Source organism: Eikenella sp. NML070372 (genome assembly GCF_001648415.1).
Classification (GTDB): domain Bacteria; phylum Pseudomonadota; class Gammaproteobacteria; order Burkholderiales; family Neisseriaceae; genus Eikenella; species Eikenella exigua.
In genome coordinates, this window is the sequence record NZ_LXSN01000004.1 from 733,945 (window position 1) to 848,150 (window position 114,206).

The window sequence follows — 114,206 nt, forward strand, 5'->3', positions numbered from 1 at the left end:
TTATTGATGAGGCCGATGCCGCGCCCTTCTTGGCGCAGATACACAATCACGCCGCGCCCTTCGCGCTGCACGGCCTGAATGGCGGCTTGCAGCTGGGGGCCGCAGTCGCATTTTTGCGAAAACAGCGCGTCGCCAGTGAGGCATTCGGAGTGGATGCGGGAGAGTACAGGCTCGCCGTTGGCGATGTCGCCCATGCTCAGGGCGATGTGTTCTTGGCCGCTGGGCTCTTCGAAGCCGTGCATGGTGAAGATGCCGTATTCGGTGGGCAGGCGGCAGGAGGCGATGAATTTTAGCGGGGTCATGGTGCTTATTTGGTGTGTGTGTGGAGTGCTTGTTTTTAACTTTCAGGTAGCCTTTATTCGGCAGCTTCTTCCGGCTGCAACAAATCGGCGAGCGGTTCGGCCAAGGCGAGAGCCAGGCCGCCCCAGATGCTTTGGGCGGCTTCGTCGAAGGCGGCGGTGTGGCCATGCTCGAGATACACCACGCCGAGCACGCGGCCGTTTTCGGCGCATACCGGTACGGCCAGCTGGCTGCCGGGGCGGTGGCGGCTACCGGCGAGGTCGCCGTTTTGCAGCCATTGGGCAACGTCGTCTATTTGGTTCAGCCAACCGGTTTGCGCGCTGCGCGTGGCCAGGTGGGCGGTGTGCGCGGCTTCTAAGTCTTGCTCTACGGCGAGCAGCTTTTCCAACGGCTCGCCTTGCGCCACCAGGTGCAGCAGGCTGCCTGGCGTGTGCAGCAGATACACGGCGGCGCTGCGGCAGGGGCTGGCGGTGTAGGCGGAATCAAGCGCCATAAAGATTTGGCGCAGCCGGGCGTGGTGCGCTTCGTTGCGCGGCAGATGCTGCTCCAATGTGCCGTCCGCACCGCGATACCACAGGATTTCCGGTTCGATTTCCGCCCTGCCCGCCGCCATCACGCTGCCGGCGGTAAGCATAGCTATCTGCACCGCCTCTGCCGGCAGTTTCAGGCCTTGGGTGCGCAGGTAATCTTGAATCAATGCGGTGCTCATGGCGGCTTTCCTGAAAAATGGGCAATGATACTGCTAGAGCGGGCAAATGACAATTTCCATTGCTATAGCAATCGGCTATCGCCGCCCTGCCCCTTGTGCCGTGCCGACATTTTCAGGTAGCCTTCCTCCCTTTGATAACCAGCCACCCAACCCAATCATGAAACTCAAACCCTTCCTCACGCAAGCCGCCTCCGTACTGCGCCGCCTCGACCAACTCCTGCCGCCCGAGCCGTGCGAACCCGATTGGCAGGCCATCGCCTTCCGCTGGCAGAAACACGGCAACGGCGGCCTGCTCACCGCCCTACCCCGACCGCACACTTTCCCCCTCGCCCGCCTATGCGCCATCAGCCCGCAAACCCAACGCCTCGTGCGCAACACCGAGCAATTCCTCGCCGGCCGCCCGGCCAACAATGCCCTGCTCACCGGCGCGCGCGGCACAGGCAAATCCTCGCTCATTAAAGCCCTGCTGCACGAATACGCCGAGCGCGGCCTGCGCCTGATTGAAGTGGACAAACACGACCTTGCCGGCCTGCCCGCCCTGCTCGACCTGCTCGCCCCACGCAGCGAAAAATTCATCGTTTTCTGCGACGATCTCTCCTTTGAAGACGGCGAAGACGGCTACAAAACCCTCAAAACCGCGCTGGATGGCGGCCTCTCCCGCCGCGCCGACAACGTGCTGGTGTACGCCACCTCCAACCGCCGCCACCTCATGCCCGAACACATGGCCGACAACCTCGCACGCACCGGCGAGCGCGGCGAAGTGCACCCGCAAGAAGCTGTGGAAGAAAAAGTATCCCTCTCCGACCGCTTCGGCCTTTGGTTCAGCTTCTATCCCTTCAGCCAAGAAGACTACCTCGCCGCTGTCGAAAGCTGGCTGACCGATGCCGGCCTGCCGCTGGACGACACCGCCCGCCGCGCCGCCCTCCAATGGGCACAGATGCGCGGCAGCCGCTCCGGCCGCACCGCCTACCAGTTCGCCTGCGACTGGGCCGGCCGCCTGCCGCACGAACGGGAAGTGGATTAGCAGTTTGGAATAGATACAAATCAAAGGCTACCTGAAACCCTGGTTTGGGTTTTCAGGTAGCCTTTTTTCATACTGCGGCTAAGCCGTTGGCACTATCACACAAAATCCAATATCGGCCAGCCCCGCTGTGCGGCAGTGAGGGTAAGCACAGGGTCGGGATTAACGGCTACGGGCTGGTTTACCTGTTCCAATAGCGGCAGGTCGTTGCGAGAATCGCTGTAGAAATAAACTTTTTCGTAGTCGGCCTGGCTTTGGCCGCGTTCGGCGAGCCATTGGTGCAGGCGGGTTACTTTGCCCTCTTGGAAGCTGGGCGTGCCTATCGGGCGGCCGGTGTAGTTGCCTTTGGCATCGGTTTCGAGGCTGATACCGATGATGTTTTCAATGCCGAATTCATGGGCGATGGGGGTGATGATGAATTCGTTGGTGGCAGAAATCAACAGCAGGGTATCGCCGGCATCACGGTGGCTATCGACCAGCATTCTGGCCATTTGGGTGATGTTTGGGCGGATGCGCCGCATGAACTCGTGGTGCATTTCGTCCAGCTCGGCACGGCTGTATTCGGCCAGCGGACGCAGGACAAAGGCAAGATAGGCGTCGAGATCAAGGCAGCCTTTGCGGTAGTCTTGGTCGAACGCTTGGTGGTGCTGCATATCGGCATCGCTGAAGATGCCTTTTTCGTGCAGGAAATTGCTCCATTTGCTACTTGAGTCGCAGTTGATGAGGGTATGATCGAGGTCGAAGATGGCAAGGTTCATTGGTTTAAATATCCTGTTGCAACAGTTGTTTGAGCAGGGGCAGCGTGATGGGGCGGTGGCTGGCTAGGGCGTGGCGGTCGAGCGCGTCGAGCATGGCCATCAGGCTGCCGATGTCGCGCCGCCAGTGGTGCAGCAGGTAGCGGAAAATATCGGGCGAAATACGGATTTGGCGGCTGCGGGAGGCTTCAACCAAGGCGGCGATTTTTTCTTCATCGCTGAGCGGTTTGATTTCATACACCAGGCAGTAGCCCATGCGGGTGCGCAGGTCTTCGCGCACGGCTAATCGCGGCGGCGGCACGCTGGCGCCAATCAGGAGCGCGCCCTGCCGGCTTTGGCGGATATGGTTGCAGAAATTAAACAATTCGGCCTGGCCGTCGGCATCTAGGCTATCAATTTGGTCGAGGGCGAGATGGCAGCCTGCCGGCGGCATCTCGTGCAGCGGTTCGGCAGCGGCATTTCGGTAGTGTGCGCTTAATCCGGCCGCTTCGGCCTGTGCCGCCCAGGCTTGGAGCAAATGGCTTTTGCCGGCGCCGGCCGGCCCCCAAACATACACAAAAGGCTCGCGCTGCTCGCGCAACACTTGTAACAGCTCGCGGTTGCCTTGGCCTAAAAAGGTGTCGAAACTCGGCGGTGCAGCGGGAAAATCGAGGATGAGTTGATTCATAATGTGATGAGGCTACCTGAAACAGGGTAGCTGCTTTCAGGTAGCCTTTCGCAGGCTTAAGCCGACTTGCGGATACGGCGCAACACTTCTTCTTTGCCGATCAAGGCCAGCACGGCATCCACACTGGGTGTTTTGGCCGTGCCGCACACCGCCAGGCGCAGCGGCATACCGAGTTTGCCCATTTTGATGCCTTCGGCTTCGCAGAACGGAGGGAACAAAGCGTGGATGTTTTCTGCCGTCCAATCCTGTTCGGTCAGCTCGGCCAGTTTTTCGGCAAAACGCTGCATTCGGGCGGGAGCTTCGCCATCCCAATGTTTGGCCACATCGGCTTCCAACGGCACGGCTTTGCGGTAGAAATAGGCGCATTCGGCGGCCAGTGCGTTCAAATCGTGGGCACGATCTTTTACCAGTGCCAACACGTCTTCCAGCTTGGGGCTACCTGAAACTGCAACCCCTTGTTTCTCCAAGCGCAGCAGCACCAGTTTGGCCAGTTCGGCGTTGCTTGTGGCTTTGATGTGTTCGGCGTTGATCCAATACAGTTTTTTTGCATCCATGCGGCTGGCGGAGGAAGAAACGTGTTCCAGCTCAAACCATTGCACGAACTGCTCCATATTGAAAAACTCGTCGTCGCCGTGCGCCCAGCCCAAGCGGGCGAGGTAGTTGAGCAGGGCTTCGGGCAGAATACCCAGGTCTTCGTATTCGGTAATCGCCACGGTGTCGCCGCTGCGTTTGGAAATTTTCTTGCCCTGCTCGTTCAGGATCATGGGCAGGTGGGCGTATTCGGGCGGGGTGGTGCCGAGGGCTTTGAAAATATTGATTTGTTTCGGCGTGTTGTTTACATGGTCGTCGCCACGGATAACGTGGGTGATGCCCATGTCCATATCGTCGGCTACCACGCAGAAGTTGTAGGTGGGCGTGCCGTCGGCGCGGGCGATGATGAGGTCGTCGAGCGCAGCATTGGGGATGCTGATTTCGCCTTTTACCAAATCATTCCAGCGGGTTACGCCGTCGGTCGGCATTTTGAAGCGAACAACGGGCTCTACCCCTGCGGGAATCTCTGGCAACGTTTTACCGGCTTCCGGTCGCCAGCGGCGGTCGTAAGTGGCCGTGCCTTCGCGCTCGGCTTTTTCGCGCATCTGCTCCAATTCTTCTTTGCTGCAATAGCAATGGTAGGCATGGCCTGAATCGAGCAGTTGTTGGATTAACTCTTTATAGCGCGGGAAGTTTTGGGTTTGGTAAACAATATTGTCGGCATTGTCGGCGTGCAGGCCTACCCATTGCATGCCGTTGAGGATGATTTGCACGGATTCGGCGGTGGAGCGTTCCAAATCGGTATCTTCGATGCGCAGCAGGAATTCGCCGCCGTGGTGTCTGGCAAATGCCCATGAATACAGCGCGGTGCGCACGCCGCCGATATGCAGGTAGCCGGTGGGGCTGGGGGCGAAACGGGTTTTGATGGTCATGATATTGGCTTTCGGAATGAGATAGAGGATTGGCAAGCTTTTGATACCAAGCGAACCAACGCCGTGGCAAAACTTTAAGTGAATCCGCTATTGGGAAAGGGCGTATTGTAGCGGATTGGGCTGGCTTCGGGGAATGTGGCGGCAGATTAAAGGCTACCTGAAATGCCATGTAGTACAATTTTCAGGTAGCCTGTTTGCTATTCTGGCAGGCGCGTTACAGCGTGGTGTTCAATGCAGTATCGATGTCGCGCCAAATGTCTTCAATACCCTCAATGCCCACAGAGAAGCGCAGCAGGCTTTCGCGGATGCCGAGTTTTTCTTTCACCGCCGGGCTCATGCCGCTGTGCGACTGGCTGAAGGAATGGTTCACCAAGCTTTCCACGCCGCCGAGGCTGGCGGCCATGTGCAGCAGTTTGAGGTTGCGGATAACGGAATCGGCAGCGGCTTGGCTGTCTTTCTTCAGATATACCGACACCACGCCGCCGAAGCCGCGCATTTGTCGTTTGGCTAATTCGTGGTGTTCGTGGCTAGGCAGGCCCGGGTAGAACACTTTGGCCACAGCGGGGTGCTGTTCCAAGCGGCGGGCAAGTTCGGCAGCGTTGGCCAGATGCTGCTTCATGCGCACGGAGAGAGTTTTGATGCCACGCAACACAAGTGCGCAGTCCATCGGCCCGGCAATGCCGCCGGTGTTTATCAAGGTGCTTTGCAGGCGTTTGGCCAGGGCTTCTTCCTTAGCCACCACAATACCCATCAACACATCGGAATGGCCACAGAGGTATTTGGTGGCGGAATGGAAAACGATGTCACAGCCCATATCGAGCGGGTTTTGCAGATAGGGGGTGGCGAAGGTATTATCGATACCCACCACGGCGCCGGCGGCTTTGGCTTTTTGTGCCAATAAAGAGATATCCACCAGTCGCAGAAGCGGGTTGCTGGGGCTTTCGAGCCAAACGAGTTTTACTTTGTATTCGGTCAGGAGTTTGTCTAAATTTTCAGGTAGCGTGAGGTCGGCGAAAATCACGTTTATGCCCCATTGGGCATACACTTCAGTGAGCAGGTCGTAGGCACCGCCGTAGATATCGGCCACGGCTACGATAGTGTCGCCGGGGCGCAATACGGTACGGAACACGGCATCAATGCCGGCCATACCGCTACCGAAGGCGAAGCCGGCACAACCATGTTCTAACTCAGCCACGGTGTCTTCCAAAATTTTGCGCGTGGGATTACCCATACGCGAATAGCGGTATGGAATATCTTCGCCAATGGTGTGTACAGCGAACATGCTATTTTGGTAGATAGGTGGCATCACGGCACGGTTGTGCTCGTCCGGATTGTAGCTACTGTGGATAACTTCGGTATCAAAATGCATAGGATTCTCCTTTCAGATTGCCTTTACGGCCGCTGGTGGACAGTACAGCTATAGCAAAATTCCCATAACTGCTACACAGCAAAACAGATTGACAACGTAGGCAGCGAAGGACTTTAGCTACAGATACAAAAACAGCCGAGCAGTGTGGCTGGCTGTTTTTTCTTGGATTTGCAAAGCGCGTACTCTACAAAAATGTTCTGGCGGAAAGGAAGGGATTCGAACCCTCGATACGCTATTCACGTATACACGCTTTCCAGGCGTGCGACTTCAACCACTCATCCACCTTTCCAAGGTAATTCACGTAATTATACTAAAATGCCCACAGCAACGCAAACCATTTTTTCCCCCTATCCCTGCCGACAATTTCCCGGCAGCAGCGAAAACCCTTCGCTCCGCAGTTGGCCGGCCTTTTCGCGCAGCGGGGTAAGCGGATACACTGTTTTCACTGCCACCAAACCATAAGCCGCAGCGGCTGCCGGCCACCAGCGGTTACCCGCCAACTCCATAAACCACCACCGCTGCAATGCCCGACTGCTTTTCCACGGCGGCACATACGCCATAAACCGCCCTGTATCCGGCCTGAAGCCGGCCTCAGCCAGCATCCGCCGCACTTTCGGCAGCGGCAGCGCATGGGCGCGCAGGCCGAGTTGTTTTTCAGGTAGCCCGAAGCGCCACAGCGAATACGGATTAAACCCGCTGAGCACCAAACTGCCGTTGGGCACCAATATGCGGAAGCACTCCCGCAGCAATTCTTCCGGCTGCGCACACAATTCCAAACCATGCGGCAACAGCAAGGTCTGCACGCTACCCGACAACAGCGGCAGTTGCGGTAGTGCACACACCACGTCTGCCTGCGCCCTACCCCGCCCCAGCCGCAACACCTGATGCGGCCAGCAATCCCAGTTGCAGAGCGAGGTGGTCACGGTAACACCATATAAATTATCCGTATGCACGGCAAAAAACGCCTGCTCCGCCATTTTCAGGTAGCTCCCTGTAGCAGTGTTATCCAGCCATTCGGCCAACCTGTTTTCTTCTATCATGCCGCCTCCTCATTCTTCTGGCCATCATACCTATCAAACAAAATTTTGCAAAACACAGCGCAAAGAAACCTGCCGAAAATGAGAGTTCGGGTGCACTCTCGTGTTATTATTTTATCTTTACGCATGCCGTGCCGGCAAAACGTTCAGCTGCGGCTTGACACGGCTTCCTCCTAGCCCTTAATATCCGAAAAATTTTAGCTAATCATAATGTTAAACCAAACGGACTCATTCCTCTGCCATGAGTAAATTCAAATTTCTTTCCCTGGCCATTTTAAGCCTGGGAATTCCAGCTTCTGCCCTCGCCCAAAACTATACACCGGAGCAGATTGCCACCTCCATCACCAACCTCAACGCTGCCATTCTGCGTAACCCCAGCCAAACCCGTCACAATAATCTGTGGAGCCGTATGCGGCAGGACTTCCGCATAAGCGAAGTCAATCCCGAAATCGTGCGCCGCCACGAAACCTACTTCAGCACCCGCAGTGCCTATTTCAACCGCACCGTGGAGCGTAGCCGCCCCTATCTTTACCACATTCTCTCCGAAGTGGAAAAGCGCAACATGCCCTCCGAAATCGCCCTGTTGCCGTTTATTGAGAGCGCATTCGTTACCAAAGCCCGTTCTCACGTGGGTGCCTCCGGCCTGTGGCAGTTTATGCCCGCCACCGGCCGCCACTACGGTTTGGCGCAAAACAATATTTACGACGGCCGCCACGACATCTACGCCTCCACCAACGCAGCACTAAACTATCTGCAATATCTGCATAATATGTTTGGCGACTGGTCGCTCGCGCTGGCTGCCTACAACTGGGGCGAAGGCAACGTGAGCCGCGCCGTGGCCCGCGCCCGCAGCCAAGGGCTTGAGCCGGTGTATGAAAACCTCAATATGCCCAATGAAACGCGCAATTACGTGCCCAAGCTTCTGGCCGTGCGCAACCTCGTGAGTAACCCGCAAGTATTCGGCCTACACCTTTCCAACATCGAAAACAAGCCCTATTTCGAAGCCATCAGCATCGATAGCCCGATAGATATCAACGCCATCACCCGTCTGGCCAATATCAGCCAAGCCGAATTCGAAGCGCTCAACCCCAGCTTCAAAGTGCCCGTGTTCCTGCCTGAAAACGGTCAGCGCAAACTGCTCTTGCCCGTAGGCGCAGTCAATGCTTTTGAGCGCAACCTGCGCAGTGCCCCCAAAGAATCCCTGCTCTCCTACGACATCCTGCACTCTGACGGTGCCACCACCCTCAGCGACATCGCCGACCGCAACGGCGTGAGCGTGGCCGACCTGCGCCGCACCAACGGCCTCAGCAGCAACACCATCCGTGCCGGTTTACCTATTCTCGTGGCCAAAAACAGCCTGAACAACAGCCAGCTTGGCCGCGGCGTGCAGATGCTCGCCGACAACAAACCCGCCGGCGGCGACCCACTGGGCAACCTCATCCGTCGCAACAGCCAGAACGTAGCTGAACGCAACAGCATCGTAGCCGCTGCCAAACCGGCTGCCCAGCCTGTAACACCGCCCATCCCTGTTCAGGTAGCCTCACTCCAACCGGCCAACCCGCCCGAACCCGTCCATGCCCCCGTGCAGCAGGCGCAAAACCCAACTGCCCCTGCTACTTTTACCGCATTGGATTCCAACGGCACCCGTCCCGCCGAGCCCGCACCCCGCGTGAACAGCTCGCCCGATATTCAGGTAGCCCCAGCTCAAACGGTTGTCCAAACAGCTGCCCAATCCGTAGACCAACCCGCCACGCCCAACAACATCCACAGCCCAAACGACAGGCTACCTGAAACCGTTGAACTTGCCGACAACAGCAATCCCCAGCCCGACCCGTTGATGTCCTTGGCCGGCAACAGCAGCGCAGATAATACCAAGCCTGCCAATGAACCCGGCAGTAGCAGCGCCGCAGCCGCCGTGCGTGCTTCCTTAGCGCAAACCGAAGCCCAGGAAACCCGCCGCCAAGCCCAAGCTGAGGCTCGCCGCGCCAACAATGCCGGCTTCGGTCAGCTGGCCGCCAACACCGGCAGCACCCAACGCCGTGCTGCCCGCCAAGAGCAACAGGCCAACCGCCGTGGCGCGCAAACCGTCACCCACAAAGTGCAGGCCGGCGAATCACTGTATTCCATTGCCCGCCGCTACAACGTGAACGTGGCCGACCTCAGCCGCGTCAACAACCTGCACGGCAACAATATCCGTCCCGGCCAAGTATTGCATGTGAGCGCCAGCAGCAATCATCAGGCCGCCAACCGCCATGCCGACAACAAATCTAGCAGCCGCAACGACCGTAACAGCCGCACCGGCAACGATCGCAATGGCAGAAACGGCCGCCAGCAAACCGTGTCCCACACCGTGCGCAGCGGCGATACCCTGCAATCCATCGCCCGCCGCTACAACACCTCCGTGGCCGACATCAAACGTAGCAACAACCTGAGCAACAGCGTGTTGCACCCCGGCCAAAAACTACGCGTGAGCAGCGGCACTTAACTTCTACGAAGAGCGCAACATTTTTCAGGTAGCCTCGATTAAGGCTACCTGAAAATATTTATATAGATTTCTAATAGTTACCAACATCATCTATCAAACATGAATCTGCAAAAACGCCGCGAAATCTTTCAACGCCTGCACGACGCCAACCCCAATCCCACCACCGAGCTGGTGTTTCACAGCCCATTCGAGCTGCTCATCGCCGTGCTGCTCTCCGCCCAAGCCACCGACAAAGGCGTCAATAAAGCTACCGCCAAACTCTTCCCCGTGGCCAACACCCCGCAGGCCATCCTCGATTTGGGCCTGGAAAAGCTGATGGAATACACCCGCACCATCGGCCTCTACCAAACCAAATCCAAACACATTATGCAAACCTGCCGCCTGCTCCTGGAAAAACACGGCGGCGAAGTGCCGGATACCCGCGAAGCGCTCGAAGCGCTGCCCGGCGTCGGCCGCAAAACCGCCAACGTCGTGCTCAACACTGCCTTCGGCCAGCCGACCATGGCCGTGGATACCCATATTTTCCGCGTAGCCAACCGCATGAATCTCGCCCCCGGCAAAAACGTGCGCGAAGTTGAAGACAAACTCATGCGCTTCGTGCCCAAAGAATTCCTGCTCAACGCCCACCATTGGCTCATCCTGCACGGCCGCTACACCTGCAAAGCGCAAAAGCCCCTGTGCCACGAATGCATCGTGTATGACTTGTGCGAATACAAAGGCAAAACGGTTTAAACCCATAAAACGCAGCCCTGTATGTTCATGGCCATAAGAGGCTACCTGAACATACAGGGCTTGGTTTTGCAGTGGATATTTTTCAGGTAGACTCCCCTCGGTTGGAAGGCTACCTGAAACACAGTGGGCACGCTGTTGCCGCCTAGCAATCAACTTTCCGAACGAAAGAAACGGCGGATATCCTGCTCCAGCGTATCCAGCATTTCATAGCGTTTGCGGTACATAGAGCGTTTTTTACTTTGCACTTCTTCCAGCGGCGTGCGCTCGATTTGAGTGGGCAGCCGCCAATAGCCGTTGGCATCGAGGCTGCCTTGGTTTTCCTGCCAGAAGGCATCGTAGTTGAACAGCAGGCGGCTGGAGTCGTTCCAGCGGAATTTGGCCTGGCTTTTGTGCGGAATGCCGTAGAGCTCGCAGCCGAGTTCGGCAGCCATCAGCTTGAATACGTTCACCATCATAAACATCGGCCGTACGCCGTGCAGCTGCTTGGTGGTGTGGCGGATGAGATCGGGGGCATCGCTGCTGTGCGGGCCTTGGATGGAGGTAATCAGCAGGCCGTTGGGCGTGATAAAGCTGAACACGGCATCGTAAATGCGGCTGTGCTCGGTGCTTTGCAGGCTCACCAAAAAGAAGCCTTCCAACGGGTCTTTGTGGTTGATATTCAAACTGATGGAGAGCTCCGGCGCAGGATGGTTGAGGACGATTGTGCGCTGCGTTACCAACTCTTGCCACTTGGCAGCGGAAGGCTTGCTTTGCGCCAAAGTGAAGTTGTTGATTACGGCCTGCAACCGTGCGTTCTTGTCGAAGCGGTTGTCGGCATAAGTATCCAGCACGGCGCGGGCGGCATAGGGATTGTGTTGGAAAATCGGTGCCCACATCGGATGTTGGTTGATGAAGGCGGTAAATGCTTCGCATTGCCGCCGCGCCAGCAGGCGTTGGATGTGGTCGCGCAGATACACCACCGCATATTTGCAGATGCCCCGTTCGCGCAAATTGGGATACTGTTCGTCGAAAGTAGGAAAGTGAAATAAATCAGACATAAGCGCCCATATTGTGCCAAACGGCGCCGAACCGTTTGCGTGAAAAACAAAGCGATGCCGGGCAAAATCCGGCCATCGAAAAGCGGCCAATCCTACCCGATTTGCCAACAGCCTTGCAAGGCTTGCCGCCGGGAATGAAGGCTACTTGAGAATCTATCTCCGCTTTTCAGGTAGCCTCCGCCTTGCCTCAACCGCAGCCGCCCAATTATGATGCTGCCCATTCAGCCATCATTTCCGTCTATTATGCACGCCACCCCGATCACCACGCCCCCGCTTGCTCCCAAAACCCGACAAGCGCTGCTTGAATTGGGTATAGCCGATACCGCCGATCTACAACGCATTACGCCCGCCACCGCTTTCCTGCTGCTCAAAGCCAGCGGCCTCACCGTTACCGAATCCACGCTGTGGCAATTGGTATTGCTGGCCGAAGGGCGGGAAGGCTACCTGAACGAAACCGAACAAGCCGTGTGGCGCACCAAACTGCGTGCCCACCGCCCGGTTGCCCGGTTTCCGCCGCGAGAAGAAAGCGAACGCTGGATGCGGCAGGCGTTGCAACTGGCCGGGCAGGCCTTGGCTGCAGGCGAAGTGCCGGTAGGCGCGGTGGTGGTGCGCCAGGGCGAAATCATCGGGCGTGGCGCCAATGCCTGCGCGGCCGAACACAGCGTGTGCCACCATGCCGAAATCGCCGCGCTCAGCGAAGCCGGCCGCCGATTGGGCAACTACCGGCTGGACGGCTGCGATCTATACGTGACCCTCGAGCCGTGCAGCATGTGCGCCGGCGCCATCATGCAATCGCGTATCCGCCGCCTGATTTACGCTGCTGCCGAGCCGAAAACCGGTGCTGCTGGCAGCGTGCTCGACCTGTTTGCCAACAAACAGCTCAACCCACACACCGCCGTGCAAGGCGGCGTGTTAGCAGAGGAAAGTACGAGGCTGCTGCAACGTTTTTTTCAGGAGCGGCGGCAAAGATATAGTGGATTAAAATAGGAATGGCACAAGGCGACGAGCCGCAGACAACACAGGTAGTACAGCTAGGCGAGCTAACGCTTATTTTAATTCACTATAAATGCTAATTTGATATAAGCCCCAGCCTGCCGGCTACCTGAAAAGCAGTAGGCGGATAGCTTTCAGGTAGCCTTTAGTTGTACTTCGGCAGCTAGAGGCCTGACTTGAAATAAAACAGCCGGATAACTGTTCCCCCGATGTTGGAGAATTGCAGTTATACGGCTGTTGTTTCACCGTAATCGTTTCATACAGGAATGGAACAAAGCGGCGGGTCGAGGCCGCATTATTCCATTTGGAGCGACTATGTTTTCAGGTAGCCTACAGCCACCCAGCCACTCCATGCCACAACTACCATGCCACCCACAGGCTGACGCTCAACCCGGCCGCCAGCCTGAAACGCAGATGTTGCCGCAGACTCTTGAGCTGGTTGGCAAACAGCCTCATCACCAGCGGGTTCGGCCACGCCCAAGCCTAAGGCCAGCATCATCAGTGCGCCGTCCTCCGCATTGCCGCTGCCCAGCACATACAGCGAAGCGCTGTATACCATGCCGCACGGCAGCCAACCCACAGCAGGCCAACGCCGAAGCAGGCAAGGGGTATTTTGGATGGGCAAGAGGCGGTTTAGAGCGGATTGAGCCGCCACACCGGCCGCCCGAGCTTTTCCACCTGCGCGACATAGGCGTTGAGCCTGGCTAGGTACAGGCCGATAAAGGTGTAGCTGCCGATACGGCCGAGGTTCATCAGCACAATCAGCTTCACGCGCCCCACCTGCGGCGGCAGCTGCAAAGCAAAGGCGGTGCTCAAACCGCCGCACATGCCGGCGCAATGGCCGCTGCCGAGAAAGCCGGTGGCGGCAAGAGAGGGGAGTGTGAGAGTGGAGACCATGGCGTTGTTTTCCGGGATAGCTCAAGCGCTGATTCCTGCGAACAGTCCGCTGCCTGCCGGAGGAAAATCGTTGCTTTGACTATTGCTGCCAAGCGGCAATTCAGGCTACCTAAAAACGGTTTGCCCATTTTTTCAGGTAGCCTTGGCGAGAGATACGATGGTTAGTTTATAGGCTACCTGAAAATAATTTCACGACTTTCAGGTAGCCTATTGGAGAATGTATCAGGCAATCAAGCTGATTGCTTGGTACCGAAAATCTTGTCGCCGGCATCGCCCAAGCCGGGGATGATGTAGCCGTTTTCGTTGAGGTGGCTGTCGAGCGCGGCGGTGTAGATTTTCACGTCTGGGTGCTTGTCGTTCACCAGCTTCACGCCTTCCGGTGCGGCCACCAGCACCAGGGCGGTGATGTTGCGGCAGCCTTTTTTCTTCAGCAAATCAATAGTCGCTACCATCGAGCCGCCGGTGGCGAGCATCGGGTCGAGAATCATGGCCGGACGTTTGTCCATTTTGCTCACCAATTTCTCGAAATAGGAAACCGGTTGCAGGGTTTCTTCGTCGCGCTGCAGGCCGACCACGCTGATCTTGGCAGTGGGCAACAAATCGAGCACACCGTCGAGCATACCCAAACCGGCACGCAAAATCGGCACCACGGTTATGGTTTTGCCTTTAATCTGCTCGCCTTCGATACGGCCGCACCAGCCTTCGATAGAAAGCGATTCGGTTTCCAGATGGCGGCTGGCTTCGTAGGCCATCAGGCGGGCCAGCTCTTTTACCAAAGTGCGGAATTGGTAGGTGTTGCAGTTGGCTTTGCGCATCAGAGTGATTTTGTGTTTGATCAGCGGATGATCGATAACGGTTAAGTTCATGCTATGGTTTCCTTCATTTGATTTGGCGGGGCGTATTTTAGCTTAACAGGCGGGCGGGAAAAAGCGGGGAGTATAATTTCTTCCTACAGCATTGGCTCGCTTGGTATTACATGCTGCTGACAGGGTGCATCCCCGCTTGAGCACAGCAAAAGGCTACCTGAAAACTTTCAGGTAGCCTTTTATCATTTCATCAGGCAAACCGGCTTACACTTCGATGATAACTTTCATCGCTTTGGTGTCGGCAGCGTGTTTGAACACGTCGTAGGCCTTTTCCATTTCGCTGAATTTGAAGCGGTGGGTGGCCAGTTTTTCCATCGGCAGTTTGCTGGATTCACAAGCTTTCAGCAGCATGCCGGTGGTATTGGCATTTACCAGGCCGGTGGTAACGGTGATGTTCTTGATCCACAATTTAGCCAAATCAAATTCCACGGATTTACCGTGTACGCCCACGTTGGCCACATGGCCGCCTTCTTTCACCACTTTCTGGCAGATATCCCAAGTGGCGGAATAACCTACTGCTTCCATAGCGCAATCCACACCGCGGCCGCCGGTGATTTCCAAAATCTTGGCCACAGCGTCTTCCTTGTTCGGATTGATGGTGTGGGTAGCACCCATTTCTTTGGCCATAGCCAGGCGATTTTCGTCCATATCCACCACGATGATGGTGGCCGGAGAGTAGAACTGGGCAGTTAGCAGGCAACCCATGCCCACGGGGCCGGCGCCGACAATGGCAATGGCGTCACCAGGTTTCACCTGGCCGTATTGCACGCCGATTTCATGGCCGGTGGGCAGTGCGTCGGAAAGGAATACGGCCACATCGGTATTGAGGGTTTCAGATAAATGGTAGAGCGAATTGTCGGCAAACGGAGTACGCACGTATTCTGCCTGGGTGCCGTCGATCATGTAGCCCATAATCCAGCCGCCCTCTTTGCGGCAGTGGGCGTAGAGCTGTTTCTGACAGTTGTCGCAAATACCGCAGCGGCTCACGCAGGATACGATAACTTTATCGCCCTTTTTGAAGTCTTTAACGGCAGGGCCCACTTCTTCCACCACACCGATGGCTTCGTGGCCGAGGATACGGCCTTCCCATTTGCCGGTTTTTTCGCGGGAAACAGCTTCGATTTCCGGGTTTTTACCTTTCATGATACCCAAATCCGTACCGCAAATGGTGGTTTTGGTAACACGAATGATGGCATCGGTAGGATCAATGATAGTGGGAACCGGGCGATCTTCGAAGCGGACATCGTTTTCGCCGTAATAGGTCATGGCCTTCATGGTCTTGCTCATTAGACTCTCCTAATGTGTTTACCGATAAATAATCAGTTGTTGGGAAAGAATCCAGGGAATTCCGGATAGTCCATTATAATCTTTAATTCTTCCCTAATGGTCAAATTTTCCATTTAAAAAATTAGAGTTATATTATAACAATAGCAGTTTATGGAAATATTGTATAAATAATAAGATAAGTTTCTATTTTAGAAGCGTTTACCGACAGCACAGATTAATCGAACTCTCGCTATGGCGGTAGCCTATATTACCGTATATCTTTTATTGTTATGGCTCACTGTTTGTATGGCTGCAGCCATAGCTCCGTAGGCAGTGAATTGCTTTAGCTATAACATTAAAAGACTACCTGAAAACCCAATACTTGCCTCTCACAAAATACAAAACAGCCTCTATTCCAACTGAACGGAGGCTGTTTCTATACAAACAAAATTACACTTTAGCAGCCGCAGCCACTTCAGCAGCGTAATCCACTTCTTTTTTCTCGATACCGTCGCCTACTTTGAAGCGGACGAAGTTTACGATCTCAGTACCCTGTTGTTTCAGGAACTGCTCAACAGTCTGATCAGGGTTCATCACGAAGGGTTGACCCAGCAGCGTTACTTCGGCCAAGAATTTCTTCACGCGGCCTTCCACCATTTTGGCGGCGATTTCGGCGGGCTTGCCGGAAGCAATAGCCTGCTCGGTATAGATGTGGCGCTCTTTAGCCACCACTTCGGGATCAACCTGCTCGGCAGAGATGCATTGCGGCTTAGAAGCCACGATGTGCATGCCAACGTGGCGGGCAGTAGTCTCATCGCCTTTGTATTCCACCAGTACGCCTTCAGTGGCGGCAGCACCGTGGATGTAGGTGGTGAGGCTGTTGGCAGCTTCGATGATTTCAAAGCGGCGTACAAAAATGTTTTCGCCCAATTTGGCAATCACAGCTTTGCGCCCACCTTCCACCAACTCGGCCAGAGCTTCAACCGTGGCCGGTTTTTTCTCAGCAGCAGTTTTGGCTACGGATTGAGCAAAGGCGATGAAGCCGGTGTCTTTGGCCACGAAGTCGGTTTCGCAGTTCACTTCCACCAAAGCGCCAACTTTGCCTTCAATAGCATAAGCCAACACGCCTTCGGCAGCGGTACGGCCGGCCAGTTTGCTGGCCTTGGCGCCGGATTTAATACGCAGGATTTCTTCAGCTTTGGCCATGTCACCATCGGCTTCCACCAGGGCTTTTTTGCATTCCATCATGCCCAAGCCAGTGGCAGCACGCAGATCAGCAACCATTTTTGCGGTAATTGCAGACATTATTTACTCCTGTTTTATTGAGAAACGCGGCCGGATGCCGCGCTTGGATAAATTGAAGGCTACCTGAAAGGCCGGATTTGGCGTCCGCTTGTTGAAACGGTGTCTTCAGGTAGCCTCATGCGGTATCAGCTTAGGCAGATTCGGCTTCGTCAGCAGCAGCCTGTTGTGCAGCGGCTACGGTTTCAGCCAAGGCCTGGTTTTTGCCTTCCAATACGGCATCGGCGATACCGCGGCAGTACAGGCGGATGGCTTTGGCGGAGTCGTCGTTACCGGGGATAACGTGTTTCACGCCTTCCGGATCGTTATTGGTATCCACCACGCCGATTACCGGAATACCCAGTTTGCCTGCTTCGGTCAGCGTACCTTTCTGGTAGCCGGTGTCAATCACGAAAATGGCGTCGGGCAGGCCTTTCATGTTTTTGATGCCGCCGAGTGAGCGTTCCAGCTTTTCCACTTCGCGTTGAATGGTGAGCAGTTCTTTTTTGTTGTAACCGCTGGCTTCGGCATTTTCCAGAATGGCAGCTTTTTCTTCCAAGCGTTTGATAGACTGCTTAACGGTTTTGTAGTTGGTCAGCATGCCGCCCAACCAGCGGTGGTCCACATAGGGCATACCGGCACGGGTGGCTTCTTCGCGCACGATGTCGCGGGCTTGGCGCTTGGTGCCGACAAACAGGATGGTGCCTTTGTTGGCAGCCAAACGGCGAACGGCGTCTTGCGCTTCCTGGAACAGGGGCAGGGTTTTTTCCAAGTTTATGATATGGATTTTGTTGCGGGCGCCGAAAATGTATTGTTCCATTTTCGGGTTCCAGTAACGGGTCTGATGACCGAAGTGAACACCTGCTTCCAACATCTGGCGCATAGTAATTTGAGACATTTATTTTCCTTACAAAGGGTTATAGCAAACATCAATGCACACAGAATCTCAAAACTTCAAAACTGAGACACCCTTTGGTGCAAGATGCGAGCGTTACGTTAAGATAAAAAAAGAAACAGCTTTCAAAACGAAAGCTGTGGGATTATAGGAGAAAAGTGTTATTTTGGCAAGGTTCCCCTACCCTGTTTTTCTTCCTGCTTGAGGCGTTTGTTGCGCAAACGGATATAAGCCACCCAAAACGCAAACAGTGTGGGTAAAATCTCCACACCACCAAATAAATCAGCATCCGCGCCAACGATGGCTGCGCAAGGGCAAACATCAGGGTAACAAAGATATAGCCGATAAAAACAATGTGCCACATGGCGTCTTCCCAATAGGGCTACCTGAAACCGAATGGATATTTTCAGGTAGCCTCAAGCCTACTGCTACGGCAGTTGATATTCCTGCCCGTCGGCAGTGAGAAGTTTGGGCTGGCAGTTATCGTTGATCACCGTTTCATCGATCACTACGGTTTTTACTTGGTCTTTAATATCCGGCAGTCGGAACATGGTTTCCAACAGTGCGCGCTCCACAATCGAACGCAGGCCGCGCGCACCGGTTTTACGCTGCATGGCAAGTTTGGCGATACTGCGTAAGGCAGACGGCTGCACCTTCAGCTCCACCCCTTCCATTTCAAATAGCGTTTGATATTGTTTCACCAAGGCATTTTTCGGCTCGGTCAGGATGTTGATCAGAGCTTCTTCATCCAATTCGGCCAGTGTGGCAATCACCGGTAAACGGCCGATCAGCTCGGGAATCAGGCCGAATTTAATCAAATCTTCCGGTTCAACAATTTCAAACAGCTCAGTAACATCGGCATCTTCGTCTTTGCTGTGCACCAAAGCGCCGAAGCCGATACCGCCCTTTTCCGTACGCTGGCGAATAACCTTTTCCAAGCCGGCAAACGCGCCGCCGCAGATGAACAGGATATTGGTGGTATCCACCTGAATAAAATCCTGATTCGGGTGCTTGCGTCCACCCTGCGGCGGCACGGACGCCACCGTGCCTTCAATCAGTTTCAACAAAGCCTGTTGCACACCCTCGCCGGATACATCGCGGGTAATCGAAGGGTTGTCGCTCTTACGGGAAATCTTGTCGATTTCATCAATATAAACAATCCCTTTTTGCGCCTTTTCCACATTAAAATCGCAATTACCCAAGAGCTTGGTAATAATCTGCTCCACGTCTTCGCCCACATAGCCGGCTTCGGTAAGCGTGGTGGCATCGGCCATAACAAACGGCACATCCAAACGCCGTGCCAAACTTTGCGCCAGCAGGGTTTTGCCCGAGCCGGTGGGGCCGATGAGCAAAATGTTGGATTTGGCCAACTCCACATTATCGCCCTCTTTCGGATGGCGCAAGCGTTTGTAGTGGTTGTACACCGCTACCGCCAGCACCTTTTTAGCCTGTTCTTGGCCGATAACGTGCTGGTTCAAATTGCTGACGATTTCAGCCGGCGTGGGCAATCTGTCTTCACCCGAATGCGTTTCGCCTGCCGCTGCTCCCTCGCTGTGGATCATGTGGCTACAGGTATCGATACACTCGTTGCAAATCAAGGCATTATCGCCTTCAATCAGGTTTTTTATTTCGTTTTCCGATTTGCCGCAGAAAGAACAGTATCGGGTTTCGTTGCTCATTTGGTGTGATTCCGCAATGTAATGTGTTGCGCCGTAATGAAGATAGCGAAATATGAAAGTATATAGGGGAATCCTGCGCACATCAACGCAGACACTGCCACCATCAGTGCTATATCCCAATTATTATCTTCATAGCAAAACCTGCTCTTTACAAAAATTCTTTTACACTATCTAGGGTTTACAAACTTGTATTTTTTATCCACAATAAGCAAGTTTTTATTTTTACCGTTAAAACAGATATTTGCCTGCTGCAACAGTAAACCGCCTGATGGCATTGGAACACAACAGACTGATAGGTAACAAAATTGTTTGCAATTAAAAAGACTTGGCTGATTTTGGCCACCGGATTGAGCCTGGCCTTGGCCAGCCTGCCCGCCGCCGCGCAAGACGACATCGATGTGCTTGGCCAGTTCCTTGAACAAAACCTGCCTGTGCAAGACGACCCGCTTGGCACTTTCCTCAGCAGCCGTCCGGCTGAACGGGTGGAAGCCCAGGCTGCCGTGGCCGGGCCGATGCTCACTTCGCAATCCGCACTGATTATGAATGGCCGCAGCGGCGAGATCCTGTATCAAAAAGGTATCGACCAAGTTCGTCCCATCGCCTCCATTTCCAAACTGATGGCTGCCATGGTGGTGCTGGATGCCCGCCAAAACATGAATGAAACCCTGGAAATCACCGAAGCCGAAATCGACCGCCTCAAAGGCACCGGCAGCCGTCTTTCCGTGGGTACCACCCTCACCCGTCGCGAAATGCTGCATTTAGGCCTGATGAGCAGCGAAAACCGTGCCATCCACGCCCTTGCCCGCAACTATCCTGGCGGCCTGCCTGCTTTCATGAGCGCCATGAACCGCAAAGCGCAGAGCCTCGGCATGCAGCAGACCCGCTTCTACGATCCCACTGGCCTCGATTTCCGCAATGTATCTACCGCGCGTGATTTGAGCCTGATGGTGCGTGCCGCCCACGAATACCCGCTTATCCGCCAATTTTCCACTTCCAATTCCGGCTCTGCCCAAACCAGCAACGGCCGCGTACAGCAATACCGCAACTCCAACGCCTTGGTGCGCGAAGGCTCATGGAATATCTCCTTGCAGAAAACCGGCTACATCCGCGAAAGCGGCCGCTCCATGGTGCTGTATGCCAACGTGCAGCGCCAGCCGCTGATTATCGTGCTGCTCAATTCCCCCTCGCCCACCACTCGCGTAAACGATGCACGCGCGATTCAAAACTGGGTGAACAGCCGCGAAATTTAAGCCTAATCAGCTTTTTGCATACGCAATATAAAGACTACCTGAAAGCATCCGTTTCAATGAAGTTAAAATGGTTTTTTGATGTTTTTCAGCCTGCTATGTTTTTTCAGGTAGCCCGATAAAGGCTCGGTAGGCGGCAGAAAATTCATCGGCATGGCTTAAAAACGGAATATGCGCCGCCTTTTCAATCAGCAGCAGGCGGCTGTTGGGCAGACTGCGGTGCAGGTATTCGCCCATACGCGGCGGGGTGATGCCGTCTTTGCCGCCGAACACGAGCAACACGGGGCACTGTACCTGCGGCAGCAAGGCGCGGGCATCGGTGCGCAGCACGGTATCCAGCGCGGCTTGCAGGCCGGGCGGTACGCCGTGGCGGATGATTTCCGGCAACACTTCGTCGGCCAGATGGGCGCGTTCGGGGATATGCAAAAATTGCAGCTGCAAAAACTGGCGCATATATTTGGCAAAATCTTGGACAAACAGCGGTATCATCTTGTCCAGAGCAGGTTTGGCCAAACCCTCGGGATAATCCAGCGTGGCGGTGAGGCGAGCGAAACTGGCGGTAAGGCACAGGCTGCGCACTTTTTCGGGATGACGAGCAGCCATATGCAGCGCCACCAGCCCGCCGAGCGACCAGCCGAGCAGGTGTGCAGGTTCGCTCAACTGTGCCGCCAGCGAGTCGGCTACGGCGGCCACGTCGAACGTGCCGTCAAACCCAGCCGTGCCGTGGCCGGGCAAATCGGGCGCGGCAACGCGGCATTCGGGTAAGCTTGCAGCTAGCAGGTCGAAAATATGGTGGTTGGCCGCCCAACCGTGCAACAGCATAACATCTACGGAATCAGACATATGGCGCTTTCAACTTGGTTAGTTGGGCAGTGGCAGCGTTTTAGCTCCGCAGAAACTCGCTTCGCTCGTTTTAAGGCAGCCTCCAGCCAGGGTAAACGCTGCGTATTATGCCATGAATTATCCGGCAGCCAGGCATTGTGCGGCGGCTGCACGGCGGATTTGCACTGCCTGCGGCTGGATGCGCGCCGCCGCTGCCCGTTGTGCGCCGGTGTTTCCGCTTCCGGCCTGCCGTGCGGCCGCTGCCAACGCAAACCGCCGCCGCAAACCTTGCTGCACGCTGCCTTCGCCTACCGGCCGCCGCTGAGCAACCTGCTGTATGCCTATAAATTCCTCGGCCGCAACGATTTATATGCCGCCTTAGCCGAGCTGATGCTGGCCAAGCCGCCCGCGTGGCCGGCTGAACCTGATTTGGTAATGGCCATGCCTTTGAGCGTGCGGCGGCTGCACAAACGTGGTTTCAACCAGAGTTTGTTGCTAGCCGAATCGGTAGCTAAACACTTGAATCTTCCGCTATTACCGCCGTTTGTGGCAACCCGCTCTCACCGCCCCGCGCAAAGCACTCTGCCCCGAAATGAGCGCACCAAAAACGTGCATGGCATTTTTCAGGTAGCCTCGGCAGCGGATGTAAAGAACCGTCATGTGCTGTTAATCGACGATGTTGTTACCAGCGGTGCAACAATCGGCGAACTTGCCCGAACTTTGCAGCGGGCGGGGGCTGCAGCGGTTTATGGCTGGGTGCTCGCCCGCGCCGAATGAAAAGATAATTGACGTAGTTACCCTGCTGCGGCATCATGCCGCGCATCGTCCCAACGGCTGGTTTGTTGCAAATCAGCCTTATTTGTTTGAATTTCGCTGCATATCGCTTCATGTTCAGCATTGTTTTATACCAACCCGAAATCCCGCCCAACACCGGCAACATCATCCGTCTGTGCGCTAACAGCGGCGCTGATTTGCATTTGGTGAAGCCATTGGGTTTCCCGTTGGATTCAGCCAAAATGAAGCGTGCCGGGCTCGATTATCACGAATTTGCCCGTATCAGCCTGCACGAAACCTTTGAAGACTGCCTTGCCGCCTTGGAGGGTCAACGCATTTTCGCACTCACCACCAAAGGCTGCACCCGACCCGACCAAGCCGAATTCCAGCCAGGCGATGTTTTCCTGTTCGGCCCCGAAACCCGCGGTTTGCCGGCAGCAATCCTCGAAAGGCTACTTGAAAACCAAAAATTGCGCCTGCCCATGCTGCCCGGCAGCCGTAGCATGAACCTTTCCAATACAGTGGCTGTGATGCTGTATGAAGCATGGCGGCAAAACGGCTACCAAGGCGGTATCTAACCGCCAACAACCCCATCCACTCAAGAAACGGAGTCTGTTTTGGCTAAATTGAAAAACGCCTTCTTTATCGGCATCACTGCCGCTATCGGTCTGTGTACCGCCCTGATTAACACCGCCGCTGCCGAGCCCAAAGCCGCAACGGCCAAGCCCGCCGCCCGGCAGCAATACCACAGCCGCGGCAGCATTCATTTAAACGCCGTCGCCAAACCCGAACGGCTACACCAATCCGCCAACCGCAGCTACCAAGTACGTGGTGTGCGCTACACCCCGATGACCAATGTGCGCCAATTCACTCAAACAGGCCGCGCATCTTGGTATGGCCGCCAATTCCACGGCCGACTCACCGCTTCCGGCGAGCGTTACGACATGAACCTCATGACCGCCGCCCACAAAACCCTGCCCATCCCCAGCTATGCCCGCGTAACCAACCTTTCCAACGGCAAAAGCGTAGTGGTGCGCATTAACGACCGCGGCCCCTTCCACAGCAGCCGCGTAATCGACGTATCCCAATCTGCCGCCCGCCAGCTCGGCTTCATCAATGCCGGCACCGCCAACGTGCGCATCGAACAAATCCTGCCCGGCCAGGCACGCGCCGAGGCCGGAAACCAACAGCCCGCCGCCAAACCAGCCGGCAATATTTATGTGGACTTGCGCCGCTTCGACCAGCGCAAAGCCGCCTACGACTACGTAGTGCAAACCACCACCCGCCTGCGCCACGCCAACAACACCAGCCAACAGGTATTCATGGTGCCGCAGCGCAACGGCGGCTTCCTCGTCCGTATGGGCCCGTTCACCCACCAAGACAAGGCCGAACAAACCAAGGCTGCGGTTACTACCGAACTGTAATCGCCAACTATCGGCAAACAGGCTACCTGAAAACGCAGCGCAGCGGAGTTTCTGCGAAGCTAACTTTTCAGGTAGCCTATTTCTTATCTACCCCCATTCAAAATAACCTAATCAAGAACAATTCTTGCCTTGCCAAACCATTCGGCTTATGGTTAAATGTTACGGTATAACATTTGAAAGGCTGTTTATGAAACCCAATATCCACCCCGAAAACTACCGCACCGTCCTGTTCTTTGACAGTAGTGCCAACGAAGGCTGGCTCATCCGCTCCTGCGCCCCCACCAACAACACCATGCAATGGAAAGACGGCAAAGAATACCCCGTATTTATGCTCGATACCTCTGCTGCCTCCCACCCCGTTTACACCGGGCAGCAACGCGAGCACAGCAAACAAGGTCGCGCCAGTGCATTCAACCAACGCTACGGCAGCATGATGTCTGCCCTAAAAAAGGATAACTGAAATGCAAGTCCTCTCCTCTCTCAAAACCGCCAAAACCCGCCACCGCGACTGCCAAGTGGTGCGCCGTCGGGGTAAAGTGTACGTGATTTGCAAAAGCAATCCCCGCTTCAAGGCTCGGCAGCGTTAAGCTGGATTTCAACTAAACAATAGGCTACCTGAAAGCCATTTCCGCGAAGCCAGCACCTCTTTCGACAACGCCCATTTTCCGATTCCGATTCAACACGCATAGACCGTTGCCGAATCTAAGGTTTCTTGCAAACCAGGCGTTGGCTTCGCGGAAATGGCTTTCAGGTAGCCTTTCTGTTCCCACTGTGAAACCCAATCATGCCGTGGCATCAAACCAGCCAATACCCTGTCAATAAATTCAACCCCTTCCCGCAAAGCCCTCGTTTATTCCACCGCAAACGCGTATAATGCGCCACTTTTACTAAGTCATTCCTACGGGATAGGCATGAGCGAGCAAACACCGTCAGAAAGCAGCGGCATCGGCAAAGCCATCAAGCGCTACCTGATTACCGGCCTCCTAGTCTGGCTACCCATCACCATCACCCTGTGGGTGGTAACCTACATCGTTTCCACCACCGACCACCTCTTCAACCTGCTGCCCACCCAATGGCAGCCGGAGAGCTACCTCGGCTTCAACATCCCCGGCCTCGGCTTCATCCTGGCCATCGTTGTGCTGTTCGTAACCGGCGTGCTCGGCGCCAATGTGCTCGGGCGCAAAGTGATCGAAGGCTGGGATTCACTCCTGGGGCGGATCCCTGTGGTGAAATCCATCTATTCCAGCGTGAAAAAAGTGTCCGAGAGCCTGCTCTCCGACAACAGCCGCTCGTTCAAAACCCCCGTGCTCGTGCCGTTTCCGCAGCCCGATATTTGGACGATTGCCTTCGTATCCGGCAGCCTTTCCGAAGCATTGCAGCAAGGGCTACCTGAAAACGAAGAATACCTCTCCGTATACGTGCCCACCACGCCCAACCCCACCGGCGGCTACTATATCTTCGTGCGCAAACAAGACATCCGCCCCTTGGCCATGAGCGTGGACGAAGCGTTGAAATATGTGATTTCGCTGGGCATGGTGGCACCGGATGAACATAAAAACGGCAAATTAGCTGCTCCAATCAAGCTGCTCGAGCCTACCGAATGATTTTTCAGGTAGCCCCTCCAATTCCAAAGGCTACCTGAAAACCCCGCAAACCTTTACAATTACCCTTTATCGTTTAACAAAACACTTTTCAGGAAACACCGAAATGCGTACCAACTACTGCGGCCTAATCAGCGAGCAATACTTAGACCAAACCGTAACCGTCAAAGGCTGGGTGCACCGCCGGCGCGACCACGGCGGCGTGATTTTTATCGACCTGCGCGACCGTGAAGGCATCGTCCAAGTCGTCATCGACCCCGATACGCCCGAAGCGTTCAAACTGGCCGATTCCGCCCGCAACGAATATGTTTTGAGCATCACCGGCCGCGTGCGCAACCGCCCCGAAGGCACCACCAACGACAAAATGGTGTCCGGCAAAATCGAGATTTTGGCCAAAGAAATCGAAATCCTGAACCCCGCCGCCACGCCGCCGTTCATGATTGACGACGAAAACATCAGCGAAACCGTGCGCCTGCAAAACCGCGTCATCGACCTGCGTCGCCCCGTGATGCAGCGCAACCTGCGCCTGCGTTATCAGGTAGCCATGGGCGTGCGCCGCTATTTGGATGCGCAGGGCTTCATCGACATCGAAACGCCGATGCTGACCCGCTCCACCCCCGAAGGCGCGCGCGACTACCTCGTACCCAGCCGTGTGCATCCGGGTGAATTTTTCGCGCTGCCACAATCACCGCAGTTGTTCAAACAATTGCTGATGGTGGCCGGTTTCGACCGCTACTACCAAATCACCAAATGCTTCCGCGACGAAGATTTGCGTGCCGACCGCCAGCCCGAATTCACCCAAATCGACTTGGAAACCTCGTTCCTGAACGAGGATGAAATCATGGACATCACCGAAGGCATGGCCAAACAAGTGTTCAAAGACACACTGGGCGTGGAACTGGGCGACTTCCCGCGTATGCCCTATTCCGAAGCCATGCTCTACTACGGCTCCGACAAGCCCGATATGCGCATCAACCTGCAATTCACCGAGCTGATCGATTTGATGAAAACGGAAGAGTTCAAAGTGTTCCGTGCCGCCGCCGACATGAAGGGCGGCCGCGTGGTGGCCCTGCGCGTGCCGAATGGTGCGAAACTCAGCCGCAAGGAAATCGACGAATACACTCAATTTGTCGGCATCTACGGTGCGAAAGGCTTGGCATACATCAAAGTGAACGATGTAACCAATTTGAGCAATGGAGAAAACAGCGGTTTGCAGTCGCCCATCGTTAAATTCCTGTCTGAAAGCAGCCTGCAGGAAATCATCAAGCGCACCGACGCGCAAAACGGCGATATCATCTTCTTCGGCGCAGACAAAGCCAAAGTGGTGAACGAAGCCATCGGTGCATTGCGAATTAAAATTGGCAAAGAGCACGGCGCGGAAAACGGTTACTTCGTGGATGAGTGGAAACCGCTGTGGGTGGTGGATTTCCCCATGTTCGAATACGACGAGGAAAACGACCGCTGGGCCGCTATGCACCACCCATTCACTTCGCCCAAACCCGGTCACGAAGACCTGATGGAATCCGACCCTGAAAACTGCTTGGCCCGCGCCTACGACATGGTGCTCAACGGCTGGGAAATCGGCGGCGGCTCCATCCGTATCCACCGCGCCGACATTCAGGAAAAAGTGTTTGCCGCGCTGAAAATCACGCCTGAAGAGCAGCAAAACAAATTCGGCTTTCTGCTGGATAACCTGAAATTTGGCGCGCCACCACATGGCGGTTTGGCATTCGGCCTCGACCGTTTGGTGGCCTTGATGGCTCAAGCCGAATCCATCCGCGATGTGATTGCCTTCCCAAAAACGCAACGCGCACAAGACCTGCTGGTGGACGCACCCAACCATGTGGACGAACTCCAACTGCGCGAGCTGCACCTGCGCTTGCGCCAGAAGCAGACCGAGCAGAAAGAAGCGTAAACTGCCAAACGCACAGCCTGAAAACACCGCAGTTTTCAGGCTGTGTTTTATCCTGAACCATAGTGCTTGCCGCTGCACTTTCGGGATAGCTACAGCAATGATGGCTATATATAGTGAATTAACAAAAATCAGGACAAGGCGGCGAGCCGCAGACAGTACAGATAGTACGGCAAGGCGAGACAACGCTGTACAGGTTTTTGTTAATTCACTATACCAAGCAAACCAGCACCACAGGAAAAATTAATACTTTGGCTATGGTGCTCGCTTAGAGTACAATAACCACAGCAAACTACTGTTATATAAAATATTAACCCCCAAACTATGAAATGCCCCTTCTGCCACCATAACAACACCCAAGTCATCGACTCCCGGCTGATGGAAGAACAAAACAGCATCCGCCGCCGCCGCCGCTGCGCCGCCTGTGACCGCCGCTTCAGCACCTACGAAACCGTAGAGCTGCGGATGCCGCAGATTATCAAGAACAATGGCGAGCGCGTTATGTTCGATCCGCTCAAACTGCAAACCAGCCTGCAACGCGCCCTGCACAAACGCCCTATTTCCGCCGAAGCCATCGAACACACCGTGCACGAAATCGAAGAGTGCCTGTATAAAACCGGCAGCAAAGAAGTACCCTCCCGCCTGATCGGCGAATTGGTGATGGAGCGGCTTGCCAAGCTCGACCAAGTGGCCTATGTGCGCTTCGCCTCCGTGTATAAAAGCTTTAAAGACGTGGCCGAATTTACCCGCACCGTAGCCGGGCTGGAACGCACCGACCCTTCCTAAGCCGAGCAAAATCCTGCAAACCCGCTGCGCCATGCAGCCCGTTTTGCTATACTGCGCTCCGTTTACGTTTACTGACTCCAAGGAAAACCCATGAACCGCTCCCGCACATCCCTCCTCCTGCTTGCCTTTTCAGGTAGCCTCTTGTTAGCCGGCTGCAACCAGCAGGCCGAAACCTCCGTGGTTACCCCCAGCGCCAGCGAAGTAGCCGCTGCCTCCGCAACCGCCGCAGCATCTGCCGCCGCACAAAACCCCAGCCAAACTCTGGCTACCGAAGACGGCGTCATCAGCCTCACCGTAAACGGCCGTTTTGAAGACAAATTGGCCGAAGCCGCCCAATATGTCGATGGCGCCGACAGCAACAAACCCAGCCTGCTGCAATACGACGCCAACCAAGACATCACCATCACCGTCAGCAACTTCGGCGCGCCCAAGCAGCCAGCCGAAGCCTACTTCGCCAAACTGAGCGAAAGCCTGAAAGCCGACCAAAGCCTGAAAGACACCGCCGTGGATACGCCTGCCGACCAGCGCATGGGCTACCGCTTCAGCCACGGCCAAGACGATAACGTGCTCAACGAAAGCTGCGTGGCCGTGTATGCCAAAAACCTCTACACCGTCTGCGCCGCCAGCAGCACCGCCTCCCTTCCCGAGCTGGATGCTTTGCTGAAAAACCTCACGGTAAAACAATAAGCCATACCAAATTCGTCAAGCTGCTCAAGTTTGGCGAATTTTGCTTACCCGGCACGGCAAGTTTTCAGGTAGCCCTTTCAAACACGATGGCTACCTGAAAATTCATCTCCGACGAATTTAAAACGAGCTCATGCAGCTTGCTACGCAGCCAACACCCAGCCTGCCATTTTCAGCATGGCATAGTTGATAATACCTGCTCAGCCTATGTGCTTAAGGCTACCTGAAAGCCTCAACCGATTTTCAGGTAGCCTCTGCATCCCACAAACTGCGCTATACTGCCCCATCAGCTCCTCATGCCTCCACCATGCTTACCGACACCCACTGCCACCTCGCTGACTCCGCACTTGCCTGCCGGCTACCTGAAATCACTACTGCAGCCCATGCCGCAGGAGTGCAGCGTTTTATTGTGCCGTCGGTTACCGAAGCGGATTTCGATGTCGTCTGCCGGCTGCATGCCCCACCCAAATATTATGGCGCGCTTGGCCTGCACCCGTGGTTTGCCGAAAGCTTCCAACCCAGTTTAATTAGCCGCATCGCCGATCGCTTGCAAGCGCAGCCGGGGCTGCTGGTGGGCGAAATCGGGCTGGATTACTATGGCGATCGCAAGCAGACCCGCGCCGCACAAACCGCCGCCCTGCTCGCCCAGCTCGACTTAGCGCAGCAATTTGGCCGCCCTGTGCTGCTGCACCATGTGCGCGCCGCAGCCGATGTGGTTGCCGCACTCAAGCACAGCGGTTTCCGCAGCGGCGGCATTGCCCATGCGTTTTCAGGTAGCCTCGAAGAAGCCCGCGCCTTTATCCGCTGCGGCCTGCTTATCGGCATCGGCACGCTGGTGCTCAACCCGAATGCCCGCAAAGTGCGTACCGCCGCCGCAGAGCTGCCGCTGGAACACTTGGTGCTGGAAACCGACAGCCCGTTTATGCCGATAGCCGGTGCGGGAGAAAACACGCCCGCCAATGTGCGGCAGGTGGCAGAAACCGTGGCGGCCTTGCGCGGCATCAGCACCCAAGAGGTAGCTGCAGCCACCGAGCAAAATGTGAACCGCCTGCTGTCTTTCTCTTAAGTTCAGATGACCGAAATCTCAAGCATCCAAACTTAGAAAATTGATTTGAATAATTGGCCAGAAACCATAAAGCTTGTCCATTTATTACTTTCTGCCAGTTTCGGTGGATAAGACCTCCTGTTTCACACATTCAATCTGTTGATTTAGATACATTCAAAATCAAATCAATCAGGTACATTTTCATTTTTTACCACCATCAGCCAGGCCACAGCGCTTTTCAAATTTTTCAAAAAATCAAGACAATTCAATCATTTAAATCATCCTATCGAAAACAGGGCAAATAGAGTAGAATTCCATACGCGATGGTGGTTTTTCAGAATTATTTTCTACTATCTGTATTGTATTGCGGCAACCACTAAAAGGCTATTTTGCCAAACCAAATCTATATCTCGTTTTTAATCAAACAATTAGGAGTACTTTATGAGTGATTTGAATACCCTGTTTCAACAAATCAAACAGCGTGATCCCGAACAGGCCACCTTCCACCAAGCCGTAGAAGAAGTTTTCGGCAGCCTTGCTCCTTTCCTCTCTAAAAACCCTCAATACACCAAATACAACCTGCTCGCCCGTATCGTGGAGCCAGAGCGCGTGATTATGTTCCGCGTTTCCTGGGTAGACGATAAAGGCCAAGTGCAGGTAAACCGCGGCTACCGCGTGCAAATGAACTCCGCCATTGGCCCCTATAAAGGTGGCCTGCGCTTCCACCCCACCGTAAACCTTGGTGTACTCAAATTCCTGGCCTTCGAACAAGTGTTTAAAAACGGCCTAACCACCCTGCCCATGGGCGGCGGTAAAGGCGGCTCTGATTTCGACCCCAAGGGCAAGAGTGAGGGTGAAGTGATGCGCTTTTGCCAAGCCTTCATGACTGAGCTTGCCCGCCACATCGGCGCCGATCTAGATATACCCGCCGGCGACATCGGCGTGGGCGCACGCGAAATCGGCTACCTCTACGGCCAATACAAACGCGTGCGCAACGAATTCACCTCCGTACTCACCGGCAAAGGCTTAAGCTACGGCGGCAGCCTGATCCGCCCCGAAGCCACCGGCTACGGCACGGTATATTTCACCGAAAGCATGCTCAACACCCGCAAAGACAGCATCAAGGGCAAACGCGTGGTAATCTCCGGATCTGGCAATGTGGCTCAATTCGCTGCCCAAAAAGCCCTGCAGCTGGGCGCAAAAGTGCTCACCGTGTCCGATTCCGGCGGCTTCGTCAAATTTGCCGACGGCGGCATGACCGAAGCCCAATGGCAAGCATTGGCCGAACTGAAAAACGTACGCCGCGAACGCCTTTCCGTGTACGCCAAAGAGCAAGGTTTGGAATACCACGAAAGCAAACGCCCGTGGCACGTGCCCTGCGACGTGGCCCTACCCTGCGCCACCCAGAACGAGCTCAACGGCGAAGAAGCCCAAGCCCTGCTGAAAAACGGCTGCATCTGCGTAGCAGAAGGTGCCAATATGCCCTCCACCCTAAATGCGGTTAAAGCCTTTGTAGACGCGAAAATCCTCTACTCTCCGGGCAAAGCCAGCAACGCCGGCGGTGTGGCCACTTCCGGCCTGGAAATGAGCCAGAACGCCATCCGCCTCTCTTGGAGCAGCGAGGAAGTGGATAAACGCCTGTTTGAGATCATGAGCAACATCCACGAAAACTGTGTGTCTAACGGAACAGAAAACGGCTACACTAACTACGTGAACGGCGCCAACATCGCCGGCTTCAAGAAAGTGGCCGATGCCATGCTGGCTCAAGGCGTGGTGTAAACTAATCTGTAGTAAGTGCCGCCAGCAAACAACACTGTTTCTTATTGTTGGAAACAACGTTGTTTTATTGACTGTATTAAAGATACCCCAAAAGAGACTACCTGAAATTTATACCGTGCTTATCAAGAAGCAAAATTTTTCAGGTAGCCTCATCAATGCATGGTGGATACAACACAGCCTAGCTATTCAATTTTCTGGTAGCCTTCCCACTCCGTTGCATCTTCCACTCAAGCAATCATTCTACTGACTTCAATAGAAATTATTTTTGCTTGGTATAAGTGATTGGTTTAGAAATCCATACACCAGTCCATACACCGCCCGGCCACAAAGCCTTACATTTTGCCACCTTTTTTTTGCCATCGAAATACATTATATTGTGCGAGTTTAACTCGCCAAACACATTATCTTGTGTTGCCTACTCAAAATCAGGATGGGAAAATGAACGATACCGTTAATCTCAAAGTCACCAAGCGCGACGGCCGTTTGGAGCCGATCGACCTCGATAAAATCCACCGCGTCGTTACTTGGGCGGCGCAAGGCCTCGACAACGTATCTGTGTCGCAAGTCGAGCTTAAATCCCATATCCAGTTTTACAACGGCATCCGTACCGACGACATCCACGAAACCATCATCAAAGCTGCTGCCGACCTGATTTCTGAAGACACGCCCGACTATCAATACCTGGCAGCCCGTCTCGCTATTTTCCATCTGCGCAAAATCGCCTACGGCCAATACGAGCCGCCGCACCTATTCGACCACGTCAGCAAGCTGACCGCCGAAGGCAAATACGACCGCCATATCCTCGAAGACTACAACCGCGAAGAGTTTGACGAAATCGACGGCTACATCGACCACGCCCGCGATATGACCTTCTCCTATGCCGCCGTTAAGCAGCTGGAAGGCAAATACCTGGTGCAAAACCGCGTTACCCGCCAAATCTACGAAACCCCTCAGTTCCTATACATCTTGGTGGCCATGTGCCTGTTTGCCAAATATCCCAAAGCCACCCGCTTGGATTACGTCAAACGCTTCTATGACGCGGTTTCCCTGTTCAAAATCTCGCTGCCCACCCCCATCATGAGCGGTGTGCGTACCCCCACGCGCCAATTCTCCAGCTGCGTGCTGATCGAATGCGACGACAGCCTGGACTCTATCAACGCCACCACCAGCGCGATTGTGAAATACGTTTCCCAACGCGCCGGTATCGGTATCAACGCCGGCCGCATTCGCGGCTTGGGCAGCGAAATCCGCGGAGGCGAAGCCCAGCACACCGGCTGCATTCCGTTTTTCAAAATGTTCCAAGCCGCCGTTAAATCCTGCTCCCAAGGCGGCGTGCGCGGCGGTGCGGCCACCCTGTTCTACCCGCTGTGGCACATCGAAGTGGAAAGCCTGTTGGTATTGAAAAACAACCGCGGCGTGGAAGATAACCGTGTGCGCCAGCTCGACTACGGCGTCCAAATCAACCGCCTGCTCTACACCCGCCTGATCAAAGGCGGCAACATCACCCTGTTCTCGCCCAACGAAGTACCCGGCCTGTACGACGCCTTCTTCGCCGACCAAGACGAATTCGAGCGTCTGTATGTGCAATACGAGCAAGACCCGGCCATCCGCAAACGCGTGGTGCCCGCCACCGAGCTGTTCTCCACCCTGATGCAGGAACGCGCCGGTACCGGCCGCATCTACATCCACAACGTAGACCACAGCAATACCCACAGCCCGTTTGATCCCGCCGTGGCTCCCGTGCGCCAGTCCAACCTATGCCTGGAAATCGCCCTGCCCACCAAGCCGTTAAACGACATTAACGACGAAAACGGCGAAATCGCCCTCTGCACCCTGTCCGCCTTCAACCTCGGCGCATTGGAAAACCTGGACGAGCTGGAAAACCTTTCCGACCTCGCCGTGCGCGCGCTCGATGCCCTGCTCGACTACCAAGACTACCCCATCCCCGCAGCCCGCAAGGCCACCATGAACCGCCGCACCCTGGGCATCGGCGTGATCAACTACGCCTATTATCTGGCCAAACACGGCGTGCGCTACAGCAACGATTCCGCCCTCGCCCTCACCCACCGCACCTTCGAAGCCATGCAATACTACCTGCTCAAAGCTTCCGTGCAGCTGGCCAAAGAGTACGGCGCCTGCCCCTTGTTCGGCCAAACCATGTACGCCAAAGGCGTGCTGCCCATCGACACCTACAAAAAAGACCTCGACAGCATCTGCAGCGAACCCCTGCACTACGATTGGGAAAAGCTGCGCGCCGAAATCGTCCAGCACGGCCTGCGCAACTCCACCCTCACCGCGCTCATGCCCAGCGAAACCAGCTCGCAAATCGCCAACGCCACCAACGGCATCGAGCCCCCGCGTGGCCTGGTAACGGTAAAAGCTTCCAAAGACGGCATCCTCAAACAAGTTGTTCCCGAATTCGAGCGCCTGAAAAACCAATACGAAACCCTGTGGCAGATGGGCGGCAACGATGGCTACCTGAAATTGGTCGGCATCATGCAGAAATTTGTCGATCAGGCCATTTCCGCCAACACCAGCTACGACCCCAAACGCTTCGACGGCGGCCGCGTACCCATGAAGCAGATGCTCAAAGACCTGCTTACCGCCTACAAATTCGGCCTGAAAACCCTCTACTACCACCACACCCGTGACGGTGCGGACGATACGCAGAGCGATATTCAGGACGACGGCTGCGCAGGCGGGGCTTGTAAGATTTAGTTCGTGATAGAGAGACTACCTGAAATAGGAAATTATTTTTCAGGTAGCCTACTTCCCTCTTCTGGTCTCAACCACAAAGGCTTCTTGAAAAACCTTTTCCACACCTATCACATTATGTTGATTAAATCTGCCGACGATAAAAGCAGCAAGCTGAAGCTGCTCGAGGCCATAGATAAACTGCGGCTCAACAAGCAGCAGCGCGAACAGTTAACCGATAAATTATGGAAACTGCGCACCGGTATCAACGGCGAGAAAGATGCTGCCTTTTACATCGACAACTACCTAAAAGACAGCGAATACTATATAGTCATCCATGACTTGCGGATAGAAATAGACGGAGAAGTTGCGCAAATCGATCATCTATTGATCAACCGCGTTTTTGCCATTTTGTTGGAAACCAAAAACTTCAATGGCAACCTCACTATCAACAAATTCGGCGAATTCACGGTTCAATACCCCAGCGGTAAGAAAAAGGGGATTCCATCCCCTATCGAACAAAGCAAACGGCACGAACGAATCCTATTGAAACTATTCGATCGTATCGGTGTGAAAATGAAAACTGGTCGGCCGTTGGAAGTACACCATGCCGTTCTTGTGTCGCCGCAGTCCATTATCCGCAGGCCAGATAGCAAAGATTTTGATACTTCCTGTGTCATCAAAGCCGATGCTATCCGACAATGGCACGAACAATTCGGCGAAAATAGAGTAGGCGTCGGCTTCGTTCTCAACCATATGTTTGATGCTCTGTTAATCAACAACGAAACCATTCACGAATGGGGGCGGCGCATTGCGGCAGAACACAAGCCGGAAGGATTATTGGAGTATCTGCCCAACTCTATCAAGCCCTTATTGACAAACTGCCACACCTGCGGGCAGGCCATCAGCGAAAATGAAGCATTGCTATGTCTGCATAACCATGAACGCTTCAACGGCAAAATATACTGTCGCGAGCACCAGCAGGCAGCCTTACAACAAAAAGCACCCCCTGCCAGCCACAAATCCGAAACCGAACCCGTACATGATGAATACTGCGAACATTCAGGCTGTCATGAAAAACTCAGCCAGGCAGTCATTCAATATTGCCAAAAGCACAGCAGCCGTTTCGGCGGCAAACTGTATTGCCGCGAACATCAGCAGAGCAACACAACCGACAAAATAAGCAACACCCAAGCCGAGCAAACAGAAACAGAACAAATCCATTGCAACCACCCGGGCTGCGATAAGAAGCTTACCCCGGCAGTTGTCCAATATTGCCAAAAATATTCCAAACGTTTTCACGGTAAACTGTATTGCATGGAACACCAACGTGCCAAAAACCGTACCTAACCCGCCATATTATTTTCAGGTAGCCTGAAGCCCTATATCCTTCACCAATCACATTGCAAAAGAGATCCCGCCATGTCCTGCGAACACCTCGTCATGTCCTACAGCACCTTCAGCAAGGAAAAAAACGACGTCCTCAAAGAGCCGATGTTTTTCGGCCAGCCTGTCAACGTCGCCCGCTACGACCAGCAGAAATACGAAGTATTTGAAAAACTGATTGAAAAGCAGCTTTCCTTCTTCTGGCGGCCGGAAGAGATCGACGTGTCGCGCGACCGCATCGACTACGCCAACCTGCCCGACCACGAAAAACACATCTTCATCAGCAACCTCAAATACCAAACCCTGCTCGATTCCATCCAAGGCCGCAGCCCCAACGTTGCCCTACTGCCCTTGGTGTCTATTCCCGAGCTCGAAACCTGGATTGAAACCTGGAGCTTCAGCGAAACCATCCACTCGCGCAGCTACACCCACATCATCCGCAACATCGTCAACGATCCCTCCGTCGTGTTCGACGACATCGTGCAAAACGAATACATCATCGCCCGCGCCGAAGACATCGCCTGCTACTACGACGACCTCATCGAATACACCCAATATTACAACCTGTTGGGCGAAGGCGAGCACCGCGTCAACGGCAAAACCATTGTGGTGAGCCTGCGCGATTTGAAGAAAAAACTCTACCTCTGCCTGATGTGCGTCAACGTGCTCGAAGCCATCCGCTTCTACGTTTCCTTCGCATGCTCCTTCGCCTTTGCCGAGCGCGAGCTGATGGAAGGCAATGCCAAAATCATCAAACTCATCGCCCGCGACGAAGCCCTGCATCTCACCAGCACCCAGCACATGCTCAACCTCATGCGCAGCGGCACCGACGACCCCGAAATGGCCGAAATCGCCGCCGAGCTGGAAAACGACTGCTTCGAACTCTTCAAAAAAGCCGCCGAACAGGAAAAAGAGTGGGCGGAATACCTCTTCAAAGACGGCAGCATGATCGGCCTGAACAAAGACATCCTGTGCCAATATGTGGAATACATCACCAACCACCGCATGATGGCCGTCGGCCTGAACGCCGCCTTCCCAGCCGCCACGCAAAACCCCATTCCCTGGATCAACGCCTGGCTCTCCTCCGACAACGTTCAGGTAGCCCCGCAAGAAGTGGAAATCTCCTCCTACCTCATCGGCCAAATCGACGCCGAAGTCAGCGCCGACGACTTGGGCGACTTCGAACTGTAAGCCCGCCCGAAACCCAGCCAAAAGGCTACCTGAAAATCGCCAAACTGATTTTCAGGTAGCCTTTGAGCTTGAAACCGCGTGTTAAAATAAAACGGATTATAGTGAATTAAATTTAAACCAGTACAGCGTTGGCTCGCCTTGCCGTACTATTTGTACTGTCTGCGGCTCGCCGCCTTGTCCTGATTTAAATTTAATCCACTATAACATTCGATACCAAGCAGCCTCGTGGCCCATCCACGCACCGCAAAGCAAGCCGACACCGTATTCAGAAATTAAACTGCAATTAATCCATAACCAAACCCAACTACCACACCACCATGCCCACCGCCAGCCAAATCGAAGCCCTCCTGCCGCAAACCCAATGCCGCCAATGTGGCTACGACGGCTGCGCTCCCTATGCCCAAGCCATCGCCCAAGGCCAAGCCCCCATCAACCTCTGCCCGCCCGGCGGCGACATCGTGCTGCACGAGCTTGCCGAGCTGCTGCACACCTCGCCGCTGCCCCTGGCCCAGCCCGAAAAAGCCGCCATCAAAGCCCTGGCCTATATCGATGAAGCCGCCTGCATCGGCTGCACTGCCTGCATCAAAGCCTGCCCCGTCGATGCCATCCTCGGCGCATCCAAACTCATGCACACCGTACTGGCCGACGAATGCACCGGCTGCGGCCTTTGCCTGCCGCCCTGTCCCGTGGACTGCATCGAAATGCAGCCTGTGCCCGATGCCGTATTGCCCCGCGCCGGCGCCCAAGCCCAACCGGAACAAGCCCGATGCGCCGCTGCCGCACACGCCAAACAACGCTTCCAACACCGCGAGCAGCGCCAACAGCGTGCCGCCGCCGAACGCCGAGCCCACCTTGCCCAACGAGCCGCCGCCGTGCAAGCAGCCGCCCAAATGCCCCCATCTGCCCAGCTGGCAGCAACCCCTGCCAAACCAAACAATCCCGCCGCGCCCGCCTTCAACCCGGCCGACCTCATCGCCCGCGCCATGGCCGGCGCCCAAGCCCGGCAAAACCAGCGCACCGTGCCCAGCAATCACGACAGCTTCCGCCAACAACAAATCGCCGCCGCCCAGCAACAAGCCGCCCACCGCCGCGCCCTGAAAAACATCCGCTACGGCAACGAAGCCGAGCAAGCTGCCGCCAAAGACTACCTCCGCCAACGCAAAGCCGAAGAAGAAGCCTAATCCAAAAACTGATCCGTCGTGGCCAGTAAACAAAAACTCGCCGAAAACGGTTTGAACCAGCAGCACAGCAAAAAACTGCACACCACCCTGAGGCAGAAAGAAAACGAATGCCTAAACTGCCTCAACAGCTGAATACTTGATACCGGGCGGGCATGAGCCGCCCGCGGAAACCCAATCCGCCGCCTTATCCCAAACAAAAAGGCTACCTGAAAATCCTACACAGCAATTTTCAAGTAGCCTATTTTGCTTCTTCGGTGCCGGCTTAAGCCGGCCAATTCAACCATATTATTTGCCGGACATCCGATTGATGATCTTCTCGCCACGCAGCTGATGCAGTACCACCATGGCAATGTGCCCGAAGGCCAGCAAAAACAGCAGGTACGCCAGTTTACCGTGTACCGCGTTGCCCAATTGAGTCATCCACTCGATAGGCTGCTCGATTTTATGCATCACCGTGATGCCGAACACTTCCAAATCGCCGCGCGCAGAGCCGTATTGGCGAATCATCGCCACAATCGGCACAGCCGCCATCAACACATACAGCGCGGCATGCCCCAGCTTCATAGCCAAGCTGCCGTGCGGGCGGTTGCGCCAATTTGCCAGCGCCCAAACCAGGCGCAAGGCCACCAAAACCAGCAGAAGGAAGCCCACCGATTTGTGGTAGCTTATCAGGCTGTAGTATTTTTCGTTAATATTCCACATGACCGCCGTGCACAGCATAAAGGCAAACATGGCCGTCATCAGCCAATGGAAAAAACGGCTGAGGGTGCCGTAGTATTGTGGTGTGTCTTTCATTCTTATTTCCTTTTTTAAATTTTTAAAAACCGAAAAGTAGCGAATTATAACGGATTAAATGAACTTTTGATACCAAGCAGCAAGCCGTAGACAATACACGGCTATTTAACGCATGCTGAATTCTGTTTTATGCACCAATAAAGGCTACCTGAAACGCAACGCAGCAAAGTTTCTGCGAAGCTAAATTTTCAGGTAGCCTTTTGATTGCTGGCTTATTTGCCAAACAACGCCGCCACCATCTCGGCCTGCTCTTCGGTGAACGCGGGTTCGCCGAGGCGGGCGGCCACGGTGTATTCGTTGGCAAACTGCCGCTGGGCAGATACCGCCTGCCATTCTTTCAGACGGGCAGTTTTGCCCTGTTTGAGTTTGGCGACAACTACAACTTGCAGAGCGGTTTGTTTGCGGGTAAGCATGACAGAAAATACTGTTTGAATAGCAGGATAGGTTTTTTCAGGTAGCCTTGATTGTGTTTGAGGCTACCTGAAAAACGGATTACTTCGTGAGCAACTCCAAAGCCTCGCGGTATTTGGCTAAGGTCTTTTCGATAACCTCGGCGGGCACGGTGGGGGCGGGAGGTTGTTTGTTCCAGTCGCTTTGTTCGAGCCAGTCGCGGATGAATTGTTTGTCGAACGAGGGCGGGTTGCTGCCGACTTGGTATTGGTCGGCAGGCCAGAAGCGGCTGGAATCGGGAGTAAGCACTTCGTCCATCAGGGTGAGCGTGCCGTTTTCGTCCAGGCCGAATTCGAATTTGGTGTCGCAGATGATGATGCCGCGTGTGCGGGCGTAGTCGGCGGCTTCGCTATAGAGGGCGATGGCTTTGCGGCGCACTTCTTCGGCCAGCTCCCGGCCGATGATGCGGGCGCATTCGTCAAAACCGATGTTGATATCGTGACTGCCCACTGCGGCTTTGGTGGACGGAGTAAAGATGATTTCGGGCAGCTGCTCGGCTTCGCGCAGGTTTTCAGGTAGCCTGATGCCGCACACGGCGCCGGTTTGGCGGTATTCTTTCCAGCCGCTGCCGGCCAAATAACCGCGCACGATGGCTTCGATTTTTAAGGGCTCGAGCCGTTTGGCCACCACGGCGCGTTTTTCCAGAGCGGCTGCTACGTTGTGAGGCAAAACGTCGTATACGGTTTGGCCGGTGAAGTGGTTGAGCATGATGTGCGAGAGCTTGCCGAACCAGAAATTGGAAATCTGAGTGAGGATTTCGCCTTTGCCGGGAATGGGTTCGTTCAAGATCACATCGAAGGCAGAGAGACGGTCGGAGGCAACGATGAGCATGCTGCGGCTGTCGATTTCATACAAATCGCGCACTTTGCCGGAATAGATTTTTTTCAGCGGAATGGTGGTCATGATGGATTATTGGGCGGGTGGTCGGAAAGTTGGTATTTTAGTCCAATTGCCACACGGGAAAAACGGCAGTGTGGAAATATCTTGCCCGAAAGCGGCAAAACAGTTGCCGAACTGCATTTTATACTTGGGAATGCTGCCCGCATCAGCAGGCTACCTGAAAGCCTAAGCTCAACGCGGTTTAGAATGAAACCGAAACGCTTATTTTTCAGGTAGCCTCCCCTTCCATCCCTCACTTAAGGAAACATCATGAGCAATCTGATCATTGAAGACATCGAAACCGGCAGCGGCAAAACCGCCGAAAAAGGTAAGCGGATTTCCGTGCACTACAGCGGCTACCTCACCGACGGCAGCAAATTCGACTCCAGCCTCGACCGCGGACAACCGCTCACCATCATCCTAGGCGTGGGCCAGGTCATCCGCGGCTGGGACGAAGGCTTCGGCGGCATGCGCGAAGGCGGCAAACGCAAGCTCACCATTCCGCCGGAAATGGGCTACGGCGCACGCGGCGCCGGCGGTGTGATTCCGCCGAACGCCACTTTGATTTTTGAAGTGGTATTGCTGAAGGTGCACGATTAAGCGGTTCACCTACTCAAAAGAGAAAAAGGTTACCTGAAAACCAGAAATAAGTTTTTAGGTGACCTTTTTATTTACCAACATATTGCTGTTACAACTGCCAGAAGACGATTGAGGTACTATATGCAGTTACTATTAAGCGGTAGTTCAACACACGCCCGCGACACGATCACCAACGAATTTTTGAACCACCCCAACGACCCCTACCACCTGTTCCGCTGCCACACCATTGTGAACTGCGTGAACATTCGATCCAAACACCTCAAAACCACCCGCGCCATCGGCAAAATCAAAGAAAATCATGCTCAAACGCGTGGTATAGCGGATTACCTTGAACCAGTACGGCCTTGGCCAGCCTAGCCGTACTGGCTGTACCGCCCGAGGCCATGCTTTCTCCTGATTTAACTAATCCCCTACTAATAAAACCATGCCACCTTTGACGACACCGCCAAACGCCACCTGCGCTTCCAAACCCAGCGCGGCCTTCTGGGGCTCGGCATCCTGCTTAAGCAGTTCATGGCCGCCAAGTTCAGCCGCCTGAGTGGTACCAAGCTGGCCGTATTCACCAAGCTGCTCACCTCGCCCGACTCCGAATTATTCGCCCAAGTCAACGGCCAAAACCTTGCTGCCGATGCCAAGAGCGAATCCTTATTAGGCAAAATCCGTAACAGCCGATGAACTGCTTGAGCTACTTTCCGTTAAGGCTACCTGAAAGCTTAGCTTTAACGAAGTTTAGACACATAAGGCTACCTGAAATCGCAGCATGGATTCTGCAAAGCTAAACATTCAGGTAGCCTTTTTCTTTATCGACCACAGCCGGCACTCAAACACGCCGCAAGCAACTTTAACATTCCGGTTTTCAGGTAGCCTCTTTCTCGCATCTTTCCTGTTTAATCAACAGTCAACCATCCCTTTAGTATTCGCTCTGCACCACCAACTCGCGCCCACTCCTCTGCGCCGGCAGTATAAAGGGATTATTCTTATTGACGTTCACCATGTCAGGCCGTATTATTCAATCGTTATACTGGCATCTTGGAGCCTTACCGAACAGGCCTTACCGAGCGGAAGTAAAAAATACACCTGCCGTCGCACGGTAAACCCCTAAAACTCAACGGAAGACCGGACTGACTCCAGAATCTTAGCGACAGAAAGAACAACCTTTTCAGGTAGCCAGCTTCGAGTTTTTATCATATTCCCCTCCCTGGCTATTCCACCGCGCCAGATTCTCCATTCTCCCCCTTTCCAAACAAACAATTTCCTGCGCCAAGCGCAATCAGGCTGCCGGCAAAAGGCTACCTGAAAATGCTTATTCCGAATCGCCATACTCATTTTTATCCACCCGCCGTGTGGCGATTCGGAATCGGCATTCGCTGCAGATAGGATAAAGGCTGCCCGCTTAGGCAGGCAGCCTGATAAGCAAACGTGCTGCTCTTCAAACCTTCACCTCAATAAGGATCTTGCCATGATGAAAGAACAAAGTAGTTTGTCCTACCTATACGGTACCAACGTCCCGTATATTGAAGATTTGTACGAAGCCTATCTGAGCTCCCCTGACTCCGTGGACAGCCAATGGCGGCAGTATTTCGACCAAGTGGCCGCCCTGCCCGGCAGCACCCCGAAAGATGTGGCGCACCGCCCGATTCAGGAAGCCTTTGCCAACTTGGCACAGCAGCGCGGCGGCGCAGCCGCAGGCGGCGTGGATTTTGCTGCCATGCAAAAACAGGTGGCCGTGTTGAGCCTGATTTCCGCCTACTGCTCTTTGGGCAACCGTGCTGCCGATCTCAGCCCGCTCGACCGCACCCATATCAGACAACTGCCCGAGCTCGACCCCAAAACCTACGACCTAAGCGATGCCGACATGAATACGCCCTTCCATGTCGGCACCGATCTTTCAGGTAGCCCCAAGCTGCCCTTGGCCGAAATCATCCGCCATCTGAAACAAATCTATTGCGGCCCCCTGGCGCTGGAATATATGCACATTCCCGATACCGCCGAGCGCGAATGGCTGCAGGCACGTTTGGAAGCCAACGGAGCACGCCCGCAGTTTGACGCCGAAACCAAACGCCGCATCCTCAAAGAAATCACCGCCGCCGAAACCATGGAGCGCTATCTGCACACCCGCTATGTGGGCCAGAAACGCTTCTCGCTCGAAGGCGGCGAAAGCACCGTGCCCGCGCTGAACCATCTGATTCGCGCCTCCACCGAAAAAGGCGTGCAGGAAATCGTAATCGGCATGGCACACCGCGGCCGCTTGAACGTGTTGATAAACACCATGGGCAAAGCACCACAAGCTATTTTCGACGAGTTCGAAGGCAAAGTGGACGCCAAATTCCCCAGCGGCGACGTGAAATACCACATGGGCTTCAGCTCTGATGTGCCCACCCCGCACGGCCCGGTGCACCTGTCTTTGGCCTACAATCCCTCACACTTGGAAATCACTAATCCTGTGATTGAAGGCTCCGTACGCGCCCGCCAAGACCACCGCGGTGCTGAAGGCCGTAAACAAGTGCTGCCCATCCTTACCCACGGCGATTCCGCCTTCATCGGCTTGGGCGTGAACCAATCTACCTTCAATATGTCGCAAACTCGCGGCTACAGCACCGGCGGCACCATCCACTTCGTGATCAATAACCAAGTGGGCTTCACCACTTCCGACCCGCACGATACCCGCTCTACTCTGTATTGCACCGACATCGCCAAGATGGTGAGCGCGCCGATTCTGCACGTAAACGGCGACGACCCGGAAGCCGTGTGCCACGCCGCCCAAATCGCACTGGACTACCGCACTACCTTCCAGAAAGACATCGTGATCGATTTGGTGTGCTACCGCAAACTCGGCCACAACGAAGGCGACGATCCTACGCTGACCCAGCCCTTGATGTACAAACAAGTGGCCGCACACCCCGGCTCCCGCGCCGTGTATGCCGAGCAGCTGATTAAAGAAGGCGTGGTAACCAAGGAAGAAGCCGAAAAACTCATCAGCGACTACCGCGCCGCGATGGATAAAGGCGACCGCATCCAGGAAATCCTGCCAGAACAGAAACGCGAACACGCTGTGGATTGGAGCAAATACCAGCCCATCAGCTGGCGCACTCCGGTGAAAACTGCTCTGCCTGCTGCCGAAATCAAACGCCTGGCCGGCCGCTTCACCACTATCCCGGCCGATGTGAAGCTGCACAACACCGTGAGCAAAATCATCGACAACCGCAAAGCCATGGCTGTTGGCGAGCAACCTATTGACTGGGGTATGGCCGAAACCATCGCCTACGCCAGCCTGCTCGAAGCCGGCCACGACATCCGCATTTCCGGCGAAGACTCCGGCCGCGGCACCTTCTCGCACCGCCACGCCGTACTGCACGACCAAAACCGTGCCGAACGCACCGGCGGCGTGTATATCCCGCTGCAACACATCGGCGAAAAACAAGGCCGCTTCAACGTAATCGATTCCATCCTGAACGAAGAAGCCGTGATGGCCTACGAATACGGCTATGCCTCCTCCGCACCGGAAGACCTGGTGATTTGGGAAGCCCAGTTCGGCGACTTCGCCAACGGTGCGCAAATCGCCATCGACCAATTCATCACCTCCGGCGAAACCAAATGGGGACGCTGGTGCGGCCTCACCGTTATCCTGCCGCACGGCTACGACGGCCAAGGCCCGGAGCACTCTTCCGCCCGCGTAGAACGCTGGCTGCAACTGTGTGCCGAAGAAAACATCCAAGTGCTGATGATGTCTGAAGCATCACAGATGTTCCACGCCCTGCGCCGCCAGATTCTACGCCCCTACCGCAAACCGCTGGTGATTTTCATGTCCAAACGCCTGCTGCGCCTCAAAGACGCCTGCAGCCCGCTGGCCAACTTCACCGACGGCGAATTCCGCCTCGTTATCGGCGACACCGTACAGGGTCGCGACCAAGATGTGAAACGCGTGATTCTGTGTGCCGGCCAGGTGTACTACGATTTGGCCAAAGCCCGCGCCGACAAAGGCTTGGAAAAAGACATCGCCATCGTCCGCGTCGAGCAGCTCTATCCCTTCCCCTACGAAGAAGTGGCTGCCGAGCTCAAACGCTTCCCGAACGCCACCGAAATCATGTGGGCGCAGGAAGAGCCGAAAAACCAAGGTGCTTGGTATCAAATCCGCCACCGTCTGGAAAAAGTGCTCGGCGCCAACCAGCGCCTCACCACCGCCAGCCGCCCGGCCAGCGCCTCGCCCGCCGTCGGCTATGCAGTGAAACACAAAGCCGGTTTGGACGGCCTGCTTGAAGACGCGATGAAGTTCTAAAGCACTAAAAGGCTACCTGAAACATGCCAAACCGTTTTCAGGTAGCCTCCTCAGAACACGATTTACCCATTTTTCAATTCATTAAAGGATAAAACCATGATTATCGAAATCACCGTACCCCCGCTGCCGGAAAGCGTTACTGAAGCCACCCTGATGAGCTGGCACAAGAAGGTGGGCGACTATGTGAACCGCGACGAAAACCTGATCGACCTCGAAACCGACAAGGTTGTGCTCGAGCTGCCCGCCCAGCAGGCTGGTGTGATTGTGGAAATCATCGAACAAGACGGCGCCACCGTTACCGCCGGCCAGCTGTTGGCTAAAATCGACACCGAAGCCAAAGCAGCAGAAGCAGCCCCGGCTGCCGCCCAAGCCGCCGAGCCAGCAAGCCATGTGGCTGCCGCTGGTGCGCGCGCCGGCGTGGCTATGCCCGCTGCCGCCAAACTGGCGGCCGAAAAAGGCGTGGACGTATCCGGCGTACAAGGTTCTGGCCGCGACGGCCGCGTGCTGAAAGAAGACGTGGCTGCTATGCCTGCCGCAGCTCCCAAAGCCGCTGCCATCCCGGCCGTGGCTGTGCCGCTGGGCGACCGCGTGGAACAGCGCGTACCGATGAGCCGCCTGCGCCAGCGCGTGGCCGAACGCCTGCTGCAATCCCAATCACAAAACGCCATCCTCACCACGTTCAACGAGGTGAATATGAAGCCGATTATGGATTTGCGCGCCAAATACAAAGAGAAGTTCGAGAAACAGTATGGCGTGAAACTGGGCTTCATGTCCTTCTTCGTGAAAGCCGCCGTGGCCGCGCTGAAGAAATTCCCCGCCGTAAACGCTTCGATTGACGGCAACGACATCGTTTACCATGGCTACTTCGACATCGGTATCGCCGTGGGCAGCCCACGCGGTCTGGTGGTGCCGATTCTGCGCAACGTGGATCAGATGAGCATTGCCGACATCGAACTGGCTATCGTGGACTATGCCAACAAAGCCAAGAGCGGCAAAATCGCCATCGAAGACCTCACCGGTGGTACGTTCTCCATCACCAACGGCGGCACCTTCGGCTCAATGATGTCCACCCCCATCATCAACCCGCCGCAATCCGCCATCTTGGGCATGCACGCCACCAAAGAGCGCGCTGTAGTGGAAAACGGCCAAGTCGTGGTGCGCCCGATGATGTATCTGGCCCTTTCCTACGACCACCGCATCATCGACGGCCGCGAAGCCGTGCTCACTTTGGTTACCATCAAAGAAGCCCTCGAAGACCCGGCCCGCCTGATTTTGGAAATCTAACGGTTTCTAAAATCTAAGCGCTTAGCCACATCAGGCTACCTGAAAACCTTTTTTTCAGGTAGCCTTACTCTTTTGCCACATCAAACACACTAAAGGCTACCTGAAACTTTCAGGTAGCCCCAACCAAACACCATGACCACCACCACCGTTCACCTCTACACCGATGGCGCCTGCAAAGGCAATCCCGGCCCAGGCGGCTGGGGCGTGCTGCTGCGCTACGGCCGCCATGAAAAAGAATTCTGCGGCGGCGAAGCCGATACCACCAACAACCGCATGGAGCTCACCGCCGTGATCCGCGGCCTCGAAGCCCTCAACCGCCCCTGCCGGGTAACCGTCCACACCGACTCCCAATACGTGAAAAGTGGCATGGAAAGCTGGATACACGGCTGGAAGAAAAACGGCTGGAAAACTTCCGCCAAACAACCCGTGAAAAACGCCGAACTGTGGCAGCAGCTCGACCAACAAGTCGCCCGCCACCAAGTATCCTGGCAATGGGTGAAAGGCCATGCCGGCCACCCCGAAAACGAGCGTGCCGACCAACTGGCCAACCAAGGTGCCGCCAAGATATCCAATGAACAACAATAAATACCAATAATCAAATTATTGGCACAAAATCCCCCACCGCCAGCCGCCTCTTCCCACAGTTGGCGTTCCGCCCGCCATCTGATAGAATGGCAACCCATACAGTCAATCAAAACGCAGCTTCCAATTCTGCGTTTGATTGGCTAAAAATTTGAGTTCACAAGCCGCCGGCACCAGGCGGCTTGCATTTTTATGTAAAAACGGCTGCCCCGCAGCCCTTGTGGAGAAAATCATGCAAAAGATTCCATTAACCGTACGCGGCGCCGAACTGCTCAAGCAAGAATTGCAGTATCTTAAAAGCGTTGAACGCCCCGCCATTATCGAAGCCATTGCCGAAGCCCGCACCCACGGCGATTTGTCTGAAAATGCCGAATACGAAGCAGCCAAAGAAAAACAAGGCTTCATCGAAGGCCGTATTTCCGAACTGGAAAACAAATTCTCCGCGGCCCATATCATCGACCCCACCGAAATCCACGCCGAAGGCAAAATCGTATTCGGCTGCACCGTAGTGCTGGAAGACTTGGAAAACGAAACCCAAGTGCGCTACCAAATCGTCGGCGATGACGAGGCTGATATTAAAGACAACAAAATCTCCATCAGCTCGCCCATTTCCCGCGCCCTTATCGGCAAAGAAGAAGGTGACGTGGCCGAAGTGCAGGCACCTGGCGGCATCAGAGAGTACGAAGTTATCGAAGTGCTGTATATCTAGTAGTCAGCGGCGAAATGGACCAGAATTTCAATCCCTCAGGCTCCGCAAAGCCAAGAATACCTGCCGCAAAGCACTACTGAATGTTGGCGGGAGGGCAAACGCGTCTTCCTACCCGAAGGCGCTGATCTGCCCCACCGCTGCACCCGTTGTGGCGAAGCAGCTGAACCGCAGCGGCGGCCGCGCAAATTGTATTGGTATCATCCCGCTTGGAATCTGTTGCTTATCCCACTTTTGTTCGTTTCTTGGCCAATTGCACTGATTATTGCCCTTGCCGTCCGGAAAAGCCTCCCCATCCATCCCACCTTCTGCCCGCAGCACCAAAAACAGATGCGCTGGCTGTTTTGGGGCGTGCCCGCCATCGTGCTGGTATTGATGTTGCTGCCACTCACTGCGCTATTCATTCCATCCTTAAGCAACTATTTTTCCTCAACTCTCATAGCCATGTGGTATTTCAGCATCATCGCCTTCTGCCTTATCTTTGCCATCGCCACTTCTCCCCTGCGGCCTCGCCTGGTAAAAATTACTGAAGAATTCAGCATCCTCAAAGGCTTCGGCCGGGGCTTTCTCGACACCCTGCCGGAAGAATACGAACCCAACAGCCGCCGCCAAGGTATAATATGCTAAGATATAATGATTATCCTCTTAAAATACAGTAAACTATTTTCAGCTAGCCTCTTCAAAGCTGAAGGCTACCTGAAAAGCAAAAGGCTATCTGAATAATCAGGTAGCCCTTTCCAATACTGCTTCGTCGCTATACATCGATTCAAAACAAAATACCTAGTTCAGGCAGCCCCACCCCCTGCCAATTCCGGCAACCATCCGTTTGCGGCAAAAGACACTGCCCGATTGCCCGCCACAATAAAGTGATCCAGCAATCGTACCTCCAGCAGCGCTAACGCCTGTTGCAGTTGGCTGGTGAAGGCCAAATCTGCCGCCGAAGGCTCGGCCGAACCACCAGGGTGATTGTGTGCGATAATCAGCGAAGCAGCATGGTGTTGCAAGGCCAGCTGGGCCACTTCTCGAATATACACTGTGTTTTCCGCTACTGTGCCACGCGACAATTCTTTAAATGCAATCAGCCGGTTGCTGCTGCTCAACAATAACGCCACACTCACTTCCACCGGCTCATGCGCCAGTTGCAACACCAGATAATCCGCTACCGACTCCGGAGAAGTGAAGGCTGGTGTGGCGCGCATTTCTTCCGCCAACAGCCTTCGCCCGATTTCTCGCACTACAGCAAACTGGCAATACGCCGCCTCGCCCATGCCCTTATGCATCGTCAGCTCGGCGACGGGTGCGGAAAACAGGCGGTTGAGCGAACCGAACTCCTGCAGCAGATAACGAGCCAAATCCACTGCGCTCATCCCCTGCGTGCCTACCCGCAACAGGATGGCCAACAGTTCCGCATCGCTTAATGCTCCCGCACCGCGATGCAGCAGCTTCTCGCGCGGCCGCTCGTTTTCCGGCCAATGCTTGATCCCCATCTTAACTTCCCTTTTCATGTGTTTCGTTAAATGCAGAATTATACAGGAGCAGCGAGGTGCCAACGCTTATAAACAATTCCGCCGAAGCAAGCCGGCAGCGCATATAATTTGACCTGCCTCATAAAAAGAACTTTACTCATCCACCGCTTGCGTAAAAAAGTTGGAAAAAGCCGTGCCAAACAGCTACAATTCGCCACCTTTCTCAGTTTTCGGCCGCCCGTGCGGAAAGCATCCCGCTAAGCAAGGCTACCTGAAAAAGTTTGAACAAAAATAATCGGAGTAAAAAACTATGGCAACCAAAGGACAAATGTTACAAGATCCTTTTTTAAACGCACTGCGTAAAGAACATGTACCGGTATCCATTTATTTGGTGAACGGCATCAAACTGCAAGGCCAGGTAGAGTCGTTTGACCAATATGTGGTACTGCTGCGCAACACCTCGGTAACGCAAATGGTGTACAAACACGCGATTTCCACCATTGTTCCGGCACGCGCCGTGAGCCTGCAGCCACCCGCAGATCAGAAACCTGCAGCCGAAGCCGAGCAATAAGTAGGCATCCCCAGCGCACTGGCTGTTGCTCACAGGCAGTGCGTTTTTGCTTATCCATACACCGCCCGCATCTATTGCCCACGCAGGCGGCTTGAAAGAACTCTATTATGTCCCAAACCATCGCCCTTATCGGCGCCATGCCGCCGGAAATTGCCCTGCTCAAAGAGAGCCTGCAAAACCTGTGCAACGATCACGTGGCCGATTTCGATATCTACTGCGGCGAATACGCCGGTAAAAATGTTGTGTTGGCCTTAAGCGGCATCGGCAAAGTCAATGCCGCACTTAGCACCGCCCTGGTGCTGCAACGTCATCAACCCGATTTCGTCATCAACACCGGTAGTGCTGGCGGCTTGGGTGGCGAACTAAAAGTGGGGGATGTAGTGATCGGCACGCAAACCGCGCATCACGATGTGGACGTTACCGCCTTCGGCTACGCCATCGGTCATGTACCGCGTATGCCTGCACGCTTCGAGTCCGATTCTGCCCTATGCGCCGCTGCCGAAAAAGCTGCCGCCGTATTCGAGCACGCTGCCGTGCACCGTGGTTTAATCGTGAGTGGCGATCAGTTCGTGCACAGTAGCGAATCCGTGGCTGAGGTACGCCGCCATTTTATCGACGTACAGGCAGTAGAAATGGAAGCCGCCGCTATCGCCCAAAGCTGCCACCGATTCGGCGTACCGTTTGTGGTTATCCGTGCCATTTCCGACCTCGCCGACGAAAAAGCCGACACCAACTTCGAAACTTTTTTGAAAACCGCTTCCGTGCATTCAGCCAAAATGGTGTTGCAGCTGATTGCTGCACTTTGAGGCTACCTGAAAAATGAACCTGCCGCTTTACAGCCAGCCTGCCCTGATTGCTGTCGGTGCCGCTCTCGGCGCCTTATTGTGCTGGCAGCTGGGTTTGCATTTCAATCCACTGTTTGCCCAATTCGCTTTCGGCACCTGGCTGGCCAATCTGATCGGCTGCCTGCTGGCCGGCATAATATTGGGCTTGCTGTTGGTCGGCAAGCCGCTTGCTCCACCTCTGCAAAACGCACTGGCAGTCGGCTTTCTCGGCAGCCTCACCACCTTTCCCGTACTTTCCGGCGAAGTAAAGTATCTGAACGCCTTTTGAATAAAGACTGGCTGCACGCCGGCTTGATTCTTGCATTGCACACCGTGTGCGGCATTGCCGCCACTTTGCTGGCCGCCGTTGCCGTGCTCCGAACCTAAATCACAGATTTTTTTATCGTTATATCTACAAAAGCTGAAAACATCATGAACTTATCCCAACTCCTCAACCGCGAAGCCGAACAGGCCTTTGCCGCCGCCGGTATCGAAGGCGCACCAGTAGTGTTGCAGCCGGCTAAAAACCCCGAATTCGGCGATTTCCAAATCAACGGCGTCATGGGTGCTGCCAAACAGCGTAAACAAAACCCGCGTGAACTAGCGCAGAAAGTGGCTGAAGCTCTGGCCGGCAACGAGCTGATTGCCTCCGCCAAAGTAGCCGGCCCCGGCTTCATCAACCTGCGCCTGAACCCGCAGTTTTTGGCCAAGCAAGTGCACGCTGCCCTACAAAGCAGCCGCCTCGGCGTGGCGCTGGCTGCTGCACCGCAAACCATCATCATCGACTATTCCTCGCCCAATCTGGCCAAAGAAATGCACGTCGGCCACCTGCGCTCCAGCATCATCGGCGACAGCTTAAACCGCGTCCACTCCTTCCTCGGCCACCATGTGATTGCGCAAAACCACGTGGGCGACTGGGGCACCCAATTCGGCATGTTGGTGGCCTATTTGGTGGAACAGCAGGCGCAAAACGAACATTTCGAACTGGCCGACTTGGAACAGTTCTACCGCAACGCCAAAGTGCGTTTCGATGAAGACCCGGCCTTTGCCGACACCGCGCGCGAATACGTGGTGAAATTGCAAGGTGGCGACGAAGCCGTGCTCGCCCTGTGGCGGCAGTTTGTGGAGATATCGCTGCAACATGCCGAAAAAGTATATGCCAAACTCGGCTTGCTGCTCACCCGTGAAGACGTGGCCGGCGAATCCAAATACAACGACGACCTGCAACCCGTGGTGAACGACTTAATCGCCAAAGGCCTGGCCGTGGAAGACGACGGCGCGAAAGTGGTTTTCCTCGACGAATTCAAAAACAAAGAAGGCGAACCTGCCGCCTACATCGTGCAGAAAAAAGGCGGTGGCTTCCTCTATTCCACCACCGATTTGGCCTGTATCCGCGATTACGTGGGCCGGCTCAAAGGCGACCGCCTGCTTTATGTGGTAGATCACCGCCAAGGCCTGCATTTCGGCCAACTCTTTGCCACTTCCCGCCTGGCAGGCTACCTGCCGGAAAACGTGAAAGCCGAATTCATCGGTTTCGGCACCATGATGGGCAAAGACGGCAAACCCTTCAAAACCCGCAGCGGCGACACCGTGAAGCTGGTTGAACTGCTCGATGAAGCCGTAGAGCGCGCCACCGCCCTAGTGAAAGAGAAAAACCCCGAACTGGACGACGCCACCGCCGCCCAAATCGGCCGCAGCGTCGGCATCGGCGCCGTCAAATACGCCGATTTGAGCAAAAACCGCACCAGCGACTATATCTTCGATTGGGACAATATGCTCTCCTTCGAAGGCAACACCGCCCCCTACCTGCAATACGCCTACACCCGCGTGCAAAGCGTGCTGAAAAAAGCCAGCGGATGGAGCCGAACCGAACAGCCCGTGCTCACCGAACCTTTGGAATGCCAGCTCGCCACCGAGCTCTTGAAGTGTGAAGACGTACTGCAAACCGTGGCCGACAGCTCCTATCCACACTATCTCGCCGCCTACCTCTACCAAGTGGCCAGCCTGTTCTCCCGCTTCTACGAAGCCTGCCCCATCCTCAAAACCGAAGGCAGCGTCCGCAACACCCGCCTGCAGCTGGCCGCCCTCACCGGCCAAACCCTACAAACCGGCCTCAGCCTCTTGGGCATCGACACGCTGGAAGTGATGTAAGCCTTTATTGCCGCATGACAAACAGGCTATCTGAAAGTTTTGCTTTTCAGGTAGCCTATTGCTTTGCGTACGTTTATTTTCAGGTAGCCTTTCCCCTTACGGGATGTGGAGCGTGCTTACGCGTTTTTAGCTTACCGCACGGCATTTGAAAAGGCTACCTGAAATTCAGCCAACCCCCTTCTGCCGCTGGCTTCCACCCAAACGCTTGCTATACAATGCCGACTTCGCGCAGTGTTTCGCACACACCATGGAACAACTCGAATTTTTCAGCATTCCCAGCCCCTGCATCGGCGTTTGTCAGGCCAATAGCAAGGGGTATTGCAAAGGCTGTTTGCGCAGCCGTAAGGAGCGGCTGTATTGGCTGAAGCTTACGGGCACGCAAAAACAGAACGTGTTGCGTCTGTGCCGTTTGCGTAAGCACAAGCTATTGCAGTTGGCCGTTAAACAGCAGGCCGTCTCTATCGAGCTGCCGGAACAGATGGATTTCGATTTTTTCTAGGCCGCCATTTTCCCCATTCTCTCTCTATTTATTGTTAAACATCAATCATGCTGGTTTTATCTGCTTTATCTTTTTCCCCCGCCTCTTGGACATGGCAGTTTCTCGCCTTAGCGGTGTTGTGCAGCGTGGCGGTTTCTGTTCTGCTGAAAATAGCACGCAAAAAAGGGGTTCACATTGAGCATGCGATTGCGGTGAATTATATTGTGGCCACGACCTGCTGCTGGTTTTTGCTTGCTCCGCCGTTGGATAGCTTGCGCGGGGCGGATATTGGCGGCTTGTGGCCGTTTTTGGCCTTGGGCGTGTTGTTGCCGAGCATTTTTGTGGTGATGGCACGGGCAGTGGAACAGGCGGGGATTGTGCGTTCGGATGCGGCGCAGCGGCTGTCGCTGGTGTTGCCGGTGTTGGCGGCTTTCCTGCTGTTTGGCGAACGGCTGAACAGTAATAAAATTATGAGCATTGTGCTGGCTTTCAGCGCGCTAGCGGCTTTGCTCTATAAGCCGGGAAAGGGCAAGCAGGATGGCGGGATGTTTTGGCTAGCGGGAGTATGGCTGGGCTTTGGGGTAATTGATATTTTGTTTAAGCAGTTATCCAAAACTGGGCAGGCGATGTCGCTGAATCTGTTTGCAGTCTTCGCACTGGCTTGTGTGCTGATGTGGGGTTATGTGTGGCGGCAGGGCAAACCGCTCAAAGCAGTGGATTTTGCCGGCGGGCTGCTGCTGGGATTGCTGAATTTCGGCAATATGCTGTTTTATATCAAGGCACACCATGCTTTTACCGGCGACCCAACCTTGGTATTTGCCAGCATGAACTTGGGCGTGATTGTGCTGGGTACGCTCACCGGCGCGCTGGCATTTAAGGAGAAGATTTCGGCAGTGAACCAAGCCGGCATTGTGTTGGCACTCGCGGCGATTTACAGCCTGTTTTATTTGGATTGGCTGCTGGCGAAGATGGGCATTGCGATGTAAGTTCCAGGTAGCCTTGATCGAAGCCGAAAGGCTACCTGAAAAACGATTCGGCTGTTTTGCCACGCCAATACAAAGGCTACCTAGAAAACAATTTTTCAGGTAGCCTATTTCTTGTTTGTTTATTACAAGATTGCCGTTAGAACTGCCATGACATGCTACCTTTGATATTGCGCCCCACGCCGCTCACAGCTTCGCCAAGATAGGGGGCGTAGCGGCGGTTGAACAGGTTGTCCACGGTGATACGCAGAGTGAACTGTTCGTGGTGCGGCGGCTGCCAAGCGGCAAATAGGCCGTGCAGGGCGTAGCCTTTGGATTTGGGTAGCGCCCAGTAGGCGGCCATTGGGTCGCCATCGGTGGGTGAACGGTCTTGGCGGCGGATAAATTCGCCTTTCCAGCCAAAGGTTAAACCCTGTGCAGGGAACCGTACGCCAAGGGTGGCAGTAGCTTTGCGCGGAGGGATGTCAGCGAGCCAGGTATCTTGGTCATGCCAAGGGTTGCGTGGTGAGCCTTGGCGTTTACCGCGCATGAAGGAATAAGTGAGGCCGGCAAACCAGTGGTCGGATTCGTAGTAGGCTTCAATTTCGCCACCGCGTATGGTGTAGCCCGGGAGGTTACGGTAGTTGGCAATGGGTTTGGCACAAACGCTGCTGGGACGGTTAGGCAGCTGCTCTCGGCAGAAGATACCCCGGTTTTTGAAGATTTCGTCTTTCCCCCTGCTGTGGAACAAAGTGGTACGCAGTTGCAGGCTGTCTTGTTCGCGCAGCAGATTTTGCCAACGCAGGACGCCGCCAAGGCGGAAGGAGGTGAGTCGCTCGGGTTCGAGATAGCGGCTGGTGGCAGAGGCACTGCTGGTGGCGGATTGCACTTCGTATTGTTCGTCAATTACAGGAGCGCGCCAAGTGCGGCTGGCGTTGGCAAATAGTAGGGCGTTGTCGTTGGGCTGCCAAGCGATGCCCAAAAACGGCGACCAGCTGCTGTAGGTTTTGCTGCGGTAGTCATGGCCAGCAGAAGGGGTGTTGTAGCCGCGTGCCACATTAGGCTCGCCTTGGTTATGGATGTGGTCGTAGCGCAGGGCGGGGGTGAACGTCCAGTTGCCAAGGCGGATTTCGTCTTGCACGTAAAAGCTGTTTTGCTGTTGCGTGCCGGCGGGCATGTAATAAGGCTGGAAACGGCCGTAGTTGAAATTGGCATTATTCCGCCGGCTCTTGTCGTACATCATCACTTCGCGCACGTGGCGATTTGTTTGTAGGCCGAGAGTGAGGCGGTGTTGCATCGGGCCAGTACTGAAGTGGCTAATATTGCTGATGTCGAGCCCGGTATCTTGGTAGGCAGTGTGGCTTTCATTGCCCATGCTGCCGAGGAAGCCGGAACCAGCGTTTTCCGGGCGGGCGTCGTCTTGCACGGTTTTTGTATGGTTGAGTTGCATGGTGAGATCGAATAACGGATTTTCGGGCATGTAGCGGTATTTGAGGGAATAGCTTTGGTCGTCTTGGCGTCGATACACCAGTTTGCGTTTCCAAGCACCGTCTAAGCCATAGAGACGGATGTCGCGTTCGGATGGGCGAGCGAGCTCACCACGTTTGGCGGCAAAGGGCTCCCAAGCGTGATGGCGGCCATACATGGCAGAAAGGGTAAAGCGGTGCTCGGGGGCGGGGCTGTAGTTACTTTTGATGAGGAAGCTTTGTTGGTTGTTGGCAGAATAGGCCAGGCGTTCGCCGTCGGGTTGTTGGATGTCATGGCCACGGCGTACGGAGGTGTAGAGCAAACCGTCCCAGCTTTGGTTGTTGTTTTGTAGGAAGACGGCGGCGCTGGTTTGCCATTGTTCATCATTGGTGTGATGGCTGATTTTGACAAGGCCGCCCACATTTTGCCCTTCGCGCAAAAACTCCCGTGCATCTCGGCTTTCCAGCTTCACTGCGCCGCCGAAGCCACCGTTGCCGCGCGACACGTCAAATGAGCCCTTGTCTACCGTTACTTGGCGTAGCAGTTCCGGCTCGATAAACACCGAGCCTTGGCGGTAGCGTTCGAAGTTTTTGGCAGCGCCGTCGATAGAGATTTTGATGTCTTCGTTGTCGCCGAAACCCCAGATATTTAGGGTTTGCCCGCCGGGGCGCGGCGAACCGGAGCTGCTGGTGCCAGGCAGCAGGTCAAGAAGGGAGGCAACATTGTCTGCTTGTTGTTGGTCGATATTTTCACGGGTAAGGCGGGATTGACCGGCAAGGGTAGAAAGTGCACGCTGCCCCCGGATTTCGATCACGGGCAATACGGCACTATCGCTGTTTTTACCGGCCGCCTGAGTAGGCACAGCAATGAAACCGAATATAGCTGGCAGGCACAGGGCGGATAATAGGCGGCTCTGTAGGCATGAAAGCGGATGGGGCGGAGTATGCATGTTTGGTTCTCGGAATGGGGATGACTGCATGAAAAACAGCCTGTTCATCAGGCTGTTACCTTAGTAGAATTGATAATAATTCTATATTTTATTTAAAAAGAAGTAAAGAAAATTAAGTATCAGGACGTGAGTTGTTGCAGTGTTGAAAATTTTGGCGGATTAGTGTGCTGTTTTCAGGTAGCCTTTTACTTTACCCGCGCCGCAAATATTCTGCCAACGGCTTGGGCAAACCATATTCCGCCGTATTGGCCCACAGGCTACCGTGTGCCGCGGCCGCCGCCACGCCGTTTGCCTGCAAAGGCGTAATCTGCAACAGGCGGTGTGTGAGGCGGTGGCTCACCAAATCCCCTTCGGCCAAATCTTCCGCGGCCACGCCGAAAGCGGCTGCGCGTTCATACAAATCATCCAGCCGCTCAAAGCAGGGCACGCAGTAGAGCCCGCCCCAAATGCCGCCGGACGGGCGTTTTTCCAGCAGCACCCTGCCCTGTTTGTCGCGCAACACCAGCCAATACAGCGCCACTTCCTTTACCTCCACCGCGCTTTTCTTGCGCGGCAGCTCGGCAATCCGCCCTTGCTGTTTGGCCAGGCAGATTTCCGCCATCGGGCAGGCATCGCAATGCGGTTTGCTGCGTTTGCACACCAGCGCGCCCAAGTCCATCAGCCCCTGCGTGTAGGGGGTCATGTCCTCGGCTGCGGGCAGCAGGCTTTCGGCCAAATCCCACAAAGCGGTTTCGAATTTTTTGTCGCCGATTGCCCCGTCTTGCGCAAACACGCGGCACAAAACACGCTTCACGTTGCCGTCTAAAATCGCCTCGCGCCGGCCGAAGGCAAAGGCGGCAATCGCCGCTGCCGTGCTGCGTCCTACGCCCTTGAGCGTTTCCAAGCTTTGGCGCGTATCAGGGAAGCGGCCGCTGAAATCGCGCACCACCTGTTTGGCCGCCGCGTGCAGATTGCGGGCGCGGCTGTAGTAGCCCAGCCCGGCCCACAGCGCGAGCACTTCGTCTTCATCTGCCGCGGCCAGCGCGGCCACGTTTGGAAACGCCGCCAGAAATCGCGGATAGTATTCCAACACGGTGGCCACCTGCGTTTGCTGCAGCATAATCTCCGAAAGCCACACCGCATAAGGCTCGCGCACCTGCCAAGGCAGGCCGTGCCGCCCGTGTTGTTTTTGCCAGCGCACCAGCCGGGTGGAGAAAGCTGTGTTCATATATAAGGCTACCTGAAACCGAAAATCCCGTATTGTATAGCGGATTAAAATGGCAATGATACTGCCCAAGCTGCCGCCGGATAGTTTTCAGGTAGCCTTCCGCCGCAATCTGCCGGTTTCCCGCTATAATCGCAGCCCAAACCAACCCCGATTGCCAGTCATGACCATCCATACCCTCTTCGCTACCTGCCCGCGCGGCCTCGAAATCATCCTCGCCCAAGAGCTGGCCGCCCAAGGCTGCACCCACATCGCCCCCACCGACGGCGGCGTATCCTGCCAAGGAAATCTAGAAGCCGCCTACCGCGCCAACCTCCACTCCCGCACTGCCAGCCGCATCCTGCTGCAACTGGCCAAACAACCCTATCGCAGCGAAGACGACATTTACCGCGCCGCCAAAAGCATTCGTTGGGAAGACTGGTTTCATGCCGGGCAAACCTTCAAAATCAAGGTGGAAGGCAAACGCGCCCGCGTGAAAAGCCTCGACTTTACCGCCCTCAAAATCAAAGACGGCCTGTGCGACCGCTTCCGCAGCAGCCAAGGCCAACGCCCCAGCGTAGATAAAGCCAATCCGCACATCCGCATCCACTCCTTCATCAGCGAGCAGCATGCCGCCATCTTTATCGACACCAGCGGCGAAGCCCTGTTCAAACGCGGCTACCGCCAAGACACCGGCGCCGCCCCCCTGCGCGAAAACCTCGCCGCCGGCCTGCTCCTGCTCGCCGGCTACAACGGCAGCCAGCCCTTCCAAGACCCCTTCTGCGGCAGCGGTACCCTCCCCATCGAAGCCGCCCTCATCGCCACACGGCGCGCCCCCGGCCTCAACCGCCGCTTCGGTTTCGAGCAGCTGGACAACTTCGATGCCGGCCTCTGGCAGCGCCTGCGCCAAGAAGCCCAAGCCGCCGTATTGCCGCAAGCTCCCGCCCCCATCGCCGGCAGCGACACTGACCGCCGCCTCATCCAAACCGCCGCCGTCAACGCCCGCGAAGCCCAAGTGGCCGGGCACATCGTTTTTCAGGTAGCCGACGTGCGCGACACCCGCCCCAACGGCGAAAACGGCATCCTCCTCGCCAACCCGCCCTACGGCGTACGCCTCGAAGAAATCCAAACCCTGCATGCGCTCTACCCCCAGCTCGGCTCCTGGCTCAAACAGCACTACCCCGGCTGGCTCTGCGGCCTGCTCACCGCCGACCGCGACCTGCCCAAACTCATGCGCCTGTCCCCCAAACGCAAAATCCCCCTCTACAACGGCAACCTCGACTGCCGCCTGTTCCTGCTCGACATGGTGCGCGGCTCCCACCGCACGCCCAAGGCAGAATAGCCGCGTTTAGGCATTCGGCAAAAGGCTACCTGAAAACCGTTTACCTGTTTCAGGTAGCCCTCTAACCCAAACGTAGCCCGCTCCTGCCCTACCCCATCTTTATATTTTTAGGCAGCCGCAGCCCGAACATCAGCGCCAAACCAACCGACCCTTGCCACCAAAAAGGCTACCTGAAAACCCTTTCCGCTATATAATCGCCCGGTTTTCTCACTCTTAAGGCTACCTGAAACCATGAAAGCCATGATTCTGGCTGCCGGGCGCGGCGAGCGGATGCGCCCGCTCACCGACACCCTGCCCAAACCCATGCTCCCCTGCGGCCGCGAGCCGCTCATCGGCTGGCATTTGCGCCGCCTGGCTGCCGCCGGCATCAGAGAAATCGTTATTAACCACGCCTGGCTAGGCGAAAAAATCGAACAAGGCCTCGGCAACGGCAGCCGTTATGGCGTATCTATCCAATATTCGCCCGAAGCACCCGGCGGGCTGGAAACCGCAGGCGGCATCGCCACCGCCCTGCCGCTCTTAGGCAGCGAGCCTTTCCTGGTGATCAACGGCGACATCCTCACCGATTTCGACTGCTGTACCGCCATCGAGCGTGCCGCCCAAATGAGCGCCCACACCCTCGCCCACCTCTGGCTCGTTCCCAACCCTCCGCACCACCCGCAAGGCGACTTCCGCCTGCAAGCCGGCGGCCAAGTTACCGACGCCGAATCCCAAGAGCCCGCCCACACCTTCAGCGGCATCGGCCTCTACCGCCCCGAGCTTTTCGCCCACACCGCCGCCCACCAACGCGCCAAACTCGCCCCCCTGTTGCGCCAAGCCATGCAGCAAGGCCAAGTGTGCGGCGAAATGCACACCGGCCTGTGGCTCGACGTGGGTACGCCTGAACGCCTGCAGGAAGCCGCCCGCATCAGCGGGCAATGGGCAGGCTGATACTGATTGATCCAAAATCCGTTTTAGCTTTATAGAAATTCCGCTTCTTTCGGAAGCTCCGTTTTAACTTCGTTGAAGCTGACTCTTTCAGGTAACCTCCTCCTTTGCTTAAAGGCTACCTGAAACCCAAACCCCTTTATCGGCCAATCCATTATGAACGCCAAACACACTCTCGAACGCTACAGCCAAGAGCAGTACACCGCCCAAGAAGCCCAGCGACTTGCCCAACAAATCATCTTCGGCCCCATCGCCTTCCAAGCCTCCCGCCTGATGGTGAAATTCGGCATCCTCGAGTGGCTCAACCGCGCCGCCGAAGGCCAAACCCTCGAAGAAATCGCCCAAGAAGCCAAGCTCAGCCGCTACGCCGCCCAAGTGCTGCTCGAAGCCTCCCTCTCCATCGGCACCGTCCTCTGCGAAAACGAACGCTACCGCATCAGCAAAGTCGGCTGGTTTTTAATCAAAGACCCCATGTCCCCCATCAACATGGATTTCGTGCACGACGTCTGCTACCAAGCCGCGTTCGACCTCGAAGCCGCCCTGCTCGAAGGCCGACCCGCCGGGCTCAAAGTATTCGGCAACTGGCCCACCGTGTATGAAGGCCTCTCCAGCCTTCCCCCGCGCACCCTCGAAAAATGGCTCGCCTTCGACCACTTCTATTCCGACCAATCCTTCCCCGCCGCGCTGGAAATCGTCTTCTCCCAACCAATCAGCCGCCTGCTCGACGTGGGCGGCAACACCGGCCGCTGGGCGCTGCAATGCGTGGCATACAACCCGGAAGTACAGGTCACCATCATGGATTTGCCCCAACAAATCCAACTGATGAAAGAGCACACCGTCAGCCTGCCCGGTGCCGAACGCATCCACGGCCACCCTGCCAACCTGCTCGACCCCGCCACCCCCTTCCCCGAAGGCTTCGACGCCATCTGGATGAGCCAATTCCTCGATTGCTTTACCGAGCAGCAAGTTACCTCCATTCTCAGCCGTGCCGCCGCCAGCATGAGTGAAAACACCACCCTCTACATCCTCGAGCCCCTGTGGGACAGGCAAAAATATGAAACCGCCGCCTACTGCCTCACCCAAACCAGCCTCTACTTCACCGCCTTGGCCAACGGCAACAGCAAAATCTTCCACAGCACCGACCTGATCCGCTGCATCGAAGCCGCCGGCCTGCAAATAGCCAAAATCCACGATAACCTCGGCCTCGGCCACAGCCTCTTGTACTGCAAGAAAGCGTAAAACAAAAGAAAGGCTGCCTGAAAAACCAAACCGCAGTTTTCAGGTAACCTCCAACCCGCATAAAAAGGAAACCACCATGCAAGCAATCAAATTAGCCCTCATCCTATCCGCCGCTACCCTGCCCCTTGCCGCCCAAGCCAAGCAGCCCGCCCGCCAAGCTGCAAACCTGCCCCGATTCATCCGTAGCATCAACCACGACGCGCCCATCAAATCCGGCCCCTTCACCATCCGTCGTGCCACCGCACAAGGCGGCAACATCCTGATTGATGCCGCCATCGACAGCCAACTGCTCCCACTGCCGCCCGCTGCCGAACGCGAGCCCACCGTCCAAGCCCTGCAAACCCTGGCCGAAGCCTCCTGGTGCGAACATCCCCAATTCCCCGCCCTCAACCAAACTTGCAGCCTCACCACCCGCTACACCATCAGCGGTGAAACCGCCCCCATCAGCATTACCATCCCTGCCAGCCGCTGCGCCCAAATCCAAAGTAGCCAAAACCCTGCCCAGCAAGAAGAAAACAGCCAAATCGCGGCCCTCATCCTCCTCATCCCCGGCATGAACCAACGCCTCCCCCTCACTGAAGACAAACTCACCCTCCAGCGCGTCCGCTTCGACCACACCGCGCGCACCATGCACAAATACCTCACGCTCAACGATCCTGAGCTCGCCAAACAGCCAGTTGCACAAATCCGCGCCAAACTGCAAACCGAAGCCCGCGCCCTTGTGTGCGAAGACCCCCTGCTCGCCCAAAGCAACCTCTACTACCCCACCACCCACCATTTCACCCTCACTGGTCACCCCGAAACCTTCAAAGCCACCATTGCCAAAAACAGCTGCACCCAAACCGAAAATGCAAAATAAGCCACCCAAATCATGCAAAAGGCTACCTAAAAATTATGTGAACTGAATAGGGGGAAATACCGTTGCCTCTCTATCCCTTTTCCTGCCGGCGGGGAGATAATGGCGGCAGCAAAGAAGCGGTGTGCTGAAAACTACTGCCCTGCCGGTAATCCCGCCCGTAGGCAGCAGCGGTTTCGCTCAACCGCCACCATTGGAAGGCCATCAGCGACAGCACTTCGCTGACTATGAATTTAGCACGGTTCTGCCCGCTGTAGTGGCTGGTGGGCGTGGGCTCAGTTTGGTAATCCAGCCCCACATAGTCGGCCACGGCGGCAGCGCGAGCGAGGTGGTAGGGGTCGCTGATGATGACAACACTTTCCAAACCATTGTTATACATTAAAGTTTTGGTATTTTCCAAATTCTGTTGCGTATCACGCGACGTGGTTTCCAGCAGGATGTCTTTATTCGGCACGCCGTGGCTGCGTGCGTAGCGGCGGGCCACTTCGGCTTCGGTCATATAGCCCGCCTTGGGCGTGCCGCCGGTGAAAATCAGCTTGCCCACTCGATTGCTGCGGTAGAGCGTGATGCCGTGGTTGATGCGCTCGCGGAACACAGGCGAAGGATTTTTGCCCCAGGCCGCCGCGCCCAGCACCACCGCTGCATCTGCCCGCCGGGAAGCGGTGCGCGTACTGTAACTGTACACCAGCCAAGTGCACCATGCGGCCTGCACCAGCAACACCAATAGGCAGAGCTTGATGCCCCGCCAAACTTGGCGCAACAGGGAACCGCGGAATATGGCCAGCATGGTGGTCTCACATATACTTACAACTCAATCAGTTAATCGAACAAGGCAATAATGTTTTCCAACGGCCGCCCGATGGCGGCGCGTTGTCGGTATACCGCAATCGGGCGTTGCAGCAATGCCGGATGTTGGTGCAGCGCGGCAATCAGCTCGTCTTGGCTCAACTCCGGCTTGTCCAAACCCAGCTCGGCATAGGCCGCATCGGCAGTGCGCATGATGCTGCGCACATCTTGGGTGCCGAGCTGTTGTAGCAGCCCTCGCAAATCGGCTTCGGAAGGCGGATTGGCACAGTAATCCAGTGTTTGCACGGCCACGCCCGGCTGCTGTTGCAGCCACTCCAAGGCGGCACGGGATTTGGAACAATTCGGGTTGTGATACAGCAAAACGGTTTTGCTCATGGGGTGCTCACAGAGAAATGATGATTTAAACAGCGGTTTGTCGGCAGAGATAGTTGATGCAATTATTTTTTCATACATAAGTAAGCTAGTTGCAGACTAGCACAAACTATACGCTAAGACGAGTCAATGCGGCAGGAAGGAATAGCTGCATCAGCATCGGTCGATTCAATTCTAAGCCACTATATCGTACAATAGCCACTCTTGTTTTCACAATTTGGAAATCTGTTTTGAAAAAATATGTTGGATTGGCCGCCCTGCTGGCCGCTGTGCCGCTGTATGCGGCAGATTTGGTGAACCATTCAGACAACCGCCCTGCCTCGCTCGATACTGGCGCGCAGAAGCGGGTGCAGGTAGTAAACGTGTGGGCGACATGGTGCGTACCGTGCCGGCGCGAGATGCCGGCGCTTTCGCAATGGTATGCCGCGGAAAAACGACAGCGGCGCGGAGTGCGCGTGGACATGGCAGGCGTGGCACTGGATAAGCCTGCCGATGTGAGCCTCTTTTTGCAGAGCGTGCCAGTGCGCTACCCAATCCTGCGTTACACCGGCAATGACAGCACCGCCTGGATGCGCGGCTTGGGCAACCAAACCGGCGCCCTGCCCTTCACTGTAATCCGCGCCCCGGCCTGCGGCAACTACCGCAAAACCCTGCTGGGCGAAGTATCGCCGCAGCAGCTCACACAAGCGGTGGAAGCAGCGGCAGTGCAATGCCGCTCAGGCTGAATGAAGCGTTCGTACCGGCTCATAATACACCCGAAGGCTACTTGAAATTGGCTTGAGCTCCGTTGAAGCCGATATTTTCAGGTAGCCTTTTCATTGTCTGTCAATTAAGCCAAAGCCTGCTCAATCAAGCTTTTCACTGCTGCCGCACTGTTGGGCAGTACGATAACGTGTTGCGGCAGGTTTTCCAACCCGGCAAGTGCGGCGGGGCGCGGGGGTTTCACTTCATGTCCGGCGGCTTCGCTGATGGTGTCGGCAAACTTGGCCGCCAGCGCGGTTTCCAGGCACACGACGGTTTCGCCCGCCTCACGCAATTCGCGCGCCACTTTCATGCCGTCGGCGGTGTGCGGGTCGAGCCATTCCCCGTCGCTTGTGTGTATGGCGCGGATAGTAGCGAGGCGGTCGGCATGGCGGCTGAAGCCGGACACGAAGCCGAAAGTGTCGCGGATGCGCGGTAGTTCGGCAGATAAATCGAAACCTTCGCCGGCCGCCACCTGCTGCCACAAGGAGGCTACCTGAACGCTGCCTCTCCTCAATAAATCAAACACAAAACGCTCAAAATTGGAGGCTTTGGAAATATCCATCGAAGGGCTGGAGGTAACGTAGGTTTTAGCGGCGCTGCGCGGGCGGTAGCGGCCGGTGCGGAAGAACTCGTCCAGCACGTCGTTTTCATTGGTGGCCACCATCAGGCGGCGGATGGGCAGGCCCATCTGTTTGGCGATATGCCCGGCGCAGATGTTACCGAAATTGCCGCTGGGCACGCAGAAGCTCACTTCTTCACTATTGCTTTCGGTGGCGCGGAAATAGCCGGCAAAGTAATACACCACCTGCGCCACGATGCGCCCCCAGTTGATGGAATTTACCGTGCCGATGCTGTATTGCTGCTTGAAGGCGGCATCGTTTTGCAGCGCTTTGACAATGTCTTGGCAGTCGTCAAACATGCCTTCGATGGCGATGTTGTGGATGTTGGCATCGGCCAGGCTATACATTTGCGCCCGCTGGAAGGCGCTCATTTTGCCGTGCGGCGAAAGCATAAACACATGAATGCCGGCCTTGCCGCGCAGGGCATATTCGGCGGCAGAGCCGGTGTCGCCGCTGGTGGCGCCGATGATGTTCAGGCATTTGCCTTCACGCGCCAGCACATATTCGAAGGAGTGGCCGAGAAACTGCATGGCCATGTCTTTGAAAGCCAGCGTGGGGCCGTTGGACAGGGCTTGGATTTTGATGCCGTCGGAGAGGGTGCGCACAGGGGTGATTTCGCGCGTGCCGAACACGGCTTCGGTGTAGGTGTTGCCCACCAGGCGGCGCAAATCGGCTGCAGGAATATCATCGATAAACAGGCTCATGATTTCAAACGCCAATTCGGCGTAGCTCAAGCCGCGCCAGTGCTGCAGCGTGGCTACATTCACCTGCGGATAACGCTCCGGCAGCATCAGGCCGCCATCGGGTGCGAGGCCCATAAGCAAAACTTCGCTGAAAGATTTGGGCGCGGTTTGCCCACGCGTGCTGACGTATCTCATAAAAACACTGTTGGAATAATAAGTTGTATAAAATTGCTACCTGAAAACAAATGCAGTGCGTTTCTGCGAAGCGAGAAAGGCTACCTGAAATCTGAAGCGCCGAAATCGGTAAATGACACCGGATCGCGGCGGCTGAGCCAATACCAGGCCAAAAGCGCGCCGCACACCGCGCCCCCCACGTGCGCCAAATGTGCGATATTGTCGCCAAACAGCGATACCCCGCCGAACTGGGCAAACAGCTCATACCCCACCGCCACCGGCACCAAATACTTAGCCTTAATCCGCATCGGCAGAAACATCACCGTGAGCGGTGCATCCGGGAAGCACAGCGCAAACGCCGCGAGCACGCCGAACACCGCGCCCGATGCGCCCAGCAGGTGTGCATAAAACGCCGTTGCCAAGCCGTCGGGCACATTGGGCAGGCCGCCGGAGAGCAGCGCCGAGCGCACCGTGGCTTCGTCCAGCCCGATTTGCTCGGCCACATTGCGCACGCCGTTAGCAATCAGGTATTCGTTCCAGCCCGTATAAAGCAGCGCCCCGGCCAAGCCGCACAGCAAATAAAGCAGCAAAAAACGCCGCTGGCCGAAGCGCAGCAGCAACATCGGCGCAAACGACCACAACACCACCATATTAAACAGCAGATGTGTGAAATTCGCATGCAAAAACATATGGCTCAGCCACTGCCAATAGCGGTAGCGCAGGTGCTCCAACGGCCACAACGAGCCGGCCAGCTGCAAAAATTCAAAACCCGGCAGCTGCATCAGCACAAACACCAGCCCATTCAACACCAGCAAGGCATACAGCACCGTAAAATCAAAACGGAATCGCATAAGGAGAGAATTCAGTCAAGCGTTAAAAACAGCCCATACTTGGGCTATTTTGGGAAAATCGGAAACACAGCTTTCAGGTAGCCTTTCAGTATCCGCAGCCAATGCGCTTAAGGCTACCTGAACCCCATCGCGCCGCATCATACCACAACCAGCCCGTTCCCCCAGAAGCCGCCGCACAGAATTTGCTATAAAATCCACCCCAATGCCTTACCACTTTTCAGGTAGCCTGCCATGCCCAACGACCTCTTCGCCCAAACCCCCGCCGCCCCCCTGGCCGAACGCCTGCGCCCGCACACGCTCGACGACGTAGTCGGCCAGCAGCACCTGATCGGCGCGGGCAAACCCCTGCGCGTGGCCGTGGAAGGCGGGCAGCCGCATTCCATGCTGCTGTGGGGGCCGCCCGGCGTGGGCAAAACCACCCTCGCCCGCATCCTCGCACAAAGCTTCAACGCCCAATTCCTGCCCGTATCCGCCGTATTTTCCGGCGTGAAAGACATCCGCGAAGCCGTCAACAAAGCCGAAATCGCCCTCCAGCAAGGCCGCGCCACCATTTTGTTTGTCGATGAAGTCCACCGCTTCAACAAAGCCCAGCAAGACGCCTTCCTGCCTTATGTGGAAAGCGGCCTGCTCACCTTCATCGGCGCCACCACCGAAAACCCCTCCTTCGAAGTCAATCCCGCCCTGCTCAGCCGCGCCCAAGTTTACGTATTGCAAGCCCTTTCCGCAGACGAACTCGCCCGGCTCACCGCCAAAGTGCTCGCCCTGCCCGAATACCGCAACAACTTCAGCCTCGAAGAGGACGCGCAAAAACTGCTCATCCAAACCGCCGACGGCGATGCCCGCCGCCTGCTCAACCTGCTCGAACAGCTCCTGCGCGCCGCCGCCGCCCGCCGCATCAGCCGTCTCAACGCCGATTTCCTGGCCGACAGCCTCGGCAGCCAAATCCGCCGTTTCGACAAAGGCGGTGAAAGCTTCTACAACCAAATCTCCGCCCTGCACAAATCCGTGCGCGGCTCCCACCCCAACGCCGCCCTCTACTGGCTCTGCCGCATGCTCGACGGCGGCGCCGACCCCCGCTACCTCGCCCGCCGCATCGTCCGCATGGCCTGGGAAGACATCGGCCTGGCCGACCCCCGCGCCCTCACCATCGCCAACGAAGCCGCCCACACCTACGAACGCCTCGGCTCCCCCGAAGGCGAGCTCGCCTTCGCCCAAGCCGTGCTCTACCTGGCCGCCGCCGCCAAATCCAACGCCGGCTACACCGCCTACAACCAAATGCGCCAATTCGTGAAGCAACACGGCAGCGCCGAAGTGCCGCCCCACCTGCGCAACGCCCCCACCAAGCTCATGCAGGAGCTCGGCTACGGCCGCGCCTACCGCTACGCCCACGACGAACCGCACGCCTACGCCGCCGGCGAAACCTATATGCCCGAAGGCCTGGCCGAGCCCGATTTCTACCAACCCGTGCCACGCGGCCTCGAAGCCAAAATCGCCGAAAAATTATCCTGGCTCAAAGATTTGGACAAAGCCGCCCCAAGCAACACCACGCAGCCGGCAGGCAAGCCGGAAGACAAAAAGGCTACCTGAAACATTTTTCAGGTAGCCCTATCCCCCGCCACAACCAAGGTAAAACCATGCGCGATCCCAATTTCTTCCTCCACCGCTATGCACCAACCACCAATTCTATAGCTTTTTTTGACATTCCCTATGACGAGCTGATCGATTTTATCGTGCAGTGGGAGCGTAAACAGGATGTAGTTAACTACCGAGAGATACCCGTTCAAAAAATTGATATTGGTGGTACATGGGAACAGCGGCTGAACAGTCTGTTGCCACTTAACCGATCCAAAGTGATGATTTCTGAAACTCAGTCCCTATGGTGCGTTTATGTTGATAACGGTATGCGGGGGACTGATATTTATTCAGACCCAAGTTATTTATGCCAAATATTAGGTGTCCATGAGGTCGCACTCACCATGGTGCGGGATATTCCAAAAATCAAACTAGGCTCAACCCAATTTAGTTATAGCGATGGCTCGAGAGCCAAAAAAATTGTTTCCGAAACAGGTTATTATTATGAAGTTCTTGGGCATTATATTGCAGCACATCGAGAAAGCCGCTGGGAGTTTGTCGAACAAGGCGAGCCCTTCCCGTTTGAAGAAGTGGAACAATACCAAGCCCGGCGCATCAAAGACCGCCTGACTCCGGAAATGGTGGAACGCTATTGCGGACACCTCGGTATTGCCTTGTTCAACCCCGATTTCTATAGCGGTCGGGCCTGTGTTTTTGAAAGTTAAGCGCACCTAGACAGCCCGAAGCTACTGCGTTTCCCCAACCAACAGCCATAGTAAGTAGACTGGGTTAGCCGCAGGTATAAGCCAACAAATAAAGTGTGGAATATTGGGTTTACCAACCCAACCTATGCTCTGCCTGATCAACAAGCTACCTGAAAAATGACTTTCAGGTAACCTGTCAATTTGTATCGTGTAGAGTGTGTGCGGAACGTACGCACGCGGTATTCCAGCTTTCCAGTATCTGCTTGCGCACCTGCTGTACACCTCTCCATGTTGCGCCAACTTTCCTGTAACAAAGGCTACCTAAAACATTTTTCAGGTAGCCTTTATCGCGGTTTGGCTGGCATAAACCCAGCCCTATACGCTTTCAGGTAGCCTTTCGATGGGCTATGCCTAGTGCCGCGGCTGGCGGTAGTTGTCGAGATCAACGATGCGTTCGAGCAGCATGTCGCACAAGTCATCCATGCCGTCTTCGTCGAATGCGCCGTTTTCGGCCACGAGGTCTTCGAGCCAATCGAGGCTGCGGCAGAGGCGCTGGTAGTTGATTTCGGTGTAGGCGGCGGGGCTGGTGGGAAGTTCGCTTTGCAGGAGGGCGAGGCCGTCGTCGCAGAGGTTGTCCCATGCGCCGAGGCGGCAGGATTCGCAGATGTCTTCGGCGGTGCGCACCATTTCGCCGGTGTCGCCGCTGCTTTCAAACAGGCGTTGGGCTTCTTTGCCGTAGGGGGTGTCTTCAAAATATTCTTGCCAGGGCTGGAAGCTGAGGCCTTCGAAGTTTTGCGGCACGAATTCTGCGGGCAGGTTGCCCAGCAGCTCGAGCAGCTCTTCGGCGCTGTAGAAGCGGCCGTGTGCGCCCACTTTTACGGGGTCGGGGATTTCGCCCCAGTAAAAGCCGCTGAATTCTTCGAGCAGGATTTGGAAGGTGTTGTCGTGCCGGTCGATGATGCCGAGGAAGTCGTGGTGCTGCTGCAGGCGGCTGAAATATTGGGGCAGCTCGGCAGCGGATACGGTAACGGGGCTGCCGCCGTCGATGTGAGCATCGTCGGTGTAGAAGGAATAGAAGATTTGGTAGGTGCGGTTCATGGCGGGGCTTGGCGAAGGGGAAAAGGCTACCTGAAAGTGCGGTGGAATCAGGTAGCGCGGGTGTTTATGGCAATGAAATCAGTGCCGTGATTTGCCTGGCGCGGCTGGAAACTGAATCTGCTCCGGCCGGGCCAAACCGGATGGGGCGGGATTAGGGCCGGCCGGTGCGGGGGCTGATGGTGAGGATTTCGTAGCCGGTGTCGGTAACGAGCACTTCGTGTTCCCATTGGGCGGAGAGTTTGCGGTCTTTGGTAACCACGGTCCAGCCGTCTTCGAGGATGCGCAGGTGGCGTTTGCCTTGGTTGATCATGGGCTCGATGGTGAAAATCATGCCGGGCTGCAACACGGGGCCAGTGCCTCTTTTGCCGTAGTGGACGACTTGCGGGTCTTCGTGGAAGCTGCGTCCGATGCCGTGGCCGCAAAATTCCTGCACCACGGAATAGCCAGCGTTTTCAGCGATTTGCTGGCAGGCGTAGCCGATGTCGCCGAGGGTGGCGCCAGGCTTCACGACTTCGATGCCGGCCATCATGCTTTGGTGGGTGATGTCGATCAGGCGCTGCGCCTGCGGGCTGATGGTGCCCACGGCATACATGCGGCTGGAATCGCCGTGGAAACCGTCTTTTTTGATGGTGATGTCGATATTGAGGATATCGCCGTTTTTCAGGGGCTTATCGTCGGGGATGCCATGGCAGATAACGTGGTTTACGGAGGTGCAGCAGGATTTGGGGAAGGGGGGATTGCCGTAGTGCAGGGGCGCGGGGTAGCCGCCTTGCACGTTTACATGATAATCGTGCACCAGCTGATTGAGTTCGTTGGTGGTAACGCCGGTTTTGACGAAATCGCCGATGTAGTCGAGGGCTTCGGCGGCCAGGCGGCCAAGCTCGCGCATTTTTTGGATTTCTTCGGGGGTTTTGATGATGATGGCCATATTGTTTTTCCTAATAATTTCAGTAACGGGCTACCTGAAAACAAGACCTTGGCCGGGCTTTTGCCAGACCAAAACTTTTTCAGGTAGCCTTGATGTTATTCCTGTTCGCCGTTGCGGCGTTTGCGGCGCAGCGGGATGCCGCGGGCGCCATATTTGTGCGGCACAATGCCGCTGCGGGCGAGCAGCATGAGTGCGCCGAGCAGCATCATGCCGAGCGCGGCCAGCGGGGCGAAAGCGACAAACATTTGGTCGCGCAGGTAAACCGCGGCGCCGATATACATCAGCATGGGGCCGTGCACGATGCTTTGGGTGTTGATGCCGTCGAGCAGCAGCAGGGCAAGGCCGCCCAACACCAGCGCGAGAGCCAGCAGCGTGGCGGTGGTGGGCAGGATGTCGGTGCTGCTGAGAAACCAAACGGCGCCGAAAATAATCAGCACGATGGGAAGGAAAAGGGAGGATTGTTTCATAAGGGGCTCCTGCTGAAGGTGGGGCTACCTGAAATCTGGCGGCATGGCGTTTTCAGGTGGCCTTTAATCGGACACACAACCAACTCAGCGGTTTTTCAGCAGCCGCTGTTTTTCGCGTTTCCAGTCGGCTTCTTTCAGGCTTTGGCGTTTGTCGTGCTGCTTCTTGCCTTTGGCCAGGCCGATGTCCATTTTGATGTAGCCGCGCCGGTAGTGCAGGTTGAGCGGCACGAGGGTGTAGCCACTGCGTTCCACCTTGCCGATCAGCTTATTGATTTCGCTCTGCTTGAGCAACAGCTTGCGTTGGCGCGCCGGATCGGGCTTAACGTGGGTAGAGGCGGTGGGCAGCGCGGTGATGTGGCAGCCTACCAGGTAAAACGCGTCTTTTTTCCAGTGGATATAGCTTTCTTTCAGCTGCACGCGGCCGGCGCGCACGGCTTTCACTTCCCAGCCGTCGAGCACCAATCCGGCCTCAAGCTGGTCTTCGATAAAATAATCGTGAAAGGCTTTTTTATTGTTGGCGATACTCATGATGCTTTGCCGTTTCGTTACAGAAAGCGGATTTTAACAGCAAACTGCGCCGCTGAACATTCGCCCGGCTCTGCCCAGCAACAGCTTTGGCTGGCAGACATAGTGAATGGAAATAAGAATGCTACTGCGTTGGCTCCTTTTTAATCCGCGATACTTTCAGGTAGCCCTCTGCCGCCGTGCTACAATCTGCCTGTTTGAAATCCAACCCCGCCAAGGAGACCGCCATGAAGCTCTATATCTACGACCACTGCCCCTTCTGCGTACGCGCCCGCATGATTTTCGGCCTGCGCAACGTGCCGGTGGAAGAAATCGTTTTGCTGAACGACGACGAAGCCACGCCCATCGGGCTAATCGGCGCCAAACAAGTGCCCATCCTGCAAAAGCCCGACGGCAGCCACATGGGCGAGAGCCTCGATATCGTGCGCTATGTGGACGAATTCGCCGGCCAAGCCCGATTGGACGAAACCATCCGCCCCGCCGTGCAGGCCTGGCTCGATCAGGCAAGCCAACCCTGCAACCATCTGGTGATGCCGCGCGACGTGCGCCTCGAGCCGCCCCTGCCCGAATTCGCCACCGCCGAAGCCATTGCCTACTTCGTGCAGAAAAAAGAGCAAAACATCGGCAGCTTCGAGCAAAACCTAGCCGAAACCAACACCTATCTCGAGCGCATCCATCTCGCCCTGCCCGAGCTGGCCGCGCTGTTGGGCGAGCAGCCTTATCTCAACGGCAGCGCCCCCGGCATGGAAGACATCATCATTTTCCCCGTGTTGCGCAACCTCACCTTGGTGAAAGGCATCGCCTTCCCCGCCAAGCTGCAAGCCTATATCGAACGCCTATCGGCCGAGAGCAAAGTGCCGCTCTATTCCGCCCGCGCCCTATAGCCATGAACACCCTGTCCGGCCACGCCCGAGAAGCCGCCGCCCGCGCCAGGCTGCAACGCAGCCGCCGCCAGGCCGGCGGCCTGCTGCTGGCTGCCGTATTGCTGTTTATCGTTTCCGCGCTATTCGTGCAGCGCCACCCCGCGCTGGGCTACCTGAAAGCCTTCGCCGAAGCCGCCACCGTCGGCGCGCTGGCCGACTGGTTTGCCGTAACCGCCCTCTTCCGCCATCCGCTCGGCCTCAAAATCCCCCACACCGCCATCCTGCCGCGCAACCAAAACCGCATTGCCGACGAGCTCGGCCGCTTCATCGAAACCAACTTCCTGCCCGAGCGCCCCATCGCCATCCGCATCTACCACCTGCGCATCGCCGAAAAACTGCGCCGCTGGCTGGCCCGCGGCAGCACCCGCCAAGAATGGCTGCCCGCCCTCGCCCGCCAAATCCCCGCCGCCCTGCAAACCATCCCGCCACAAGAAGCCGCCCGCCTCGGCGCCGCCTTCTTAGCCGCACACGGCAGCGGCAAACAACTCGGCAGCGCCCTCTCCCAAGCCCTGCTCCTGCTCGAACAGCAAGGGCTACCTGAAAGCCTGCAAACCGCCCTGCTCGGCCAAATCCGCCATTGGATCAAACAGCCCGACACCCGCGTTTTGCTCGAAGAAAACCTCCGTGCCTGGGCGGAAAAAATCGAAACCAGCCAGCCCGACACCTGGGACAAACTCAAAGCCCAGCTGCGCGGCCGCCTCGTTGGCCAAATCGACAGCTGGGTAGCGCAAAAAGCCCTCAACTGGGCCGACAACTACCTCGAAGCCGCCCTCACCAGCCCGCAGCACGAACTGCGCACCGCCTTCCGCCGCCAATACCGCGCCCTCGCCCGCGAGCTCGCCCAATCCGAAGCCTGGCAGCGCAAACTCGCCCTGGCCAAACGCCGCCTGGCCGACTCCCCCGAGCTGCAACAGCAAATCGCCCAACTGTGGCAAAGCCTCACCACCCGCCTCGCCGCCGATGCCCAACGCCCAGACTCCGCCGCCGCCCGCCGGCTGAACAGCCTGCTCACCTACCTGCTGCAACAACACGCCGCCACCCCGCAGCAGCTGCGCCGCCTCAACGTGCGCCTCGCCCTGCTCGCCCGCAGCCTGGTGCGCCGCCGCCGCCACGCCGCCGCTGAATTTATCGCCGACAAAGTGAAAAGCTGGGACAGCCGCCAAATGAGCGACAAACTCGAGCTTTCCATCGGCCGTGATTTGCAGTTTATCCGCATCAACGGCACCTTAGTCGGCGGCCTGGTCGGCCTGCTGATTTACACCCTCAGCCAATGGCTGCCCGCACTGTAGGCGGGTTTCAGCTGCAAAGGTCTACCTGAAAGCGAAGTTCTGGCTCAGCTGCAGCTGGTTTTTTTGCGAAGTTTCTGCGCAGTTAAATGCGTGGCCAAATTTTCAGGTGGCCTTTCTGAACCAGGCTACCTGAAAGTGTAAAATACCCTCCACCATCATCGATCCAAACCCTCGTTTTAATTTGGCTTGCAGGTAGCCTGCCCATCACCAACGCACCCCCAACACTGCCATGAACCTAGCCCAAGCCCTCACTGCCGACCGTATTCCCATCCTCCGCCCCGCTGCCTGTAGTGTCGGAGAGCCGGTCAGCCTCAATACTGTTTTCAAAGACGGCATCGCCTATCTGGCCGACTATCCGCCCGCCCGTTTCCACTTCGTCCGCCTCCCCGATGAAACCATCGCCATCCAAACCCCGCACGGCGAAGCCCGCTGCTTCGGCAAATACGGCTATGGCGGCAGCTATTTCGTGGTGGCCGCAGATGATGCGGTGTGGCTGTATTCGCCGCGCGCCGAAAACGCTTGGAAGCAGGAATGGGTATTGGTTAACAGCAGCCTAGCCTTGTTTGTACAAACTTATTGCCGGCTGATGTCTGCCGTATTCCTGCTCAAAGCCGATTTCGCCCAAGGCTACAACTTTGACCAAGGCACGGCCCTGGCCGCACAACTGCAAAGCTGGCTCACCCAAGCCGACCCCGATGCCACTACCGACCTCGCCTTTTGGAGCCACCCACTCTACGAAATCGAAGACGGCTTCTTCCATCTGGCAAATAACCCCGTCAACCGCCAAATCGGCATGCCCGAACACTGTTATCAGGAAAACAAACAGGCTACCTGAAAAACATACAGAGCCAGTTTCTGCGCCGCCCAAACCAGTTATCCCTTCGATAAACATGTAATGCCATAGAAAGGAACCATCATGATCCTCACCCGCCAGCAAGCCCTCGATATTTTCCGCCGCCGCGTTTCCACCCGCTACTACGACCCCGCGCGCAAAATCAGCGCCGAAGATTTCGCCGCCATCCTCGATTTCGGCCGCCTCTCGCCCAGCTCCGTCGGCTCCGAACCGTGGAAGTTTCTGGTGATACAAAACCAAGAGCTGCGCGAAAAAATCAAGCCCGTGGCCTGGGGCATGCAGGCCACCATTACCGAAGCCAGCCACCTAGTGATCCTGCTGGCGAAAAAACACGCCCGCTACGACAGCCCCTTTTTCAGCGAGTTGATGAACCGGCGCGGCTTCACCCTCGAGCAGCGAGCCGCCGCCCTCGAGCGCTACCGCAGCTTCCAAATCCACGATATCGCCATCGCCGATGACGAACGCGCCCTGTTCGACTGGGCAAGCAAGCAAAGCTACATCGCCCTGGCCAATATGCTCACCGGCGCCGCCATGCTCGGCATCGACTCCTGCGCCGTGGAAGGCATGGACTACGCCGCCGTGGAGCACATCCTCGCCCAAGCCGGGCTGCTCGACCCCGCCGAATACGGCGTGTCCGTGGCCGCCACCTTCGGCTACCGCGCCCGCGATATTCAGCCCAAACCACGCCGCGATGCCGCCGAAACCGTGGTTTGGGTGGAATAAAGCAGGCAGATGAGCCGATAGTTTTAGCTTCACAGAAGCTCACACCGCTCGCTTTCAGGTAGCCTCAATGCACCAACAGGCTACCTGAAACCACCGGCTTCAACGATTGCTGCTTACCGCCAGCAAGGAAACCGTATGAGCACCCCCATCCACCTCTACCGCCCGCTCCACACCCTCAAACCCTTCGGCAGCAATATCTGGATTGCCGACGGCGGTATCGTGCGTATGGCCTTTCCGCTCGGCCTGAGCATCCCTTTCAGCACCCGCATGACGGTTATCCGCCTCGCCGATGGCGGCCTCTGGTGCCACTCCCCCATCGAGCCAAACCCGGAACTGTTATCCCAAATCAATGCGCTGGGCGAAGTACGCCACCTCGTCTCGCCCAACCGCATCCACTACGCCCACATTCCCGCCTGGCAAAAACACTATCCCCAAGCCACCGCCTGGGCCAGCCTCGGTGTGCGCGAACGCGCCGCCCAGCGCATTGCCGTATCCTTCGATGCTGATTTAGACCCCAGCGCCCCACCCCAATGGGCAGACGACATTGCCCAGCTCCCCTTCCTCGGCAGCTCGGTCATGACCGAAACCGTATTCTTCCACCGCGCCAGCCGCACCCTCATCCTCGCCGACCTCATCGAAAACTTCGAGCCCGCCAAATTCTCCAGCCGCTTCTGGGCACAGGTAATGAAATGGGTCGGCATCGCCGAGCCCGACGGCAAAACCCCGCCCGACTGGCGCGTCACCTTCCGCAACCGCGCCGCCGCCCGCGAGAGCCTGGCGCAAATGCTCGCCTGGCAGCCCGACAAAATCATCCTCGCCCACGGCCGCTGCTACGAAACCAACGGTACCGCCGAACTGCGCCGCGCCTTCCGCTGGCTCCAGCCGGATCAATCCAAATAGCCGCCACCAGGAGTGAAGCAAGGCGCTATATCCATCTGATTTAAAACAAGGATAAAGGCTACCTGAAACTTTCATGTAGCCTTTTACATAAGCAGCAAAAACCGGCCAGCCGGCCGGTTTGTCTTTCCTATCAGCGGATAGTATTGCCGATGCGCGAAGTGTCGCCCACGTTCATCCACACGAAAAACGCTTTGCCCACAATCAGCTTGTCGTCCACAAAGCCCCAGTAGCGCGAATCGGCGCTGCTGTCGCGGTTGTCACCCATGGCGAAATATTTGCCCTCCGGCACCGTGCATTTAAAGCCGCTGCCGTCTGCTTCGTATTCGCAATTTTCGCGCAAGCCGCTTTGGTAGCCGTTCGCAGCAAAATTATTGGCGGATTCGGCCAAGAAGGGGATGGAAACCGTGGGCGCGTTTTCATTTTTCAGCACATCGAAATGGCGGCCTTCCCAATCGGCAGAAAAGCGGGTAGCTTCCAAAATCCGCTCCGGTTTGTAATCATCGGGATATTGGTAGCCGCCCACCAAACTATCCTGCTCGGTTTTGCCGTTTACCGTCAGCACCTTATTGCGATACTCCACCACATCGCCCGGCAGACCGACAATGCGTTTGATGTAGTTGGTATCCGGCTCCACCGGATAATTAAACACTGCCACATCGCCCCGCTGCACCTGCCCCACCGGAATCAGCACATTGTTCAACACCGGCACGCGGATACCGTAGCTAAACTTGTTCACCAGCACAAAGTCGCCCTTCACCAGCCCAGGCCGCATCGAGCTGGAGGGAATCTGAAACGGCTCGGCCACAAAAGTGCGCAGCACAAACACCACCAAAATCAGCGGGAAGAAGCTGCCCATATAATCGCGGAAATGGTTGTCGTCTTGCTCCGCTGCTTCAGCGTGATCAGTCAGCTGCATGCGCTGCTTGCGTGCCGCACGCGTCCACAGCCACACCGCACCGGTAAACAGCACCAGCAGCAGCAATACCGCCGTGAGGCTCATCAGCTTGGCCAGCAGGCCGAACGAGCCCACCATCATCAGGAGGTAGCCCCATTGCAGGCCGCCGCTCCATTCGCCGTTTTCCTGCCGCGTTTTACTGCTCACGGCAAACAGCACGATGCCGGCCACCAAAGCGGCGATGGCGGCATAAAGGATTGTATTGGATTGTTCCACTTTTATATTTCCTGTATTGAAATGAGTTTGATAAGCTTTAGGCTACCTGAAAACTGGCAGCCCGCCTAAAATCTTTGTTCATAGCTTCCTGCCGCTGATGGTTACACCTTCGATAAAACTGAGGCCATAGCCGAAACCGACTCTACCACTAATTTTTTGCGCCTCACCGGCTCTAAATCGCTCGTTCTTAACGGCTGATTCCTGAAAACGGAAGTCATAGCTGCCGGAAACACCGCATCACCTCAACTGCAGCCCTCAAAGCCAAAACACGGCAGCGGTGATCTGCAGCTAAATTATCTGTATCTGGCGTGCTATCTGCCCAGCCCCACACCAAAGCCATAGGCGGTTTCACCATCTGCCCCTGGCGGCAGGCTACCTGAAAATATTGCTGCTGAGGATCGTATTCATTCAAAAACAGCACCGGTGTGGCTTGCGGGCAGAATTGGCGGAATTGTTCCAACGCTTCCGGCGCGGCAGAAACGGCAAGGTTTTCGGATAGCGTCGGCTTTTCCATCTGCAGGTTGGGCGTGGCACAGGCGGAGGAAGCCACATAAATCGCCAGCATCAAAAAATGTTTTTCATTATCAGGCTTCCTTTCATTCAGGCTCTCGTTTTTCAGGTAGCCTGAATGTGGCTACTTATCCCCAACCTGCAAAATCGCCAAAAATGCGCTCTGCGGGATTTCCACATTACCCACCTGCTTCATGCGTTTCTTACCGGCTTTTTGTTTTTCCAGCAGTTTTTTCTTACGCGTGATGTCGCCGCCGTAGCATTTCGCCAATACGTTTTTGCGCAGCGCCTTCACATTCTCACGCGCGATAATCTGGCTGCCGATGGCGGCCTGTACGGCGATGTCAAACATTTGGCGCGGAATCAGTTCGCGCATTTTCGCTGCCAGCTCGCGGCCCCGCTGCACGGCGTTTTGGCGGTGCACAATCAGGCTGAGCGCGTCCACTTTGTCGCCGTTCACCATAATATCTAGTTTCACCAAATTGGCGGCGCGGAACTCTTTGAAATGGTAGTCCAGCGAGGCATAGCCGCGCGAGGTGGATTTGAGCTTGTCGAAAAAGTCCATCACCACTTCGTTCATCGGCAAATCATAAGTGAGCATCACCTGACGGCCGAGATACTGCATATTAATTTGTACGCCACGCTTCTGGTTACACAACGTCATCACATTGCCCACGTACTCCTGCGGCACCAGAATAGTGGCGGTGATAATCGGCTCCAAAATGGACTCCGCCGTGGCCAAATCCGGCAGTTTGGACGGATTTTCCACTTCGATATGCTCGCCGCTCTTCAAAATCACTTCATACACCACGGTGGGCGCGGTGGTAATCAAGTCCATATCAAACTCGCGCTCCAGGCGTTCCTGCACGATTTCCAAGTGCAAGAGGCCGAGGAAGCCGCAGCGGAAGCCGAAGCCGAGTGCTTGAGACACTTCCGGCTCGAATTTCAGCGAAGCATCATTGAGTTGCAGTTTTTCCAACGCATCGCGCAGGGCTTCGTAGTCGTGGCTTTCCACCGGATAGAGGCCGGCAAATACCTGGCTTTGCACTTCTTTGAAGCCGGGCAGCGGCTCAGAAGCAGGGTTGGCAACCAAAGTAACCGTATCGCCCACTTTGGCTTGGCCGAGCTCTTTCACGCCGGTAATCAAAAAGCCTACTTCGCCTGCTTTAAGCTCTTGCCTGTTCACCGATTTCGGCGTAAACACGCCAAGCTGCTCCACTTGGCTTTCAGCCTTGGTGGACATAAAGCGCACTTTGTCTTTCAGTTTCAGCCGGCCGTTTTTCACACGGATCAGCATCACCACGCCGACATAGTTGTCGAACCACGAATCGATAATCACGGCTTGCAGCGGCGCGTTTTCGTCGCCTTCCGGCGCGGGGATTTTGGCTACGATTTCTTCCAGCACGTCTTCCACGCCCAACCCGGATTTGGCCGAGCAGGTTACTGCGCCCACCGCATCAATACCGACGATGTCTTCAATTTCCTGCGCCACGCGGTCGAGATCGGCGGCGGGTAAGTCAATTTTGTTCAGCACCGGCACCACTTCCACGCCCAAATCAATCGCGGTGTAGCAGTTGGCCACGGTTTGCGCTTCCACGCCCTGCGATGCGTCCACCACCAACAGCGCGCCTTCGCAGGCGGACAGACTGCGCGACACTTCGTAGGAAAAGTCCACGTGCCCGGGCGTATCAATCAGATTTAAAAGATAAGTTTCGCCATTGCGGGCTTTATAGTTCAGCGCGGCGGTTTGCGCCTTAATCGTGATACCGCGCTCTTTTTCGATGTCCATGCTGTCCAAAACCTGCGAACTCATTTCGCGGTTTTCCAAGCCGCCGCAGTGTTGGATGAAGCGGTCGGCGAGCGTGGATTTACCGTGGTCAATATGGGCGATGATGGAGAAATTGCGGATATTGTTCATATTTTGGCAAAAAGTAAGCGGTCGTGATGGCAGGCAAAAGCATCGGCTTGGCCGATACGGGCTACCTGAAAAAGCGGAGCCTTAGCGAAGTTAAAACAGGGGCGGCAACACAGCAAGCTGTGCCGAAACCAAACCGCATATTCTAGCCGAAAACGCTTGAAGCTGCCCGACAATTTGTTCACTCTCCGGCTTGACCCAACACAAGCAAAAAGCGCAAGCCCCAGCCAAATGGCGCAAAATCGGGTATCATGCCCGTTTTTCTCATCAGGCTACCTGAAACTGCCAATTGAATTTTTCAGGTAGCTTCCAAGCCACTCCCGCCATGTACGCCCTACTCCGCCTCATTCGTCCGCGCACCCTGCCGCTGGCCCTTGCCGCCGTCTGCTGCGGCAACGCCATCGCTTGGCACAGCAGCCCCGCAAGCTGGCGCGGCAGCGTGTTCCTGCTCAGCCTGCTCACCGCACTGGCCCTGCAAATCGTCTCCAATATCGCCAACGATTACGGCGACGGCATACGCGGTACCGACCGCCACCGCGCCCCCGATGCACCAGAACGCCTCACCGCCAGCGGCCAAATCCCACTCCCACACATCCGCCGCCGCCTCGCCGCCAGCGTATTGGCCGCCCTGCTCCTCGGCAGCGCGCTCATCGCCCTCAGCTTGCGCCACCCGCAGCAATGGCTCGCCTTCCTGCTCTTAGGCAGCCTTGCCCTCGCCGCCGCCCTCACCTACACCCTCGGCCGCCATGCCTACGGCTACCACGGGCTGGGCGAAATCAGCGTATTCCTGTTTTTCGGCCTGCTCGGCGTGCAAGGCAGCGCCTACCTGCAACAAGGCAGCTGCCCGCCAGAGGGCTGGCTGCCCGCCGCCGGCTGCGGCCTGCTCGCCGCCGCCGTGCTGCACATCAACAATATGCGCGACATCGAAAGCGACCGCCAATCCGGCAAAACCACCCCCGCCACCCGGCTGGGCTTTGAGCGCAGCAAAACCCTGCACCGCCTCCTCCTCGCCGCCGCCCTCGCCTGCTACGCCGCCCTCGCCCCTCAAATCCCTAGCGGCCTCTTCTGGCTGACCGCGCTGCCGCTGGCCGCCACCCACTTGCACCGCCTGCAAACCGCCACCAGCCCCGCTGCCGCCGGGCGCGAACTGCCACACATCGTGCGCCTTGCCTTGGCTATAAACCTACTTTTCGGCAGCGGCCTGCTGCTTGAATCTGTGCTATTCTAACTAGCTCCAAAGCTAAATCTCCCAATAACTCATACACACCATAACTAACGAATAAAAAAGTAAAATATGTCTACCCTCTCGCAAATCCTCGTTTTACTCCCGCCACTCTGTTCGGCTACATCATGTATCTCGAAACTTTCGCCACTACTTCCCCCACCACCACCCGCGTATTCAAACTCAGTCAAATGCAACTGGCCGAATCACGCTTCAACGTGTGATGCGTAACCAAGGCATCTACAACGGCTGCACTGCCCTCATGCTCGTCTACGCCACCCTGTTTGCCTCCCAGCCGAAAGAATTCGCCGCCGTTTTACTGCTCAACTGCATCACCGTTACCGCCTGCGGTGCGCCCCCAACAAAAGCATTCTGTTCAAGCAAGGCGGGCTGCCTATTTTGGCTTTGATCAGCCTGTGGTTTTAGTAGACAGGAAAAGGCTACCTGAAAAAGATAGATTCGGTTGCAGATAGCCTATGATATTTACAAACTCCTCGTCTTTTAAAGTGTAGTTTAAAACAAGCAAAACAGAGCGCGCAGATACATCGAAAATAGACAGCATCCGAAAATCGCATTGTGAAGAAATACGTCAAAAACGAGGACTTATAAATGCATCAATCCTTGTATTGTGCGAGCCAACATCTAACAACCAAATTTGGGGCGGATACCGTGTCTTATCGACTACGATTTTGAAAAACACAGCAATTTTCTTTACAATACCACCCAGCAGCAATGCTGACTTATCCAACCAATATTGAAAGAAGGAATGACTTTATGAAATCTAAACAAGCACTTTGGTTGTTGTGTGTATCTGCCGTACTCGGCCTTTCCGCCTGTGGTGGCAAAGGCGGCGATGAACAAGCCCCCGTGCAACAGCAACAAGCCTCGCAAAGCCAGGAGGGCAGCCAGCAGGCTGAGAGCGGCAGCCAGCAGGAAGCAGCTTCTATGGATAACTTCCTGAGCAACGCCCAAGCTTTGCAGGCAGCGGAAGATTCCCTCAAAGCCTTGCCGCAGTTTTCCAGCAAGGAATTGAATGTATTCCAAAACGTTCAATTCTATGGCAGCAACCGTCCGCGCATTGAAATCGACATCCAAGACCCGGAAAAACCGGATAATATCGACCACTACACCTATGAAGACGGCAAGTGGAGCGAACCGCAACCGGTGCAGATTTCCGGCGGCGGCGACATGAAAGACAACGTTACCCCCCTGAACGACATCAAGTTTGCCACCGTGGCCACCATCGCCAAAACTTGGAACGAGAAAGCCAAGGAAGTGGAAGCCACCGAAACCGAGCTGACTTTCACCAGCTTCCAACTGTGGGTGCCGGACCAAACCCGCCGCTGGATTACTTCCACCATCGAAACCCCGCGTGCCAAATACTCTATCGATTTCAATATGGACGGCACTTTGAAAGACTTCAGAAAACAGTAATACGAAGAACAGATTAGATAGTAAACAAAGGCCACCTGAAAACGTAGCGCGGAAAATTTCTGCGAAGCTAAAAGTTTCAGGTAGCCTTCATTAATTAAAACACTATTCTCACTATTCTCAAGCCACAGCCTTCTCTGCCTCTTCCAGCTGCTGTACGCGGTATTGCTTCGGTGTTTGCCCGAAATACTGTTTAAACGCGCGGTTGAAATGCGATTCCGACACAAAGCCGTTTTCCAACGCAATGCGCAAAATCGTATCCGCACTTGCCGCCAGCTGCACTGCCGCCTGCTGCAAGCGGATAGACAGCACAAAGCGGTGCGGACTCACCCCGGTTACCGATTTAAACAAACGCATCAGCTGTGCCCGCGAAAGTTTCGCCATTTCCGCCATCCGTGCAATTGGCCACTCATCCTGCGGCGCGAGCAACACCGCCTGCAACAGCCCGCTTAGGCGTGGGTCTTCCAGCTGCGACAAAAAAGATGGGGCACTGCTCTGCTGCCGATAGCGTCGCAGCACGGCCACCAGCATCACCTGCGAGAGCGCGTTCACCACCGTACCGCTACCATAGCGCAGCCTTTCCGCCTCATCCAGCATCATCGATGCCGTTTGCCGCATTTCCGGTAGCGGTAAAAGCAGGTATTCCGGCATACCCAGCCACAGCGCTGCATGGCGCGTATAGCGGTATTGGCCGCACAACAGTTGCAAGCGGTTGCCGCCGCAGTCTTTCACTGCCAACACTCCGTTTCCGTGAAGCTGCGGCTTGCCCGCTGGTTGCGCCAAACCCTCCAAACTGTCGGTAATACTGTGTGCCGTATCATAGGGAAGCAGTACCGCATCGCCCGTATGCAAAGCCACTGCTTGCCCGTCACCTACCCGCAGCCAGCCGCTGCCCGACACCACCCAATGCAGCCGCGCTGTTTCCGGCTCGGTTTCGTGTACCAAGTGAAATCCACCGCCCAGCCGGCAGCACACATCAATCCGACCACGCAGCCATGCCAGATAAATTAATTTGTCTAACACATCCATTTTCATTCTCCTTATTGGCCGATGGCGGAAATATATCGCTAAAACACTTATTCCTTCATACAGCGTTGGCTCGCCTTGCCGTACTTTTACCGTTCATGGCTCGTCGCCTTGTAGGAAAAAAATAATTGTTTCAGCTATAGCACGCAGTCAAAAGAATGAGACGATCAGTCAATTCTTGCTCTAAAACTTATGCCATCATACGCCGCATCAGGCAGTTTCGATAAAAGCTATCCGTTCAAATTTCATTTGAGTTTATTGCTAAGGATAACATCATGTTTTTAGATTGGAAAAAACACGCTACCCACGTTAAACAATCCTTTACCAAACTCGGCAAAGACCACCCCAAAATGCTGGCCGGCTATGCCGCCCTCGAAAGCGCTGCCGCAGCCGAAGCGCTGGATGCCAAAACCCGCGAACTCATCGCCCTGGCTGTGGCCGTTACCACCCGCTGCGAAAGCTGCATTGCCGTGCACGCCCAAGCCGCTGTGAAAGCCGGTGCCACCGAAAGCGAAGTGGCCGGTGCACTCGCCACTGCCATCTCTCTCAACGCCGGCGCTGCCTACATCTATTCCCTGCGCGCCCTCGAAGCCGTGGAAGACGCCCGCGAAGCCTAAACCGGTTTTCAGGTAGCCCTTAATGAATAACAGGCTACCTGAAAAACTCCCCCGCCATCAAGAAAGGTACATCATGAAGAAAACCCTCTCTCTAGCCGCCATCGCCCTGTTGACCGCCCTGCCCGTTGCCGCTTCCGCCCACGGCCAGCACAGCCGCAAGCCTGCCCAACAACAGAGCCAGCCGTGCTACGCCCCCGCCCGCCAAGAAGCCGTGTGGATCGACGTGCGCACGCCCGAGGAATATGCCGCAGGCCATCTGGAAAACGCCAAAAACATTCCGCACGACCAAATCGGCCAACAGATTGCCGCCCACGTTCCCAATAAAAATACCCCCATCAACCTCTACTGCCGCAGCGGCCGCCGTGCCGAAGCCGCCAAACAAGTGCTCGAAAGCATGGGCTACACCAACGTGCAAAACCGCGGTAGCTACGTACAGCTTACACGAGCCAACATACGATAATATTTGCAGTTTGACCCAATATCTGAAGCACTTATTCCTTCATACGGCGTTGGCTCACCTTGTATCAAGAAATAAGTGCTTCAGCTATATACAGTATCACCAAAAAAGCCACCTGAAAACGCAGCGCAGCGAAGTTCCTGCGAAGCTAAAATTTCAGGTAGCTTTTTGTTATGCCAGATACAGCTGGCAATCCTTACGCGGCTTCGGGCAATTCGAAGATTTCGCGCAGCAGTTTTTTGTAGAAGGCAAAAGCGGTGAGCGCGCCTTGCAGGGCTTGTTCGCGTTCACTGTCGGAAATGCCCAGATTGTTCAGCTGCTCGGCAAAACGGCGCCAATGTTTGCCCCTGCCATCGGCGTGCGGGCCGAGGTGGCGGGCACCGTGTTCGGCGTTGTAGCCAAGGTTGTTTTGCGCATCTTTAAACAAGAAGGCGGCGCCCACGTTGGAGCCTTCGGCACAATAGAGCCAGCCCAATGCTTCTGCGCCTTCGGGCTTGGGAATGGGCAGGGAAACGGCTTTTTCGGCAGCGTTCAGGTCTTGCAGATCGAGGATTACATCATCGTAGCGGGCAAGCTCGGCCAGGCCGGTGATTTTTTCGTTGAGCTGCGGATTTTTGTAGATGTCGTCCACAATTTTGTGGAACACGGCTTGCAGCTGCAGAAAGCGGATGTAGTTTTCGGTGTTGTCGAAAGGTTTAACCGACATCACCAGCTCGTCCACGCTGTCGTGGGTGGTGCGGCAGTTTTCTTTCAGGTATTGCTTGAAAGGGATATCTTGCATGGTTTGTTTTCCTTTTTTAAAGTGTGTAGCCAACGTAATTCCAGGTAACCTCCCAAGAAGTGCAGCGACTACCTGAAAGTGTAAGCTTCAACGCAATTAAAACGAAGCCTCCGCAAGGAAGCGGAGTTTCTGCCATCGGCAAGGATTTAAAACTTAGCTTCAATAACAAGGCTGAAATTGCGGCCCGGGGCGCTGAAGCGTTCGATACCTGCATGGGTTTGGTTGTTCACACGGTTTACGGTGCCGAATTCGCGGATGCTGCGCAGGGTTTCCCAGGTATAGTAGCGGCGGTTAAACAGGTTGTAGATGCCGCCACGTATAGTAATGTGTTTTCTGAACTGGTAATTCGCAGTCAGATCGGCCAGCCAGATGTTGCTGCTGTGGCGGACAAAAGGGAAAGTGCGGCCGGTATCGTCATAGGAGGCGATAGTGTCTTCTGGTTTTTTGCGCGCGAAATAGCTGATATTCAAATCCACACCCCAACGACTGTCAGGCTGCTGGTAGCCGAAACCGATAACACCGTTAAACGGCTGGATAGCATTAATTGGAATACGTCCGTCAGCTTCGCCTTTGGTGTAATTGGCGGCCAACGTAGTATACATGCCGGCCGGCAGGCCGATGCTGTCGAGATTCCAGCGTGCTTTCAGCTCCAAACCTTTAATTTCGGCTTGGGAACGGTTTACGTTCTGGTAAACGTCGGCATATTCGCGGTTGCTCAAGGTTTTGTTGGTATAGTTCCAAGTCATAACCTCTCTATAACCACGATGTACAAAATCGATGAAATCGGTGTAACGGGTGCGGTAGCCGGAAAGGCGTACATGCCCCCAATTGCCGTGCACATCTATGCCCAGCTCAACGTTTTTGGAGCGTTCCGCTTTCAGATTCGGATTGGGCTCAACATAAAACAGGGTGTTGGGAAAGTAGAACCACATTTCATCGGTGGTGGGCGCGCGGAAACCGGTGCTGTATTTACTCTGCAGGGTTACAGACGGACTGATATTCCAATCCAGCGCAGCCACATAACTGGGCGAGCTGAAGCGCGCTTGTTGGTTCCAAATACCCTTGGCTTCGAGCTGGCCTTTTACATCGGGGTTGAAGCTTTCCGTATCCAAAGTGTGCATTTTGGTGTGGTCGTAGCGCACACCGAGATTCAGCTTGAAGCGTTCGTTAAAGCGCAGAGTGTTGTTCCAATAAAGATTGTAGTTATTGGATTGGGTGCTGACCAAAAATTCTTTTTCATCGCGGTCGGAAGCCAGACGATCGGGATAGAAAACGAAAGTCCAATAACTGGTGTTACTGTTAGTATTGCGTTTGTGAGATCCACCCACGCCATATGCCGTATCCCACAATACATTTTTGCCAAAATCGAGATGTTTTTCGGCGGCCACTTTGAATTGGTTAGTTTCGTAATTCAGACTACGGCGGATAAAGTAGTTTTCGGCACTGCGTCCCATTCGGCGGATGTAATCTTGAGTGGGAATATCCCAAGTCATGGTGGTCATGCGGATTTTTTGCCGGTCGAGGCTTACGGTCAGCTTATTCCACGGCCCCCAGTCCAGTAGGTTTTCATATTCTAGGCCAACGCGGCGGCGGTAGGCAACATCGCGGCGGTAGCGGTAGCTAGTGCTGTCATAAGCGCCAAAAAGATTAGATAATTCATCTGTTTCCCGATCTTGTCGTGTAGTTTCGTAAATGCCGCTCAGATAGTTGCTGTCGTTGAAGTGGTAACCGAGGCGGAATAAATCGGAATGGTCTTCGGTGTTTTGTGGGTCGGGAATGCCGCGCGCCACGCCGCTATATTTTGTGTTGCCGAATTGGTAGTTATTGTTGAAGCTGAGATTTACATCTTTGGCTTCGCTGTAGTTTTTGGTTTCATGTCCGTTGCGCACGGTACCAACCACCAAAGCGTCAAACTTGCCCAATCGACCGGCAGCGGTAATGCTGGCCAACCATTGTTCGGAGCGGCTCAGATAACCGGTTTTCATCCCAACATAATAAGGCTTGTCTTCATCCACATAATCGCGCGGCGACTTGGTACGGTAAATCACCGCACCACCCAACGCACCGCTGCCGGCCGTGATGGAATCCGCGCCTTTGCTGATGGTTACTTCGCTCATGTGCTCCAGCTCAGCGGCGTTGCGGTTGGCATTGAAATTGCCGTATGCACCAAACAGCTCCTGGAAGGCAGAGGAAGAGCGGCTTTCGCCTTGATCAAGACCGTCCACCACAATGGCCACACGGTCTTTATCCACACCCCGGATACTGAAACCGTTGGAGCCGGCCCGGCCGCCTTCGGCCACACTGATACCGGGGTCATAACGCACCATATCGCGGATATCCTGCACCATTTCTTTATCTAGCTGCTCCCGTCGGATACGTTCACGTCCAAGCTGGCGCGGCGTATGTTTGCGGCCTTGGATTTCAATGGTTTCCAATTGGGCAGAACTGGTATCCTCAGTTTCGCCTGATGCCCAAACCGGGGTGGAAAAGATGCTACACAAAGCCAAGAATAAAATACTTGGTCGGTGTTGATGGATATGTGTTTTCATGATTCTATTAAAAAGTTTGAAATAATAAAGGCTACCTGAAAAACAATTTCATTAATTAGCCAAATATATTGCAGGGTGTGCGCCAAATTGACACATACCCTGCAAAAGGCTACCTGAAAATTAAATTAAGGAGTAAGCGGGGTTAAATCATTTGAAGTGGAGTTTTCATCACGGTAACTGCGCTGTGGTACTGAACCGCCGAATACGCTGTTGAGGCTTTGGTTGCTACCGAAAGTGATTTTCCCACCAATTTCGGTACCCGCCGGCCCATAATATCCTTTTTTGCCGAACAGGCCGCCACTTACTTGCCCATCAACGCCACCGGAGGTAACGCTGCCGCTGAAAGTATTGCCACTGAGAGTAACATCGCGGAAATTAATATCCGCGCCGAAATCCGCATTGCCTTTGATGGTGCCGCCCACTTTGCCGGTGTTGAAGTTAACAGTCAGCAAGGAACGTTTGCTTGCGTCTGCTGGATTGTATGTGGAAGCCGTTACCGAGCCATCTTTCACACGGAATGCCCATACTTCATAAGTGGCTTTACCAGTAGGCGCAGTAGCACCGTTGCGCTTCTGCATATCAGCCACTGGCGCGACAATACCGCCGGCAAACATATCGATTTGCCCATTGCCGATCCAAACACCGTAGCGAGTGGCAGTCAAATAGCCGGCGGGCAGGTTGGAATCGAAGCCTTCGCAGCAAACCAATAATTTATTGCCTTCCGGGGTGGATTGAGGGGTAATTTTGGTAGGTTGTGTTTTGTCGGGAACAAAACGGCCTGAAAAGTTTGGCGGGTTGGTAAACCCATCAAAAGCGTAATCTTTACCATCAGGTGCGCGATAGATGAACTTGTCGGTCGGGAAAGATTGACCAAACATCATCTGATTCCACGACACATAACGCAGTTGGCCGCTGCCCGTTTGGAAAACGGTAGGGGTATCGCCACTGGTCGCCGGACCGAGAATTTTGCTGGGATCAGCCGGCATGAGCGGAGGCACAGGTGCAGTGCCATCGGGAATGGTTACCCCGCCGTTACCCGCACACCCTGCCAACGCAGCAGCCACAAACAAAGATAAAATTAGGTGTTTCATAGTTACTAAGTTAAGTCCTGCCTTCGTTAAAAATAATGGTAATATATCTCATTTTTGTAGATAAGGAAACTGTTTTGTTTGCATGAAATGTCCAAACTTAACGAAACCATATCTATCATATTCTCATTATTTTCAATAGATTATTTGTATATATGCAGATGAAAACGAGTGTGTTTCTGATTATTTCTACGTTGTGTGTTGCGCAACACAGCTGGGGAGACACCACGCCAGAACAGGATCAGAAACGTTTTTTACAAACAGGGCAGCAGCAATGGCTGCGGCAGTTGGAAAATAATGTGCAAACGCCTGCAGTAACAGATGGGCAGCAAGCTGCGCCAGTGCTCACACAGCAGGATTTGCTGGCACAGCCACAATTATTGGCGCATATGTTAGTGCAAGTGTTAAACAGCCCACCACAGCCGGAATTGCTGGCGGATTTGACTTCGCTGTATGCGCAAATACCGCAGCCAGACACAGTGTTGCTGCGTCGTGCGCAAGGCATGCAGGCAAAATATACGGGCGATTACGCGCGCGCGGTGCAAATTTACCGGGAATTGGTGGCAGAAGAGCCGCAGGATGTGCGCATCCGCCTGGATTTGGCGGCGATGCTGGCAGAAGATAAGCAATGGCACGAATCGGCGCAGCTATTTGAAACAGTGCAGAACAAGCCGGAAGTGCCAGCGGAGGTGCAGAATAATGTGCAACATTATCTGAACCATATCACCAAACAGCAGCAATGGCAGTGGGGCGGTGGGCTTTCCCCTTCATTTGATAACAATGTGAACAACGCGGCGCTGCCGCATTGCAGCCCGTTCGGCTGCAGCCGAGAGCGCGCAGAAGATGCAGTGGGCATAGCCTACAGCCTGGGCTTGACAAAAAACCAGGCATTGGCCGGGCATCACAACCTGCGCGTGCAGCTGGATGTGAGCGGCACCAATTATTACTGGAGCAACAAGTCGGCCTACGACAGCGCCTACGGCCGCTTGGGCACGGGCTGGCTCTGGCAAGATGCGCGGCAGCGGCTGTTGGTGATGCCGTTTTACCAATTCCAGCTTAGCGGCACAGACAATTGGGAAAACCGCAAACCACAAAACAACCACACGCTGAAAATGTACATGTGGGCGCACGCTTCCGGACTGCGCACGGAATACAGCCACCTGCTCACCCCGCGCTGGCAGCTTCATACCGCATTGGATGCCTATCGCCAGTATTACCGAATGAGCGAAAAAGCAGAAATGTATAACGGTTGGTATTTGGGGGAAAGCATTTCCCTGGCCTGGTGCGCCACATCGCGCAACACGCTGTATGCCGGGCTGAATTTCAACCAGATGCTGCCAGAACAGTCCACCCTGCGCGGCAAACCGAACAATGCCGCCTACCGCCGCTACGGCATCGGCGCAGGCTGGATTCACGATTGGGATGCTCTAGGCGGCCTCTCCACCCGGCTTAACGTCTCCTTCGCCGAACGCCTTTTCCGCGGCACCGCGCTAAATATCACTCCGCAAGGCTTCCCGCCCGAACAACGCCGCGACCGCGAGATCCAATACTCTGCTTCACTGTGGCACAGAAACTGGACCACCCTAGGCCTAACCCCGAAGTTGAATTTCTCTTGGCAGCGCATCCGCAGCAGCCATGTGTGGGCAGAACGTAAAAGCCGGCAAGTATTTGTAGAATTGGAAAAGCAGTTTTAACGTGAGGCTACCTGAAAGCGAAGCAAAGCGGATACCCGTATCCGACAAAACTTGGGATGCCATCGCCTACTGCTATTATGGCCGCAATGTCAGAGATGTCTGATTCAGAAATCCGATCTATGCTTAGTAGCTCACAACCATTTATGTACATTAAAACAAAAGGCTATCTGATTATTCAGGTAGCCTTTCCTCATCATTCCCCCGACGGCGCAGCATAATATTCCCGCTCCCGCCGCATCTTTTCCCGCCGCAGCGGCACAAGCAGGGTTTTGAGCAGCGCGCCGATCGGCACCACGGTGAGAATCATCCCCAGCAGAAACACGATATACACACACAATACCAGCCGCCTCAAGAGCGGCGATACGTGCCCGGCGGCCATCACCAGTTTGCCCCACACCAAAAAGCTTCGGTGCCCCACGCGCTCGCTGACCATCAATTTTTCGTTTATCTTCACCACGCCCATGTGTTGCAGCAGCGTTTCATCTAATGTTTCATCGTGCTGCAAAGCTTCTGCGGTGCGCTGCCCGAAACGCGCCGCATCGGCAATTTCCGCTTCGCTGATGCCCGCAGGCGGCAGCCACGATACCGCCTGCCGTTTGCCGGTACACATCCACAGCGGCGTGGTAATGAAGCTCGCCGCGCTGCCGCATTGGTCGATTTTCACCACATTGCCCACCAGCCGTGCGCCCGCATCGGCCAGTAAGCGTTTCATTTTTTCTTGCGCCATCAGCCACATATTGCGACAGCCAATCAATGTGATCACCGGTGTATCGCGCAACACCCGCCGTGCGGTTTCGCTTTGCAGAAACGCTGTAATCGGCTGGGCGGGCGACAAAAACCACACGCTGTAGGCAATCACCACCAAGTCATACCGCTCGTGTGCCAAAACAGGCGGCTCAATGGGGGCGGGTTGCAAATGCACGGTTTCGGGAAAGGCATCAAAAAACGGCAGGAAGCGCCAGGGAAAAGCAAACGGCTGCTCCGGCTGCAGCACCACATCGTCCACTTCAACTCCTGCCGCGCCGCGTATATCGCGCAGAAAACTCTCCTTCAGGCGCGCTAGCTGCCCGCTCTGCGAATACGATACCACCAACACACGTTTGCTCATCGTTATCCCGGCTTCCCAATTCAAAACGGCGGGATTCTAAATTTTAGCGGTTTTATTGTCAAATCAATGGGTTTATTCTGAAACGGGCTGTGATGAAGCTATATTGAATTCTGCTCAAACATCACTTTCAGGTAGCCTGCTGTACGGTAAAGGCTACCTGAAAGCCTAATCCGCAGCATAGCAGGAATCACCATGCCCGCCGATGCGCCAATCCGTTATAATTTCGCCTTTCCATTTCCAGATAAGGCTTTCGGCTATGCAACACATCCACATTATCGGCATCGGCGGCACATTCATGGGCGGGCTGGCCGCCATCGCCCAGGAAGCGGGCTTCAAGGTGAGCGGCTGCGACGCCAAAATGTATCCGCCGATGAGCACGCAGCTGGCCGATTTGGGCATTGCCGTGCACGAAGGCTTCGATGCGGAGCAGTTGAACGAATTTCCTGCCGATGTGTATGTGGTTGGCAATGTGGCCAAGCGCGGCATGCCGGTGATCGAGGCCATTTTGAATCGCGGCCTGCCTTATGTGTCCGGCCCGCAATGGCTGGCCGAAAACGTGCTGCACGGCCGCTGGGTGCTCGGCGTGGCCGGCACGCACGGTAAAACCACCACCGCCTCCATGCTGGCCTGGGTGTTGGAATACGCCGGCCTTGCCCCCGGCTTCCTTATCGGCGGTATTCCGCAAAACTTTGGCATTTCCGCCCGCCTGCCGCAGGCGCCCAAAGCCGATCCGGCCAGCCGCTCGCCATTTTTCGTGATTGAAGCCGACGAATACGACACCGCCTTCTTCGATAAGCACAGCAAGTTCGTGCACTACCGCCCGCGCACCGCCATTCTGAACAACCTCGAATACGACCACGCCGACATTTTCCCCAACCTCGCCGCTATCCAAACCCAGTTCCACCACCTCGTGCGTACCATTCCCGGCCAAGGCTTGATTGTGTGTAACGGCCGCGAAGAGAGTCTGCAAACCGTGTTGGCGCAAGGTTGCTGGACGCCGGTGGAAAATTTCGGCAGCGCAGAAGGCTGGCAGGCCGGTGAGCCGGATGAAAACGGCGCATTCGATGTGCTGCACCACGGCCAAACCGTCGGCCATATTGCTTGGCAACTGTTGGGCGAACACAACCGCCTCAACGCGCTGGCCGTGATCGCCGCTGCCCGCCATGCCGGCGTGAGTATTCAGGTAGCCTGCGAAGCGCTTTCGCAATTCCAAAACGTGAAGCGGCGCATGGAAGTGAAAGGCTGCGTGCACGGCGTCACCGTGTATGACGACTTTGCCCACCACCCCACCGCCATTGCCACCACCTTGGCCGGCCTGCGGCAGAAAGTGGGCAGCGCGCGCATCATCGCCGTGCTCGAACCGCGCTCCAACACCATGAAGCTCGGCAGCATGAAAGCCGCCCTGCCCGAAAGCTTGGCCGAAGCCGACCAAGTGTTCTGCTACGGCGGCGGCGTGGAATGGGACGTGGCCGCCGCCCTCGCCCCGCTCGGCAGCAAACTGCATACCGGCAACGATTTCGACGCCTTCGTGCAAAGCATCCTGAGCAACGCCCGAAGCGGCGACCACATTCTCGTGATGAGCAACGGCGGCTTCGGCGGGATTCATCAGAAGCTGCTGGATGGCTTGGCAGAGTAGGTGTGAGGCTGGTAAAAGTTTGAAACTACGTTTAAAATTTCGGGTAGCCTTCCCCTACAGGAAAGCTACCTGAAATTCAAACCATCAATTAACCGTTCACCGAAAGCCAGCCATGAAACCAATCCTCACCGCCCTCCTCATCGCAGCCCTGTCTACCTCCGCTGCCGCTGAATGTCTGATTCAGGCCAATAGCATCGGCAGTATCCGACTCGGTCAAACCCCCGCCCAAGTCAAGCAGCAATTCCCCCGCGCCCGCTTGCGGCGCACCAGCGACGGCGAAGGCGTCTCTTATATTGCCATTGCCCTGCCGAACGGGACGGAAATTATTGCCCATCAGGCAAGTGTGGAAGATGACAGCAGCTCATCTATCAACCAACGTGCCAAAATCACCATGCTCCAAACCTCCAGCCCGGCCTGTAGCACCTCCTCCGGAGTTCGCCCGGGCATGACCCTGCAAGCCGCAGCCGGTAAACTCGGTCACGTGAAGCAGATTACGCAAAGTGAAATCGAAGCACGCGAGTTTGCTACCTTTGAGCGCCAGCCCGCTTGGCTGACCATCCAAGTGGAAGATGCTGGTCGCTACCGCCCGGCCGACGATGGCCCGCCCCGCAGCACTAGCCGCTACCGTCCCAACAGTAAAATCCTCTCTTTGTGGATTGGGCAATAAACCTGCTTAAGGCCGCATAAACTCAAGGCTACCTGAAACCGCCATAGTCGTTTAACTTCGTTGCAGCTTGCGCTTTCAGGTAGCCTGTTTTATCTATCGGTATACGCAATCTGCCGCTGTTTTGTGCATACGGCCTTGCTACACTACACCACCCACCATGGCATCCGTGCAAATAACGATTGAACAGCCGACATTTTTTCAGGTAGCCTCTCACTCCCCCCAAGGCTACCTGAAACCTAATCAAGCGAACCCACCATGCCCCCCACCCTCACCTGGCAAGAACAAGGCCAAACCCGCCAAGCCCCGTGGCGCAACACCGCTACCCAAAAGCCGCCCGCCGCGCTTGCCGTGGCGGAGGCCGGCCTTTCTGCCAAAGCAGCGCTCAAAAGTTTCCGCCAAGGCCAAGCCCTGCTTTGGCGCGGCGATTATCATCAGGCCGTGCAGCTGCTCTCCGCCGTGAAACGCCAGCTTCCCGCCGCCTCCTCGCCCGATTTCCACACCCACCGCATGCAGCAGGCGCAACGCAGCCGGTTGGCCAACATGCTGCTGGTGGAAATAGATGCCGGCTATCGGCTGAACCTGCGGCGCGCTCCCGATGTATCCGCCACCCTGGCCGACGTGTTCGGCGAACCGAACAGCGAGCCATTCCTGCTGCCGCTCAACCTGCTGCTCGGCTTCATCGGCTCCCACCAATGGCACAAAAAAGGCGTGGAAATCCCTGCGCTCGGCGCGCGCATCCATGTGCCGTTCGGCGTGTTCTCCCCCTTGCGCGGCGAGTATCTCGGCCTGATCGCCGACGCACCCCTGCCGCCCCGCGCCCAGAGCGCCTTCGACATCGGCACCGGCAGCGGCGTGATTTCCGCACTGATCGCCCGGCGTGGCCTCCAAGCGATTACCGCCACCGACAACAGCCCCCGCGCCGTCGCCTGTGCCCACGCCAATTTCCAACGCCTCGGCCTGCCCCAAATCAAGCTGCTGCAAACCGATCTTTTCCCCGAAGGCTGCGCCGACCTTATTATTTGCAATCCCCCTTGGTTGCCAGCCAAACCCGCCGCCGATATCGAAACCGCCCTCTACGACCCCGGCAGCGCCATGCTGCAAGCCTTTTTGCAGCAAGCCCCCGCCCACCTCAATCCCAGCGGGCAAATCTGGCTTATCATGTCCGACCTTGCCGAACACCTCGGCCTGCGCCAACCGAATGAATTGGCCGAACGCATCGCCGCCGCTGGCCTCACCGTCAGCCAACGTCTCGACACTATCCCGCAACACCCCAAAAGCCGCGACGCCTCCAACCCTCTCGCCGCCGCCCGGCTCCGCGAAATTGTGAGCCTGTATATTTTGCAGCCCGCCGCAGAGGCTGCCTGAAGCTTGAGCTGCAACGAAGTTAAAACGCAGTAGAGTGCAGTATCAGCCAAATCGCTGCCAGAGCAGGCTGTTTTTTAAACCGTATTAAAGTTTCAGGTAGCCCATTACCCGATATAGGCTACCTGAAACTACCCAACACAAACAAAGCGCACTACAACGGTTTACGGTAGAATACGCCCCTCACACAAACCCCTTAAGAAATCAAAAGGAATCCTACATGCTCACCCCTGAACAAGTCCAAGCCATGATTGGCGAAATCATCAACGCCGAAATGATTCAAGTGGAAGGCGACGGCCATCATTTTTTTGCCGCCATTGTGTCTGCCGATTTTGAAGGCAAACCCCGCCTCGCCCGCCACCGCCTGATCAAAGACGGTCTTGCCGACCGGCTGGCCAGCAACAAACTGCACGCCCTTTCCATCTCCGTAGCCGCCACTCCCGCCGAATGGGCAGCCAAAAACGGGCAGTAATATAGCGCACTTATTAAAGCAACCGCCGGCCTGAAATAATCAGGCCGGCGGTTTTGCTGACAAAACTCCTGCAGAAAAATGAGAAGGACCCACCCGCATACTTGCCAAATACACAACTATAAGCAAATTAACTTTAAACCAGTACCACGTCGGCTTACCTTGCCATATTACTCGTACAAGGTTGCCAGCCGCAGACAACACAGAACTATAGCAAGACGAATTAACTCTGTATGAAGTGAAGTATTTAGCAATATACACTTAAGCAGATATTAATTAGACAAAATAAAAGAACCGCCGAAAAGCGGTTTGTGGTGCCCGAGACCGGAATCGAACCGGTACGCTCGTATTAAGGAGCGACGGATTTTAAGTCCGTTGTGTCTACCAATTCCACCACTCGGGCCGGGCTGCGGCTGGCAGCCTGGATGATTGGAGGCGGGGGCGCGGATTTTAACCGGCCTATGCGAGGGTTGCACCCCACGCAGCATAAACACTCTGCCACCCCGCCATACTGATTGATGTATGGTTAATTTCAACCAATACCGCGATGGCTATTTGCTGCCTGCGGCTTACATTCACTATGGTATTTTGGAGGCGGGAGTCGGAATCGAACCGGCGTACACGGCTTTGCAGGCCGCTGCATAACCACTTTGCTATCCCGCCAAATTAGCTTTTGGCCGACTGTATCGGCCAAATTGCTAAAACTTGGAGCGGGAAACGAGTCTCGAACTCGCGACCTCAACCTTGGCAAGGTTGCGCTCTACCAACTGAGCTATTCCCGCATAGCACCCGAACCAACAACTAAGTGGATAGTGGAGCGGGAAACGAGTCTCGAACTCGCGACCTCAACCTTGGCAAGGTTGCGCTCTACCAACTGAGCTATTCCCGCTTGGGATTCGGATGATTGAAAACTTGGAGCGGGAAACGAGTCTCGAACTCGCGACCTCAACCTTGGCAAGGTTGCGCTCTACCAACTGAGCTATTCCCGCTTGGGCGTTTTCCGGCTGCGCCATACTTACGAAAACGGTATATTATAGGTAGATTTGACAAATAGTCAACATCCATTCTGGAAAACTTGGCTAAGGATTGTTATTTATGCTGATTTTCTGCTACGCCTCACCTTACCGGCACGACTGCAGCTATTCGAGCCATTCTTGCAGGGCAGAAACGGGGATGTCCCAACACCACAAGCCCTCTTGTCCATGCGAATTCAAGCCGCGCACAAACAGGTAGCGCACATGGATGGATTCGGGCAGGGCTCGGCGTTGTTTCAGGTAGCGTGCGGTGGCCACGGCGTAAATCAGCGCCTGCAAGTAATAATGGTGTTCGCTCACCGCTTCGCTCATGGCGGCTTGGCCGTAATCGGCCAAACGGCTACCCAAGTGGTTGGATTTGTAATCGATAACGCACACCCTGCCGTTTTTGCCTGCAGCAATCAGGTCGATGAAGCCGTTGAGGAAACCAGTTACGGCGTGGAAATCCAGCTGCGGCAGGTGGGCGGCGGCGTTTTCAGGTAGCCCGATGTCGGAGCGGGCAAACCAGCGGCGCAGACGTTTCAAACCGAAATCGTGCAGGTGCAGCACGAAGCCCATTTCCGCCACGCGGCTATCGGCGGGAATATCGGCCAACTGCATATTCTCTGCCAACGGCGCACAGCGCACGGCTTCCACCATTTCCAACACCGCCGGCAACCATGCTTCGGCCTCGAAGCCGTGTCTATCTAGGATGTCGGCATAAGATGCCGCTTGTTCGGCGGCGGGGTGGACAAAATCGGTTTGTTCCAAAATGCTGTGCAGGCAGATGCCGGGCTGGGTACCAGCAGGGAAAGCTAGTAAGGCGGTTTCGGCTTCATTGGACCACAAATCGCTCTGCCCGTTTGGCTGAACTACATTTTGGCCGTTAGACCGCAACTCGTCGCTTGAACTTTTGCTTCGCAGAAACTCGCTGTGCTCGTTTTCAGGTAGCCTTTCGGTTTCAGCGGCGGGATTCTCATCAGCCAGCAGTTTTTCAGGTAGCCACTCTTCGGCCGCCAGGGTTTGGCGGCTCAGGCCGGTAAAGCTGGTGTGGCGGATAAATTGCAGCGGCCTCTCGGGCAGCACGAGGGCGCGGTAGCTACCCTGTTGTTCGTCGCGGGCGCGGTAACTGGCTTCGGGCGGCTCGCCTTCCAACCATTGCAACTGGCCGGGCGCGGCGCTTTGGATGCGTTTGAGCCAGGCCTGGCGTAGGGCTTCGGCTCGGCCTTGGCCTTCAAGGCTGTTCCAGTGGCTGCGGATGGTATGACAATCGTCCTCACCTGTTTCGGCCAAGAGATAGGCGAAGGTGTTTTCCGGAGTGTTGCTGCAGGGGGCGGCGTAAATCACGAGCTGCTCGCGGGCGCGGGTGAGCGCAACATACAAGAGGCGTAGGCGTTCGCCGAGGTCTTCGGCAAACAGCCGCCGCTCATCTTCTTCGCCCAGCTGGGCTTTGGCCAACAATAGGTTGCGACCGTTGCTTTGGCTGATGATGTTCCAGTCTTTCACCAAATCGCGGCTGGTATCCCACACGAAAGGGCAAAACACCAGTGGGTATTCCAGCCCTTTAGCCGCATGCATGGTAACGATTTTTACCAAGTCTTCATCGCTTTCCAGCCGCAGCTGGTATTCTTTATTCCTCTTATCCTCCCTATCATTTTTATTTTCTTTGCTTTTCTTGTTTTTCTTACTACTTTTCAGCCGTATTTCCAACCATTGCGCCAATGCGACTGGGCTGGCACATTCAGCAGCGCCCAGAGCCAAGATTTCGGCCAACTGCCAGAAGTTGGTAAAGCTGCGTTCATTGCGGGTGTGCAGAAGGTGCTGCTCGAGGCCGCTTTGGCGGGCAAAGCGGGTGAGCGCGGTGTAGATACCGTGCTGCTGCCAGGCTTCGGCGACGGTTTCGGCCAGGGCAATCCACTCGGCCAGGCGGTTTTCGTTGCCGTTCAATTCGGCCAGGTCTTGCGCGGTGTAGCCATAGAAAATGCCGCCGAGCACGAAGCGCAGGTATTCGGTTTGCTGCGGTGCCAGCCAAAACAGCAACAGGGCGTGCAGGGCTTCGGCTTCGGGCGTGTCGAACACAGATTGCCGTTGCAGCAATACGCTGCGTACGCCCCGGCGTTTGAGCGCACGCGCAACCAGGGCGGCTTCGCTGTGGGTGCGAACCAATACGGCCACCTGTCCCGGATGCAGCGGCATGTTTTTGCCGCCGTGTTTGCCGCCGATGGAAAGGCTACCTGAAAGCGCCTGATTGAGCCGTGCGGCAATTTCGCGGGCGCAATAATCGGCACAGAGCTCGCGCAAAGCATCTTTATTTGGCAGCTTCCCTTCGCTTTCGCCCGCCGGATTGATCCAGCGCACGGCCACGGCGGCTTCAGGCGCGGGGCTGAGCAAGCTCTCAATGCGGGCGGCCTGCACATTGGGATAGGCAATCTGTGGCAGCACAAAGGGGCGGCCGCGGGCGGCAAACAGATGGCCGATGCCGTTGATCAGATTGCTGTGGCTGCGGTAGTTGGTGCGCAGAGTGTAGCTTTGCTCGGGGGCGGTATCGGCTGCGGCGGCGAGGTAGGCGTGGATATCGGCACCGCGAAAACCGTAGATGGCCTGCTTGGGGTCGCCCACCAAAAATACGGGCACGCCTTGGCGGATAAAGGCAATATGGAAAATGGCGTATTGCAACGGGTCGGTATCTTGGAATTCGTCTATGAGCGCCACGCGCCATTTGGCAGCCAGGGCTTGGGCGAGTGCTTCGGCCTGCTCGGGATTATCGGGGTTGGACAGGGCGGCGTGCACGTCGAGCAGCAAGTCGTCGTAGTCGCGGCGCGGGCTGCGGCGCTTGTCTTCGGCCAAACGGGTTTTCAGGTAGCCCAAACATTCGAGCTTGAGGCGGATGGCGGCTTCCTGCTCGGCTTCGCCGATTTCGGCCAGGCGGCGGCCGAGAACGGCCAAGGGCTGCAGGGCGGCGATGTCGGCTTCTTCAATATGCTGGTTTTTCTTGATTTTGCCGCGCAAGGCGTTGTCTTCAAAACACAGCAGCTTGTCCGGCTTGGAAAGCACGGGTTGCTCCAAGCCTTCTTGTGCGGCTTGCCGGAGCTCGGTAAACAGGGTGTCGATAGAGACATTGAAAGTATTGCCGTTGAGCTGCGGCTTGATGCGGCGGTATACGGCTTCGATTTCCTCTGCATTCCGTTGCAGCTTCTGCCAAGCGGCGTGGAGGCCTTTCTGTATTTGCGGCAGGCGGTTTTCAGGTAGCCTGTAGTCCAAAAAGGCACGTTTGAGGCTACCTGAAAATTCGGCCAGCACGGAGGCGGGGGTGATGCCGAAGCGGGCGGCGATGCGCGCGTTTTGCAGATGCTCGGCCACGTGTTCGCGCCAGAAATCTTGCGCGGCCACCAGACGGGCGGCGGTGTCGGCGGGGCCGGTTTCCAGCTCGAAGGGCACGCCGCACAAGAAGGCGTAGTCGCCCAGCACGCGCAGGCAGAAGCCGTGGATGGTGTAGATGGCGGCGGTGTCGAAGCCGGACAGGGCGGCCTGCAGCTGCAGGATGAGTTTGCCGCGCTCTTGTTTGGCCAAGGCTTCGGCCAGCAGGCGCTGCAGAAACTCATCGTCCGGCGTTTCCCCGCTTTGCAGAGCAGCCAGGGCTTCGCCTAGCCGGGCGCGCAGGCGGTTTTTCAGCTCAGCGGTGGCAGCATCGGTGAAGGTAACCACCAGTATGTTTTCCGGCGCCCAGCCTTCGAGCACCACCAAGCGGGTAAATAGCGCGGCAATATTGTAAGTTTTACCCGTGCCGGCGGAAGCCTCGACAAGGTGGGTGCCCTGCGGCGGCAGCGACAGTTGTGCAACGTGGAAATCCTGCATGGCGGGGTCCTTGGAGTTTCAGGTAACCTGGATAACGGGCAATATTGTACGGCCTTCTTGGAACAGTAGAGGATTAAATTTGTTTCCGACATCGGGCTGCGAGCCGCCAACTGCAACTAAGGCACAGCAAGGCGGGCTCACACCACAGCGGAAGCGAAGTTAATCCGCTAATTTGAAAACCAATACGGCTTGGCAGGCTAATTGCTTTCAGGTAGCCTATAGGCCTATTGCTTACTGGGCAACACAGCTCTAGCAGGCAGGAGCGGTGCCGTATTGCTCACGGCGGTTGGTTTCAGACAATTTTTATCTAATTCATTTATAATCAAACTAATTTCTAAGCCATTTAAGCCTTGCCGCCGTGCGTGGGGTGTGCCGACAAAGCAGCCGCAAACGAATAATCTTGCCACTGCCCACAGAGCCGGGCGGAAGCAAAAAATAAAGGGAAAACATGATTCAGCATCACGACGTCGTTATCATCGGCGCCGGCCCCTCGGGGGCGGTGGCTGCTGCTCTGTTGAACAAGCGGGGATTCAATGTTTGTGTGGTGGAAAAGCAGCATTTTCCGCGTTTCGTTATCGGCGAGAGCCTGCTGCCGCACTGCATGGAGCTGCTGCATGAGGCCGGCTTCCTGCCCGCCGTGCAAGCCGGCTTCGGCTTTCAATATAAAAACGGCTTTGCCTTATCTTGGGGCGAACACAACACCAGCTTTAAATTCACCGACAAATTCTCCCCCGGCCCTTCTACTGCATTTAATGTAGAGCGTACCCGTTTCGACAAAATCTTGATTGACGAAGCCATCAAGCAGGGCGTAACTGTGCAGTTCGGCTCCACGGTAAAGGCCTTCGACAACCACGGTGATTTCGCCAAACTGGTGGTGCAACAGGAAGGTGGCGACCCTTATGTGCTGGGTGCGCGCTTCGTGCTGGACGCCAGCGGCTACCATCGTGTACTGCCGCGCATGCTCAGTTGGGACATCCCCTCCGACCTGCCCTTACGCCACGTGCACTTCACCCACATCGACGATCACATCACCGACCCAGCCTTCGACCGCAACAAAAACCTGGTGTGCATCCACCCCGAACACCGCGACATTTGGCTGTGGCTGATTCCCTTTTCCAACGGCCGCTCCTCCATCGGTGTGGTAGGACTGCCTGAAAAACTTGGGCTGGAAAGTTCCACCGTTATCCTGAAGAAATTCGCCCTGGAAGTGCCAATCTTGCGCCGCATTTTGAAAAACACGCAATGGGATAACGACTTCCCGTTCATCTACCTGCCTGGCTATTCCGCTAGTGTAAAATCGCTCTACGGTCGCCACTTCGCCCTTTTGGGTAACGCCGCCGAATTTCTCGACCCGGTATTCTCCTCCGGCGTAACCATCGCCACCCACTCGGCCAAACTCGCCGCCGATTTGGTGGCCCGCCAGCTGAACGGTCAGCAGGTAAACTGGCAAAACGAATTCGCCCGCCCGCTGATGTCCGGCGTAAACGTGTTCCGGCACTATGTGGATGCCTGGTATTCCGGTACACTGCAAGACATGATTTTCAGCAGCCAACGCACACCGGAAACCGACCGCATGCTCAGCGCCGTGTTTGCCGGCTACGTGTGGGACCAAAACAACCCCTATGTGCACGACGCACAACTCTTCACCTCGCAGATTTGGGAGCCCGCGCCCAAGTACGACTCAGCAGAAACCGGTTAGTCGCTATTTTGCGCTATAATCCGTTTGACTACTGCTTCTGTGGAAGCCGATGTTTTTCAGGTAGCCTACTTAAGAGGCTACCTGAAAATCTTTAGAGGCTACCTGAAAGTAATGTCTTGGCGTAGCCAAAGCTGATCTTCCGCAAAGCAAAAATCTTTATTATTCCAATTACATATTTATCATCATGAAATCTCCCGAACTCCTTCTCCCCGCCGGCGGTCCCGAGCGCATGCGTACCGCCTTCGATTACGGCGCCGATGCCGTGTATGCCGGCAGCCCGCGCTATTCCCTGCGCGCCCGCAACAACGAATTTGCCAAGCTCGACGTATTGCAGGCCGGCATTGCCGAAGCCCACTCACGCAGTAAAAAGTTCTACCTCGCCGTCAACACCCTGCCGCACAACAGCAAGCTCAAAACCTTTGTGGCCGATATGGAGCCGCTGGTTACCATGAAGCCCGACGCGCTGATTATGGCCGACCCCGGCCTGATTATGGTTACCCGCGAACGCTGGCCCGATATGCCCGTCCACCTCTCTGTGCAGGCCAACACCACCAACTACTGGGGCGTGAAATTCTGGCAGCGCATCGGCGTGGAACGCATTATTTTGTCGCGCGAATTGAGCATGGAAGAAATTGCCGAAATCCGCCAAGAGTGCCCCGATGTCGAGCTCGAAGTATTCGTGCACGGCGCACTCTGCATCGCCTACTCCGGCCGCTGCCTGCTCTCCGGCTACTTCAACCACCGCGACCCCAACCAAGGCACCTGCACCAACTCCTGCCGCTGGGACTATAAAGTCCACCCCGCCGAAATCGACGAAATGGGCGACGCCCGCCTGCTGCAAGGCTTCGACTTCAACAAAGCCCAAGAAGAAGCCAACGCCGCCTTCGAAGGCATCAACGGCCAAGTGCGCCACCCCGCCGCCAATAAAATCTTCCTCATCGAAGAGAGCAACCGCCCCGGCGAAATGATGCCTATTATGGAAGACGAACACGGCACCTACATCATGAATTCCAAAGACTTGCGTGCCGTAGAACAAGTGGCCGAGCTCGCCCGCATCGGCGTGGACAGCCTCAAAGTGGAAGGCCGCACCAAATCCGTGTACTACGTCGCCCGCGTGACCCAGGCCTACCGCAAAGCCATCGACGACGCCGTAGCCGGCCTCCCCTTCGACTACAGCCTGCTGGCCGAACTGGAAGGCCTCGCCAACCGCGGCTACACCTCCGGCTTCCTTGAGCGCCACCAAACGCAAGACTACCAAAACTACCTCACCGGCCATTCCGTGGCCAAACAGAGCCAATACGTCGGCCATGTTACCGAAATCGACGCCGAAGGTTGGGCCACCGTAGAAGTGAAAAACCGCTTCGCCGTGGGCGACACGCTGGAAATCATCCATCCGCAGGGCAACCAAACCATCGTGCTGCAAGCCATGAAACGCAGGGGAGAAGCGGCAGAAGTGGCTCCCGGCAACGGCATTCAAGCGCAGATTCCGAATATGGTAGGCAAGGATAAGGCGCTGATTGCAAGAATATTGAATTCTTAACCCGCCTACCGAATCAGGATTTAAAGGCTACCTGAAAACTGTTGCCAATCATTTCAGGTAGCCTATATTTCAGAAACGCTCAGTACTGGCATAAGGCTCAATCATGAAAAAACTGCTTGATTATCACGGTGATTTAAAACGTGGAATGGTTCTTCGCCTGCCTGGCTCCTATCCGCATGAGGAATATGTTGATTTGATGTTGGTTGAGCTGCCAGATGGCGACAGAAGGTTTGTTTTGCTGGTTGCCACCGGCCATAAGGCCGAATTGGTTTTGGTGAAACTGCCGCAAGAAGCCGAGCTGGCTGGCGCGTCAGGTATCAACTGGGAATGGGTGGTAAGTAATTGGAATCGATGGATATATGAAACTTGCCGTGCCGAAGAGGTTTATCTAATAGAAAATTATCCCGTTCCCCAACCGATAAAGGCTATCTGAAAACATTACTTCGCTTGCCATCTACGCTATGCTCAAACATCACCCCCACGCCCCCATCCTGTTGGCCTATCTGCGCGTGTTCGCCATGTCGGTGGCCGCCTTTGTGGTGTGCACCACTGAATTCATCCCCATCGCCATGCTTACCGACATCGGCAAGGGCTTCAATATGTCTGCCGCCGATACAGGCATTATGATTACCGTGTATGCCTGGGTGGTGTCGCTGGCTTCGCTGCCGCTGATGCTGCTGGTGGCCAATGCAGAGCGGCGCAGGCTGCTGCTTGCGTTATTTGCTGTGTTTGTAGCCGGGCATGGGCTGTCTGCCGTGGCTTGGAGCTTTCCCGTGCTCCTGATTTCGCGCGTGCTGATTGCCTTTACCCACGCGCTGTTTTGGGCCATTACCGCCTCGCTGGTGATGCGCCTGGCGCCAGCGGGCAGTCGGCAGCAGGCTTTGGGCTGGATGTCGCTGGGCACTTCCATGGCCACGGTATTGGGCTTGCCGCTGGGGCGGTTGGTGGGGCAGTGGCTGGGCTGGCGGTTTACCTTCGCGCTGATCGGCGTGCTGGCTTTGGGCGTGATGGTGCTTTTAGCCAAAATCCTGCCGCACTTGGAAAGCAAAAACGCCGGCTCGCTGAAAAGTCTGCCACTCTTAGCCAAACGCCCTCACCTATTGGGGATGTATGCGATGGCAGTGCTGATTGTGAGCGCCCATTTCACAGCCTATAGCTACATCGAGCCTTTTGTGCTGGAAATTACCCATATGCCGCCAGATACAGCCACGGCGCTGCTGCTGGTATTCGGCCTGTCGGGCATGATGGCGAGCTGGCTGTATTCGCGCTTCTATCCGAAACACCCCAACCCCACCCTGATCGGCTCGGCGGTGCTGCTGCTGGTGTCATTACTGCTGTTTAAGCCTTTAGGCGGCAGTACGGCGGCGATGTTTGCACTCTCGCTGGTCTGGGGCATCGGCATCGGGGTGTTGGGCTTGAGTATGGTTGCCCACGTGATCCGCTATGCGCCGGATGCCACCGATGTGGCCAATGCGATTTACTCGGGCAGCTACAACATCGGCATCGGCGGCGGCGCGCTCTTGGGCGGCATCATCTCGCGCCACTGGGGGCTGGGTACGCTAGGCTGGGTGGGCACCGCCCTAGCTGCTGCCGCTCTAGCAGTATTTGCGTGGACGCAGCTTGGCTTTAAAACAAAACAGGCTTGAGATGGATACACTGAGTATTTAAGAGGCTAACTGAAGATAAACAACCAAACGGCTGCCTGCCATACAAAAGGCTACCTGAACCTTCAGGTAGCCTTTTCTGCATTTATCCACACTTAATGCAAATCTTTCAGGTAGCTGCCGTAGCCCTGCTGCTGCATTTGGTTTTCGGGGATGAAGCGCAGGCTGGCACCGTTGATGCAGTAGCGCAGGCCGCCGCGGTCTTTTGGGCCGTCGGGGAAGACGTGGCCGAGGTGGGAGTGGGCAGCGCTGCTGCGCACTTCGGTGCGGTGCATATGGTAGCTGTAGTCGTCGTGCTCAGTGATGGCATCAGGACTGATGGGACGGGTGAAGCTGGGCCAGCCACAGTGGGAGTTGAATTTGTCGCGGCTGCTAAACAGAGGCTGACCGCTAACAATATCAACATACAGGCCGGGCTCGAACAGGTCATCATACTGGTGACTGAAGGCACGTTCAGTGTCACCTTTTTGGGTAACGCGGTATTGCTCGTCGGTGAGAGTACGGCGCAGGGTGGCGTCGTCTGGCTTGCGGTAGGTGGCAGGGTTGAAGCCTTTGGCGGGGGCAGGGCTGCTTCCCTCGGCAGGGTCAAGCGGCTTGTCAGCGAGGCCGATGTCGATGTGGCAGTAGCCGTTGGGGTTTTTGGCGAGGTAGTCTTGGTGATAGGCCTCGGCAGGATAGAAGTGTTGCAAGGGCAGGGCTTCCACTACGATGGGACGGCGATGTTTACGCTGTTCGGCAGCCAGGGCGGCGCGTACGGTCTTAGCTTCGGCAGGGTCGGTGTAGTAGATGCCGGTGCGGTATTGGCGGCCTCGGTCGTTACCTTGCTGATTGAGCGAGGTGGGGTCGATAACGCGGAAGTAGTAGCGTAGAAGGTCTGCCAGGCTGATGCGCTCGGGGTCGTAATCCACCTTCACGGTTTCAGCGTGGCCGCTGCCGCGGATTACATCTTCATAGCTGGGGTTGGCAGTTTGACCGTTAGCGTAGCCAGATACGGCATCCACCACGCCAGGCAGGCGCTGCATATAGGCTTCTACACCCCAGAAGCAGCCACCGGCAAGGTAGATGGTTTTGGTCTGTGCGGTGCGGCGGCTGCCGTCGGCGGCGGTGTAGTGCTGCTGTACGGGCACGGCGGCGAGGTCGGCATTAGGGTTATCGAGTAGGGCGAGGGCTTGTTCATGCTGCAAACTACCTTTGTGCACGCGCAAGATTTCTCCGTCGGCAGAGAGTAATACCCAGCTAGGATACACACCAACGCCGGCGGCTTTGGCTAGGCTGCCGTCGTCGAGGGCTACCTGAAGGCCGGGGTAGTCTAGCTTAGCAAACCATTCTTTAAATTCGGCTTCTGGCTTTTCGCCGAGGAAGCCAGGCGAGGCAATGGTAATCAGGTTGGCACGGGCGTTTTCGCCGGAAAACTCGGCAGATTGCTGCCATTCGGCAGTAGTTTGTAACTCGCTCAAACACAAGGGGCACCAGCTGGCCCAGAATTTAACCAATGTGGGGCGGTTACTTTTGAGTAGGGTTTGTACGGGCTGACCGCCGGGAGTGTGCAAGGAAACGAGGCGTTGAGCAAAGGCGGGGTTACTGGGCATGGCATGGGCTCCGGGTTTGGCTTGGGCGATGAATTTGGGGGCAAAAAAGCCGAGGATGAGAACGGCTGGAATGATAGCGGCTAAGAATAGCAATATTTTACGTAGCATAGTTTGAGCTTTCGAAAAAGTGGAAGACATAGCTTAGACGGAACAGGCAGCGGTTTTCTGACACACTATAGCGGTTCCCCTTTCGGAATGAAACAAAGTAGCGAACCAATCCCGTATCATTCTTAATTTAAGGCGGACATAAAAAACAGGCATTTAATCTTTTCAGGTAGCCTTTATCCGGCGCCAAAGGCTACCTGAAACCCTATTTCCGCCACACCGCGGCGTGTTGTTCAAGCCATCGGTTTTCCAGTAAAATGCCGCCTTGATTATACCGCGCCGCCACTCCGAACGGCGGCCGTTTGAAAGGCCACCATGAGCGAAACCAACCAAGAAACCCTGCTGGAATTCCCCTGCCGCTTCTCCATCAAAATCATGGGCGCCAAACATCCCGAATTTGCTGTGCAGATATTGGAAACCGTGCGCCTGCACGCGCCGGACACCGCCGAACACGATATGCGTCACCGCGAAAGTAGTCACGGCAACTATCAGGGCATAACCGTTACCATAAACGCCCACAGCAAGTCGCAGCTCGATAATATTTACCTAGCACTCACCTCACACCCCTTGGTGAAAGTGGTGCTGTGATGAAAGTCATCCAGCTTGGCTTGGCCGAATACAGCCCGATTTTCCACGCCATGGAAGCCTTCACCGATGCCCGCAGCGAGCGCACGAAAGACGAGCTTTGGGTGGTGGAACATCCGCCCGTGTTCACTCAAGGCATGGCCGGCAAAGCCGAGCATCTCTTGGCACGCAGCAACATCCCCGTGGTGCAGATCGACCGTGGCGGCCAAATTACCTACCACGGCCCCGGCCAGCTGGTGGTATATACCCTAATCGACTTCAAACGCCGCAAAATCAGCGTGCGCGACTTGGTAAGCCGTTTGGAAAACAGCATCATCGCCACCCTGGCTGAATACGGCATCTTCGCCGCAGCCGACCCAAAACGCCCCGGCGTGTATGTGGAAGGCAAAAAAATCGCCTCCCTCGGCCTGCGCATCAAACGCGGCGCGGTGTATCACGGCTTGGCATTAAACGTAAATATGGACTTAAGCCCCTTCCGCCAAATCAACCCCTGCGGCTACGCCGAGCTGGAAATGACTCAAATCGCCGACTTGGTGCAGCCCGTCCCCTCCGTGGCCGACGTGGCCGCCAAACTGACCAACCATTTGCAGCAGCAGTTGAGGCTACCTGAAAAACAGGCCGACTGACCACCCGCCGGCTACCTGAAAAGTACACACCACATTGAAAACACAGCAAAGGAACAAGCCATGGCCACAGAAAACCCCGCCAAACAAGACAACAGCCGCGGCGTAAAACACAAAGGTGCGGCCAAAGTTGCCCGTATCCCGATTAAGGTTGTGCCGCTGGAGCAGAAACTGAAAAAACCAGAATGGATTCGCGCCCAGCTGCCCACCGGCAAGAAGTTCTTTGAAATCAAAAATATCCTGCGCGATCAGAAAATGCACACCGTGTGCGAAGAAGCCAGCTGCCCCAATATCGGCGAATGCTTCAGCCGCGGCACCGCCACCTTCATGATTATGGGTGATATCTGCACTCGCCGCTGCCCCTTCTGCGATGTCGGCCACGGCCGCCCCAACGCGCTCGATACCGAAGAGCCGCAACATCTCGCCTCCAGCGTGGCCGCCATGAATTTGCGCTACGTTGTTATCACCTCGGTAGACCGTGACGATTTGCGCGATGGCGGCGCTCAGCACTTTGCCGACTGCATCACTGCCATCCGCGAGCGCAGCCCCAATATTAAAATCGAAATCCTCGTACCCGATTTCCGCGGCCGCATGGATATTGCCCTCGAAATTCTGGCCAAAACCCCGCCCGATGTGATGAACCACAACCTAGAAACCCACCCGCGCCTCTACAAACAGGCCCGCCCCGGCGCCAACTACCAGCATTCGCTCGAGCTGCTGCGCCGCTATAAAGAAATGATGCCGCACATCCCCACCAAATCCGGCATCATGGTAGGTTTGGGCGAAACCGACGATGAAGTGCGCGAAATCATGCGCGATATGCGTGCCAACAACATCGAAATGATCACTGTGGGGCAATACCTGCAGCCCAGCAACAGCCACCTGCCCGTATTGCGCTACGTTACCCCCGAAATGTTTAAGCAGTTCGAACATGAAGCCTACGCCATAGGTTTTACCAACGCTGCTATCGGTGCCATGGTGCGCTCCAGCTACCACGCCGACGCACAAGCGGCCGAAGCCATGGCCTCGGCCGGCGGTGGCGGCTGCCACCACGGGCATTAACGATACACGCCAAACAGGCTGCCGATTACTTCGGCAGCCTGTTTTTTTGCACCATACAAGTTTCAGGCTACCTGAAAACATCAGTCCCACTAAAGCCAAAGGCTACCTGAAAAGCTGTTGTAGCATTTTCAGGGAGCCTTTGCCCGTCCTACCTTCCGGCTTGTGCGCAAAAATTCCTATTTCGCTATAATTCACTCTTTCACCTTTACCGGCTAATTGCCGAAACCACTACCCTCCAAGAGGATAAGGCCTGCACCAAGCTGCCGAATATAGATGCAGTTTAAGGCGTGTACATGCAATCAAGAAATATACCGCGAGCAGTATTTAGCCAAGGCCTCGGGCTACCTGAAAGAATAAATATGAATGCTATGAACAACATCGTCGTCTATTGCGGCTCCAACCTAGGCGAAGACCCGAGCTACAGCCAAGCCGCCCGCGAGCTGGGGCGTGCTATTGCCGAACGCGGCAGCCGGCTGGTGTACGGTGGTGGCGGCATCGGCCTGATGGGCGAAGTGGCTTCTGCCGCCTTGGCTGCCGGCGGCAAAGTAACCGGCATCATCCCCACCTTCCTGCGCCACGAAGAAATGGCGCACGGACGCCTCACCGAGCTCATCATCACCGACAACATGGCCGAGCGGCGCACCAAAATGATTGAGCAGGCCGATGCCTTCATCGCCCTGCCCGGCGGGCTGGGTACATACGAAGAGCTGTTTGAAGTACTCTCTGCCGCCCAACTCAAGCTGCACAGCAAACCCATCGGCCTGCTCAATATCAACGGCTTTTTCGATCCCATTACCACCCTGTTGCAGCACACCGCCAACCAAGGTTTCATGCCCACCGCCAATACCGGCCTAGTATGTGTGGACAGTGGCATCTCTGCCCTGCTGGATAAAATGGCTGCCTACCGCTTCCAAGATGCATCCAAATGGCAATGCCCCGCTTGGCAGCAGGCAGAGGCTACCTGAAAATATGGCCAAAGCACTTCATATCCTAATTGCGTTAACTCACCTTACCGTACTCCTGTATTGTCTGTGGCTTGCCGCCCTGTAGGAAAATGTGCTCTACATATACCCCCTCCTAATATATTTGCGGGAAACTTATTTTTCCCAACGATTAAATACCTCAATACCCACCATTTCCATTTACGCAAATTCACACTCAACCCTTGCTGCCAGCACCTTCCTGCCAACCCCTTTTAGTTAGTATGTTTACTCTAAAATTTTCTGACTAAAGTCAATCCATATCACAATATTTTATGATATGATGTATCAATAAATAGATAGGCATTCTAAATAAATTGCCAATTCAGTCAAATTATTAAGATATTGCTCTTTAAAATCAACTGGCTCTATATGCATGCAAGGATGCAAATGGTTTTAGCATTTGCCCACTTGAACGCAACAGCTAAAGCAACTGTTAAATTTCCTTAGCAGTATTTAACTGTAAGACAGATATTCTACCCGCCGCCAGACAGCTTGTCTCAGGATATCATTAACGCACTATCCCTCTTGCCTGCATATACCGTATGCAGGTTTATTTTTGTCGTTGTGTTCGAAACGGCAAAACACAAGTTGCCGCTGCTGCTGTGCTATTCTGGCACAGCAGCAGCAGCAGCAAAAAGCCGGGTTTATCCGGCTAGCAAAGCAGCTGTTTTTTAATTTATTTAAAGGATTTAGATCATGAAGAATATATTATTAGGCTGTGGTCATAAGGAACTTGGTGACTATCTGAAGAGCTTGATTGCAACTTTGGAAAAGGGTGGTTACGCCATCCGAATAGCCCATGACCAGCAAGAAATACTGACGCTTTTGAAACATGATGCCAGAATAGGTTCCGTGCTTTGTACACTGGATATTTTCAACCAAGAATTAGACAAGAAAATTATTGCGCTCAACGATGAGTTGCCTGTATTCATTCTGAAGCCTACCGACTGCGACAAACCCGTGGACTTCGGTGCTGTAGGCGACCACGCCACCTTCATTGATTGCCACCTGTTCAGCAACGAAGACATTGTTGATAAAATTGAAAAAGCAATCTGCCACTATATCGACAATATCACACCTCCCTTCACCAAAGCCCTGTTTGACTACGTTGTTAAAAACAAATATACATTCTGTACTCCGGGCCACATGAGCGGTACCGCTTTCCTGAAATCTCCCGTAGGCAGCCTGTTCTACGACTTCTACGGCGAAAACACTTTCAAATCCGACATTTCCGTTTCCATGGGCGAGCTGGGCTCTCTGCTCGACCACTCCGGTCCGCACAAAGAAGCCGAAGAATACATCGCCAAAACCTTCAATGCCGACCATAGCTACATCGTAACCAACGGCACTTCCACCGCCAATAAAATCGTGGGTATGTACTCAGTGCCCGCCGGTAGTACCGTACTGATCGACCGTAACTGCCACAAATCGTTAACTCATCTGTTGATGATGAGCGACATCACTCCGGTGTACCTGAAACCGACCCGTAACGCCTACGGTATCTTGGGTGGTATTCCGCAAAAAGAATTCACCAAAGAAGTCATCACCGAAAAACTCGCCAAAGTTCCGGGTGCCACTTGGCCGGTACACGCCGTGATCACCAACTCAACTTATGACGGCCTGTTCTACAACACCGACAAGATCAAAGACACCTTGGATGTGAAATCCATCCACTTCGACTCTGCTTGGGTTCCCTACACCAACTTCAGCCCGATCTACAACGGCAAAACCGGTATGGGCGGCAAACAGGTTAAAGACAAGGTAATCTTTGAAACCCACTCCACCCACAAACTGCTAGCTGCATTCTCACAGGCTTCCATGATTCACGTTAAGGGTAACCTGAACACCGCCACCTTCGGCGAAGCCTACATGATGCACACCTCCACTTCTCCGTTCTACCCCATGGTAGCCTCTACCGAAGTGGCAGCAGCCATGATGCGCGGCAACGCAGGTAAACGCCTGATGCAGGATTCCCTGGAGCGTGCCGTTAAATTCCGTAAGGAAATCAAAAAATACAAAGCCCATGCCGATTCATGGTATTTCGACGTATGGCAACCTGAAAACGTTGATAACATCGAATGCTGGGAACTGCATCAAACCGACAAATGGCACGGCTTCAAAAATATCGACGCCCAGCACATGTACCTCGACCCGGTCAAGGTAACCTTACTCACCCCGGGCTTAGATAAAAACGGCCAGCTGGAAAAAACTGGTATCCCCGCCACCCTCGTTTCCAAATTCTTGGAAGACCGCGGCATCATCGTGGAGAAAACCGGCCCCTACAACATCCTCGTGCTCTTCAGCATCGGCGTAGACGACACCAAAGCCCTCAGCCTGCTGCGCTCACTGAACGAGTTCAAGTCCCTGTACGATGCCAACGCCACCGTGGAAGAAGTATTGCCGCGCGTATTCAACGAATCTCCCTCTTTCTACAAAGACATGCGGATTCAAGAATTGGCACAAGGCATCCACAGCCTGATCTGCAAACACAACCTGCCTGAACTCATGTTCAGCGCATTCGAAGTGTTGCCGACTATGGTGATGAACCCGCACAAAGCCTTCCAGCTTGAGCTGAAAGGTCAGATTGAAGACTGCTACTTGGAAGACATGGTAGGCAAGATCAACGCCAACATGATTCTGCCCTATCCTCCCGGCGTACCGTTGGTAATGCCTGGTGAAATGATCACCGAAGAGAGCAAGCCCATCTTGGAATTCCTGATGATGCTGTGCGAAATCGGTGCCCACTTCCCCGGCTTCGAAACCGACATCCACGGTGCCTACCGCCAGGAAGACGGCCGCTACAAAGTTAAGATTGTTAAAGCTTAACCCACGCGGTACGAGGCTTCATGCCCTCGCAGCATAAACCAACCGGCCTGAATAATCAGGCCGGTTTCTTATATGCCGATATAGCCGGGCGAACAAAGGCTACCTGAAATTTTAACTGCGCAGAAACTTTGCTGCGTCGTACTTTTAGGTAGCCTCTCCCATACAAACCCCAACATCAAAACCACCATATAAACTTTCAGGTAGCCTCTCCGTACGGAAAGGCTACCTGAAAGCGCAGCTTTAACCAGTCAAAACCAGTTTCTGCAAAGTTACAAGTCTGCTTGCAAGCAATCTCCGACTAAGGCTGCTGTCCGCGTACTGCCGTCCAAGCCGCGTCCAACCGACGGCCGGCTTCTTCCAGCGTGGTATTCGATTGTTGCGCGGCCACATCTGCCTCATTCAATTGCGTTTGCAACTGCGTGATTTCCGCCTGTTTCTGCTGCAAAGCAGTTTGCGCCGCTTCCAAACGGGTGCGCAACGTATTCACACGGCTGCCGTTATCGGTTTGCGCCTTCAATGCTTCCTGATACGCCATCTGCGCACTCAAAAGCTCGGTTTGTGCCGCATCATCCGCCCAAGCGGGTGTAGCGGCGGCCAGCAGGCACAGCCCGGCCACAACTCCCTTGATCCGCATATTTTCTCTCCTTAATTCTGAAAAAATCACAAAGTTCTGCCGCAGGCAATTTCAAACTGCTTGCCGCCGGCTGAGCCTTTTACAATCGGCTGGGTAGGCCGCCTGGCCGTTTCATATTGGTTGGCAG

Annotated in this window: 105 protein-coding genes, 7 tRNA genes and 4 pseudogenes (2 of these 116 only partly in view); 66 read left to right on the forward strand and 50 right to left on the reverse strand. The window is 55.5% G+C overall.

Annotated features, from left to right (window positions below; translation table 11 throughout):
• Both ribA and A7P97_RS05325 read right to left on the reverse strand, forming a co-directional pair.
• On the reverse strand, positions 1-302 hold the 5' portion of the coding sequence (gene ribA, locus A7P97_RS05320; RefSeq protein ID WP_067530689.1) for a GTP cyclohydrolase II. 289 nt of this gene lie to the left of the window's left edge; 302 of the gene's 591 nt are visible here — the first part of the coding sequence; it begins with the start codon at positions 300-302; the stop codon falls past the left edge of the window.
• A 53-nt stretch (positions 303-355) separates the two neighbouring features.
• The gene (locus tag A7P97_RS05325; protein ID WP_067530690.1) at positions 356-1,009 is read right to left on the reverse strand and encodes a GAF domain-containing protein; all 654 of its coding nucleotides are present in this window, start codon (positions 1,007-1,009) and stop codon (positions 356-358) included.
• A 157-nt stretch (positions 1,010-1,166) separates the two neighbouring features.
• Between A7P97_RS05325 and A7P97_RS05330 the strand changes: the two genes are divergently transcribed.
• Positions 1,167-2,033: an ATP-binding protein gene (locus A7P97_RS05330; RefSeq protein ID WP_067530691.1), complete on the forward strand. Its 867-nt coding sequence runs from the start codon at positions 1,167-1,169 to the stop codon at positions 2,031-2,033.
• A 95-nt stretch (positions 2,034-2,128) separates the two neighbouring features.
• Here the strand turns inward: A7P97_RS05330 and A7P97_RS05335 are convergent, their stop codons facing one another.
• From A7P97_RS05335 to A7P97_RS05360, 6 genes are all read right to left on the reverse strand, one after another.
• A complete protein-coding gene (locus A7P97_RS05335; protein WP_067530692.1) occupies positions 2,129-2,788 on the reverse strand; it encodes an HAD family phosphatase in 660 nt (219 codons plus the stop codon).
• 4 nt (positions 2,789-2,792) lie between these two features.
• Entirely contained in the window at positions 2,793-3,452 is a 660-nt protein-coding gene (gene hda / locus A7P97_RS05340; protein WP_067530693.1) for a DnaA regulatory inactivator Hda, read from the reverse strand.
• A 56-nt stretch (positions 3,453-3,508) separates the two neighbouring features.
• A complete protein-coding gene (gltX, locus tag A7P97_RS05345) occupies positions 3,509-4,915 on the reverse strand; it encodes a glutamate--tRNA ligase (RefSeq protein WP_067530694.1) in 1,407 nt (468 codons plus the stop codon).
• Positions 4,916-5,129: 214 nt separating this feature from the next.
• Entirely contained in the window at positions 5,130-6,284 is a 1,155-nt protein-coding gene (locus A7P97_RS05350) for a PLP-dependent aspartate aminotransferase family protein (protein ID WP_067530695.1), read from the reverse strand.
• A gap of 198 nt (positions 6,285-6,482) precedes the next feature.
• Positions 6,483-6,573, reverse strand: a tRNA-Ser gene (locus A7P97_RS05355).
• 58 nt (positions 6,574-6,631) lie between these two features.
• Positions 6,632-7,324: a class I SAM-dependent methyltransferase gene (locus A7P97_RS05360; protein WP_067530696.1), complete on the reverse strand. Its 693-nt coding sequence runs from the start codon at positions 7,322-7,324 to the stop codon at positions 6,632-6,634.
• 238 nt (positions 7,325-7,562) lie between these two features.
• Here A7P97_RS05360 and A7P97_RS05365 point away from each other — a divergent pair, with 238 nt between their 5' ends.
• Positions 7,563-9,806 (forward strand): LysM peptidoglycan-binding domain-containing protein, encoded by a 2,244-nt coding sequence (locus A7P97_RS05365; RefSeq protein ID WP_067530697.1) that lies wholly within the window; start codon positions 7,563-7,565, stop codon positions 9,804-9,806.
• Positions 9,807-9,905: 99 nt separating this feature from the next.
• The gene (nth, locus tag A7P97_RS05370) at positions 9,906-10,538 is read left to right on the forward strand and encodes an endonuclease III (protein WP_067438840.1); all 633 of its coding nucleotides are present in this window, start codon (positions 9,906-9,908) and stop codon (positions 10,536-10,538) included.
• 149 nt (positions 10,539-10,687) lie between these two features.
• Here the strand turns inward: nth and A7P97_RS05375 are convergent, their stop codons facing one another.
• Positions 10,688-11,575: a DUF535 family protein gene (locus tag A7P97_RS05375; protein WP_067530698.1), complete on the reverse strand. Its 888-nt coding sequence runs from the start codon at positions 11,573-11,575 to the stop codon at positions 10,688-10,690.
• Positions 11,576-11,782: 207 nt separating this feature from the next.
• On the opposite strand from A7P97_RS05375, the gene tadA reads away from it, so the two are divergent.
• Entirely contained in the window at positions 11,783-12,562 is a 780-nt protein-coding gene (gene tadA, locus A7P97_RS05380) for a tRNA adenosine(34) deaminase TadA (RefSeq protein WP_082887610.1), read from the forward strand.
• Positions 12,563-12,928: 366 nt separating this feature from the next.
• On the opposite strand, the pseudogene A7P97_RS05385 reads toward tadA, so the two are convergent.
• The 7 genes and pseudogenes from A7P97_RS05385 to clpX form a co-directional block, all read right to left on the reverse strand.
• Positions 12,929-13,465 (reverse strand): annotated as a pseudogene (locus A7P97_RS05385) (sulfite exporter TauE/SafE family protein).
• Between the two features lie 230 nt (positions 13,466-13,695).
• A complete protein-coding gene (gene upp / locus A7P97_RS05390; protein WP_067530700.1) occupies positions 13,696-14,331 on the reverse strand; it encodes a uracil phosphoribosyltransferase in 636 nt (211 codons plus the stop codon).
• A gap of 204 nt (positions 14,332-14,535) precedes the next feature.
• Positions 14,536-15,606, reverse strand: coding sequence for a zinc-dependent alcohol dehydrogenase family protein (locus tag A7P97_RS05395; protein WP_197474182.1), 1,071 nt, complete (start codon positions 15,604-15,606; stop codon positions 14,536-14,538).
• Between the two features lie 441 nt (positions 15,607-16,047).
• Positions 16,048-16,902, reverse strand: coding sequence for a translation elongation factor Ts (tsf, locus tag A7P97_RS05400; protein ID WP_067530702.1), 855 nt, complete (start codon positions 16,900-16,902; stop codon positions 16,048-16,050).
• Positions 16,903-17,032: 130 nt separating this feature from the next.
• Positions 17,033-17,776, reverse strand: a complete 744-nt coding sequence (rpsB, locus tag A7P97_RS05405) for a 30S ribosomal protein S2 (RefSeq protein WP_003822732.1) — start codon at positions 17,774-17,776, stop codon at positions 17,033-17,035.
• 158 nt (positions 17,777-17,934) lie between these two features.
• Positions 17,935-18,137 (reverse strand): annotated as a pseudogene (locus A7P97_RS10710) (hypothetical protein).
• 64 nt (positions 18,138-18,201) lie between these two features.
• Positions 18,202-19,452 (reverse strand): ATP-dependent Clp protease ATP-binding subunit ClpX, encoded by a 1,251-nt coding sequence (gene clpX / locus A7P97_RS05410; protein ID WP_067530703.1) that lies wholly within the window; start codon positions 19,450-19,452, stop codon positions 18,202-18,204.
• A 305-nt stretch (positions 19,453-19,757) separates the two neighbouring features.
• On the opposite strand from clpX, the gene A7P97_RS05415 reads away from it, so the two are divergent.
• The gene (locus A7P97_RS05415) at positions 19,758-20,702 is read left to right on the forward strand and encodes a serine hydrolase (RefSeq protein ID WP_067530704.1); all 945 of its coding nucleotides are present in this window, start codon (positions 19,758-19,760) and stop codon (positions 20,700-20,702) included.
• 93 nt (positions 20,703-20,795) lie between these two features.
• Here the strand turns inward: A7P97_RS05415 and bioH are convergent, their stop codons facing one another.
• A complete protein-coding gene (gene bioH / locus A7P97_RS05420) occupies positions 20,796-21,542 on the reverse strand; it encodes a pimeloyl-ACP methyl ester esterase BioH (protein WP_067530705.1) in 747 nt (248 codons plus the stop codon).
• On the opposite strand from bioH, the gene A7P97_RS05425 reads away from it, so the two are divergent.
• The 15 genes from A7P97_RS05425 (at position 21,543) to A7P97_RS05495 (ending at position 37,978) form a co-directional block, all read left to right on the forward strand.
• The gene (locus A7P97_RS05425) at positions 21,543-22,298 is read left to right on the forward strand and encodes a ComF family protein (RefSeq protein WP_125080209.1); all 756 of its coding nucleotides are present in this window, start codon (positions 21,543-21,545) and stop codon (positions 22,296-22,298) included.
• A 110-nt stretch (positions 22,299-22,408) separates the two neighbouring features.
• Entirely contained in the window at positions 22,409-22,873 is a 465-nt protein-coding gene (trmL, locus tag A7P97_RS05430; protein WP_067530998.1) for a tRNA (uridine(34)/cytosine(34)/5-carboxymethylaminomethyluridine(34)-2'-O)-methyltransferase TrmL, read from the forward strand.
• A gap of 39 nt (positions 22,874-22,912) precedes the next feature.
• Positions 22,913-23,719: a septal ring lytic transglycosylase RlpA family protein gene (locus A7P97_RS05435; RefSeq protein WP_125080208.1), complete on the forward strand. Its 807-nt coding sequence runs from the start codon at positions 22,913-22,915 to the stop codon at positions 23,717-23,719.
• A gap of 187 nt (positions 23,720-23,906) precedes the next feature.
• Positions 23,907-24,179, forward strand: a complete 273-nt coding sequence (locus tag A7P97_RS05440) for a type B 50S ribosomal protein L31 (protein WP_023886569.1) — start codon at positions 23,907-23,909, stop codon at positions 24,177-24,179.
• A gap of 1 nt (position 24,180) precedes the next feature.
• Complete coding sequence (gene ykgO, locus A7P97_RS05445) at positions 24,181-24,306, forward strand: type B 50S ribosomal protein L36 (RefSeq protein WP_003822751.1); 126 nt, start codon at positions 24,181-24,183, stop codon at positions 24,304-24,306.
• A gap of 324 nt (positions 24,307-24,630) precedes the next feature.
• A complete protein-coding gene (locus A7P97_RS05450; RefSeq protein ID WP_067596326.1) occupies positions 24,631-25,323 on the forward strand; it encodes a DUF502 domain-containing protein in 693 nt (230 codons plus the stop codon).
• A 103-nt stretch (positions 25,324-25,426) separates the two neighbouring features.
• Positions 25,427-27,235: an aspartate--tRNA ligase gene (aspS, locus tag A7P97_RS05455; RefSeq protein ID WP_067596327.1), complete on the forward strand. Its 1,809-nt coding sequence runs from the start codon at positions 25,427-25,429 to the stop codon at positions 27,233-27,235.
• A 321-nt stretch (positions 27,236-27,556) separates the two neighbouring features.
• The gene (nrdR, locus tag A7P97_RS05460; protein WP_064090028.1) at positions 27,557-28,018 is read left to right on the forward strand and encodes a transcriptional regulator NrdR; all 462 of its coding nucleotides are present in this window, start codon (positions 27,557-27,559) and stop codon (positions 28,016-28,018) included.
• 90 nt (positions 28,019-28,108) lie between these two features.
• Positions 28,109-28,705, forward strand: coding sequence for a hypothetical protein (locus A7P97_RS05465; protein ID WP_067530708.1), 597 nt, complete (start codon positions 28,109-28,111; stop codon positions 28,703-28,705).
• Positions 28,706-29,009: 304 nt separating this feature from the next.
• Complete coding sequence (locus tag A7P97_RS05470) at positions 29,010-29,768, forward strand: TatD family hydrolase (protein WP_067530709.1); 759 nt, start codon at positions 29,010-29,012, stop codon at positions 29,766-29,768.
• Between the two features lie 420 nt (positions 29,769-30,188).
• Positions 30,189-31,526 carry an NADP-specific glutamate dehydrogenase gene (gdhA, locus tag A7P97_RS05475; protein ID WP_067530710.1) on the forward strand — a complete coding sequence of 446 codons (1,338 nt, stop codon included), beginning with the start codon at positions 30,189-30,191 and terminating at the stop codon, positions 31,524-31,526.
• A gap of 438 nt (positions 31,527-31,964) precedes the next feature.
• Positions 31,965-34,244: a class 1a ribonucleoside-diphosphate reductase subunit alpha gene (gene nrdA / locus A7P97_RS05480; protein ID WP_067530711.1), complete on the forward strand. Its 2,280-nt coding sequence runs from the start codon at positions 31,965-31,967 to the stop codon at positions 34,242-34,244.
• A 114-nt stretch (positions 34,245-34,358) separates the two neighbouring features.
• Entirely contained in the window at positions 34,359-35,570 is a 1,212-nt protein-coding gene (locus A7P97_RS05485) for a nuclease-related domain-containing protein (RefSeq protein WP_125080205.1), read from the forward strand.
• Positions 35,571-35,663: 93 nt separating this feature from the next.
• Complete coding sequence (nrdB, locus tag A7P97_RS05490) at positions 35,664-36,797, forward strand: class Ia ribonucleoside-diphosphate reductase subunit beta (protein ID WP_035580333.1); 1,134 nt, start codon at positions 35,664-35,666, stop codon at positions 36,795-36,797.
• A gap of 317 nt (positions 36,798-37,114) precedes the next feature.
• On the forward strand, positions 37,115-37,978 hold the full coding sequence (locus A7P97_RS05495; RefSeq protein WP_067530713.1) for an RnfABCDGE type electron transport complex subunit B: 864 nt from the start codon (positions 37,115-37,117) through the stop codon (positions 37,976-37,978).
• A gap of 285 nt (positions 37,979-38,263) precedes the next feature.
• On the opposite strand, the gene A7P97_RS05500 is transcribed toward A7P97_RS05495, so the two are convergent.
• From A7P97_RS05500 to A7P97_RS05510, 3 genes are all read right to left on the reverse strand, one after another.
• Positions 38,264-38,773, reverse strand: a complete 510-nt coding sequence (locus A7P97_RS05500) for a cytochrome b (protein ID WP_082887612.1) — start codon at positions 38,771-38,773, stop codon at positions 38,264-38,266.
• Between the two features lie 212 nt (positions 38,774-38,985).
• Positions 38,986-39,186: a cyanate hydratase gene (locus tag A7P97_RS05505; protein ID WP_067530714.1), complete on the reverse strand. Its 201-nt coding sequence runs from the start codon at positions 39,184-39,186 to the stop codon at positions 38,986-38,988.
• Positions 39,187-39,265: 79 nt separating this feature from the next.
• The gene (locus tag A7P97_RS05510) at positions 39,266-40,126 is read right to left on the reverse strand and encodes a phosphoribosylaminoimidazolesuccinocarboxamide synthase (RefSeq protein ID WP_067530715.1); all 861 of its coding nucleotides are present in this window, start codon (positions 40,124-40,126) and stop codon (positions 39,266-39,268) included.
• Between A7P97_RS05510 and A7P97_RS10125 the strand changes: the two genes are divergently transcribed.
• From A7P97_RS10125 to rnhA, 7 genes and pseudogenes are all read left to right on the forward strand, one after another.
• Positions 40,125-40,292 carry a hypothetical protein gene (locus A7P97_RS10125; protein ID WP_156497485.1) on the forward strand — a complete coding sequence of 56 codons (168 nt, stop codon included), beginning with the start codon at positions 40,125-40,127 and terminating at the stop codon, positions 40,290-40,292. The genes A7P97_RS05510 and A7P97_RS10125 overlap by 2 nt on opposite strands.
• 80 nt (positions 40,293-40,372) lie before the next feature.
• Complete coding sequence (locus A7P97_RS05515) at positions 40,373-40,702, forward strand: FKBP-type peptidyl-prolyl cis-trans isomerase (protein WP_067530716.1); 330 nt, start codon at positions 40,373-40,375, stop codon at positions 40,700-40,702.
• A 153-nt stretch (positions 40,703-40,855) separates the two neighbouring features.
• Positions 40,856-41,021, forward strand: a pseudogene (gene sdhB / locus A7P97_RS05520) (succinate dehydrogenase iron-sulfur subunit); the annotation flags it as partial.
• A 137-nt stretch (positions 41,022-41,158) separates the two neighbouring features.
• The gene (locus tag A7P97_RS05525) at positions 41,159-41,377 is read left to right on the forward strand and encodes a succinate dehydrogenase assembly factor 2 (RefSeq protein WP_067530718.1); all 219 of its coding nucleotides are present in this window, start codon (positions 41,159-41,161) and stop codon (positions 41,375-41,377) included.
• A gap of 784 nt (positions 41,378-42,161) precedes the next feature.
• The gene (locus A7P97_RS05530; protein WP_067530719.1) at positions 42,162-44,978 is read left to right on the forward strand and encodes a 2-oxoglutarate dehydrogenase E1 component; all 2,817 of its coding nucleotides are present in this window, start codon (positions 42,162-42,164) and stop codon (positions 44,976-44,978) included.
• Positions 44,979-45,074: 96 nt separating this feature from the next.
• Positions 45,075-46,262: a 2-oxoglutarate dehydrogenase complex dihydrolipoyllysine-residue succinyltransferase gene (gene odhB, locus A7P97_RS05535; RefSeq protein ID WP_067530720.1), complete on the forward strand. Its 1,188-nt coding sequence runs from the start codon at positions 45,075-45,077 to the stop codon at positions 46,260-46,262.
• Positions 46,263-46,394: 132 nt separating this feature from the next.
• Positions 46,395-46,847, forward strand: a complete 453-nt coding sequence (gene rnhA / locus A7P97_RS05540; protein WP_067530721.1) for a ribonuclease HI — start codon at positions 46,395-46,397, stop codon at positions 46,845-46,847.
• A 102-nt stretch (positions 46,848-46,949) separates the two neighbouring features.
• On the opposite strand, the gene A7P97_RS10875 is transcribed toward rnhA, so the two are convergent.
• The gene (locus A7P97_RS10875) at positions 46,950-47,078 is read right to left on the reverse strand and encodes a hypothetical protein (RefSeq protein WP_003822788.1); all 129 of its coding nucleotides are present in this window, start codon (positions 47,076-47,078) and stop codon (positions 46,950-46,952) included.
• Between A7P97_RS10875 and greA the strand changes: the two genes are divergently transcribed.
• A complete protein-coding gene (greA, locus tag A7P97_RS05545) occupies positions 47,077-47,553 on the forward strand; it encodes a transcription elongation factor GreA (RefSeq protein ID WP_067531002.1) in 477 nt (158 codons plus the stop codon). The genes A7P97_RS10875 and greA overlap by 2 nt on opposite strands.
• 216 nt (positions 47,554-47,769) lie before the next feature.
• Positions 47,770-48,177, forward strand: coding sequence for a hypothetical protein (locus A7P97_RS05555; RefSeq protein ID WP_067530722.1), 408 nt, complete (start codon positions 47,770-47,772; stop codon positions 48,175-48,177).
• A gap of 158 nt (positions 48,178-48,335) precedes the next feature.
• Here the strand turns inward: A7P97_RS05555 and radC are convergent, their stop codons facing one another.
• Entirely contained in the window at positions 48,336-49,037 is a 702-nt protein-coding gene (gene radC, locus A7P97_RS05560; RefSeq protein ID WP_067531004.1) for a DNA repair protein RadC, read from the reverse strand.
• Positions 49,038-49,326: 289 nt separating this feature from the next.
• Here radC and hfq point away from each other — a divergent pair, with 289 nt between their 5' ends.
• The 6 genes from hfq to A7P97_RS05590 all read left to right on the forward strand — a co-directional run bounded on the left by hfq (position 49,327) and on the right by A7P97_RS05590 (position 54,026).
• The gene (hfq, locus tag A7P97_RS05565; protein WP_067438763.1) at positions 49,327-49,587 is read left to right on the forward strand and encodes an RNA chaperone Hfq; all 261 of its coding nucleotides are present in this window, start codon (positions 49,327-49,329) and stop codon (positions 49,585-49,587) included.
• A gap of 104 nt (positions 49,588-49,691) precedes the next feature.
• Entirely contained in the window at positions 49,692-50,393 is a 702-nt protein-coding gene (locus A7P97_RS05570) for a 5'-methylthioadenosine/adenosylhomocysteine nucleosidase (protein WP_185737549.1), read from the forward strand.
• 13 nt (positions 50,394-50,406) lie between these two features.
• Positions 50,407-50,700: a CrcB family protein gene (locus tag A7P97_RS05575; RefSeq protein ID WP_082887613.1), complete on the forward strand. Its 294-nt coding sequence runs from the start codon at positions 50,407-50,409 to the stop codon at positions 50,698-50,700.
• Between the two features lie 143 nt (positions 50,701-50,843).
• Positions 50,844-52,562: an arginine--tRNA ligase gene (gene argS / locus A7P97_RS05580; protein WP_067530724.1), complete on the forward strand. Its 1,719-nt coding sequence runs from the start codon at positions 50,844-50,846 to the stop codon at positions 52,560-52,562.
• 247 nt (positions 52,563-52,809) lie between these two features.
• Entirely contained in the window at positions 52,810-53,061 is a 252-nt protein-coding gene (locus A7P97_RS05585) for a DUF1289 domain-containing protein (RefSeq protein WP_067447382.1), read from the forward strand.
• A 47-nt stretch (positions 53,062-53,108) separates the two neighbouring features.
• Positions 53,109-54,026, forward strand: coding sequence for an EamA family transporter (locus tag A7P97_RS05590; RefSeq protein ID WP_067530725.1), 918 nt, complete (start codon positions 53,109-53,111; stop codon positions 54,024-54,026).
• A gap of 136 nt (positions 54,027-54,162) precedes the next feature.
• On the opposite strand, the gene A7P97_RS05595 is transcribed toward A7P97_RS05590, so the two are convergent.
• Positions 54,163-56,331: a TonB-dependent hemoglobin/transferrin/lactoferrin family receptor gene (locus A7P97_RS05595; RefSeq protein ID WP_067530726.1), complete on the reverse strand. Its 2,169-nt coding sequence runs from the start codon at positions 56,329-56,331 to the stop codon at positions 54,163-54,165.
• A gap of 277 nt (positions 56,332-56,608) precedes the next feature.
• The gene (gene mutY, locus A7P97_RS05600) at positions 56,609-57,625 is read right to left on the reverse strand and encodes an A/G-specific adenine glycosylase (protein ID WP_067530727.1); all 1,017 of its coding nucleotides are present in this window, start codon (positions 57,623-57,625) and stop codon (positions 56,609-56,611) included.
• A 160-nt stretch (positions 57,626-57,785) separates the two neighbouring features.
• Between mutY and A7P97_RS05605 the strand changes: the two genes are divergently transcribed.
• The 4 genes from A7P97_RS05605 (at position 57,786) to A7P97_RS05620 (ending at position 61,968) form a co-directional block, all read left to right on the forward strand.
• Positions 57,786-58,943 carry a class I SAM-dependent RNA methyltransferase gene (locus A7P97_RS05605; protein ID WP_067530728.1) on the forward strand — a complete coding sequence of 386 codons (1,158 nt, stop codon included), beginning with the start codon at positions 57,786-57,788 and terminating at the stop codon, positions 58,941-58,943.
• A 231-nt stretch (positions 58,944-59,174) separates the two neighbouring features.
• Positions 59,175-59,873 carry an N-acetylmuramate alpha-1-phosphate uridylyltransferase MurU gene (gene murU / locus A7P97_RS05610; RefSeq protein ID WP_067530729.1) on the forward strand — a complete coding sequence of 233 codons (699 nt, stop codon included), beginning with the start codon at positions 59,175-59,177 and terminating at the stop codon, positions 59,871-59,873.
• A gap of 153 nt (positions 59,874-60,026) precedes the next feature.
• Positions 60,027-61,109, forward strand: coding sequence for a methyltransferase (locus A7P97_RS05615; protein WP_067530730.1), 1,083 nt, complete (start codon positions 60,027-60,029; stop codon positions 61,107-61,109).
• Positions 61,110-61,185: 76 nt separating this feature from the next.
• Complete coding sequence (locus A7P97_RS05620; RefSeq protein ID WP_067530731.1) at positions 61,186-61,968, forward strand: hypothetical protein; 783 nt, start codon at positions 61,186-61,188, stop codon at positions 61,966-61,968.
• Between the two features lie 70 nt (positions 61,969-62,038).
• Here the strand turns inward: A7P97_RS05620 and A7P97_RS05625 are convergent, their stop codons facing one another.
• Together A7P97_RS05625 and arsC are read right to left on the reverse strand one after the other, a co-directional pair.
• A complete protein-coding gene (locus tag A7P97_RS05625) occupies positions 62,039-62,752 on the reverse strand; it encodes a YdcF family protein (RefSeq protein ID WP_231865660.1) in 714 nt (237 codons plus the stop codon).
• A 32-nt stretch (positions 62,753-62,784) separates the two neighbouring features.
• On the reverse strand, positions 62,785-63,147 hold the full coding sequence (gene arsC, locus A7P97_RS05630; protein WP_067439670.1) for an arsenate reductase (glutaredoxin): 363 nt from the start codon (positions 63,145-63,147) through the stop codon (positions 62,785-62,787).
• A 227-nt stretch (positions 63,148-63,374) separates the two neighbouring features.
• On the opposite strand from arsC, the gene A7P97_RS05635 reads away from it, so the two are divergent.
• A complete protein-coding gene (locus A7P97_RS05635) occupies positions 63,375-63,869 on the forward strand; it encodes a TlpA disulfide reductase family protein (RefSeq protein ID WP_125080193.1) in 495 nt (164 codons plus the stop codon).
• 104 nt (positions 63,870-63,973) lie between these two features.
• Here the strand turns inward: A7P97_RS05635 and thrC are convergent, their stop codons facing one another.
• Positions 63,974-65,386 (reverse strand): threonine synthase, encoded by a 1,413-nt coding sequence (gene thrC, locus A7P97_RS05640; protein ID WP_067530732.1) that lies wholly within the window; start codon positions 65,384-65,386, stop codon positions 63,974-63,976.
• Positions 65,387-65,466: 80 nt separating this feature from the next.
• Positions 65,467-66,216, reverse strand: coding sequence for a rhomboid family intramembrane serine protease (locus A7P97_RS05645; RefSeq protein WP_067530733.1), 750 nt, complete (start codon positions 66,214-66,216; stop codon positions 65,467-65,469).
• Positions 66,217-66,447: 231 nt separating this feature from the next.
• On the opposite strand from A7P97_RS05645, the gene A7P97_RS05650 reads away from it, so the two are divergent.
• Together A7P97_RS05650 and A7P97_RS05655 are read left to right on the forward strand one after the other, a co-directional pair.
• Positions 66,448-67,803, forward strand: a complete 1,356-nt coding sequence (locus tag A7P97_RS05650) for a replication-associated recombination protein A (RefSeq protein WP_067530734.1) — start codon at positions 66,448-66,450, stop codon at positions 67,801-67,803.
• A 47-nt stretch (positions 67,804-67,850) separates the two neighbouring features.
• Positions 67,851-68,513 (forward strand): hypothetical protein, encoded by a 663-nt coding sequence (locus A7P97_RS05655; RefSeq protein WP_067530735.1) that lies wholly within the window; start codon positions 67,851-67,853, stop codon positions 68,511-68,513.
• A 390-nt stretch (positions 68,514-68,903) separates the two neighbouring features.
• Here A7P97_RS05655 and A7P97_RS05660 read toward each other — a convergent pair whose 3' ends face one another.
• The 4 genes from A7P97_RS05660 to smpB all read right to left on the reverse strand — a co-directional run bounded on the left by A7P97_RS05660 (position 68,904) and on the right by smpB (position 71,516).
• On the reverse strand, positions 68,904-69,590 hold the full coding sequence (locus A7P97_RS05660; protein ID WP_067530736.1) for a hypothetical protein: 687 nt from the start codon (positions 69,588-69,590) through the stop codon (positions 68,904-68,906).
• A 151-nt stretch (positions 69,591-69,741) separates the two neighbouring features.
• A complete protein-coding gene (gene map, locus A7P97_RS05665; protein WP_067530737.1) occupies positions 69,742-70,518 on the reverse strand; it encodes a type I methionyl aminopeptidase in 777 nt (258 codons plus the stop codon).
• Positions 70,519-70,613: 95 nt separating this feature from the next.
• The gene (locus A7P97_RS05670) at positions 70,614-70,985 is read right to left on the reverse strand and encodes a hypothetical protein (RefSeq protein WP_067530738.1); all 372 of its coding nucleotides are present in this window, start codon (positions 70,983-70,985) and stop codon (positions 70,614-70,616) included.
• An 84-nt stretch (positions 70,986-71,069) separates the two neighbouring features.
• Complete coding sequence (gene smpB / locus A7P97_RS05675) at positions 71,070-71,516, reverse strand: SsrA-binding protein SmpB (protein ID WP_255361619.1); 447 nt, start codon at positions 71,514-71,516, stop codon at positions 71,070-71,072.
• A gap of 221 nt (positions 71,517-71,737) precedes the next feature.
• On the opposite strand from smpB, the gene A7P97_RS05680 reads away from it, so the two are divergent.
• The 5 genes from A7P97_RS05680 to A7P97_RS05700 all read left to right on the forward strand — a co-directional run bounded on the left by A7P97_RS05680 (position 71,738) and on the right by A7P97_RS05700 (position 76,198).
• Positions 71,738-72,394 carry a GrxB family glutaredoxin gene (locus A7P97_RS05680; RefSeq protein ID WP_067530740.1) on the forward strand — a complete coding sequence of 219 codons (657 nt, stop codon included), beginning with the start codon at positions 71,738-71,740 and terminating at the stop codon, positions 72,392-72,394.
• A 2-nt stretch (positions 72,395-72,396) separates the two neighbouring features.
• Positions 72,397-73,722: a DUF445 domain-containing protein gene (locus A7P97_RS05685; RefSeq protein ID WP_067530741.1), complete on the forward strand. Its 1,326-nt coding sequence runs from the start codon at positions 72,397-72,399 to the stop codon at positions 73,720-73,722.
• A gap of 229 nt (positions 73,723-73,951) precedes the next feature.
• Positions 73,952-74,557: an SUKH-4 family immunity protein gene (locus tag A7P97_RS05690; RefSeq protein WP_067530742.1), complete on the forward strand. Its 606-nt coding sequence runs from the start codon at positions 73,952-73,954 to the stop codon at positions 74,555-74,557.
• A gap of 81 nt (positions 74,558-74,638) precedes the next feature.
• A complete protein-coding gene (locus A7P97_RS05695; RefSeq protein ID WP_067530743.1) occupies positions 74,639-75,298 on the forward strand; it encodes an NAD(P)H-dependent oxidoreductase in 660 nt (219 codons plus the stop codon).
• 135 nt (positions 75,299-75,433) lie between these two features.
• Positions 75,434-76,198 carry a DUF4336 domain-containing protein gene (locus A7P97_RS05700; protein WP_067530744.1) on the forward strand — a complete coding sequence of 255 codons (765 nt, stop codon included), beginning with the start codon at positions 75,434-75,436 and terminating at the stop codon, positions 76,196-76,198.
• A 130-nt stretch (positions 76,199-76,328) separates the two neighbouring features.
• On the opposite strand, the gene lepB is transcribed toward A7P97_RS05700, so the two are convergent.
• The 3 genes from lepB to lepA form a co-directional block, all read right to left on the reverse strand.
• A complete protein-coding gene (lepB, locus tag A7P97_RS05705) occupies positions 76,329-77,369 on the reverse strand; it encodes a signal peptidase I (protein ID WP_067530745.1) in 1,041 nt (346 codons plus the stop codon).
• Between the two features lie 214 nt (positions 77,370-77,583).
• The gene (locus A7P97_RS05710) at positions 77,584-77,934 is read right to left on the reverse strand and encodes a hypothetical protein (RefSeq protein WP_067530746.1); all 351 of its coding nucleotides are present in this window, start codon (positions 77,932-77,934) and stop codon (positions 77,584-77,586) included.
• A 69-nt stretch (positions 77,935-78,003) separates the two neighbouring features.
• Positions 78,004-79,797: a translation elongation factor 4 gene (gene lepA / locus A7P97_RS05715; RefSeq protein WP_067530747.1), complete on the reverse strand. Its 1,794-nt coding sequence runs from the start codon at positions 79,795-79,797 to the stop codon at positions 78,004-78,006.
• Between the two features lie 322 nt (positions 79,798-80,119).
• On the opposite strand from lepA, the gene menA reads away from it, so the two are divergent.
• From menA to A7P97_RS05730, 3 genes and pseudogenes are all read left to right on the forward strand, one after another.
• Positions 80,120-81,022 (forward strand): 1,4-dihydroxy-2-naphthoate octaprenyltransferase, encoded by a 903-nt coding sequence (menA, locus tag A7P97_RS05720; protein WP_067530748.1) that lies wholly within the window; start codon positions 80,120-80,122, stop codon positions 81,020-81,022.
• Positions 81,023-81,144: 122 nt separating this feature from the next.
• Positions 81,145-81,425 (forward strand): annotated as a pseudogene (locus A7P97_RS10715) (DUF1304 family protein).
• A 365-nt stretch (positions 81,426-81,790) separates the two neighbouring features.
• Positions 81,791-82,450: a hypothetical protein gene (locus A7P97_RS05730; RefSeq protein WP_067530749.1), complete on the forward strand. Its 660-nt coding sequence runs from the start codon at positions 81,791-81,793 to the stop codon at positions 82,448-82,450.
• Between the two features lie 117 nt (positions 82,451-82,567).
• On the opposite strand, the gene A7P97_RS05735 is transcribed toward A7P97_RS05730, so the two are convergent.
• A complete protein-coding gene (locus A7P97_RS05735) occupies positions 82,568-83,476 on the reverse strand; it encodes an AraC family transcriptional regulator (protein WP_067525699.1) in 909 nt (302 codons plus the stop codon).
• A gap of 272 nt (positions 83,477-83,748) precedes the next feature.
• Here A7P97_RS05735 and A7P97_RS05740 point away from each other — a divergent pair, with 272 nt between their 5' ends.
• Together A7P97_RS05740 and A7P97_RS05745 are read left to right on the forward strand one after the other, a co-directional pair.
• The gene (locus A7P97_RS05740; protein ID WP_067530750.1) at positions 83,749-84,090 is read left to right on the forward strand and encodes a carboxymuconolactone decarboxylase family protein; all 342 of its coding nucleotides are present in this window, start codon (positions 83,749-83,751) and stop codon (positions 84,088-84,090) included.
• A gap of 73 nt (positions 84,091-84,163) precedes the next feature.
• Positions 84,164-84,550 carry a rhodanese-like domain-containing protein gene (locus A7P97_RS05745; protein WP_067530751.1) on the forward strand — a complete coding sequence of 129 codons (387 nt, stop codon included), beginning with the start codon at positions 84,164-84,166 and terminating at the stop codon, positions 84,548-84,550.
• Between the two features lie 193 nt (positions 84,551-84,743).
• Here A7P97_RS05745 and A7P97_RS05750 read toward each other — a convergent pair whose 3' ends face one another.
• From A7P97_RS05750 to A7P97_RS05760, 3 genes are all read right to left on the reverse strand, one after another.
• On the reverse strand, positions 84,744-85,328 hold the full coding sequence (locus A7P97_RS05750) for a biliverdin-producing heme oxygenase (protein WP_067525693.1): 585 nt from the start codon (positions 85,326-85,328) through the stop codon (positions 84,744-84,746).
• A 146-nt stretch (positions 85,329-85,474) separates the two neighbouring features.
• Entirely contained in the window at positions 85,475-87,877 is a 2,403-nt protein-coding gene (locus A7P97_RS05755) for a TonB-dependent hemoglobin/transferrin/lactoferrin family receptor (RefSeq protein WP_067530752.1), read from the reverse strand.
• A 125-nt stretch (positions 87,878-88,002) separates the two neighbouring features.
• Positions 88,003-88,968: a transferrin-binding protein-like solute binding protein gene (locus tag A7P97_RS05760; RefSeq protein WP_067530753.1), complete on the reverse strand. Its 966-nt coding sequence runs from the start codon at positions 88,966-88,968 to the stop codon at positions 88,003-88,005.
• 296 nt (positions 88,969-89,264) lie between these two features.
• On the opposite strand from A7P97_RS05760, the gene A7P97_RS05765 reads away from it, so the two are divergent.
• Positions 89,265-90,659: a porin family protein gene (locus tag A7P97_RS05765; RefSeq protein ID WP_231865661.1), complete on the forward strand. Its 1,395-nt coding sequence runs from the start codon at positions 89,265-89,267 to the stop codon at positions 90,657-90,659.
• Between the two features lie 193 nt (positions 90,660-90,852).
• Here A7P97_RS05765 and A7P97_RS05770 read toward each other — a convergent pair whose 3' ends face one another.
• Complete coding sequence (locus A7P97_RS05770) at positions 90,853-91,767, reverse strand: hypothetical protein (RefSeq protein WP_067530755.1); 915 nt, start codon at positions 91,765-91,767, stop codon at positions 90,853-90,855.
• Positions 91,768-92,023: 256 nt separating this feature from the next.
• Here A7P97_RS05770 and mpl point away from each other — a divergent pair, with 256 nt between their 5' ends.
• The 4 genes from mpl (at position 92,024) to A7P97_RS05790 (ending at position 95,904) form a co-directional block, all read left to right on the forward strand.
• Positions 92,024-93,403 carry a UDP-N-acetylmuramate:L-alanyl-gamma-D-glutamyl-meso-diaminopimelate ligase gene (gene mpl, locus A7P97_RS05775; RefSeq protein WP_067530756.1) on the forward strand — a complete coding sequence of 460 codons (1,380 nt, stop codon included), beginning with the start codon at positions 92,024-92,026 and terminating at the stop codon, positions 93,401-93,403.
• Positions 93,404-93,515: 112 nt separating this feature from the next.
• Positions 93,516-94,070: a hypothetical protein gene (locus tag A7P97_RS05780; RefSeq protein ID WP_067530757.1), complete on the forward strand. Its 555-nt coding sequence runs from the start codon at positions 93,516-93,518 to the stop codon at positions 94,068-94,070.
• A 255-nt stretch (positions 94,071-94,325) separates the two neighbouring features.
• Entirely contained in the window at positions 94,326-95,435 is a 1,110-nt protein-coding gene (locus tag A7P97_RS05785; protein WP_067530758.1) for a class I SAM-dependent methyltransferase, read from the forward strand.
• Between the two features lie 217 nt (positions 95,436-95,652).
• Complete coding sequence (locus A7P97_RS05790) at positions 95,653-95,904, forward strand: BolA family protein (protein WP_067530759.1); 252 nt, start codon at positions 95,653-95,655, stop codon at positions 95,902-95,904.
• A 309-nt stretch (positions 95,905-96,213) separates the two neighbouring features.
• Here the strand turns inward: A7P97_RS05790 and A7P97_RS05795 are convergent.
• From A7P97_RS05795 to recB, 7 genes are all read right to left on the reverse strand, one after another.
• Positions 96,214-96,304 (reverse strand) — tRNA-Leu (locus tag A7P97_RS05795).
• A 27-nt stretch (positions 96,305-96,331) separates the two neighbouring features.
• A tRNA-Cys gene (locus A7P97_RS10130) sits at positions 96,332-96,409 on the reverse strand.
• Between the two features lie 81 nt (positions 96,410-96,490).
• Positions 96,491-96,564: transfer RNA gene (locus A7P97_RS05800), tRNA-Cys, on the reverse strand.
• Between the two features lie 43 nt (positions 96,565-96,607).
• Positions 96,608-96,683 (reverse strand) — tRNA-Gly (locus A7P97_RS05805).
• A gap of 31 nt (positions 96,684-96,714) precedes the next feature.
• Positions 96,715-96,790: transfer RNA gene (locus A7P97_RS05810), tRNA-Gly, on the reverse strand.
• Between the two features lie 24 nt (positions 96,791-96,814).
• Positions 96,815-96,890 (reverse strand) — tRNA-Gly (locus A7P97_RS05815).
• A gap of 150 nt (positions 96,891-97,040) precedes the next feature.
• Positions 97,041-100,769 carry an exodeoxyribonuclease V subunit beta gene (gene recB / locus A7P97_RS05820; RefSeq protein WP_067530760.1) on the reverse strand — a complete coding sequence of 1,243 codons (3,729 nt, stop codon included), beginning with the start codon at positions 100,767-100,769 and terminating at the stop codon, positions 97,041-97,043.
• A gap of 448 nt (positions 100,770-101,217) precedes the next feature.
• Between recB and A7P97_RS05825 the strand changes: the two genes are divergently transcribed.
• The 4 genes from A7P97_RS05825 to A7P97_RS05840 all read left to right on the forward strand — a co-directional run bounded on the left by A7P97_RS05825 (position 101,218) and on the right by A7P97_RS05840 (position 105,654).
• Entirely contained in the window at positions 101,218-102,468 is a 1,251-nt protein-coding gene (locus A7P97_RS05825) for an NAD(P)/FAD-dependent oxidoreductase (protein ID WP_067530761.1), read from the forward strand.
• Positions 102,469-102,652: 184 nt separating this feature from the next.
• Positions 102,653-104,008: a tRNA 5-hydroxyuridine modification protein YegQ gene (gene yegQ, locus A7P97_RS05830; RefSeq protein ID WP_067530762.1), complete on the forward strand. Its 1,356-nt coding sequence runs from the start codon at positions 102,653-102,655 to the stop codon at positions 104,006-104,008.
• 103 nt (positions 104,009-104,111) lie between these two features.
• A complete protein-coding gene (gene imm45 / locus A7P97_RS05835; RefSeq protein ID WP_067530763.1) occupies positions 104,112-104,441 on the forward strand; it encodes an Imm45 family immunity protein in 330 nt (109 codons plus the stop codon).
• Positions 104,442-104,469: 28 nt separating this feature from the next.
• Positions 104,470-105,654: a sugar transporter gene (locus tag A7P97_RS05840; RefSeq protein WP_067530764.1), complete on the forward strand. Its 1,185-nt coding sequence runs from the start codon at positions 104,470-104,472 to the stop codon at positions 105,652-105,654.
• A 113-nt stretch (positions 105,655-105,767) separates the two neighbouring features.
• Here A7P97_RS05840 and msrAB read toward each other — a convergent pair whose 3' ends face one another.
• The gene (gene msrAB, locus A7P97_RS05845; RefSeq protein WP_231863690.1) at positions 105,768-107,369 is read right to left on the reverse strand and encodes a bifunctional peptide-methionine (S)-S-oxide reductase MsrA/peptide-methionine (R)-S-oxide reductase MsrB; all 1,602 of its coding nucleotides are present in this window, start codon (positions 107,367-107,369) and stop codon (positions 105,768-105,770) included.
• 312 nt (positions 107,370-107,681) lie between these two features.
• Between msrAB and A7P97_RS05850 the strand changes: the two genes are divergently transcribed.
• The 5 genes from A7P97_RS05850 (at position 107,682) to A7P97_RS05870 (ending at position 113,445) form a co-directional block, all read left to right on the forward strand.
• Positions 107,682-107,954 carry a YbeD family protein gene (locus A7P97_RS05850; RefSeq protein ID WP_067438640.1) on the forward strand — a complete coding sequence of 91 codons (273 nt, stop codon included), beginning with the start codon at positions 107,682-107,684 and terminating at the stop codon, positions 107,952-107,954.
• Positions 107,954-108,577, forward strand: a complete 624-nt coding sequence (lipB, locus tag A7P97_RS05855; RefSeq protein ID WP_067438637.1) for a lipoyl(octanoyl) transferase LipB — start codon at positions 107,954-107,956, stop codon at positions 108,575-108,577. Before A7P97_RS05850 ends, lipB begins: the two co-directional genes overlap by 1 nt.
• A gap of 60 nt (positions 108,578-108,637) precedes the next feature.
• A complete protein-coding gene (lipA, locus tag A7P97_RS05860) occupies positions 108,638-109,636 on the forward strand; it encodes a lipoyl synthase (RefSeq protein ID WP_067530765.1) in 999 nt (332 codons plus the stop codon).
• 368 nt (positions 109,637-110,004) lie between these two features.
• Positions 110,005-110,601: a TIGR00730 family Rossman fold protein gene (locus A7P97_RS05865; protein ID WP_067531006.1), complete on the forward strand. Its 597-nt coding sequence runs from the start codon at positions 110,005-110,007 to the stop codon at positions 110,599-110,601.
• Positions 110,602-111,315: 714 nt separating this feature from the next.
• Complete coding sequence (locus tag A7P97_RS05870; protein WP_067530766.1) at positions 111,316-113,445, forward strand: lysine decarboxylase LdcC; 2,130 nt, start codon at positions 111,316-111,318, stop codon at positions 113,443-113,445.
• A gap of 298 nt (positions 113,446-113,743) precedes the next feature.
• On the opposite strand, the gene A7P97_RS05875 is transcribed toward A7P97_RS05870, so the two are convergent.
• Both A7P97_RS05875 and A7P97_RS05880 read right to left on the reverse strand, forming a co-directional pair.
• Positions 113,744-114,079, reverse strand: coding sequence for a hypothetical protein (locus tag A7P97_RS05875; RefSeq protein WP_067530767.1), 336 nt, complete (start codon positions 114,077-114,079; stop codon positions 113,744-113,746).
• A gap of 26 nt (positions 114,080-114,105) precedes the next feature.
• Positions 114,106-114,206, reverse strand: the 3' end of a protein-coding gene (locus tag A7P97_RS05880; RefSeq protein ID WP_067530768.1) for a surface-adhesin E family protein. It continues 334 nt past the right edge of the window; 101 of the gene's 435 nt are visible here — the last part of the coding sequence; the start codon falls outside the window, past its right edge; it ends in the stop codon at positions 114,106-114,108.

Bases quoted from the DNA above. Each gene is read 5' to 3' on its own strand.
- A7P97_RS10875 (WP_003822788.1), bottom strand. From the start codon at position 47,078: ATGATTTTCTCCACAAGGGCTGCGGGGCAGCCGTTTTTACATAAAAAT.
- rnhA (WP_067530721.1), top strand. From the start codon at position 46,395: ATGACCACCACCACCGTTCACCTCTACACCGATGGCGCCTGCAAAGGC.
- A7P97_RS05685 (WP_067530741.1), top strand. From the start codon at position 72,397: ATGAACACCCTGTCCGGCCACGCCCGAGAAGCCGCCGCCCGCGCCAGG.
- yegQ (WP_067530762.1), top strand. From the start codon at position 102,653: ATGAAATCTCCCGAACTCCTTCTCCCCGCCGGCGGTCCCGAGCGCATG.
- A7P97_RS05605 (WP_067530728.1), top strand. From the start codon at position 57,786: ATGACCATCCATACCCTCTTCGCTACCTGCCCGCGCGGCCTCGAAATC.
- A7P97_RS05745 (WP_067530751.1), top strand. From the start codon at position 84,164: ATGAAGAAAACCCTCTCTCTAGCCGCCATCGCCCTGTTGACCGCCCTG.
- A7P97_RS05425 (WP_125080209.1), top strand. From the start codon at position 21,543: ATGGCGCTTTCAACTTGGTTAGTTGGGCAGTGGCAGCGTTTTAGCTCC.
- A7P97_RS05325 (WP_067530690.1), bottom strand. From the start codon at position 1,009: ATGAGCACCGCATTGATTCAAGATTACCTGCGCACCCAAGGCCTGAAA.
- mpl (WP_067530756.1), top strand. From the start codon at position 92,024: ATGCAACACATCCACATTATCGGCATCGGCGGCACATTCATGGGCGGG.
- nrdA (WP_067530711.1), top strand. From the start codon at position 31,965: ATGAACGATACCGTTAATCTCAAAGTCACCAAGCGCGACGGCCGTTTG.
- A7P97_RS05395 (WP_197474182.1), bottom strand. From the start codon at position 15,606: ATGAAGGCCATGACCTATTACGGCGAAAACGATGTCCGCTTCGAAGAT.
- A7P97_RS05360 (WP_067530696.1), bottom strand. From the start codon at position 7,324: ATGATAGAAGAAAACAGGTTGGCCGAATGGCTGGATAACACTGCTACA.
- A7P97_RS05375 (WP_067530698.1), bottom strand. From the start codon at position 11,575: ATGTCTGATTTATTTCACTTTCCTACTTTCGACGAACAGTATCCCAAT.
- thrC (WP_067530732.1), bottom strand. From the start codon at position 65,386: ATGAGATACGTCAGCACGCGTGGGCAAACCGCGCCCAAATCTTTCAGC.
- A7P97_RS05680 (WP_067530740.1), top strand. From the start codon at position 71,738: ATGAAGCTCTATATCTACGACCACTGCCCCTTCTGCGTACGCGCCCGC.
- radC (WP_067531004.1), bottom strand. From the start codon at position 49,037: ATGGGGATCAAGCATTGGCCGGAAAACGAGCGGCCGCGCGAGAAGCTG.
- A7P97_RS05530 (WP_067530719.1), top strand. From the start codon at position 42,162: ATGATGAAAGAACAAAGTAGTTTGTCCTACCTATACGGTACCAACGTC.
- A7P97_RS05710 (WP_067530746.1), bottom strand. From the start codon at position 77,934: ATGCTGGCGATTTATGTGGCTTCCTCCGCCTGTGCCACGCCCAACCTG.
- tadA (WP_082887610.1), top strand. From the start codon at position 11,783: ATGATGCTGCCCATTCAGCCATCATTTCCGTCTATTATGCACGCCACC.
- A7P97_RS05500 (WP_082887612.1), bottom strand. From the start codon at position 38,773: ATGAAAGACACACCACAATACTACGGCACCCTCAGCCGTTTTTTCCAT.
- gdhA (WP_067530710.1), top strand. From the start codon at position 30,189: ATGAGTGATTTGAATACCCTGTTTCAACAAATCAAACAGCGTGATCCC.
- A7P97_RS05760 (WP_067530753.1), bottom strand. From the start codon at position 88,968: ATGAAACACCTAATTTTATCTTTGTTTGTGGCTGCTGCGTTGGCAGGG.
- A7P97_RS05510 (WP_067530715.1), bottom strand. From the start codon at position 40,126: ATGACCACCATTCCGCTGAAAAAAATCTATTCCGGCAAAGTGCGCGAT.
- A7P97_RS05470 (WP_067530709.1), top strand. From the start codon at position 29,010: ATGCTTACCGACACCCACTGCCACCTCGCTGACTCCGCACTTGCCTGC.
- trmL (WP_067530998.1), top strand. From the start codon at position 22,409: ATGTTCAGCATTGTTTTATACCAACCCGAAATCCCGCCCAACACCGGC.
- imm45 (WP_067530763.1), top strand. From the start codon at position 104,112: ATGAAAAAACTGCTTGATTATCACGGTGATTTAAAACGTGGAATGGTT.
- A7P97_RS05790 (WP_067530759.1), top strand. From the start codon at position 95,653: ATGCTCACCCCTGAACAAGTCCAAGCCATGATTGGCGAAATCATCAAC.
- A7P97_RS10125 (WP_156497485.1), top strand. From the start codon at position 40,125: ATGATGGATTATTGGGCGGGTGGTCGGAAAGTTGGTATTTTAGTCCAA.
- bioH (WP_067530705.1), bottom strand. From the start codon at position 21,542: ATGTCTGATTCCGTAGATGTTATGCTGTTGCACGGTTGGGCGGCCAAC.
- A7P97_RS05770 (WP_067530755.1), bottom strand. From the start codon at position 91,767: ATGAGCAAACGTGTGTTGGTGGTATCGTATTCGCAGAGCGGGCAGCTA.
- A7P97_RS05755 (WP_067530752.1), bottom strand. From the start codon at position 87,877: ATGAAAACACATATCCATCAACACCGACCAAGTATTTTATTCTTGGCT.
- A7P97_RS05615 (WP_067530730.1), top strand. From the start codon at position 60,027: ATGAACGCCAAACACACTCTCGAACGCTACAGCCAAGAGCAGTACACC.
- A7P97_RS05850 (WP_067438640.1), top strand. From the start codon at position 107,682: ATGAGCGAAACCAACCAAGAAACCCTGCTGGAATTCCCCTGCCGCTTC.
- rpsB (WP_003822732.1), bottom strand. From the start codon at position 17,776: ATGTCTCAAATTACTATGCGCCAGATGTTGGAAGCAGGTGTTCACTTC.
- lipA (WP_067530765.1), top strand. From the start codon at position 108,638: ATGGCCACAGAAAACCCCGCCAAACAAGACAACAGCCGCGGCGTAAAA.
- nrdB (WP_035580333.1), top strand. From the start codon at position 35,664: ATGTCCTACAGCACCTTCAGCAAGGAAAAAAACGACGTCCTCAAAGAG.
- A7P97_RS05695 (WP_067530743.1), top strand. From the start codon at position 74,639: ATGATCCTCACCCGCCAGCAAGCCCTCGATATTTTCCGCCGCCGCGTT.
- A7P97_RS05515 (WP_067530716.1), top strand. From the start codon at position 40,373: ATGAGCAATCTGATCATTGAAGACATCGAAACCGGCAGCGGCAAAACC.
- lepA (WP_067530747.1), bottom strand. From the start codon at position 79,797: ATGAACAATATCCGCAATTTCTCCATCATCGCCCATATTGACCACGGT.
- A7P97_RS05700 (WP_067530744.1), top strand. From the start codon at position 75,434: ATGAGCACCCCCATCCACCTCTACCGCCCGCTCCACACCCTCAAACCC.
- A7P97_RS05485 (WP_125080205.1), top strand. From the start codon at position 34,359: ATGTTGATTAAATCTGCCGACGATAAAAGCAGCAAGCTGAAGCTGCTC.
- A7P97_RS05840 (WP_067530764.1), top strand. From the start codon at position 104,470: ATGCTCAAACATCACCCCCACGCCCCCATCCTGTTGGCCTATCTGCGC.
- clpX (WP_067530703.1), bottom strand. From the start codon at position 19,452: ATGAGCAACGAAACCCGATACTGTTCTTTCTGCGGCAAATCGGAAAAC.
- A7P97_RS05585 (WP_067447382.1), top strand. From the start codon at position 52,810: ATGGAACAACTCGAATTTTTCAGCATTCCCAGCCCCTGCATCGGCGTT.
- A7P97_RS05620 (WP_067530731.1), top strand. From the start codon at position 61,186: ATGCAAGCAATCAAATTAGCCCTCATCCTATCCGCCGCTACCCTGCCC.
- nth (WP_067438840.1), top strand. From the start codon at position 9,906: ATGAATCTGCAAAAACGCCGCGAAATCTTTCAACGCCTGCACGACGCC.
- argS (WP_067530724.1), top strand. From the start codon at position 50,844: ATGAACTTATCCCAACTCCTCAACCGCGAAGCCGAACAGGCCTTTGCC.
- menA (WP_067530748.1), top strand. From the start codon at position 80,120: ATGTACGCCCTACTCCGCCTCATTCGTCCGCGCACCCTGCCGCTGGCC.
- A7P97_RS05735 (WP_067525699.1), bottom strand. From the start codon at position 83,476: ATGGATGTGTTAGACAAATTAATTTATCTGGCATGGCTGCGTGGTCGG.
- A7P97_RS05655 (WP_067530735.1), top strand. From the start codon at position 67,851: ATGCGCGATCCCAATTTCTTCCTCCACCGCTATGCACCAACCACCAAT.
- hfq (WP_067438763.1), top strand. From the start codon at position 49,327: ATGGCAACCAAAGGACAAATGTTACAAGATCCTTTTTTAAACGCACTG.
- A7P97_RS05870 (WP_067530766.1), top strand. From the start codon at position 111,316: ATGAAGAATATATTATTAGGCTGTGGTCATAAGGAACTTGGTGACTAT.
- A7P97_RS05625 (WP_231865660.1), bottom strand. From the start codon at position 62,752: ATGCTGGCCATATTCCGCGGTTCCCTGTTGCGCCAAGTTTGGCGGGGC.
- A7P97_RS05365 (WP_067530697.1), top strand. From the start codon at position 7,563: ATGAGTAAATTCAAATTTCTTTCCCTGGCCATTTTAAGCCTGGGAATT.
- greA (WP_067531002.1), top strand. From the start codon at position 47,077: ATGCAAAAGATTCCATTAACCGTACGCGGCGCCGAACTGCTCAAGCAA.
- odhB (WP_067530720.1), top strand. From the start codon at position 45,075: ATGATTATCGAAATCACCGTACCCCCGCTGCCGGAAAGCGTTACTGAA.
- gltX (WP_067530694.1), bottom strand. From the start codon at position 4,915: ATGACCATCAAAACCCGTTTCGCCCCCAGCCCCACCGGCTACCTGCAT.
- A7P97_RS05505 (WP_067530714.1), bottom strand. From the start codon at position 39,186: ATGCTTACCCGCAAACAAACCGCTCTGCAAGTTGTAGTTGTCGCCAAA.
- arsC (WP_067439670.1), bottom strand. From the start codon at position 63,147: ATGAGCAAAACCGTTTTGCTGTATCACAACCCGAATTGTTCCAAATCC.
- A7P97_RS05660 (WP_067530736.1), bottom strand. From the start codon at position 69,590: ATGAACCGCACCTACCAAATCTTCTATTCCTTCTACACCGACGATGCT.
- A7P97_RS05690 (WP_067530742.1), top strand. From the start codon at position 73,952: ATGAACCTAGCCCAAGCCCTCACTGCCGACCGTATTCCCATCCTCCGC.
- upp (WP_067530700.1), bottom strand. From the start codon at position 14,331: ATGAACTTAACCGTTATCGATCATCCGCTGATCAAACACAAAATCACT.
- tsf (WP_067530702.1), bottom strand. From the start codon at position 16,902: ATGTCTGCAATTACCGCAAAAATGGTTGCTGATCTGCGTGCTGCCACT.
- aspS (WP_067596327.1), top strand. From the start codon at position 25,427: ATGCGTACCAACTACTGCGGCCTAATCAGCGAGCAATACTTAGACCAA.
- A7P97_RS05645 (WP_067530733.1), bottom strand. From the start codon at position 66,216: ATGCGATTCCGTTTTGATTTTACGGTGCTGTATGCCTTGCTGGTGTTG.
- lipB (WP_067438637.1), top strand. From the start codon at position 107,954: ATGAAAGTCATCCAGCTTGGCTTGGCCGAATACAGCCCGATTTTCCAC.
- A7P97_RS05875 (WP_067530767.1), bottom strand. From the start codon at position 114,079: ATGCGGATCAAGGGAGTTGTGGCCGGGCTGTGCCTGCTGGCCGCCGCT.
- A7P97_RS05825 (WP_067530761.1), top strand. From the start codon at position 101,218: ATGATTCAGCATCACGACGTCGTTATCATCGGCGCCGGCCCCTCGGGG.
- A7P97_RS05750 (WP_067525693.1), bottom strand. From the start codon at position 85,328: ATGCAAGATATCCCTTTCAAGCAATACCTGAAAGAAAACTGCCGCACC.
- A7P97_RS05730 (WP_067530749.1), top strand. From the start codon at position 81,791: ATGAAATCTAAACAAGCACTTTGGTTGTTGTGTGTATCTGCCGTACTC.
- A7P97_RS05740 (WP_067530750.1), top strand. From the start codon at position 83,749: ATGTTTTTAGATTGGAAAAAACACGCTACCCACGTTAAACAATCCTTT.
- mutY (WP_067530727.1), bottom strand. From the start codon at position 57,625: ATGAACACAGCTTTCTCCACCCGGCTGGTGCGCTGGCAAAAACAACAC.
- A7P97_RS05350 (WP_067530695.1), bottom strand. From the start codon at position 6,284: ATGCATTTTGATACCGAAGTTATCCACAGTAGCTACAATCCGGACGAG.
- A7P97_RS05450 (WP_067596326.1), top strand. From the start codon at position 24,631: ATGAGCGAGCAAACACCGTCAGAAAGCAGCGGCATCGGCAAAGCCATC.
- A7P97_RS05440 (WP_023886569.1), top strand. From the start codon at position 23,907: ATGAAACCCAATATCCACCCCGAAAACTACCGCACCGTCCTGTTCTTT.
- A7P97_RS05575 (WP_082887613.1), top strand. From the start codon at position 50,407: ATGAACCTGCCGCTTTACAGCCAGCCTGCCCTGATTGCTGTCGGTGCC.
- nrdR (WP_064090028.1), top strand. From the start codon at position 27,557: ATGAAATGCCCCTTCTGCCACCATAACAACACCCAAGTCATCGACTCC.
- A7P97_RS05335 (WP_067530692.1), bottom strand. From the start codon at position 2,788: ATGAACCTTGCCATCTTCGACCTCGATCATACCCTCATCAACTGCGAC.
- A7P97_RS05650 (WP_067530734.1), top strand. From the start codon at position 66,448: ATGCCCAACGACCTCTTCGCCCAAACCCCCGCCGCCCCCCTGGCCGAA.
- ykgO (WP_003822751.1), top strand. From the start codon at position 24,181: ATGCAAGTCCTCTCCTCTCTCAAAACCGCCAAAACCCGCCACCGCGAC.
- A7P97_RS05780 (WP_067530757.1), top strand. From the start codon at position 93,516: ATGAAACCAATCCTCACCGCCCTCCTCATCGCAGCCCTGTCTACCTCC.
- recB (WP_067530760.1), bottom strand. From the start codon at position 100,769: ATGCAGGATTTCCACGTTGCACAACTGTCGCTGCCGCCGCAGGGCACC.
- A7P97_RS05465 (WP_067530708.1), top strand. From the start codon at position 28,109: ATGAACCGCTCCCGCACATCCCTCCTCCTGCTTGCCTTTTCAGGTAGC.
- A7P97_RS05865 (WP_067531006.1), top strand. From the start codon at position 110,005: ATGAACAACATCGTCGTCTATTGCGGCTCCAACCTAGGCGAAGACCCG.
- murU (WP_067530729.1), top strand. From the start codon at position 59,175: ATGAAAGCCATGATTCTGGCTGCCGGGCGCGGCGAGCGGATGCGCCCG.
- A7P97_RS05670 (WP_067530738.1), bottom strand. From the start codon at position 70,985: ATGAAACAATCCTCCCTTTTCCTTCCCATCGTGCTGATTATTTTCGGC.
- msrAB (WP_231863690.1), bottom strand. From the start codon at position 107,369: ATGCTACGTAAAATATTGCTATTCTTAGCCGCTATCATTCCAGCCGTT.
- map (WP_067530737.1), bottom strand. From the start codon at position 70,518: ATGGCCATCATCATCAAAACCCCCGAAGAAATCCAAAAAATGCGCGAG.
- A7P97_RS05590 (WP_067530725.1), top strand. From the start codon at position 53,109: ATGCTGGTTTTATCTGCTTTATCTTTTTCCCCCGCCTCTTGGACATGG.
- A7P97_RS05330 (WP_067530691.1), top strand. From the start codon at position 1,167: ATGAAACTCAAACCCTTCCTCACGCAAGCCGCCTCCGTACTGCGCCGC.
- A7P97_RS05785 (WP_067530758.1), top strand. From the start codon at position 94,326: ATGCCCCCCACCCTCACCTGGCAAGAACAAGGCCAAACCCGCCAAGCC.
- A7P97_RS05495 (WP_067530713.1), top strand. From the start codon at position 37,115: ATGCCCACCGCCAGCCAAATCGAAGCCCTCCTGCCGCAAACCCAATGC.
- hda (WP_067530693.1), bottom strand. From the start codon at position 3,452: ATGAATCAACTCATCCTCGATTTTCCCGCTGCACCGCCGAGTTTCGAC.